The 113,918-nt window shown below is 65.4% G+C and carries 96 protein-coding genes and 6 pseudogenes (1 of these 102 running past the window's edge); 53 read left to right on the forward strand and 49 right to left on the reverse strand.

Annotated features, from left to right (window positions below; all coding sequences use genetic code 11):
- Positions 1-177: 177 nt before the first annotated feature.
- The 6 genes from coxB to BLU17_RS18470 form a co-directional block, all read right to left on the reverse strand.
- Positions 178-1,098 carry a cytochrome c oxidase subunit II gene (gene coxB, locus BLU17_RS18450; RefSeq protein WP_342713832.1) on the reverse strand — a complete coding sequence of 307 codons (921 nt, stop codon included), beginning with the start codon at positions 1,096-1,098 and terminating at the stop codon, positions 178-180.
- A gap of 309 nt (positions 1,099-1,407) precedes the next feature.
- Complete coding sequence (locus BLU17_RS33220; protein WP_165842125.1) at positions 1,408-1,560, reverse strand: DUF6496 domain-containing protein; 153 nt, start codon at positions 1,558-1,560, stop codon at positions 1,408-1,410.
- A gap of 66 nt (positions 1,561-1,626) precedes the next feature.
- The gene (locus BLU17_RS18455; protein ID WP_091999350.1) at positions 1,627-3,327 is read right to left on the reverse strand and encodes a GMC family oxidoreductase; all 1,701 of its coding nucleotides are present in this window, start codon (positions 3,325-3,327) and stop codon (positions 1,627-1,629) included.
- Entirely contained in the window at positions 3,281-3,952 is a 672-nt protein-coding gene (locus BLU17_RS18460) for a gluconate 2-dehydrogenase subunit 3 family protein (RefSeq protein ID WP_091999353.1), read from the reverse strand. Before BLU17_RS18460 ends, BLU17_RS18455 begins: the two co-directional genes overlap by 47 nt.
- A complete protein-coding gene (locus tag BLU17_RS18465; protein WP_091999356.1) occupies positions 3,949-4,881 on the reverse strand; it encodes a hypothetical protein in 933 nt (310 codons plus the stop codon). The genes BLU17_RS18460 and BLU17_RS18465 overlap by 4 nt, the downstream gene beginning before the upstream one ends.
- A gap of 52 nt (positions 4,882-4,933) precedes the next feature.
- Positions 4,934-5,488 (reverse strand): type 1 glutamine amidotransferase domain-containing protein, encoded by a 555-nt coding sequence (locus tag BLU17_RS18470; protein WP_091999358.1) that lies wholly within the window; start codon positions 5,486-5,488, stop codon positions 4,934-4,936.
- A gap of 170 nt (positions 5,489-5,658) precedes the next feature.
- Between BLU17_RS18470 and BLU17_RS18475 the strand changes: the two genes are divergently transcribed.
- The 8 genes from BLU17_RS18475 to BLU17_RS18505 all read left to right on the forward strand — a co-directional run bounded on the left by BLU17_RS18475 (position 5,659) and on the right by BLU17_RS18505 (position 12,262).
- Positions 5,659-6,984: an NRAMP family divalent metal transporter gene (locus BLU17_RS18475; RefSeq protein ID WP_091999360.1), complete on the forward strand. Its 1,326-nt coding sequence runs from the start codon at positions 5,659-5,661 to the stop codon at positions 6,982-6,984.
- Between the two features lie 179 nt (positions 6,985-7,163).
- Positions 7,164-7,427: a CsbD family protein gene (locus BLU17_RS18480; protein ID WP_245746916.1), complete on the forward strand. Its 264-nt coding sequence runs from the start codon at positions 7,164-7,166 to the stop codon at positions 7,425-7,427.
- Positions 7,428-7,481: 54 nt separating this feature from the next.
- Positions 7,482-7,856 (forward strand): phage holin family protein, encoded by a 375-nt coding sequence (locus BLU17_RS18485; RefSeq protein WP_091999364.1) that lies wholly within the window; start codon positions 7,482-7,484, stop codon positions 7,854-7,856.
- On the forward strand, positions 7,853-8,176 hold the full coding sequence (locus BLU17_RS32450; protein ID WP_143189281.1) for a hypothetical protein: 324 nt from the start codon (positions 7,853-7,855) through the stop codon (positions 8,174-8,176). Before BLU17_RS18485 ends, BLU17_RS32450 begins: the two co-directional genes overlap by 4 nt.
- Entirely contained in the window at positions 8,173-9,471 is a 1,299-nt protein-coding gene (locus BLU17_RS18490) for a phosphatidylserine decarboxylase family protein (RefSeq protein WP_425434104.1), read from the forward strand. Before BLU17_RS32450 ends, BLU17_RS18490 begins: the two co-directional genes overlap by 4 nt.
- Before the next feature lie 259 nt (positions 9,472-9,730).
- The gene (locus BLU17_RS18495) at positions 9,731-10,255 is read left to right on the forward strand and encodes a Dps family protein (RefSeq protein ID WP_091999370.1); all 525 of its coding nucleotides are present in this window, start codon (positions 9,731-9,733) and stop codon (positions 10,253-10,255) included.
- A 333-nt stretch (positions 10,256-10,588) separates the two neighbouring features.
- Positions 10,589-11,062, forward strand: coding sequence for a PRC-barrel domain-containing protein (locus tag BLU17_RS18500; protein ID WP_091999373.1), 474 nt, complete (start codon positions 10,589-10,591; stop codon positions 11,060-11,062).
- A 246-nt stretch (positions 11,063-11,308) separates the two neighbouring features.
- A complete protein-coding gene (locus BLU17_RS18505) occupies positions 11,309-12,262 on the forward strand; it encodes a hypothetical protein (RefSeq protein WP_091999376.1) in 954 nt (317 codons plus the stop codon).
- 379 nt (positions 12,263-12,641) lie between these two features.
- On the opposite strand, the gene BLU17_RS18510 is transcribed toward BLU17_RS18505, so the two are convergent.
- The 3 genes from BLU17_RS18510 to BLU17_RS18520 form a co-directional block, all read right to left on the reverse strand.
- Positions 12,642-13,628 carry a chemotaxis protein CheB gene (locus BLU17_RS18510; RefSeq protein WP_091999378.1) on the reverse strand — a complete coding sequence of 329 codons (987 nt, stop codon included), beginning with the start codon at positions 13,626-13,628 and terminating at the stop codon, positions 12,642-12,644.
- A gap of 143 nt (positions 13,629-13,771) precedes the next feature.
- Positions 13,772-17,923: a CheR family methyltransferase gene (locus BLU17_RS18515; protein WP_091999380.1), complete on the reverse strand. Its 4,152-nt coding sequence runs from the start codon at positions 17,921-17,923 to the stop codon at positions 13,772-13,774.
- 614 nt (positions 17,924-18,537) lie between these two features.
- On the reverse strand, positions 18,538-18,765 hold the full coding sequence (locus BLU17_RS18520; RefSeq protein ID WP_091999383.1) for a hypothetical protein: 228 nt from the start codon (positions 18,763-18,765) through the stop codon (positions 18,538-18,540).
- Between the two features lie 314 nt (positions 18,766-19,079).
- Between BLU17_RS18520 and BLU17_RS18525 the strand changes: the two genes are divergently transcribed.
- A complete protein-coding gene (locus BLU17_RS18525; RefSeq protein ID WP_176929135.1) occupies positions 19,080-19,706 on the forward strand; it encodes a response regulator in 627 nt (208 codons plus the stop codon).
- 370 nt (positions 19,707-20,076) lie between these two features.
- Here the strand turns inward: BLU17_RS18525 and BLU17_RS18530 are convergent, their stop codons facing one another.
- On the reverse strand, positions 20,077-20,514 hold the full coding sequence (locus BLU17_RS18530; RefSeq protein WP_091999389.1) for an SET domain-containing protein: 438 nt from the start codon (positions 20,512-20,514) through the stop codon (positions 20,077-20,079).
- Positions 20,515-21,380: 866 nt separating this feature from the next.
- On the opposite strand from BLU17_RS18530, the gene BLU17_RS18535 reads away from it, so the two are divergent.
- From BLU17_RS18535 to BLU17_RS18545, 3 genes are all read left to right on the forward strand, one after another.
- A complete protein-coding gene (locus BLU17_RS18535) occupies positions 21,381-21,671 on the forward strand; it encodes a hypothetical protein (protein ID WP_143189282.1) in 291 nt (96 codons plus the stop codon).
- Positions 21,672-21,772: 101 nt separating this feature from the next.
- Positions 21,773-22,033, forward strand: coding sequence for a hypothetical protein (locus BLU17_RS18540; protein WP_091999396.1), 261 nt, complete (start codon positions 21,773-21,775; stop codon positions 22,031-22,033).
- 622 nt (positions 22,034-22,655) lie between these two features.
- Positions 22,656-22,865 (forward strand): hypothetical protein, encoded by a 210-nt coding sequence (locus tag BLU17_RS18545; RefSeq protein WP_091999399.1) that lies wholly within the window; start codon positions 22,656-22,658, stop codon positions 22,863-22,865.
- Between the two features lie 598 nt (positions 22,866-23,463).
- Here the strand turns inward: BLU17_RS18545 and BLU17_RS18555 are convergent.
- Entirely contained in the window at positions 23,464-24,147 is a 684-nt protein-coding gene (locus BLU17_RS18555; RefSeq protein WP_091999405.1) for a GntR family transcriptional regulator, read from the reverse strand.
- A gap of 313 nt (positions 24,148-24,460) precedes the next feature.
- On the opposite strand from BLU17_RS18555, the gene BLU17_RS18560 reads away from it, so the two are divergent.
- Complete coding sequence (locus tag BLU17_RS18560) at positions 24,461-25,564, forward strand: mandelate racemase/muconate lactonizing enzyme family protein (RefSeq protein WP_091999408.1); 1,104 nt, start codon at positions 24,461-24,463, stop codon at positions 25,562-25,564.
- Between the two features lie 109 nt (positions 25,565-25,673).
- Here BLU17_RS18560 and BLU17_RS18565 read toward each other — a convergent pair whose 3' ends face one another.
- Together BLU17_RS18565 and BLU17_RS18570 are read right to left on the reverse strand one after the other, a co-directional pair.
- Complete coding sequence (locus tag BLU17_RS18565; protein WP_091999411.1) at positions 25,674-27,257, reverse strand: aldehyde dehydrogenase (NADP(+)); 1,584 nt, start codon at positions 27,255-27,257, stop codon at positions 25,674-25,676.
- Positions 27,258-27,392: 135 nt separating this feature from the next.
- The gene (locus BLU17_RS18570; protein ID WP_091999414.1) at positions 27,393-28,337 is read right to left on the reverse strand and encodes a dihydrodipicolinate synthase family protein; all 945 of its coding nucleotides are present in this window, start codon (positions 28,335-28,337) and stop codon (positions 27,393-27,395) included.
- 428 nt (positions 28,338-28,765) lie between these two features.
- On the opposite strand from BLU17_RS18570, the gene BLU17_RS18575 reads away from it, so the two are divergent.
- The gene (locus BLU17_RS18575; protein WP_218137025.1) at positions 28,766-29,998 is read left to right on the forward strand and encodes a D-arabinono-1,4-lactone oxidase; all 1,233 of its coding nucleotides are present in this window, start codon (positions 28,766-28,768) and stop codon (positions 29,996-29,998) included.
- A 110-nt stretch (positions 29,999-30,108) separates the two neighbouring features.
- On the opposite strand, the gene BLU17_RS18580 is transcribed toward BLU17_RS18575, so the two are convergent.
- From BLU17_RS18580 to BLU17_RS18590, 3 genes are all read right to left on the reverse strand, one after another.
- The gene (locus BLU17_RS18580) at positions 30,109-30,804 is read right to left on the reverse strand and encodes a GntR family transcriptional regulator (RefSeq protein WP_091999417.1); all 696 of its coding nucleotides are present in this window, start codon (positions 30,802-30,804) and stop codon (positions 30,109-30,111) included.
- An 89-nt stretch (positions 30,805-30,893) separates the two neighbouring features.
- Positions 30,894-31,937 (reverse strand): Gfo/Idh/MocA family protein, encoded by a 1,044-nt coding sequence (locus BLU17_RS18585; protein ID WP_091999421.1) that lies wholly within the window; start codon positions 31,935-31,937, stop codon positions 30,894-30,896.
- A 3-nt stretch (positions 31,938-31,940) separates the two neighbouring features.
- Entirely contained in the window at positions 31,941-33,380 is a 1,440-nt protein-coding gene (locus BLU17_RS18590) for an NAD(P)/FAD-dependent oxidoreductase (RefSeq protein WP_091999424.1), read from the reverse strand.
- 181 nt (positions 33,381-33,561) lie between these two features.
- Between BLU17_RS18590 and BLU17_RS18595 the strand changes: the two genes are divergently transcribed.
- From BLU17_RS18595 to BLU17_RS18625, 6 genes and pseudogenes are all read left to right on the forward strand, one after another.
- Entirely contained in the window at positions 33,562-34,446 is an 885-nt protein-coding gene (locus tag BLU17_RS18595; RefSeq protein ID WP_091999427.1) for a transporter substrate-binding domain-containing protein, read from the forward strand.
- A gap of 465 nt (positions 34,447-34,911) precedes the next feature.
- Positions 34,912-35,787 (forward strand): amino acid ABC transporter permease, encoded by an 876-nt coding sequence (locus tag BLU17_RS18600; RefSeq protein WP_218137026.1) that lies wholly within the window; start codon positions 34,912-34,914, stop codon positions 35,785-35,787.
- A gap of 1 nt (position 35,788) precedes the next feature.
- A complete protein-coding gene (locus BLU17_RS18605) occupies positions 35,789-36,583 on the forward strand; it encodes an amino acid ABC transporter ATP-binding protein (RefSeq protein WP_281247843.1) in 795 nt (264 codons plus the stop codon).
- 21 nt (positions 36,584-36,604) lie between these two features.
- Positions 36,605-38,083 (forward strand): aldehyde dehydrogenase, encoded by a 1,479-nt coding sequence (locus BLU17_RS18610; protein ID WP_091999433.1) that lies wholly within the window; start codon positions 36,605-36,607, stop codon positions 38,081-38,083.
- A 241-nt stretch (positions 38,084-38,324) separates the two neighbouring features.
- Positions 38,325-39,473: a porin gene (locus BLU17_RS18615; protein WP_342713834.1), complete on the forward strand. Its 1,149-nt coding sequence runs from the start codon at positions 38,325-38,327 to the stop codon at positions 39,471-39,473.
- 392 nt (positions 39,474-39,865) lie between these two features.
- Positions 39,866-40,474, forward strand: a pseudogene (locus tag BLU17_RS18625) (group II intron maturase-specific domain-containing protein); the annotation flags it as partial.
- Between the two features lie 170 nt (positions 40,475-40,644).
- Here BLU17_RS18625 and BLU17_RS18630 read toward each other — a convergent pair.
- The 3 genes and pseudogenes from BLU17_RS18630 to BLU17_RS18640 all read right to left on the reverse strand — a co-directional run.
- A complete protein-coding gene (locus tag BLU17_RS18630; protein WP_091999436.1) occupies positions 40,645-41,547 on the reverse strand; it encodes a dihydrodipicolinate synthase family protein in 903 nt (300 codons plus the stop codon).
- 27 nt (positions 41,548-41,574) lie between these two features.
- Positions 41,575-42,636: a proline racemase family protein gene (locus BLU17_RS18635; protein ID WP_091999439.1), complete on the reverse strand. Its 1,062-nt coding sequence runs from the start codon at positions 42,634-42,636 to the stop codon at positions 41,575-41,577.
- A gap of 409 nt (positions 42,637-43,045) precedes the next feature.
- A pseudogene (locus tag BLU17_RS18640) lies at positions 43,046-43,289 on the reverse strand (transposase domain-containing protein); the annotation flags it as partial.
- Here BLU17_RS18640 and BLU17_RS18645 point away from each other — a divergent pair.
- A pseudogene (locus BLU17_RS18645) lies at positions 43,276-43,480 on the forward strand (transposase domain-containing protein); the annotation flags it as partial. The pseudogenes BLU17_RS18640 and BLU17_RS18645 sit on opposite strands and share 14 nt — an antisense overlap.
- A 197-nt stretch (positions 43,481-43,677) precedes the next feature.
- Here BLU17_RS18645 and BLU17_RS18650 read toward each other — a convergent pair.
- Both BLU17_RS18650 and BLU17_RS18655 read right to left on the reverse strand, forming a co-directional pair.
- Complete coding sequence (locus tag BLU17_RS18650) at positions 43,678-44,982, reverse strand: tyrosine-type recombinase/integrase (RefSeq protein WP_091999440.1); 1,305 nt, start codon at positions 44,980-44,982, stop codon at positions 43,678-43,680.
- Positions 44,983-45,145: 163 nt separating this feature from the next.
- Positions 45,146-45,703, reverse strand: a pseudogene (locus BLU17_RS18655) (oxidoreductase); the annotation flags it as partial.
- Positions 45,704-45,820: 117 nt separating this feature from the next.
- Between BLU17_RS18655 and BLU17_RS18660 the strand changes: the two are divergent.
- Positions 45,821-46,735, forward strand: a complete 915-nt coding sequence (locus BLU17_RS18660; RefSeq protein WP_091999445.1) for a LysR family transcriptional regulator — start codon at positions 45,821-45,823, stop codon at positions 46,733-46,735.
- Between the two features lie 179 nt (positions 46,736-46,914).
- Here the strand turns inward: BLU17_RS18660 and BLU17_RS18665 are convergent, their stop codons facing one another.
- Positions 46,915-47,412 carry a GAF domain-containing protein gene (locus tag BLU17_RS18665; protein ID WP_091999448.1) on the reverse strand — a complete coding sequence of 166 codons (498 nt, stop codon included), beginning with the start codon at positions 47,410-47,412 and terminating at the stop codon, positions 46,915-46,917.
- 309 nt (positions 47,413-47,721) lie between these two features.
- On the opposite strand from BLU17_RS18665, the gene BLU17_RS18670 reads away from it, so the two are divergent.
- Positions 47,722-48,801 (forward strand): tartrate dehydrogenase, encoded by a 1,080-nt coding sequence (locus BLU17_RS18670; RefSeq protein WP_091999451.1) that lies wholly within the window; start codon positions 47,722-47,724, stop codon positions 48,799-48,801.
- A gap of 234 nt (positions 48,802-49,035) precedes the next feature.
- Here BLU17_RS18670 and BLU17_RS18675 read toward each other — a convergent pair whose 3' ends face one another.
- Positions 49,036-49,296 (reverse strand): hypothetical protein, encoded by a 261-nt coding sequence (locus BLU17_RS18675; RefSeq protein ID WP_091999682.1) that lies wholly within the window; start codon positions 49,294-49,296, stop codon positions 49,036-49,038.
- Positions 49,297-49,417: 121 nt separating this feature from the next.
- Between BLU17_RS18675 and BLU17_RS18680 the strand changes: the two genes are divergently transcribed.
- Positions 49,418-50,080 (forward strand): HAD family hydrolase, encoded by a 663-nt coding sequence (locus BLU17_RS18680; protein ID WP_091999454.1) that lies wholly within the window; start codon positions 49,418-49,420, stop codon positions 50,078-50,080.
- 472 nt (positions 50,081-50,552) lie between these two features.
- Here the strand turns inward: BLU17_RS18680 and BLU17_RS18690 are convergent, their stop codons facing one another.
- The 4 genes from BLU17_RS18690 to BLU17_RS18705 form a co-directional block, all read right to left on the reverse strand.
- Positions 50,553-51,257 carry a glutathione S-transferase N-terminal domain-containing protein gene (locus BLU17_RS18690; RefSeq protein ID WP_091999460.1) on the reverse strand — a complete coding sequence of 235 codons (705 nt, stop codon included), beginning with the start codon at positions 51,255-51,257 and terminating at the stop codon, positions 50,553-50,555.
- Positions 51,258-51,366: 109 nt separating this feature from the next.
- Positions 51,367-51,678 carry a cupin domain-containing protein gene (locus BLU17_RS18695; RefSeq protein ID WP_091999463.1) on the reverse strand — a complete coding sequence of 104 codons (312 nt, stop codon included), beginning with the start codon at positions 51,676-51,678 and terminating at the stop codon, positions 51,367-51,369.
- Between the two features lie 202 nt (positions 51,679-51,880).
- A complete protein-coding gene (locus BLU17_RS18700) occupies positions 51,881-52,603 on the reverse strand; it encodes a dienelactone hydrolase family protein (protein ID WP_091999466.1) in 723 nt (240 codons plus the stop codon).
- 121 nt (positions 52,604-52,724) lie between these two features.
- Positions 52,725-53,144, reverse strand: coding sequence for a secondary thiamine-phosphate synthase enzyme YjbQ (locus BLU17_RS18705; protein ID WP_091999469.1), 420 nt, complete (start codon positions 53,142-53,144; stop codon positions 52,725-52,727).
- Positions 53,145-53,367: 223 nt separating this feature from the next.
- Between BLU17_RS18705 and nfsB the strand changes: the two genes are divergently transcribed.
- On the forward strand, positions 53,368-54,018 hold the full coding sequence (gene nfsB, locus BLU17_RS18710; RefSeq protein WP_091999472.1) for an oxygen-insensitive NAD(P)H nitroreductase: 651 nt from the start codon (positions 53,368-53,370) through the stop codon (positions 54,016-54,018).
- A 94-nt stretch (positions 54,019-54,112) separates the two neighbouring features.
- On the forward strand, positions 54,113-54,568 hold the full coding sequence (locus tag BLU17_RS18715; RefSeq protein WP_091999685.1) for a PACE efflux transporter: 456 nt from the start codon (positions 54,113-54,115) through the stop codon (positions 54,566-54,568).
- Between the two features lie 15 nt (positions 54,569-54,583).
- Here the strand turns inward: BLU17_RS18715 and BLU17_RS18720 are convergent, their stop codons facing one another.
- Genes BLU17_RS18720 through BLU17_RS18735 form a run of 4 tightly spaced genes read right to left on the reverse strand, consistent with a single transcriptional unit; the run spans position 54,584 to position 64,061 of the window.
- The gene (locus tag BLU17_RS18720) at positions 54,584-56,215 is read right to left on the reverse strand and encodes an efflux transporter outer membrane subunit (RefSeq protein WP_091999687.1); all 1,632 of its coding nucleotides are present in this window, start codon (positions 56,213-56,215) and stop codon (positions 54,584-54,586) included.
- On the reverse strand, positions 56,215-59,529 hold the full coding sequence (locus BLU17_RS18725) for an efflux RND transporter permease subunit (protein ID WP_091999475.1): 3,315 nt from the start codon (positions 59,527-59,529) through the stop codon (positions 56,215-56,217). The genes BLU17_RS18720 and BLU17_RS18725 overlap by 1 nt, the downstream gene beginning before the upstream one ends.
- The gene (locus tag BLU17_RS18730; RefSeq protein WP_091999478.1) at positions 59,526-62,696 is read right to left on the reverse strand and encodes an efflux RND transporter permease subunit; all 3,171 of its coding nucleotides are present in this window, start codon (positions 62,694-62,696) and stop codon (positions 59,526-59,528) included. The genes BLU17_RS18725 and BLU17_RS18730 overlap by 4 nt, the downstream gene beginning before the upstream one ends.
- An 18-nt stretch (positions 62,697-62,714) precedes the next feature.
- A complete protein-coding gene (locus BLU17_RS18735) occupies positions 62,715-64,061 on the reverse strand; it encodes an efflux RND transporter periplasmic adaptor subunit (RefSeq protein WP_091999690.1) in 1,347 nt (448 codons plus the stop codon).
- Positions 64,062-64,486: 425 nt separating this feature from the next.
- Between BLU17_RS18735 and BLU17_RS18740 the strand changes: the two genes are divergently transcribed.
- Positions 64,487-64,720 (forward strand): hypothetical protein, encoded by a 234-nt coding sequence (locus tag BLU17_RS18740; protein ID WP_091999481.1) that lies wholly within the window; start codon positions 64,487-64,489, stop codon positions 64,718-64,720.
- Between the two features lie 15 nt (positions 64,721-64,735).
- Here BLU17_RS18740 and BLU17_RS18745 read toward each other — a convergent pair whose 3' ends face one another.
- Positions 64,736-65,536: an AraC family transcriptional regulator gene (locus BLU17_RS18745; RefSeq protein ID WP_091999483.1), complete on the reverse strand. Its 801-nt coding sequence runs from the start codon at positions 65,534-65,536 to the stop codon at positions 64,736-64,738.
- 238 nt (positions 65,537-65,774) lie between these two features.
- Here BLU17_RS18745 and BLU17_RS18750 point away from each other — a divergent pair, with 238 nt between their 5' ends.
- The gene (locus tag BLU17_RS18750; RefSeq protein WP_091999485.1) at positions 65,775-67,247 is read left to right on the forward strand and encodes a J domain-containing protein; all 1,473 of its coding nucleotides are present in this window, start codon (positions 65,775-65,777) and stop codon (positions 67,245-67,247) included.
- 55 nt (positions 67,248-67,302) lie between these two features.
- Here the strand turns inward: BLU17_RS18750 and BLU17_RS18755 are convergent, their stop codons facing one another.
- Positions 67,303-67,725, reverse strand: a complete 423-nt coding sequence (locus BLU17_RS18755) for a MarR family transcriptional regulator (protein WP_091999488.1) — start codon at positions 67,723-67,725, stop codon at positions 67,303-67,305.
- Positions 67,726-67,961: 236 nt separating this feature from the next.
- On the opposite strand from BLU17_RS18755, the gene badH reads away from it, so the two are divergent.
- From badH to BLU17_RS18780, 5 genes are all read left to right on the forward strand, one after another.
- Entirely contained in the window at positions 67,962-68,729 is a 768-nt protein-coding gene (gene badH / locus BLU17_RS18760; RefSeq protein WP_091999491.1) for a 2-hydroxycyclohexanecarboxyl-CoA dehydrogenase, read from the forward strand.
- A 50-nt stretch (positions 68,730-68,779) separates the two neighbouring features.
- Complete coding sequence (gene badI / locus BLU17_RS18765) at positions 68,780-69,562, forward strand: 2-ketocyclohexanecarboxyl-CoA hydrolase (RefSeq protein WP_091999494.1); 783 nt, start codon at positions 68,780-68,782, stop codon at positions 69,560-69,562.
- A gap of 51 nt (positions 69,563-69,613) precedes the next feature.
- The gene (aliB, locus tag BLU17_RS18770; RefSeq protein WP_091999497.1) at positions 69,614-70,765 is read left to right on the forward strand and encodes a cyclohexanecarboxyl-CoA dehydrogenase; all 1,152 of its coding nucleotides are present in this window, start codon (positions 69,614-69,616) and stop codon (positions 70,763-70,765) included.
- Positions 70,766-70,811: 46 nt separating this feature from the next.
- Complete coding sequence (aliA, locus tag BLU17_RS18775; protein WP_091999500.1) at positions 70,812-72,479, forward strand: cyclohexanecarboxylate-CoA ligase; 1,668 nt, start codon at positions 70,812-70,814, stop codon at positions 72,477-72,479.
- Positions 72,480-72,759: 280 nt separating this feature from the next.
- Positions 72,760-74,370 (forward strand): AMP-binding protein, encoded by a 1,611-nt coding sequence (locus tag BLU17_RS18780; RefSeq protein WP_091999502.1) that lies wholly within the window; start codon positions 72,760-72,762, stop codon positions 74,368-74,370.
- Between the two features lie 29 nt (positions 74,371-74,399).
- On the opposite strand, the gene BLU17_RS18785 is transcribed toward BLU17_RS18780, so the two are convergent.
- Positions 74,400-75,740, reverse strand: a complete 1,341-nt coding sequence (locus BLU17_RS18785; RefSeq protein ID WP_245746917.1) for a PucR family transcriptional regulator — start codon at positions 75,738-75,740, stop codon at positions 74,400-74,402.
- A 293-nt stretch (positions 75,741-76,033) separates the two neighbouring features.
- Between BLU17_RS18785 and BLU17_RS18790 the strand changes: the two genes are divergently transcribed.
- From BLU17_RS18790 to BLU17_RS18800, 3 genes are read left to right on the forward strand one after another with little or no spacing between them, the layout of a single operon-like run.
- On the forward strand, positions 76,034-76,792 hold the full coding sequence (locus BLU17_RS18790) for a hypothetical protein (protein ID WP_143189284.1): 759 nt from the start codon (positions 76,034-76,036) through the stop codon (positions 76,790-76,792).
- Between the two features lie 43 nt (positions 76,793-76,835).
- Positions 76,836-77,354, forward strand: coding sequence for a sigma-70 family RNA polymerase sigma factor (locus tag BLU17_RS18795; RefSeq protein WP_091999508.1), 519 nt, complete (start codon positions 76,836-76,838; stop codon positions 77,352-77,354).
- A complete protein-coding gene (locus tag BLU17_RS18800) occupies positions 77,351-78,187 on the forward strand; it encodes an anti-sigma factor family protein (RefSeq protein WP_091999510.1) in 837 nt (278 codons plus the stop codon). Before BLU17_RS18795 ends, BLU17_RS18800 begins: the two co-directional genes overlap by 4 nt.
- A gap of 24 nt (positions 78,188-78,211) precedes the next feature.
- Here the strand turns inward: BLU17_RS18800 and BLU17_RS18805 are convergent, their stop codons facing one another.
- The 5 genes from BLU17_RS18805 to BLU17_RS18825 form a co-directional block, all read right to left on the reverse strand.
- Complete coding sequence (locus BLU17_RS18805) at positions 78,212-79,918, reverse strand: trypsin-like peptidase domain-containing protein (protein ID WP_342713835.1); 1,707 nt, start codon at positions 79,916-79,918, stop codon at positions 78,212-78,214.
- Positions 79,919-80,200: 282 nt separating this feature from the next.
- Positions 80,201-80,533 carry a DUF4148 domain-containing protein gene (locus BLU17_RS18810; protein ID WP_091999516.1) on the reverse strand — a complete coding sequence of 111 codons (333 nt, stop codon included), beginning with the start codon at positions 80,531-80,533 and terminating at the stop codon, positions 80,201-80,203.
- Between the two features lie 177 nt (positions 80,534-80,710).
- A complete protein-coding gene (locus BLU17_RS18815) occupies positions 80,711-81,280 on the reverse strand; it encodes a chromate transporter (protein WP_425434105.1) in 570 nt (189 codons plus the stop codon).
- Positions 81,277-81,849: a chromate transporter gene (locus tag BLU17_RS18820; protein WP_091999519.1), complete on the reverse strand. Its 573-nt coding sequence runs from the start codon at positions 81,847-81,849 to the stop codon at positions 81,277-81,279. The genes BLU17_RS18815 and BLU17_RS18820 overlap by 4 nt, the downstream gene beginning before the upstream one ends.
- A gap of 27 nt (positions 81,850-81,876) precedes the next feature.
- Positions 81,877-82,329, reverse strand: coding sequence for a MarR family winged helix-turn-helix transcriptional regulator (locus BLU17_RS18825; RefSeq protein ID WP_091999522.1), 453 nt, complete (start codon positions 82,327-82,329; stop codon positions 81,877-81,879).
- A 400-nt stretch (positions 82,330-82,729) separates the two neighbouring features.
- Between BLU17_RS18825 and BLU17_RS18830 the strand changes: the two genes are divergently transcribed.
- Positions 82,730-83,806, forward strand: coding sequence for an extracellular catalytic domain type 1 short-chain-length polyhydroxyalkanoate depolymerase (locus BLU17_RS18830; RefSeq protein WP_091999525.1), 1,077 nt, complete (start codon positions 82,730-82,732; stop codon positions 83,804-83,806).
- A 98-nt stretch (positions 83,807-83,904) separates the two neighbouring features.
- Positions 83,905-84,123 (forward strand): hypothetical protein, encoded by a 219-nt coding sequence (locus BLU17_RS33845; protein WP_245746927.1) that lies wholly within the window; start codon positions 83,905-83,907, stop codon positions 84,121-84,123.
- Here the strand turns inward: BLU17_RS33845 and BLU17_RS33850 are convergent.
- Both BLU17_RS33850 and BLU17_RS34410 read right to left on the reverse strand, forming a co-directional pair.
- Positions 84,066-84,947: pseudogene (locus BLU17_RS33850) on the reverse strand (MFS transporter); the annotation flags it as partial. The gene BLU17_RS33845 and the pseudogene BLU17_RS33850 sit on opposite strands and share 58 nt — an antisense overlap.
- 94 nt (positions 84,948-85,041) lie before the next feature.
- Positions 85,042-85,281: pseudogene (locus BLU17_RS34410) on the reverse strand (hypothetical protein); the annotation flags it as partial.
- 337 nt (positions 85,282-85,618) lie between these two features.
- Between BLU17_RS34410 and BLU17_RS18840 the strand changes: the two are divergent.
- The 6 genes from BLU17_RS18840 (at position 85,619) to BLU17_RS18865 (ending at position 93,804) form a co-directional block, all read left to right on the forward strand.
- Positions 85,619-86,494, forward strand: a complete 876-nt coding sequence (locus tag BLU17_RS18840; protein WP_091999528.1) for a LysR family transcriptional regulator — start codon at positions 85,619-85,621, stop codon at positions 86,492-86,494.
- A gap of 72 nt (positions 86,495-86,566) precedes the next feature.
- On the forward strand, positions 86,567-87,817 hold the full coding sequence (locus BLU17_RS18845; RefSeq protein ID WP_091999532.1) for a DUF1479 domain-containing protein: 1,251 nt from the start codon (positions 86,567-86,569) through the stop codon (positions 87,815-87,817).
- Between the two features lie 69 nt (positions 87,818-87,886).
- The gene (locus BLU17_RS18850; RefSeq protein WP_425434106.1) at positions 87,887-88,963 is read left to right on the forward strand and encodes a transporter; all 1,077 of its coding nucleotides are present in this window, start codon (positions 87,887-87,889) and stop codon (positions 88,961-88,963) included.
- A 75-nt stretch (positions 88,964-89,038) separates the two neighbouring features.
- The gene (locus BLU17_RS18855; protein ID WP_091999535.1) at positions 89,039-90,961 is read left to right on the forward strand and encodes a sensor domain-containing diguanylate cyclase; all 1,923 of its coding nucleotides are present in this window, start codon (positions 89,039-89,041) and stop codon (positions 90,959-90,961) included.
- Between the two features lie 125 nt (positions 90,962-91,086).
- Entirely contained in the window at positions 91,087-92,700 is a 1,614-nt protein-coding gene (locus tag BLU17_RS18860; RefSeq protein ID WP_091999537.1) for an EAL domain-containing protein, read from the forward strand.
- Between the two features lie 144 nt (positions 92,701-92,844).
- Positions 92,845-93,804, forward strand: coding sequence for an aliphatic sulfonate ABC transporter substrate-binding protein (locus tag BLU17_RS18865; RefSeq protein ID WP_091999701.1), 960 nt, complete (start codon positions 92,845-92,847; stop codon positions 93,802-93,804).
- Positions 93,805-93,841: 37 nt separating this feature from the next.
- Here the strand turns inward: BLU17_RS18865 and BLU17_RS18870 are convergent, their stop codons facing one another.
- The 5 genes from BLU17_RS18870 to BLU17_RS18890 form a co-directional block, all read right to left on the reverse strand.
- Positions 93,842-94,786, reverse strand: coding sequence for an ABC transporter substrate-binding protein (locus BLU17_RS18870; protein WP_091999540.1), 945 nt, complete (start codon positions 94,784-94,786; stop codon positions 93,842-93,844).
- 101 nt (positions 94,787-94,887) lie between these two features.
- On the reverse strand, positions 94,888-95,931 hold the full coding sequence (locus BLU17_RS18875; protein WP_091999543.1) for an ABC transporter permease subunit: 1,044 nt from the start codon (positions 95,929-95,931) through the stop codon (positions 94,888-94,890).
- Positions 95,932-95,972: 41 nt separating this feature from the next.
- Positions 95,973-97,526, reverse strand: a complete 1,554-nt coding sequence (locus tag BLU17_RS18880; RefSeq protein ID WP_091999546.1) for a sugar ABC transporter ATP-binding protein — start codon at positions 97,524-97,526, stop codon at positions 95,973-95,975.
- The gene (locus tag BLU17_RS18885; protein ID WP_091999549.1) at positions 97,513-98,772 is read right to left on the reverse strand and encodes an ROK family transcriptional regulator; all 1,260 of its coding nucleotides are present in this window, start codon (positions 98,770-98,772) and stop codon (positions 97,513-97,515) included. The genes BLU17_RS18880 and BLU17_RS18885 overlap by 14 nt, the downstream gene beginning before the upstream one ends.
- A gap of 302 nt (positions 98,773-99,074) precedes the next feature.
- On the reverse strand, positions 99,075-100,211 hold the full coding sequence (locus tag BLU17_RS18890; protein ID WP_091999552.1) for an MBL fold metallo-hydrolase: 1,137 nt from the start codon (positions 100,209-100,211) through the stop codon (positions 99,075-99,077).
- 88 nt (positions 100,212-100,299) lie between these two features.
- Between BLU17_RS18890 and BLU17_RS18895 the strand changes: the two genes are divergently transcribed.
- The 6 genes from BLU17_RS18895 (at position 100,300) to BLU17_RS18920 (ending at position 104,849) form a co-directional block, all read left to right on the forward strand.
- Entirely contained in the window at positions 100,300-100,917 is a 618-nt protein-coding gene (locus BLU17_RS18895) for a TetR/AcrR family transcriptional regulator (protein WP_091999555.1), read from the forward strand.
- 86 nt (positions 100,918-101,003) lie between these two features.
- Entirely contained in the window at positions 101,004-101,357 is a 354-nt protein-coding gene (locus tag BLU17_RS18900; protein ID WP_091999558.1) for a YciI family protein, read from the forward strand.
- 151 nt (positions 101,358-101,508) lie between these two features.
- Entirely contained in the window at positions 101,509-101,931 is a 423-nt protein-coding gene (locus tag BLU17_RS18905) for a YciI family protein (protein WP_091999561.1), read from the forward strand.
- A gap of 31 nt (positions 101,932-101,962) precedes the next feature.
- Complete coding sequence (locus BLU17_RS33860; RefSeq protein ID WP_245746918.1) at positions 101,963-102,385, forward strand: VOC family protein; 423 nt, start codon at positions 101,963-101,965, stop codon at positions 102,383-102,385.
- A complete protein-coding gene (locus BLU17_RS18915) occupies positions 102,382-103,686 on the forward strand; it encodes an RNA polymerase sigma factor (protein WP_245746919.1) in 1,305 nt (434 codons plus the stop codon). Before BLU17_RS33860 ends, BLU17_RS18915 begins: the two co-directional genes overlap by 4 nt.
- 92 nt (positions 103,687-103,778) lie before the next feature.
- On the forward strand, positions 103,779-104,849 hold the full coding sequence (locus BLU17_RS18920) for a hypothetical protein (protein WP_091999570.1): 1,071 nt from the start codon (positions 103,779-103,781) through the stop codon (positions 104,847-104,849).
- Between the two features lie 14 nt (positions 104,850-104,863).
- Here the strand turns inward: BLU17_RS18920 and solA are convergent, their stop codons facing one another.
- The 3 genes from solA to BLU17_RS18935 all read right to left on the reverse strand — a co-directional run bounded on the left by solA (position 104,864) and on the right by BLU17_RS18935 (position 108,642).
- Positions 104,864-106,021: an N-methyl-L-tryptophan oxidase gene (gene solA / locus BLU17_RS18925; RefSeq protein ID WP_091999573.1), complete on the reverse strand. Its 1,158-nt coding sequence runs from the start codon at positions 106,019-106,021 to the stop codon at positions 104,864-104,866.
- Positions 106,022-106,255: 234 nt separating this feature from the next.
- Entirely contained in the window at positions 106,256-107,353 is a 1,098-nt protein-coding gene (locus BLU17_RS18930) for a porin (RefSeq protein WP_245746920.1), read from the reverse strand.
- A 620-nt stretch (positions 107,354-107,973) separates the two neighbouring features.
- Positions 107,974-108,642: a TetR/AcrR family transcriptional regulator gene (locus BLU17_RS18935; protein ID WP_091999575.1), complete on the reverse strand. Its 669-nt coding sequence runs from the start codon at positions 108,640-108,642 to the stop codon at positions 107,974-107,976.
- 160 nt (positions 108,643-108,802) lie between these two features.
- On the opposite strand from BLU17_RS18935, the gene BLU17_RS18940 reads away from it, so the two are divergent.
- The 3 genes in view from BLU17_RS18940 to rbbA are tightly spaced (at most 5 nt apart) and all read left to right on the forward strand, a layout consistent with a single transcriptional unit that may run on beyond the window.
- Positions 108,803-110,338: an efflux transporter outer membrane subunit gene (locus BLU17_RS18940; RefSeq protein ID WP_425434108.1), complete on the forward strand. Its 1,536-nt coding sequence runs from the start codon at positions 108,803-108,805 to the stop codon at positions 110,336-110,338.
- Complete coding sequence (locus BLU17_RS18945; RefSeq protein WP_091999582.1) at positions 110,335-111,408, forward strand: HlyD family secretion protein; 1,074 nt, start codon at positions 110,335-110,337, stop codon at positions 111,406-111,408. The genes BLU17_RS18940 and BLU17_RS18945 overlap by 4 nt, the downstream gene beginning before the upstream one ends.
- A gap of 5 nt (positions 111,409-111,413) precedes the next feature.
- A protein-coding gene (gene rbbA, locus BLU17_RS18950) for a ribosome-associated ATPase/putative transporter RbbA (RefSeq protein ID WP_091999708.1) crosses the window boundary here: on the forward strand, positions 111,414-113,918 show its 5' portion. The gene runs 270 nt beyond the window's last position; 2,505 of the gene's 2,775 nt are visible here — the first part of the coding sequence; it begins with the start codon at positions 111,414-111,416; its stop codon lies beyond the right edge, outside the window.

Genomic DNA, 113,918 nt, shown 5'->3' on the forward strand with positions numbered 1-113,918 from the left:
CCGCGCCAGCCGGGGCGCGTTTCCCAGGTCTTTTCGAGGCGGCGCAGCGTCTCCTCGTCGAGCGGGGCGATTCCCGTTTCCGGCACGCGCGAGAGGCGGCCTGCGCGCGGGCGGCGCGGCACGGTCGCGCTAGCGGGACGATCGGGAGCGGAAGACGAGGCCGGGATATCGTTCATGTCACTGGAGCGTGTCGAGCCACGCGCCGAGGTCGCTCGCCTCGGCGGGAGTAAGGGCAATGTCGGGCATGAGCGATTCCGGCTTGCGCTGCTGTGCATGGGCGACCCAGTCGAGCCGGTTGACGGGCGTGTTGGCGAGCGTGCCCGCGGCGATCAGGCGCCGTGAGGCGAGATGCGTGAGGTCGGGGCCTTGCGCTCCGTCCGCCTGCGTGCCGCGAACGGCGTGGCAGCCCGCGCAGTGCTCCATAAAGAGCTTCTCGCCGCGCAGCGCAGCGCCGTCCTGGGCCGGTGCAGCGGTTTTCGCCTGCGCATCGAGCCAGCGCGCGAAGTCGGCGGGCGGTTGGGCCATTACTTCCATGGCCATATGCGCGTGCTGGGGCCCGCAGAACTGCGTGCATTGCCCGCGCCATACGCCGGGATGGTCTGCCTCGATCCACTGGTGATTGACCTGGCCGGGTATGGCCTGCGTCTTGCCCGCGAGCGCCGGTATCCAGAACGCGTGCACGACGTCGGCGCTTTGCAGATCGACGCGCACGGGCTCGCCCGTGGGAATATGGATTTCGTTGGCGGTCACGAGGCTCGTGCCCGCAGGCGTTTGGTAGGTCACTTTCCACCACCAGTCGTAAGCCGTGACTGTGACCGTAAGCGAGGGTGCGCGCGGCGGGTCGGCCACCGCGGCCAGTACGCGCAGCATTGCCACGAGCGCGCCCAGCAGCAGCACCGAGGAAATCGCCGTGCCGACGGCGACGATGCGGTTCGCCGTGCGCTCGCCGTGCTCGTCGGCGACGTTCGTTTGTGTCAGCGCTTCGTCCTGGGTTGTGCGACCGCGACGCTTGCGCCGTATCGCCTGATAGAGCAGCAACGCAATGACGATGCATACACCCACGCACAGAACGGCGAGGCCCCAGTCAAGCGCCCGCACTGGCCCGGACGCCGGGCCAGCACTGTGAAGAAAATAAGCGAGCGGAGTTCCGGCAAGGCAGCCGGGGGAGAAGATGACGAAACTGGCGCATGCGACACACGCCACCATGCCACGCACGCGGACCGGTCGGCGTGGCGTGCCGGGCATCATGGCAGCAACGCCGCCCGCGGCGATCGCATGTGCGCAGCGACAGCAGGCCGGTTACTGGACATTATTCGGCTCCTCGATAGCGCAGATGCGCCTGCGGCCCGGTGCGCACCCGCCATGCCCGGCAGGCCGATCAGCCTTCGCCAGCTTTCCGGGCCTGCTTTACTTGTGATTCTTCTTGGGAATCTTCGCGCCCGACTTGCGCGCCTGATTGAGCGCGATAGCAACCGCCTGTTTCTGCGACTTGCCTTGTTTTACTTCGGTCTTGATGTTCTTCGAAATGGCTTCACGTGATTTTCCTTTGCTGAGCGGCATGATGACCTCCTCTGAGGAGCATTTGCCGTCAAGCATGAGCCGTGCCCGCGCGCCTTCGCCTACGCTTCAAAGCTCACCACGCGCGGCGAGCGCCTGGATGCGGTCGGCGGTGCGGCAGGCGATCGCCTGGATCGTTAGCGATGGGTTCACGCCTCCCACGGTTGGAAACACGGAGCCGTCGCAGATCCATAGATTCGGGATGTCCCAGGAGCGGCAGTCGGCATTGACAACGCTCGTCTGCGCATCGCTGCCCATCCGCGCCGTGCCGTTGAGGTGGCAGGTGTCGTCGTCCTGCGTCCAGATCTCGCTCGCGCCGGCCGCGGCAAGCGCGCGGCTCATGTAGTCGAGGCCGTGACGCACGAGCCGCCGGTCGTTGTCGCACATCGACCAGGTTACGCGCGCTACCGGCAGGCCGAGCGCATCCTTCTCGTCTGCGAGCGTCACGCGGTTGCGCTCCTGCGGTAGTGTTTCCCCCACCATTTTCAGGCCCGCCTGATGGTTGTACTTCGCCATCTCGTTCATGAGCGCATCACCCCACAGGCCGCGGCTCGTTTGCGTGGCCGCCCACACGAGCGGCAATGGCCCCTGGCTCATGTAGCAGTAGCCGCCGTGAAAGTCCTTGCCCGTGTCCTCGTAGTTCCAGTGCTCGGTGAGGGCGAGCGATGGCGGCCCCTTGTACCAGCGGATCTCGTCTTCGAGCGTGCCCCAGGCGGCCTGGTTTGTTTGCACCATCAGGTTCTTGCCGACCAGTCCCGATCGGTTCGCAAGGCCTTCGGGAAAGCGCGAGTTTGCGGAGAGGAGCAGGAGGCGCGGTGTTTCGATGGCGTACCCGGCGACTACCACGTTGCGAGCGCGCTGGAAGTGCCAGCGCTCTTCACGATGAAAACTCACGCCGCTCGCGAGGCCCCGCGCGTCGGTCTCGATGCAGCCGACCATCGCGAGATCGCGGATCTCGGCGCCGGCGCGCACCGCGCGCGGAATCCATGTGACAAGCGCGCTTTGCTTGGCGTTGGTCGCGCAGCCCATTACGCAGAATCCGCGATAGACGCATTGATGCGCGTCACCGCGCGGCGCAGAGAGCGTGGCGAGCGGCGTGGGCGACCAGGGAATGCCGAGCGCCTCGCAGCCGCGAGCGAGCACGAGCCCTGCCGCGTTGACCTCGTGTGCGCGATACGGATAGCGCGGGCGCTTCGGTCCCCACGGATAGTTCACCGGCCCGGAGATACCGAGTGCCTGCTCGACTTCGGTGTAATAGCGCCACATCTCGCGCCAGTCGAGTGGCCAGTCGGCGCCGTAGCCGAGCTTCGTGCGCGACTGGAACCACTCGGGCCGAAAGCGCAGCGAGACCATGGCGAAGTGGACGGTGCTGCCGCCCACCGCCTTGCCGCTGTTGTTGCTGCCTAGCTGCAGGGGATTCTCGCCGTCGCAGATGCGTTCGTCGGTCCAGTAGAGCTTGGCCAGGTGCGTTTCGTCGGAGGCAAATTCCTCGAGCGGACGCCACCACGCCCCCGCGTCGAACGCGACGACGCGAAAGCCCGCTTCGGCGAGCCGGCATGCAAGCGTGGCGCCACCGGCACCGGTGCCCACGATGGCGAAATCAACCGGGTCGTCGAGCGCGTATTCGCGCATCGGCATCCATCCGCCGCGCCGGAATACGTCTGGCGCGCGGCCGTGCTTGCCGCGCGGGGCAGCACGAGCGTCAGGCGCGTCGTTACTGCGATCAGCGCACACGCCCGTTCTCCCGGCGCGCGGCCCGCTGCGCCGCATCGCTGTTGTCTTCAGCCTCGACGGCCTCCCACGGATCACGCCGGTTCGTGTAAAGGCGCACGTAGCCGCGTGGATTTGCCGGACCGCCGAAGCCCATCGCATTCCACGCAACGGGATGCGACCAGTACGCCGCCGTCACGTCGTGTAGCACGCGTTTCGTAAAGAACAGATCGCAGGGCATGCCGTGCCACGCCTTGCCGCGCAGTTCGCCACGCTGCATACGGGAGACCAGCGTGCGTCGCTGCTCCTCGTCCAGGTGCGGAAAACGCGCGCCGTACGCCTTCTCGCTTTCCTCGTCGAGCGCCGCGAGTCCCGTTTCCCATGCCGCGCGCAACGGCGGCAGGCGCGCATCGCGAAAGCCGTCACGACGGTCTTCGAGCAGCTTGCCCTCTACGAGCGCGGCGAGGGGAACGAGCGGGTTCTCGGCGGTTTCACCGCGACCGGGTTGCGGGACGATCATGGCGCACAGCGCCTTCAGCGTTCGCCAGTGCGAAGGGCCGAGATAGCGGGCCTTATCCGGCGTGCTCAGGCGCACGTCGATCACTGCGCGCGTGGGTGCGTCCCATGACGGCGTGTCGCGTTTGGCGAGCACGTCGTAGCCAGGGAACTTCGGCATGGACTTCATCGTTCTGTCTCCCGCATGCGCAGCGCAGCCAGGCCCGCGAGCGCGAGCGCGCTGAACGAGGGAGGGGCGGGCAGGGGCGGTCCTGCGAACAGGTTCTGCGACCAGTTGCGCCAGCCGCCGTGCGCGCGTGCCACGCCGTTCGCGTGAAAGCCAAGACCCGCGAAACCGAGCGCCGCGGTGAGACGCAGCCACCAGCGAGCGAAGGCACTCGCGCGGGCTGCATGCCGGGGCAGGGCGAGCGCGGCATGGGCGAGCAGCGCGCTACCCACGGGTACGACGGTCACGGGCGCGTACATGGCTGGATGCTGGAATGAGCCGCGAAAGTGCAGCAACGCTGCTTCGGCAGCCGTGCCGAGCAGTCCCGCGCCCGCGACCAGAGCGAGCGCCTTGCCGGCAGGCATGCCGAAGAGTTGCGGATCGTGCTCGGGTTCATCGCGTAACTGCTCGGCGATTGCGCCAAGCACGCCGGAGAGTACGAGCGCGAACGGCGCCCCCGCCGGCGCGCCATAGAAGAGGTTGTGCCAGGTGAGCCCACCGGGACGCCTGGTGACGTTGTAAAGATGGAACACGGTGCCCGTTGCGCCCGTGGCCGCGCCGCAGATCTGAATGGCATGCCGCAGCCGATGCGAAGCCGCACGCTGATCGGCGCCGCCATGCAGCGCGGCGCCCAGCGAGCAGAGCGCGACCACAGGCGGCAGGTACATTGCGGGGTTCTCGAACGAACCGCGGTAGTGCTCCATGGCGCTGTCGGCCAGCACGGAGAGCGCGAGCAGGGCGGACCCGTGATTGAACGCACGCGCTGCCGCGACATGCTTGCCGGGCGTGGGCGCGCGCTTCGCATCGCGCAGGCTGCGAGTCGACCAGATCGCGAGCGCTGCACCCGCAGCCACGCTCGCGATGCCGGCAGCGACGCGGGTCGTTTGCGTCATCCGCGACTCTCCGTGTCCGGTAGCCGCTGCCGGTTCAACCTCACCTCCGTCCTCATGCCGTGCCCGCAGTTGCCGAAAGCGGAGAGATCAGCTCCGCGTTGAAGGCTGGCAGATCATCGGGCTTGCGGCTCGTAATGAAGTTGCCATCGTGGACCATGGTTTCGTCGACCCATTTTCCGCCCGCGTTGCGGATATCGTCCTGCAGTGACGGCCAGCTCGTCATCGTGTGTCCCTTGACGATGCCCGCCGATACCGGCAGCCAGCCGCCATGGCAGATCACCGCGATGGGCTTGTGTGCGTCGTTGGCCGCACGTACGAACGCCTGCGCCTCGGGAATCAGACGGATGGCATCGCTGTTCACCACGCCACCCGGCAGCACCACAGCGTCGTAATCGTCGGCCTTTGCGCCGCCGAAGGTACCGTCGACCTTAACCATGCTTCCCTTGTCGACGTGTCGAAAGCCCTGAATCTCGCCGCCTTTCTGTGAGATCACATCCACCTGGGCGCCGGCTTCCATCAACGCGCGACGCGGCTCGGTAAGTTCGACCTCTTCAAATCCATCTACAGCAAGGATTGCGACCTTGCAGTTGTCGAGCAGGTTGGCCATTGCGATTCCTCCTGGAGACGAAGACCTGGAAATGCCGCGGTAGAAAGTCTGGGTCCGCGCTTTTTCGACACAGCAAACGGGATGCCGCGTCATCCCGCGGCGAAGGTCTGCGAACGCGGGAATGCCGTCTGCGGAAGGAAGTGCTACCGCACGACCCATTTCCCTCTGTCATGAAAGCCGGCGAGCCTGGTCGGCCGCGACGCCTCTTCGCGAGCCCATCCGATCGAAGTTACAAACTGGCGGCGCGCGCCTGGGCGGCGGACATCGGTCCGGGTTTCGGCACGATCGCGACGGACAACGATCCCGGCGGCATCCTGACGTACTCGCTGGCCGGTGCCCAGTACGGTTTCGATCTGTTGTGGATCTGTGTGCTTTCGTATCCGTCGATGGTGGCGTTACAGATGGTGGCCGCGCGCATCGCGGCCGTCACAGGAAAAGGCCTGACAGAGAACATGCGCGAACACTATTCGCGCTGGTTGTTTTTGCTCGCAGTCGTCCGCTTTCTCGGCGCCAATACGCTGAATATGGCCGCCGACATGCTGGCGATGGGCGAGGCCGCGCAATTGATATTCCGGGGATCGGTCCCGCTCTTCACGATTTTTTTTGCCTGTGTGTCGCTAGCGCTCCAGTGGTGGCTGCCTTACGCACGTTATGTGAGCTACCTGAAGTGGCTCGCCCTTTCGCTGTTCTGCTACGCAGGCGTCATGCTGGTAGCGGATGTGCCTTGGCACACCTTGGCCTGGCGCGCGTTTGTGCCGCACGTTGCCTGGTCGGAAGACTACCTGGCGATGCTGCTTGCGGTGCTTGGCACGACAGTCAGCCCGTATCTTTTGTTCTCGCAGGCCGAGCAGGAAGTCGAAGAGCGGGCGCGCGGCGGCGTTCAAGACAGCAGCCCACAGAAGAAAGATGTTCAGCCACAGCTAAAGAAGATTCGGTGCGACACGGTGGTCCGTACCGTGCTCTCCAACTTGTGCGGGGCATTCATTCTCTGCGCCGCGGCAGCCACGCTGCATGCAACCCATACGCCACGCATGCCCCTTGGCACGGCCCGCGAGGCCGCGCAAGCGATCGCGCCGGTTGTGGGTGGCTATGCGCAACCGTTGCTGGGCCTCGCGCTGTTGGGCACCGCGTTGCTCGCACTCCCGCCGCTGGCCGGTTCGGCTGCGCACGCCGCGGCCAGTTCGTTCGGCTGGCCGCGAGGTAAACAACGGGACCGTCGGATTGCGGGGATTCTGGTGGTGCTCATGGCGGTGAGCGCCATCATTGCATTGCTGTTTTGCCTATTCGCCGTCGACCCACTCAAGGCCTGTTACTGGAGTGCACTGATCAACGGGATGACCGTGTCGCCGGTATTGATCCTGCTCGTACTCCTGAGCGCTCGCCGTGAAGCGGTGGGCGAGATGAAAGCGCACTGGTTCACGCGCGCACTGTGCTGGTTCGCAACCATTGCTACTTGTGCCGCACTGACCGCTCATGTCGTACTGGAGGCCTATTAGTGTCCGGCGCGTAGCACAGAGGCGTTTGCGTTTCTTGTCAGGCACACCGGAAACCGCGCCAGGTGATCTTCCCGCCGGGTCCTCTCGGGGTGGCACGCCCGTTGCGCATAGGCCGTCGCTGCATAGCTGATCTGTGCGGGTTTCGCGCACTGAGCAGGCAGACAGACCGGGAGAGAGACATGAACATCGGAGCAACGAAGACCGAAGGCACGATCCGCGAATTCGCAGGCGACGTGAAGGAGGCAGCCGGAGAGATGCTCGGCGACGCCAGCATGCGGCTGTCGGGCAAGGCAAGGGCGCTATGCGGCAAGTCGCAACAACTCGCAACCGACGCCGCAGTCGTGACGCGCGAGGCGATTGCGGACAACCCACTGGCGACGCTGGGGGTCGCAGTGGGCATCGGCTTCGCGCTCGGGGCGTTATGGGCCGCGAACCGCGAATAGGCGCAGCCACCCCCGACGGGCAGTATTGGGCGCGCCGCATGTGCGAGGTGGACCATGACAATTCACGCGAAGCTTGACCGCTGGCGCAACGTGTTGCGGTTCCTCGCCGTTCGTACCACGGACTATGGGCAACTGCTCTCGCTTGAGTTGTCCGAGGCCCGTACCTATGTGACGCGCGAGATCCTCGCGCTGGTAGCCCTCGCTGTCAGCGGGCTATTCACGCTCTCGTTTTTCTGCATCGCGTTGATCGCATCCGCCTGGAATACACGCTATTTTCTCGCTGCTGTATGGAGCATAGCGGTGGTTTGGCTAGTCGCGTCGATCACGGCATTGCTGTTTTTTCGCGCGCATAGGCCGGTACGTTCATTCGCGGTGCTCAAAGGCGAACTGCAATCGGACCTCGAAACGCTCAAGGAGGCACTTAAATGAGCCGGCGTGCCCGATTGAAACCTCGGTTGAATCACCCGGCAGCTGAAGCGGTCCTGCTCAGTCATATGGAACTCACGCGTACAGAATTGCTGGCTGCCAACGTCGGCTTGCGCGCAGTCGCGCGCGCAACTCCCCGCGCGAATTCACTCAGTTTGGCCAACGTTGGCAGAGCCTTTTCCACCGCGCCTTACGTCACCATGCTCGGATCCATCCTGGTCGGCACATTGCTGGTCGGCCCGAAACGCGTCGTGCCCTTCATGCTGCGCACAGGATTGACCGGCTGGATCGCGCGCAACATCCGGCTGCGTTTCACACGTTGATCGGGAGGACTCAAGCTATGGATGCTGCAACGAAGTCAACCAGGGCGGGAGGATCGCTGGTCCTGGCCAAGCGGCGGCTCGGCAACTGGATGCCGGCGAAGGAAGAGCTCGCAGTCAAGTTCCGCAAACGCATTGCACAGGCGGCGCGCGAGCGCGCCAAAAGAACCCCCATGGCCAACGTGGTGCGTGAACTCGCGGACCTCGTTCAAGGCGACACCGTACTGCGCATGAACCTCACGCGGGCAATCAACGAGGCACATGATGTCGGCTTCGAACTGGGCTACGGTTCCATTGACGAGTTAATGGCAATCATCGATTACCTTGTCACCTACGCGCCGCCATTCAATGCGTCGGTTCCAATCGCCACGCCATTGAATCTCGTGCTGGACTGGCCGATGTGCATGCCTTCCGGCTACGCCGTGTTTCGCGATCCGGCCTTCAACGCGCAGTTGCGTCGCGTGCTCAGTTGCTGGTGTGGATTTCTAGACGGCCCGCACTCGCGCGCTTACCTCACGGCTGACGAACCGCATGGCTGGCTCAGTGAGACTGCTCGAGAAAAAATGGGCTTGGACCAGTTCGTCTGCGATGCATCGCAGCCTTACTGGGGATTCGAGTCATGGAACGCGTTCTTCACGCGCCGGTTGCGGGATGGGGCGCGGCCCGTCGACGCACCGAACGACGCTTCGGTGATCGTCAACGCGTGCGAGGCGTCGCCCTACGATGTGAGTGAGAATTGCCAGTTGCATGACCGATTCTGGATCAAGTCACAACCCTATTCGCTGCGCGAAATCCTCGCCGGCAGCGATATGACGACGGTGCGGCGCCTTATCGGCGGCAGCGTGTATCAAGGCTATCTGAGCGCGTTCAACTACCATCGCTGGCACGCGCCGGTGGCCGGGCGCGTTCGCGAGGCCTACAACATCGACGGCACCTACTATTCGGAAATCGAGGCGGAAGGTACCGACGCGCGGGGGCTAAACGATTCTCAAGGCTATACGACCGCCGTTGCCGCCCGGGCCGTGATCGTGATCGAGTGCGATAACGAGGCGCTCGGCGTGGTCGCCTGCGTGTTCGTGGGCATGGCCGAAGTGTCCTCCTGCCGGATCGTTGCACTGCCGGGACAGCGAGTGAAAAAGGGCGATGAAATCGGCTTCTTTCAATATGGCGGCAGCACGTACTGCCTCATTTTCCAGCCGGGCGTGATCCGCGCGTTCGAGCCCCAGCCGCCTTATCGCGACGACGTTCCGCCGCTCAAGGTCAATTCGCGCCTTGCCATCGCGAATGCCGCACAATGAGGTATGCGAAGGGGCGGTCAGCAGGATGCATGCGTTACTTTCCAGCTCGCTTGTGGACTGATGCGAGGGCGCAGGAACGGAACGCATCGATCACCCACGGGTGTACATAACTGCCTCGACACACAGCAGGCATATTTTTGAGCATCGCCGCGACGTCCCGATGCGCGCAACGCGCTCGGTGCCGTCCAAGGTCAGTGCGCTCCAGGAACACACGATGCGCTGCTGCGCATCTACCCACACGACGAAAGGAGTCTGCACCATGGCGAACAAGGACCCGAAAGCTCACGACGCGAGTACACCGAATCTGACTACCCCCACCGACCTTGGAGCGGAGGCTCGCAACGCAGTCTCGGCCGGGCTTACGAATCTTCTGGCCGATGTCTTTGCGCTATTCGTCAAGACCAAGAACTTTCACTGGCACGTAAGCGGGCCGCACTTCCGCGACTATCATCTGCTGCTCGACGACCAGGCCGCGCTGGTGTTCGCGATGGTCGATCCCGTCGCGGAGCGGGCGCGCAAGCTTGGTGGTACAACGCTGCGTTCGGTCGGTCAGATTGCGTCGCTCAAGCGCCTTTCCGACAATGATGCTGCGTTTGTGGCACCGGAGGCGATGCTCGACGAACTGCGCCAGGACAATGAGTCGCTGGTCAAATTCATGCGCGAACTCCACCAGCTCTGCGACGAAAAGGAGGATGTGGCGACGGCGAGCCTGATCGAGAACTGGATCGACCAGACCGAGGAGCGCGTCTGGTTCCTTTTCGAAACGACGCGCCATACTCGCTAGAAACCCAAGCCGTCGCCGCGGCGCAATGCCTGTCGGCAGGCACGCGCCGTTGGCGACGTTGCACTCGCCATGCGTCAATCGAACGAGGCATGCAGGTTTCAGAGTCGATCTGGCGAGCCGTTGGCGAAGCGACTCGAGATCATCCACATGTCCAGCGTCCAGATCACGCGGGAGAATCCCTGCTTTGGCGCAAGTGACCTAACCGCCCCTTTCCCCCGTGCAGTGCGCAGAACATTCGCTACGGCGGCCTCCAGAAGTCGGCATCCCTAATTTATCGCGTGGCACACGGCATGCGCTAAAGAGTGCGCAACTCTTAACCGAAAGGAGCTCAACATGACTATCCTCAATCCCCAAACGGGAGGCACTGGCGCACAGATCGTTGGCGGGGGAGTCGGCGAAGGCCCAGGCCCCGAAATCATGGCCGCGGCCACGCTCGACGGCAACAAGGTGCTCTCCGCTGATGGCGAACATGTCGGCAAGATCTCCGACATCATGCTCGACGTGCGTAGCGGTCGAGTCGCGTACGCGGTTCTGGCCGAGGGCGGATTCCTTGGTATGGGCAACACGCTTCATGCGATTCCGTGGAACGCATTGACGCTGGACACCACCGAGAAGTGCTTTCGCGTTGACATCCAGGCTCAACGAATCAAGGACGATCCCGGATTCGATAAGGATCACTGGCCATCTATGGCGGATTCGACGTGGGGCACGCAATTGCACGATTACTACAACCGCCGCCCATACTGGTTGGCAACCGGCGAGCTTCCGGGACGTGATCCCGGTGTGAGTAACCCGGCGGACCTGTGAGACCTGTCAGGTCTTGATGGCCTCAGAGCGCCGCCATGAAGATCGACACGCACCTCCTGTAAAACATTCTTCAGAGCGGCACGTCGGGCATCGGCCGTTAGCGGTCGATGCCCGCCTTTTTATGTCTCGGCGGTCTTCGCGAATGGCGCGGCGCGGTCGTGCGGTACGCTTTCTGCTGTGCCATCCCGTGATGGCTGCGCCTGGTACATGTCCGGCGCCGGCCTTCGACTTGAGAGAGGAGGCGTCATGGAAGAGATGGACCATCTACACCCGGATCTCACGCCGTTGCGCGGCGGAAATCAGTCGTATGGACGCGAGCGCGGCGCGGTTTCATGGGCTGCGATTCTGGCCGGCGCGGTCGCCATGGCGGCCTTTTCTCTCATTCTGCTCTCGCTCGGCACCGGGCTCGGACTTTCGTCTCTCTCGCCGTGGCCTGGAAGCGGTGTGCATGCGAAGACCTTTGGATTCGCAGCCATCGTCTGGATCTGCGTGACACAGCTGATGTCAGCAGCACTTGGGGGTTATCTGGCAGGGCGTTTGCGTCGTCGATGGCCCGACGTCAGTTGCGACGAGACTCATTTCCGGGACACGGCACACGGCTTTATCGCCTGGTCGCTCGCGACACTTCTCTCTGCTGTGGTCGTTGCATCTGCTGTTACTGGCGTTGCGCGCGAAGGGGCGAGAGCCATCGCCACAGGTGAGGTGGCGGAAGCGGGTGTGCCAACAGCAACGGGCTTGCACTCTCTCTCGCGCGGAGACGGTCTTGCTGCTTACCGGACGTGGCCGATAGGGTATCTGATTGACGGAATGCTGCGTCCGTCGGCTGCAGCCAGTCCGGCAGATGATCAGGATGCCGGAGCAGCGTTCGCGAGGGTCGATCAGAAGCAGGAAGTCGCACGAATCTTTCTCAACAGTCTTACTGGCGCGAGAACACTCGCGCCGGAAGACATCGACTACGTCGCCAGAGTCGTCGCCCAAAGGACCGGACTTGCGCCTGCCGACGCCCGCGCCAGGGTTTTGACCACATGGTCACGGCTGCAGGAGAAGGCAAGCCAGGCGAACAACGCGGCACGCGAGGCCGCGGACGAGGCGCGCAAGGCAACGGTACACGTCACGTTGTGGCTTTTTGTTTCATTGCTCATGGGCGCGTTCGCCGCAAGCGTCATGGCGACGATTGGCGGCCGTATGCGTGAACTCTGACGCGGCCGCGGAGCTAACTTTACCGAACTGTCTGGGAGACAACTATGCGCTCGATTCTTCTCTACTTGTTGGGTGTACCCATTCCCATCATCATCCTGATCGCGCTACTCTGGCACTGAGTCGCGAGGGTGCTGCAATCTGTTAGAACGCGTACGTGTCGTATCTCGCCTTGTACGAAATGCGCGATTTGCCCGTCGATGCGCGAGTCCGTCATGTTTGAACACTCCCGCTAAAGAGGCATAAGCAGGTCTGCCCGATTGCGACATGCCCCGCCAGACTTTCTGACAGCGACCCAGGGATGCCGAATCAGGAAGGGCATGCGCGTAGCGAGGGGCTGTGCCGTCCGAAATCCGTGCCTTGCATAGGCAATGCCGCCGCGTTACTGGCTGGTCGAGGGAAATGCTCTTCTGAGCGTCTCGACAAGCCGCGAGGCTTCATCAAGACGAGCCTTCTCAATTTCCATCTGGCTGGCGTCGCCAACACGCTCCGCCCATTTCTGCCGCTCACGCGCCAGGATGATGCGCTCGTTCACCGCGCGGATCGCTGTCCAGATGGCGTTCTCTTCGCTCCTTTCGTGGCCGTCTTCAAGAGAATGCGCGTTGAACGCGTGGCCGGTATGGCACCGGTAGCGAAGGGGATGGTCGTCGAGGATGCGCCACAATGTGCCGCCGCATTCCGGGCAGGTGAGCGGCGAGCGCTCCCCGATCTGGTCGAGATCCTCTGGCTGCACGACGTCGCGCTGCGCGATGCGCGCCTCGAGTTCTAGGTTGTTCGTGGGCATGGGCGTTGGCCCCTTGCGTTGAGCGCCTGCTACCGCGGCAATGATGCGCGCCGCAATTTCCTCGGCGCTCGCGATCATATCGGCGCCAGCGGCCGCGAGCGCTGAACGGGGCATCGAGGGCGCCTCGCAGTCGGCCGGATCCTGCACGATGGCGTAGCCACCGCGTGCACGCACGGTCGCGAGTCCTGCCGCGCCGTCGTCAAGATCGCCGCTGAGCACGACGGCCACGACGCGAGTGCCGTAGTCGAGCGCGGCGGACCTGAACAGCGGGTCCGCGGCCGGCCGGGCAAAGTTTTCTGCGGCGCTGTCATCGAGGCGGAATCTGCCGTGCGACAGCCGCAGGTGACGATCCGGAGGCGCGATGTAAATTCTTCCATTCGCAACGGCTTCGCCGTCGTCGGGATGGCTCGCCGGAATCGGCCCCCATTCCGACATGAGGTGCGGCAGTATGCTGTCGTGCCTGCCCACGTGGAGAACGACACAAACCGCGGCTGGCAGGTCCGGCGGCAGTTTTCTGGCAAGCCTGCGCAGCACACCGAAGGCGCCGCGGGAACCGCCTATCACGACAATGTCCCGTTTGTCCATGATTCCTCCCTCCTGCATGGGGGCGCAAGCGGCGCGCCCGTCAAACTGCGGAGTGAAGTACGGCGGTTGCCCGACCCCCGCGCTCGTCGTCGAGCTTGAGGGCCGGGCGTATGGCCGCCCGCGCAATCCCGCGTGGGGAGTGCCTACTTGCGCAGCGCGGGAAGGATGCGCTGCAGAGCCTGGATCAGCACCTGAAAATCAATCGGTCTGCTGATCTGCGCATCGAATCCCGCGTCAAGCACAGCACGCCTGTCTGCGTCGCGATCGCTTCCGGTTACGGCAACTGTCCGGATGCGCTGAAGCCCCGGATCGGACTTCAGGCCGGCTATGAACGCGCGCGCGTCGGAGCCAGAATCGTGAACCTCGCAGATCACGATATCGACGGGCTGCGTTGACATGACCGTTTTCGCCTGGCCAATACCCACTGCCGTGGTGACCGATGCACCCTCCAGCTCCAGAAGCCTGGCTAACGATGATGCGGTTTCCGGTTCTTCCAGGGCGATCATGGTACGTACGCCGGCAAGCGAGCCGGGGGAGGGGGGGGCGGGTTCCAGCTTGCCGAATTCACCCATCGCCGGAAGCCACACCGATAGCGTGCTTCCCTGGCCGGGGCCGTCGGAATATGCATCGACGCGGCCGCCGTGCATTTCTGCCAGCTGCCTCACGAGTGCCAGTCCGATGCCAAGCCCGGCCTTGGACCGGCCACGAATGCCCTGACGGTACATATCAAAGACGTGCGGGAGCTCCGACGTCGCGATGCCTTCGCCAGTGTCAATGACATCGATACGGATCATCTTGTGTTCACGTGAGATGCGCAGTTCGATCGTGCCGCCGGGGCCAGTAAATTTGATCGCATTCGAGACGAGGTTCCAGAGAATCTGCTCGCAACGGGTTCGGTCCGCGTAAATCGTAGCAGACTGCGTCGCCCCGGTTACCGAGAGCTTGATACTTCGGGCGATCGTGTCCTGCTCACAAACTTTAGCAATGTCGCGCACGACTGAGGCAATATCGAGTGCTCCCTGATCCAGCGCCAGTTTTCCGGTGCGCACGCGCGACAGGTCAAGCAGGTCGTCGATGATCTGCGCCTGGCCACGCACTGCACGGCGAATTGCATCCGCCGTATCGCGCACGGCTTCGATATCGCGCGTCTGGGGCAGACGGGCCAGCATCTCGGCCTTCATGCCGATCAGGTTCAGCGGATGTTTCAGCTCGTGTGAGAGCACCGCAATGAAATCATCCTTCATCTGGTTCGACTGCGTTTCCCGCTGCCTTTCCTCCTGCTCGTGCAGGAGCGCAACCTCTTTCGCATCATCGCGTTGCTTGCGCTCGGTGAGGTCGCGCACAATCTTGGCGAAGCCCGTGAACGATGCGTCCGCAATCGGCGTAACCACACCGCTGCACCAGACGCGGCGGTGATCCTTGGTTACGTGCCAGCGTTCGTCGTCGGCGCGTCCTTCGTTGCCGGCAGTTTCACGCTCGCGCGCAGGAATCTGCGCCTGCCGGTCGTCCTGCTCATAGATCAGTGCGATGTCCTTGCCGGTGACCTCGCTTTCGGCGTATCCGAAAATACGTTCGGCGCCGGTATTCCAGCTGACAATGCGACCGGCGGTATCCTGAACGATGATGGCGTAATCATTGGTCGACTGCGCGACGAGCCGCAGGCGCTGCTCGCCGATGCGGGCCAGCTCTTCCGCCTCGTGGCGCGCCGTGATATCGATCAGCGTGAGCACGGCGCCATCGATGCGATCGTCGGCCGTACGATAGGGCAGCAGACGCATCAGATACCACTGGCCTTCCTGGCTCTGCAGTTCGCGCTCGATCAGCTTCAGCGTCTCGAACGCTTCCTTGACGTCCTCGGCCAGCGTCGGATGCTTGAGCGAATGCGTAACATCGAACAATGAGCGTCCAATGTCGGAGTCGATCAGCTTGAATATCCGGGTCGCACTTGGGGTGAACCGCTTGACCTGAATCTTCCTGTCGACAAAGACCGTGGCGATCTCGGTCGATACGATAATGTTCTGCAGGTCATCGTTGGCCTTCGCGGTTTCCTCGACTCGCGAATGCAGCTCCGAATTCAGCGTCGTCAGTTCCTCGTTGACTGACTGCAGTTCCTCCTTACTGCTCTCCAGTTCCTCTGTGGCGGAGCGAAGCTCCTCGTTGATGGCCTGCAGTTCCTCGTTCGAGGCCTTCAGTTCCTCAACGGAAGTTTCGTACTGCTCGATATTGGTGGCGAGTTGCTCGCGGCTATGCTGCAGTTCCTGCTCGAGCTGCATCAGTACCGGGTCCTGCCCCTTATGCCCGGCTTCGCCTTCTTCCGACATGCGCTCCTGCACCTCATCGAACAGCACCAGGAAGAAGTCTGCGTTGACGCCCGGATCATGGAACGGGCGCACGGTCATGTTGATCCACGACGTGCGGCCGTCCCGCACGAGCTTGACACGCCGTGCTTCGACGCTTGCACCTGTCTGCAGTGCCCGGAAGAGCGTCGTGCGCAGGTCCAGCCGCAGCTCCGGTACAACGACGGCCATGATATTGGTCGATGGCTCGCCACCGGCGTGGTGCAGGAACTTCCCCGCGTTATCCGACAGATGCACGATCGTCGAGTCGCGGTCCACGATGACGCTCGGCGGCGCATACTCTTCCAGTACGCGCTGGTGTAGCGCCGAGAAGGAGAAATTGCGTCGCTCTGGTGGGAGCGGTGGATTCGCGCTTGCTGCGATCGACTGCACGTCCTCCGGAACTCCGCCCGTTTGTGCGAGCGAAGGGAAGGCGGACGCCTGCCTTGCGCCGTTGACGATTTTTCTTGCGCGGTAGATGCGGTACTGTTTGTCGACAACCGCGAACAGGTCGTCGGCGGCGTCGGCGGATTCAGCGGAGCCGAGGAACAGATAGCCGTCCGGACGCAGTGCAAAATGGAACAGCTCGAGAATCTGCCGCTGCACGCCGCGGTCAAGGTAGATCAGGACGTTCCGGCACGAGATCAGATCGAGATGCGAAAACGGCGGGTCCCTCAACAGGCTGTGCGACGCGAAGAGAATGCGCTCCCGCACGGGCTTGACGATCGTATAGCGCGCCCCTTCCTGCAGGAAGTAACGACGCAGGAGGTCACCGGGTACGTCGGCAGCGATTGAGTCCGGATAAGATCCGGCACGCGCACGCATGACCGCTGCGTCGTCGATATCTGTGGCGAAGACCTGCATTGCCGATGCCGAGCCGGCTGCCTCGCGCGCCTGCATCATCATCATGGCGATTGAGTACGCTTCCTCGCCAGTCGAGCAGCCTGCCACCCAGACGCGAATCTGCGCATCACTTGTGGCGCTGCGGAACAGCCCTGGAATCACCGCATGGCGCAGGGCGTCGAATGCATCACGGTCGCGAAAGAATTGGGTGACGCCAATCAGCATGTCGGCCAGTAGGGCCGCTGTCTCGTCCGGCGTGGCGCGGAGATAGTTGCGGTAACTTTCCAGATCGGTCAGCCCGTTGACCTGCAGGCGTCGTTCGATACGCCGGAGCACGGTGGCGCGCTTGTAATGCCGGAAGTCGTGGCCAGTGCGCACGCGCAGATGCATCAGGACGTCCTGGAGTGCGCGCTCGGCGCCTCCCCGGGGCGGGCCCGGCTCTTCGACCTCCTGTTCCACCGTTTCAAGTGCAGGCACACGGATGCGCCGGGCGGTGTCCCTCAGTTCCAGCAGCTTTTGCGGCATCTCGGCTGCTGGCAGGATGATGTCGACCTGTCCCGTGGTGATGGCATGTTGCGGCATCTCCGGGTATTCGGCATCATTTGGATCCTGCGCCATCGTGACGCCACCGTTTTCCTTGATACGGCTGAGACCCACTGCACCGTCTGAGCCGGTACCGGAGAGGACGATGCCCATGGCATTCATACCCTGGGCGTCGGCGAGGGTGCGGAAGAACTCGTCAATGGTGAGAATCCTGCGATCCGGCTCGTTGCGATCTGTCACGTGAAGGTGCCCGTCGGACAGGCGCAACTGCTTGCCCGGCGCGATGACATAGACGTGATTCCTTTCGATCCGCGTCACGTCGCTGACCTGTGCCACGGGCATGGCGGTGGCCCGCTGGAGGATCGCGTCGGCGTGGCTCTCGTGTTCCGGCGACAGGTGGAGAATGACGACAAACGCCATGTCCATCGAAGCGGGCGCATGACTGAAGAAATTGATCAGGGCGGGGACGCCGCCGGCCGATGCCCCGATGCCCACGACCGTGAGTGGGGACTTGCCGTCCGCGCGGCGAAGGTTGCCCGTGTCACCGGCATCACCTGAAGTCTTGGTGGTCATGTTGAAGGATCCTGGGTTTGGCCGCTGCGGTGCCGGCATCATTTTTGATTTCAGGGGAGTTCCGGCCCGGCTGCTGGCAATTCATGCAAAAGCAAGTCCGCGTGTCGCCGCGAACTGGAACCGCACATGACTGCCGTCGGCTACGGTGATCAACGTCGCGTCAGCGAGCACGAAATCGCGCTGCGAACTGAAGACGTCAGTTCGCCCAGGGCTGCACCAGGACATCCCGGGAGGAGGGCAATCGGGCAGAACTGGCGGTCCACCAGGTGACGACGCTTGCAGCCGCTACAGGCGTCCTGACGAATTACTACGTCCCCCGAACATCGGCTGATCAAGTCGGTGGACCCTCGTAGACCGTCCGAAAAGATCAGGTTTCGCATATTGTCTGGGGTGCGCCACGAATTATAATTCTTTCGCTCGTGACCATCTGATGTTCCCGGCACCGCGGGTTGCAGCCAGTTTGACTCCCAATCTCACCTGAGCCCCCGTGACCTCTGGCGTACGAATGGCTGTGCTAGCGAAGCAGCAGGCAATTGAGTGGATTGATCACAACCGGTGCGGCTTGCGGCGATAGCTGGAAGCCCCCACCCAGGGCGTCATCCAGAAGCCGCTAGCTACGTTGGGTTGACGCAATGCTCTTCGATCCAACCCATTGCACGTTCGCGCGCAAAAGTCAGAGCTTCGTTTTCGTCGATGAAATTCTCATCCAGACACAGGTCCTGGACATCATCTTCGAATGAACCGTCGGCCGACGGAATGAAGATTCTCGCATTGGCCACGATTCGTCCATCCTCGACGCTCACGCTCGCGCTGATCAGGCAGGACTGAAAAATGAATCGCATGGCTGCCTCCGGTAGCTCTTCGCATGACGACGTGCGCGAAGCAAGCGCCGTGCCGCGTAGACAGTGGCAAGTTGATAGCGCGCCGGACCGCGGCCCCGCGGGCGCCCTCACGTTGCGTCCCAAAACGCGCCGGCATACGTACGCGGCGACCTCAACCGCATTACAAAGGGCTAGCCATCAAGTCACCGAGTGGAAGTGACCGGACACCCTGAGCGCAAACCAGACGATTGGCCCCGGAGCGAGCACGTCGCCTCCAGCCTTCGTCAGTGGGAATGGCCGGTGCGCCAAGGCAGCTAGTTCTATGGGAAACAGCGATGAGCCGGGTGTTGCTGGTAGACGACGACGCAGCCTTTCGTGACGCGCTTCAGGCACGGCTGGACGACGCCGGATACGACATCACGACCGCTGCAAATGGTTTGGAAATGGTTACAGCCGCCTTGGGCGTCACGCCGGATGTAATTGTTTCAGACATCCATATGCCCGTTCTCGAGGGGCCGGATGCGGCATGCATGTTGAGGGCCATCCCACGGTTTTGCGGTGTTTCCGTCATTCTCATGTCCGGGGACGAAGCAAGCGCAGGTATTACCGCCGACGGATTTCTGCGCAAGGCCTTTGATCCAGGCGTTCTCCTCGATGCCCTTGCGAGTCTGCCCGAGCGCAAAAACGCCCAAAGTGCAAGTGCGACTTTGAAGTCAGGCAATCCCATTTTTCGAACCCGCGAAATAGGCGCAGCGCCGGCGGCATTGAGGCGGCAGCATCAGTGTATTTCGCGCGCCCTCGAGCTTGTGGCCGAACAGGAACGCCGGATATCCGGACTTGAGCAGCGCGGGTTCGAGACCGCGCTGGCGATCGAAGTGTATGGAACTCTGGTGCGTAGCGTAGCGACGCTAACTCGCTTTGAGCGAGCCGCTCCAGGCCCAGTTCTTTCCTCCTCAAGCTAACGTCGCGCTTACGGCGGCGGCTCTTGCCGCCCGCGAAAGCTCCCAAAGGAATGCGATGGTTCAGCAGCGCAGGAAACAGCAGCATCCGTCCTACGGGCGAATGACGTGCTTCCCGCATAGCCTGCCCGCGTTGTCACCACCGCCCGGTGAGCGCGTGCGGTGGAGTGCGGCGATGTGTGTCGCATCGACCGGCTGAATCCGCAGCCGACTGCAGCCGATCTAGCCGCGTCGAAAATCGAACAGGTGCATTGGCGTTTGCACGTTGCTGGATCGCCAGAGCGCTGCGGCCAATAGACGGAAGTATCGACCTTGAACTTCGCCCATGCGAGCGAGAGCGAAACACGGGTTTGCTGTACCTGCAACGTCACGCTCAGGGGAGGCTGAGCATCGATCCGCGGCAACGCCTGGTGCCGCAGCGACAGGCGTAGTCGCGGAATGCATCACTCCTGGCTTTCGGGGGCACCTCGAGCGCGTAGTCGATGAACAACTCCTCGCCGGGCTTGATGATTCTGGTGGCCTCGATGTACACCCTGCCTGCCTCTTCGACGGCCTCGCAGTTCGCTGCGCAGGCGTGGTTGAGCCAGCGCGCGCCGTTGCCGCCGCGCCCGCCATCGATCACGCGGCCGTTGGAAAGGCCAAACAGAAAGGTGTGTCCTGTATCCTCGCGACGCGCGTAATACCGGGTGGCTTCGCGCCAGGTCGTGACGAGCCCCTTGTATTCGAAGATGCGTTCGCCGGCGGAGAGTGCCAGCAGTGCGAAGACACCTTTTCCGTGAATGGGGGATGTCCGTACGGAGACACGCTTCATGGCGGGAAAGTGGGAAACGAGTGGCCCGGAGTATAGCCGGAGAAAATGCTTCGTACCAATATGCCTTGTGGGCCGTGTGTGTTGCGCTGGCCACAAGCCGGCGCATATGCGCGATGTCGCGCTCAGGCGGTCTTCCGGCTACCGGGTTCGCTTGCTCGCGACGGCAACTGTGCGCCGATTATCAATGCCGGCGCTCGGTTCCCACACGCACTCCAACGACGAACTCGCCTCGACATAGCGTCGGTAGCGCTTCTGAAAGGGCGTGCAGCCCCTTTTATTTCGCCGGGGCTCGCTCCGCGGGAGCGGCGCTCGGTTAGCAGGACTCGTCTGGCGACCGCGCTCGCCGAAAGGCACGCATTTCGGACATCCCTGTCCACCAGTAACCGTACTACCTTTGTACCACCCTTACGAGGGTTTCCCAGGTTACGGTAAGGGCATCTCCGAGGGAGATTTGGCAATGAACGGCTTTCGCGGACCGCTGGAAAGCAGCGATGGTCTGTACCCCTTGCTGCACTTCGCAGCAGTGCCTTTCGACTTCTCTCCGATGGGCGAGATCCCCTGTGTGCCGACATTCTGCTATTAGTCGATCTCTTGGAGGAAATTATGCCCGATCAGGCATACTTTGTCGGCCGTACGGTGAGGGCACGTTCACTTGCCAGACAGGGAAATCCTTTGGCCGCCTTGAACGAGATTGAGCCGCTGCTCAACCTCTGTGGCGCACGGCAGACATACCCGGCCGTGCTGGATGTCCCCTTGGCGTGTTGGCGAAATTAGCACCTCGGGGCGGACCGGCCTGGTGATTTGCAGATTGCTGCGCATCCACTAAATTGGCATCTTTGATGCGAATACTCCATAGGTTGGAGCCGATGAGTTACTCGCTTGACTACAAGGGATACCTGATCGACCACACCCCGTTTGTGGTCGAGCGTGACGTTTTCGGCGCGCAGTGGACCGTCAGAAGATACGGTGGTCCGATCGCGGAGCTGCCGTTTTCTAGCGGGGACCTCGGATGCCGCGGTGCTGCTGAATTGATGTCCGAAATCGCCAAGAGGGCGGCAATGAAATGGCTGGACCGAGTGGATCGGCAAGACGCCACGTCCCGAAACCTGATGGCTGATTGGCAGCATCGGGATCGCACGTTCCCGCCCCACGCTTGAACGATTGGGGTTGGTAGTTACGTGCGCTAGCGCACACAAGTGGTTTTCTCGTGCACGGACGAGGGTGCTAGGATCACCTCCACGCTTGCGAGGGGACCGCCATGACAAGTCAGTTATCCGAGTACAAGCCCGGGATTGAGATACATGCCAATGTGTCGAATCACCCGGAGCAAGCGAGCTTCACTGGCTGGATCGTTATCATCGACAAGACCCGGGGCGAGCACGTCGCCGATTCCCGGGTTACGCCGAAGTGGGCAAAACCGGCGAACACGCCCGAAGAGGCGTGCCGCATCCTGATCCAGTTCGGCAGGGATGTTCTCGAAGGTCGTGCTACGGGCGGCGATTTCGTCAACAACGGCTGAACTCATATCCTACCTCCCGAGACACGATTCCGCACTCTGCATCGCCGTTGTGACCGGCGATGCCAAAGTTTTTGCGGAGATCTACGCGTTGTTTCAGGCCGGTGAACCTCCTATCTCATTCCAGATACGGCCAGAGCGCCAAGCCTTTGGCAGTTCAGCCGCGAGCACACGCCAGCGCACCAAGACGCCTGCGAACGTCCCTTCGGCTTTCACCCTGCGTGGTCTGTTTCGACTACGTTCTGCTCACCAGCCAACATAAAAACTGGCCTGCCGTAGCACACATTCAATTCCAACTTATAGCAACCTGCCGTTCACGCAATGGGCCAAGGCGTTTGTGACAACCAGACGCTCACTGCGGCCATGCTCGATCGGTTCTTGCGTCATCCCCCAGCCGCCACGCAGGCCGACCTTTACGTCGTCGTGCGTCTTCTGCTGTCACAATTGCGGATGAGTTTCGATGCGGCGCGGCGTTTGTCATACAATGCATACGAACGGTCGATCATCTCGCCGGACAACTTTGATCGCTTCAATGATGGTGTGCGCCAGGCTTGTCTGCTATGCGCTGCTCGCCCGAAAGTATTGAGTTACGGTGCGTACGACATCTCGCCGAACTCGGTCACTCATGGAGTTTCTGGTTGCCTTGGCAACGGAGCGCCTGACCCTGCGACGTGTGCATCTTCTTGAGTTTTGCAATCGGATAGTTGCCGCTGCTGCATCCGAGGAGAGTGCAGTGTTGGTTGCGCAATATATCATCGGCCGCGAGAACCTGATGGCAGACTGGCGCTTCGCCCCGATTTTACTGCCTCTGCGGGCGATCCAGCCGCACCAGTGATCTTGCCTGCTGAAGTGGATGGTGTGCAACAGGTCGCGGGTCAACTCGATATGCTCGGTATGTCAACCGAGGATGGCGAGTGGATCGTAGTGAGCGAGCCCCGCCAAACCATTTTTTGCTTGAGATCGGCACCGACATCCTCCACGCGATCTGCGCGTGACCGGCGTGAAGGAGAGTGCTTGCTTTTCTTTGTGCGTCATCGTTTGGCTCGCGTGACGTGTGCCACTTGCGACGTGGGGACGAATTGGTTTTCGTCGCGGCCGGTCGCATTTTCGGTTGCCCACTGTAGGGCGCCCATCGCGAGTGCGAGCGCTTGCATCTGTGCGTCATCTGCAAGTTTCCGGGCGCGGCAAAATCGCATTACCGCTTCCTCTAAGACATCCGAGCACGCCCGACATCGCCGCGCTGGCCGCGCAGAGCCAGATCGTGCCGCCGAGTCCCTGCGCGAGATCGAGCCAATAGCCGGAAAGATTGCTGGAGCGGGGAAACGGCTCTTTGCAACGCGTCGGAGTATAGCACTGCAGCCTGCAGGAGCTGGGGTGAGTAAGGCGCGGGCGCTGGCGCCCCAAAAATACGTCGCGTCGAATCGCGGGACGCGTCAAAGCCGCCTGCGCGACAGAACGAATTCCTCAAGTTCCTTGCACGCGTGATCGATATGCCGCTTTAACAGCGCAGCGGCGCCCCGCACGTCACCGATCTTGCACAGGCGCACCAGTTCGCCGTGTTCCTCTTCCGCTCGCCGGCAACTCTCCGCGCTCAACGATAGCTGCAAGCGCGTGTAGCGGTCGGTCTGCTGTAACAGGCTGGCGACAATAGCCGCCGTGCGCGGCTGTTCGGCTCGCGACAGGAGCACATCATGTAGCCGCGTGTTCAGTTCACCCCAGCGGGCCAGATGCTGAGATTGCAGCTCCTGCCGGTACTCCGCAAGAATGGCGTCGAGTTCGGCGAAGTCTTGCGGCGTGAGCTTCGGCGCCGACCTTTTCAGAAGCAACGGCTCCAGCAGTCCGCGCAGCGTGAACAGTTCACTGATCTCGGCGATGGACAGCTCCGAAACGACTGCGCCCTTGTGCGGAACGATCCTGACCAGTCCTTCGCCTTCAAGTTGCACCAGTGCTTCACGCACGGGGATTCGGCTGATGCCGAATTCCGCCGCGAGCGCGTCCTGCCGGAGCTGAAAACCCTCGGGCAACTCGCCCGAAACGATCTTGCGACGAAGCTCGTCTGCGGCTCGTTCGGCGACCGTGGCAGTGGACAGGCGGCTGCCGGTGACGGGTGAGTTCATTGCGGAATACCGTGTGGAATCAGTGCGGAACGCGCATCCTGGCGGCGTTTCAGAATGTATAAATTATATCAGGCGAGTGGAACTGCTGGAAAGCGGCCACCTGGTGCGCGATCCGCGTGACGATATTTGTTTCGGGTTGACGTCGGTTATCGATTGTATAAAATATAAATCGTGTCGGCGGTGGACTCGTCCGGATTTCCGCCGCGCGCCCGCCCGGCAATCGAATTCTCTTACCGCAACCCGTAAGCGCGGATCATCGCGCGGCGCTGTCGCGTCGATCCAGACACGCGACTCATGACATGAAGGCCATCTAATGAAAATCGTTGGTTTCGATATTTACTCGTATGTGGTTGGGTACGCTCACGGCACTTACGTCATGTCCGGCGATCGCAAGGCGAACACGGAAGACGGCACCGTGGTGCGCGTTCGCACGGATGAAGGCATCAGCGGATGGGGGGAGATCACAACACTCGGCAAGGTCTATCTGCCGGTGTTTCCCGAGGGCATACGCACGGCGCTCCGCGATCTTGGTGCGGCCTTGATCGGCAGCGATCCCGCCAATCTCGGCCAGGTGAACCGCACAATGAATGCGACGCTGATGGGGCAGGAGTTCGCCAAGAGCGCGATCGACATCGCGTGCTGGGACATTCTCGGGAAATCGCTGAGTCGCCCCATTTCCGCGCTGATCGGCGGCGTGGTCAACGAGCGGTTCCCCGTCTATGAAGCCGTTCCGCTGGGCTCGCCGGAATCGATGGGCGAATTCATCAGAGAGCGCCGCAAGGCAGGCATCAACCGTTTTCAGCTGAAAGTGGGCAACAACCCCTTCGACGACATCGCGCGCACGCGCGCGGCCGTTGATGCCGGCGACCGCGAAACGGTTATCGTGGCGGACTCGAACGGCGGCTGGTCGCTGGCTGCCGCGAAGATGGCGTTTCAGGGGCTGGCGGGGCTGCCCGTGTATGTGGAACAGCCGTGCCGATCCACCATCGACTGTATTCTCGCGGCGCGCGGCTCCTCCGTGCCGCTCGTGCTCGACGAGTCGATCACGAGCCAGGACGAGGTGTATCGCGCGAAGTACGAGGCCAACGCGGTCTCGGTCAACCTCAAGTTCGGCAAGCTCGGCGGCCTGACCAATGTCGTCAAGGCGCGTGATCTGCTCCAGGATCTGAATCTCGCCGTTTCCGTGGAAGACATGTGGGGCGGCGACATCATCACGGCGGCGACGAGTCATGTCGCCGCAACCACGCGGCCCGAATCGCTGTTGATGACGCCGTTCTTCAACGACTGGACGGACGGGCACCTCGCGGGCTATGCGCCGCGCTCGGAGAGCGGTTTCGGCTCCGCGCCGACCGTGCCCGGGCTGGGTATCGAAGTCGATGAATCGAGGCTCGGCGCGCCGCTGTTCTCGATGGAATAAGCGAGACATTCAACACAACGGAGGCTGGCGGGATGCGGCCTCGCGCGTCGCAGAGAGGGCTGAAAAAGGAGCGGTTGCTTGCGTAACCGCTCCTTTTTTCTTGCTCGTTTCAGGTCGCCAGTCGCAGTTTTCCGTCGATGCGGCGATTCAGCCCGAGCGGGTTGTCGCGCTTCAGCGCATCGGGCAGCAAAGCTTCAGGCAAATCCTGATAGCTCACCGGACGCAGAAAGCGATGGATCGCCAGACTGCCGACGGAAGTCGAGCGTCCATCGGCTGTCGACGGATACGGCCCGCCGTGCACCATTGCGTGACCCACCTCCACGCCCGTGCCGAAGCCGTTCACGAGAATGCGGCCGGTTCGGCGTTCGAGCGCGGGCAGCATGCGGCGGGCGTCGGCGTAGTCGGCTTCGTCGATGTGGAGCGCCGAGGTCAGTTGTCCTTCCAGCGACTCGATCAGTTCGAGCATGACGTCGAGCGTCGGCACGCGCACGATCAGCGAGGATGCGCCGAAGGTCTCTTCCTGCAGCGCAGGATTGCCGCGGAACGCCTCGGCGCTGGTGACGAACAACGCCGAGCGGCCCTGATGGCCAGCCGTCGGATCGAGACCGCGTGCGGCAGTCGTCACGGCTTCCTGCGCGCCGGTCCTCTCGACCGCGTTTTCGTAGGCCCGGCGGATGCCCGGCGTGAGCATGGTCTGCGCCGCGGTGTTCTCGACCGCGGCGGCGGCGGCGCGAATGAACGCGTCGAGTTCCGGGCCGTCCACGGCGAAAACGAGACCGGGGTTCGTGCAGAACTGACCGGCGCCCAGTACGAGCGATGACACGAAGGCCCCAGCAATCGTCTCGCCACGATTCTTTAGCGCATGCGGAAACAGCAGAACCGGGTTGATGCTGCTCATCTCGGCATAAACGGGAATGGGTTCCGGGCGTGCCACGGCGAGTTGCATAAGCGCCATGCCGCCGCCGCGCGAGCCGGTGAAGCCCGCGGCCTTGATGCGATGATCCTTGATCAGCCCTTGACCGACGTCCCGGCCGCTGTCGAACAGCAGCGAGAACGTGCCTTCCGGCAGGGCGCAATCCACGACGGCCTGTTGTATCGCGCGGCCGACCAGTTCCGAGGTGCCCGGATGCGCCGAGTGAGCCTTGACGATGACGGGGCAACCGGCCGCCAGCGCCGAAGCGGTATCGCCGCCCGCGACCGAGAACGCCAGCGGGAAGTTGCTGGCGCCGAACACCGCCACCGGACCGAGGCCGATATGGCGCAGGCGCAGATCCACGCGCGGCAGCGGCTTGCGTTCGGGTTGCGCCGGGTCGACGCGCGCGCCGATGTAGTCGCCGTCGCGCACGACATCGGCGAACATGCGCAGCTGGCCGACTGTGCGGCCGCGTTCGCCTTCGAGTCGCGTGCGCGGCAGACCGCTTTCCGCCATGCAGCGTTCGATCAGGTCGTCGCCGATGTCGACGATTTTCTGGGCGATGGTTTCGAGAAACCGCGCGCGTACGTCGGGCCCGGTCTCGCGGTAGGTGTCGAAGGCGGCCCACGCGAGCGCGCACGCCCGGTCGAGGTCGTCCAGCGTCGCGCCGCCGAACGCCGGTTCGATCGCGGCGCCCGTCGATGCGTGGACGGCGTGAATCGTGCCGTTGCCGCCGAAGACGGATTGCCTGCCAATCAGCAAATTGCCACTGAGTTGCATGATGCCTGTTCCTTGCGCTGTCGATGACAGCCAGTTGGAGAAGTGAAGGGATACGCACCAAAGCAAAGCGGCCAGCGTGTGCTGGCCGCTTGCGACGGCGAAGACGAAGGCGAGATCGCCCTCGCGGTTCAGCCCTTACGCGTTGACGCCCTTCGACCATTCCGCGTACCAGTTGCGGAACAGCGCGTACTGCGTTTCGGCGTAGCGGCGCTGGGCGTCGCTGAGCACATCTGTTTCATTGAAGTGGAGCGTATATTCCTTGTCGCCGTTCAGGACCATCAGGTACTTGTAGTACAGCACGAGGTCGGTGCCTTCGTCGAACGAGGACAGCACAGCCAGCGCCGACTCAAGCTCCTGCGCCTGGCGGCGTGCGGTCACGTCGCCCTTGGCGGCCTTGCCGCACAGATCGACCAGTTGCAGCACTACACGCGGCAACGCATTGCCGATGCCGGTGATCGCGCCCGTAGCGCCGCAGTTGACGAAGCCGTGGAACACCTGCGTGTCGACGCCCGCCATCAGCGTGACTTCGTCGTCCTGGCTCGTGATGTGCTCCGCGGCGTAGCGCATGTCGGCGGCGCCGCCGAATTCCTTGAAGCCGATCAGATTCGGGTACTTCGCTCGCAGTTCGAAGAACAGATCGGCGCGCGTGGCGAAGCCATAGTACGGGCTGTTGTAGATGACGGCCGGCAGCTTCGGCGCGGCTTCGAGGATGGCGGAGAAGTGCGCCTTTTGCGCCGCCAGCGAGGCGCCGCGCGACAGCACGCGCGGAATCACCATCAGGCCGCCCGCGCCGACCTTGGCCGCGTGCGCGGCGTGAGACACCGCTTCCTTTGAATTGACCGCACCCGTTCCGACGATGGTCGGGATGCCGGCCGCGACAAGACGCGCGACACCTTCCTGGCGTTGCGCTTCGGACAGCAGCGGCCAGTCGCCCATCGAGCCGCAGTACACCACCGCGCTCATGCCGAGATCGACGAGTTCGCGCCCCTTGGCGACCAGTGCGTCGTAGTCGGGTTTGCGGTCGGCCGTGCAAGGCGTCATGAGGGCGGGGATGGTGCCGGTGAAGATCGAGTCGCTCATCGTATTTCCTTAAACATTCGTGAAGGGTTCGGGGCGGTGGTGCAAGGCCGTCGTCGGTCTCGTGTTGCGCGACGCGGGCGCGCCGGTCACCGATCCGGGCGTTCGTCGCGGGGACATCCCGCCAAACAATCGTACATCAACTGAATATTTTATACAAAACGATATTTAGGAATCTCTTGTCTGGAATCTCTATGTTATTGTATTAAATTGGTTTTATACGTTTTATTTGCACTCTTGCATCACAACTTTTCCGGCATGACGCGAAATCTATGAGAATATATTGTATAAATATTGTATCTGTCCGGCATCTTTTTCGGCGTTGCGCTGTGAATGAAATCCGTGTACTGTGACCGGTAATCGATAGCCAGCTATGCGGCAGGCGATGCAGATCGGGCAGCCTTGCAGCGGAATTCGAAAGGAGCGGACACTTGACGGAACGAACCGGCACCACGCAGTGGACCAACTGGGGCAGGAGCCAGGCATTCAGCCCAGCCGGGATCCGCCAACCCGCGAGCGAGGAAGAGGCCATCGAGCTCATGCGGCGAGACATCCTCGCCGGGCGGCCGTTGCGTGTCGCGGGCGGCGGGCACTCGTTCAGTCCGATCGTCAACACCGCCGGAAGCCTCTTCGATCTCTCCGGAACGGAGCGCGTGTTCTCCGTGAACGCGGCGGCGCTGGAAGCCGCGGTTGCGGGCGGATCGCGGCTATCGTCGGTGGGTGAACCGCTGTGGAACGCCGGTGTGTCGATCGCCAATCAAGGCGATATCGACGCGCAGTCGGTCGCCGGCGCCATCGCTACCGGCACGAAGGGCTCGGGTATCGCGCACGGTTCGATGTCGGCAACGGTGTGCCGGTTGCGTATCGTCAACGGGCTCGGCGAAGTGGTCGACATCGACGAATCGACGCCGGAGCTTCCGAAAGCCGGGCAGGTGTCGTTAGGTCTGCTGGGTCCCGTGCTGCGCGTGGGACTGAAGGTGGTGCCCGCGTATTACTTGCGCGAAGAACTGGTGGTGATGCCGTGGGCGGAAGTGAGCGAGCGATGGGGCGAACTGCTGGCCAACCATCATCACTTTTCTTTCTGGTGGATGCCGGCTGACCGGTCGCACGAAATGTACCGACTGCCGCCCACGCCGAAGGATCACTGTTTCGTGAAACTGCTGCACAAGATTCCGGCTGGTCCGTCCGTGTTGGAATCGGACGAGCCGCTGCGCCGCGTGGGCAGGGCGTATCGCATATATCCCGACGGCACGACGGATGCCGAGTTTCACGAGCTGGAGTACATGGTCGGGTCGGTGCACGCGCGCGAAGCGGTCGAGGCTGTGCGTCATCTGATGCTGAACGATTTCACCGACGCGGTTTCGCCGTTTCAGGTGCGCTGGCAGAAAGCCGACGACGCTTTCATTTCGCCGCAAAGCGAGCGGGACAGCACCTCGCTTTCGGTGTCGGGGGAAATCGGCAGGGACTATTGGCCGTTTCTCAGGGCGGTCGATGCCGCACTCGGTCCGTTCGAGCCGAGACCGCATTGGGGAAAGGTCAATTTCATGGATCGTCCTCGGGCGGCCGCGGTGTACCCGCATCTCGATCGATTCGTCAAAGTGCGGCGAGCCATGGACCCGAAAGGATTATTTCTGAATCCCTATCTTTCGGATATCTTCGCGTGAAGACAAACGAAGCGCGGCGCCGTTTGCACGCGCCGCTTCAAGCTCGAAGCCCGGTAACAGGAGAAGCCAGGGGAAAAGTCGGAGAGAGGCGGCTGGCTGGTGTGCGCGAGTCAGGCCCGCTTGCGGGGCGCTTCAGGCGCTACGGTAACGCCCGGCTCGGTCAAGTCGTCGCCGGCGAGCGGGCTCAAATGCTCGGTCATGATCTTCGTGACGAGCTTTTTGTCGCCGGACAGAATGGCGTCGAGCAACAGCTTATGACCTTCGGCTGACTTGACCAGTTCGCCTTCCTGGCTCGACAGCACTTTCAGGCCGTATCGCCGGGTCTGGTTGCGCAAGTTCTCGACGATGCTGGTGAGCTGCTCGTTCTTGAGAAGCGAGAGCAGACCAATATGGAAGTTCCTGTCCGCCTCAACGAAAGCGACCACGTTTTTCTCGTGCGCCGCCTTCACGATATCCGCAGCCAGTTGCTCGAAGTGCTCGCGGTGAGCGTTGACTTCGTCCTTCATCGAGGCGAGCTTCGCCATGGACGGCACTTCGATCAGCTTGCGCAATTCGTAGATGTTCCGGCGCTCTTCATCGCGCAGGGGAACCACGCGAAAGCCACGGTTCTTGACCGTTTCCATCAGGCCTTCGTTGACCAGCGTGAGCATGGCTTCGCGCACCGGGCTGTTCGACACCCCGAGTTCCGAAGCCAGCGCTGCGGCGGAATAAATTTCGCCTGGCGCCAGATCGCCTGAAATCAGCCGATATTTCAGAACGGCGAGCGCCTGGTCGCGCAGGTTGACCTGTTGTAAAACGTTCTCCATGGGGGCACCGAGGTAAAATGCTAGCGGTGACGTATAATACACTCTTACTCCTTGCGCTACCAGTGCGCGGTAATTTCGGCTTCCAGTCGCTACTCTGCGGCAATTTTCACCGGCAATCCGCTTGCCGCCGATTCGTAGATCGCGTCGATCACGCGAGCCGATATAAGAAGGTCTTCCTGTCCCGCCGCCGTCGAGTCGTCGTTCAGCGCGGCAACAATCCGCTCCAGTTGCACGCGTTGCCCGAACGTGGGGTAGTCGCGCGGGTCGGTCGGGTCCGCGAAGCTGAAGTTTTCCGGCACGTCCGCGTGGTGCTCGTCGTGCATCGAACGGCGGAAGATGATCTGGTCGTGCTCGCCGTTGAGCATGACGGTGCCCGCGGTGCCCGAGATAGTCAGCACATGACGCTGACCGGGGTAGGCCGCGGTCGAGGACGAGAACGTGCCGAGCGTCCCGCCGGCGAATTCGAACACGGCGGCGGCCACGTCTTCCGTGTCGATCTCGTGGTACGCGGTTTTCGTGCGGGCGTAGACCGAGGTGATCGGGCCCAGAATGAATTGCGCGAGATCGATCATGTGGGTCGACTGGGTCATCACGCAGCCGCCGCCTTCCAGTTCGTGCGTGCCTCGCCACGACGCATCCAGGTAATACCGTCGCGGTCGAAACTGGTTGTCGACGATATTGACCAGCACGATGTCGCCCAGCTTGCCGCTGCCCAGATCGTCGATCGTCTGCAAAACGGCCTTCGAATAGCGCCGCTGATAAATCACGAACAGGCGCCGCTGCGCTTTGGCGCACGCGTCGATAATCGCCTGCGAACGCGCCGTGGTGATCTCCAGCGGTTTCTCGACGATCACGTGCTTGCCTGCGCGGGCCGCTGCCACCGCGTACTCGCGATGCGTGCCGTTGGGCGTGGTGATGATGACCACGTCGATGTCCGCGTCGGCGAGCAGGGCGGCGAGGTCCGAGTAGTGGCGCGGGATCGCGTTGGCCGCGGCGAACGCGGCGGCCGCGTCCGCGCTGCGCGCCCAGACTGCGACGAGCGACGCATTGGCCACGCGCCGCAACTCCCGCGCGTGCGTTTGCGCCGCGACGCCCGCGCCGATCAGCGCGAAGCGCTGTGTCTTGACGTGCATCGGTCAGGCCGCGGCGGCTTTGTCGAGATCGCGGCGGGCGCTGTCGCGTCGCGCGCCCGTGGCCGTGTCGCGGCTCATGAGACGGGCGCGTGCGCGCTTGGCGGCCTCGTGCGCCGAACCGGTCGCGATCTCCATGTTGCCGATTTCCGCGAAGTAGTCGCCGGCGAAATGAATGTCCACGTCGCCGCGCTCGCAATAGGACAGCATCGGGTCGAAATTGAAGCCCGCCGGCCGATACGTGTTGCCCGGCTCCCAGCGCTGCACGATCGTTTCCTTGATGTGCCCCTTGAGTTGCGGATACATCTTGTAGATGTCGGCGAGATAGATGTCGCGGATCTCTTCGTCCGTGTGCTTCAGGAGCTGGCGCGCGGGTTCGCCGCCAGAATACACCATCAGGCTGCCGCCCGGCTTGCGCGGGCCGCTCGTGCGCAGCGGATTCGCGTGATTGAAGAACATGTCGAACGACGCTTCCGGCGTGGTGATCGCGTAGATATCGTCGTAGGGCATCGGGCCGGGTTCGTCGGTGATCACGCCCATGGTCGGGAACGGACCGTACTGCACGCCCTTCAGCACGCTGCGCACGTCTTCGGGAATGTCCTGCACGATCTGCGCGGCCTGGTTGGCCGGAATCGCGACGATCACCTGCGAGGCCGTGACCGTGTGCGTTTCGCCGTTCACTTCGTACGTGACGTTGACGCGATTGCCTTCCTTCTTCACCGACTTCACGGTGGTGTGGTACTGCACGCGGTCGCCCATCAACTCCATCATCACTTCACCGAGCCGCCCCGAGCCGCCGTTCAGATTGAGCGCCATCGAGTCGCCCTTGCCGGCCCAGACCGCGCCGAACAGCGAAACGCCCACGCCCGCGTTCTGATCTTCCATTTCGGCAGCCGCGCGCCGGCTCGCGGACTGGAAGAGCGCGTCGACCCGCTTCGGCAGGCGGCCGAGGAACTGGCGGAACGACAGATGCGACAGATAGCGCGCGACCCGCGCGCGGCGGCGTTGAGGGCTCTCGCCGTAGACCGGCTCCATTTCCTGCTGCCAGCCCTTCACGGCCTTCAGGATACGCAGGCCGACGCGCGCCATCGCGATGCGTTCACCGAGTGACATCGGCAGCGTGAGGGGCAGCGCCGAGACCGCCTTGGGCGCATAGACCTTGCCGCCCCACTGGATCGCGAACTTGTTGCCCGGAATCCGGATCACGTCCAGACCGATCGAATGGAGGATGTTGCGCATATGCGATCCGGCCGCCGGAAACAGATGGCCGCCCAGATTCATCCAGTAGTCGCCGCGCGCGAACGAATACAGCCGGCCACCCATGCGATGGGTTTTTTCCAGCACGAGAATCTTCTTGTCCCGGAGTTCCCACGAGGCGGAGATGCCCGAAGGACCTCCGCCAATGATGATGACGTCGTAGTCCGCGTTCCCGTTTGTCGTGTCCATTTGAGCCCTGCCGCCTGTCCGGTGAGTGAGAAAATCGGGGGTTTGCCCGAGGTTTTTTTGATCTGCTTGTTTTGGAGATCGGTAAGCGGTAATGTATTACCCGTCAGTCGTCATTGTCAACTGACTACAAAATCTTGCTGATGCGGTTCATTCACAAATCACACGACAGAGGAGTTACCCGATGGCTCAACCCCGACGTTTCGTTTTGCGCGTGCTCACAGCGGTCATCACCGGCGCGCTGATGGGCCCGCTGGCCAGCGTGCACGCGGAAGTCCCGAAGGCCGACAAGGTCGCTGCGCTGCTTCCCGAGGACATTCGCCAGGCCGGCGTGCTGCGTATCGCCGTGCCCGACATCGGCAAGCCGCTCGCCTATAAGGAAGGCAACAGCCTCAAGGGCATGGATGTGGATCTCGCCCATGCGATCGCCGAGACGATGGGCCTGAAGGCGGACATTTCGCTGATCCCGTTCGCGGCCGCGCTCACGGGGCTACAGGCGGACAAGTTCGACATCTCGTTCGGCGAGTTCTACGTGACGAACGAGCGTCTGAAAGTGGTGGACTTCGTGACGGACTGGCAGGACTACAGTTCGTTCCTTGCGCTAAAGACCGGCAAGACGAAGCTGTCCGCGCTCACGGATATCTGCGGTCATTCGGTCGGGGCGATGGCGGGCTCCGCCGAACTGGAAACGCTCAAGACGGCCGTGCCGAAATGCGGCGGGTCCGCGCCGACGGTCAGCAGTTTCCCGTCGATCAGCAATGCGGTGCTCGCGCTGCACAGCGGGCGCGTGGACGGCGTGCTGATCAATCGCGGCGGCGCGCAGGAAGCGATTCATCTGGACGACGCACTAGCGGCAACGGGCGAGATCGGCGGCGGTCCGACCGCGACCGCCATTGCGCGCAACAAGAATGCGGAGAAGCTCGGGAAGGCGCTGCAAGCCGCGTATGACCACCTCATCCAGAGCGGTGTCTACGCAAGCATTCTCAAGGCGAACGACACGGCGTACGGCGCCGCGAAAAGCGCGAGCATCTATCGCGAAGGCTCGACGCCGCCGAAGTACGGCTTCTGATTCGCGCATTCGCTGGACATTCGCTGGAGACAGGGGACAAGGCAGTCCGCGCTCGCGCCGGACTGCCTCACAGTGGAGCGACAAAAATGAATTTTCCTCCCGGCAGTTTTCTTTAGACCCGCCCGCATTGCGGACTGGCGCCGCACGCGTCATAGACCGGGAATGACCGTGCGATAAGCGCGGTTTCACACGCTGGTATGAGCCGTATCGACGATTGTCTGCCTCCATGCAGACAAAGCTTCGTCACGCCTGTTGCCGCCGTGACGGCACAAAAGTGCCGATGGCCATACCGGGTTTTTGTCGGCTTGACGCACCTAATCTGAGGTGTCAGGATGTTCACGGCTACCGGTAACCGATTACTGGATGATGATTGAATCACGCAGATTTCCCAGGGACACCCTTGGGACGACGTTTTGGGGACGCAGAGTGATGGATACGAGAAACACACTTCAAGATCAAAAACCGATGTCCGTTGTGCCACTCAAGCATCATGGGCGCCTGGTCGCCGCTGTGGTTCTCGTGGTCGTGCTGGGCGGATTCGTAATGTCGATGGTCACGAATCCGCGCTTCAAATGGAATCTCGTTGCCCAGTACCTGACGAACGAATCCATTCTCAACGGACTCCTGACTACGGTCTGGCTCACGGTCGCGGCCATGGCGATCGGCATCGTGCTCGGCACCATCGTCGCGCTGATGCGCATTTCCGATAATCCTGTGCTGAGCACGGTGGCGTCCGGCTACGTGTTCGTCTTTCGCGGCACGCCGCTGCTGGTGCAACTGATCTTCTGGTACAACCTCTCCGCGTTGTATCCCACGTTGACGTTGGGCTTTCCCGTCGGCCCGTCGCTCGCGCATTTCGACGCGAACAAGGTCATCACCGTGTACGTGGCGGCGCTGCTCGGCCTCGGCCTGAACGAAGGCGCGTACATGTCCGAGATCGTGCGTTCCGGTCTCGCGGCCGTGCCCGGCGGTCAACGCGAAGCGGCCCAGGCGCTTGGGCTCTCAAGCTTCCGCGTGATGACCCGCATCATCCTGCCTCAAGCCATGCGTGTGATCGTGCCGCCTACCGGCAATCAGCTTATCGGCATGCTCAAGACGACCTCGCTTGTCAGCGTGATCGCAATGGAAGAGCTGCTGTATTCGGCGCAACTGATCTACACCACCAACTTTCAGACCATCCCGCTGCTGATCGTGGCATCGACCTGGTATCTGGTGCTGACCACCGTGCTGTCGATCGGGCAGAACGCGCTCGAACGTCACTTTGGCAAGAGCGACCGTCGGACGCAAAAAAGCAAACCCATGATGGTCGAGGAAGCGACCGTTTCGAACGCCGGAATCTGACATGATGAAAAGTTCTACGCCTAGCGCTTCGGCGCAACGCTTCGCGCTCCACGCGCGCAACGTCGAAAAATCGTATGGTCCGCTCAAGGTGCTGAAGGGCGTCGACCTCCAGATCGAATACGGCAAGGTTGCCTGCATTCTCGGTCCGTCCGGCTCCGGTAAAAGCACCTTTCTTCGCTGCATGAATCATCTCGAACGTATCGAGAGGGGTTTCCTGCAGGTGGCTGGCGAGATGGTCGGCTATCGCGAACGCAACGACATGCTCTACGAACTCAAGCCGAGCGAGATCGCGCGGCAGCGCGCCGATGTCGGCATGGTGTTTCAGAACTTCAATCTGTTTCCGCACATGACGGTGCTGCAGAACATCATCGAAGCGCCCATGAGCGTGCGCAAGGTGTCGAAAAAACAGGCCATCGCCGAAGCGATGGACCTGCTCGCCAAGGTTGGCCTGACCGCCAAGGCGTCGGCGTATCCGGGCACGCTGTCGGGCGGCCAGCAGCAGCGCGTGGCGATTGCCCGCGCACTCGCCATGAAGCCGAAGCTCATGCTCTTCGACGAACCGACCAGCGCGCTCGACCCCGAGCTCGTGGGCGAAGTGCTGAACGTGATGCGCGACCTCGCCTCCGACGGCATGAGCATGATCGTCGTCACGCACGAACTGGGCTTTGCCCGCGAAGTGAGCGACCTGGTCGTCTTCATGGATGGCGGCGTCGTCGTGGAGCAAGGCAGCCCCGAACACTTTTTCAACCATACCCAGACGGCCAGAACCAAAGCCTTCCTGAGCAGAGTCCTTTAACGATTTAACGGAGTGCTAGCGATGTCGATTCCCTACACGGTGCGTACCCAGGCGTTTATCGACGGTCAGTTCGTCGATGCCGAGAACGGCGCCGTTTTCGAAAATCTCAACCCGGCCAGCGGGCAGTTGCTCAACCGCGTGGCCGCGTGCTCGGCGAGCGACGTCGACCGCGCCGTCCAGTCGGCCCGCAAGGCGTTTCAGTCGGGCGTCTGGAGCAAGATGGAGCCGCGCGAGCGCAAGCGCATCTTGCGCAAGTTCTCGGATCTGGTCGAAGCCAACGGCGCCGAGATCGCGTTGCTCGATTCCGTCGATGCCGGCAAACCGATCTCGGACTGCCAGAACCTCGACGTCCCCGACGTGGTGAACAATATTCGTTGGTATGCCGAAGCAATCGACAAGGTGTTCGGCAAGGTGTCGCCCACGGGCGAGGACAAGCTTGGTCTCATCGTGCGGGAAGCGGTGGGCGTGGTCGGCATGGTGCTGCCGTGGAATTTCCCTGCCGGCACGTTGTCGTGGAAGATCTCGCCGGCGCTGGCCGCCGGTAACTCCATCGTCGTCAAACCGGCTGAACTCGCGCCGCTTTCCACGCTGCGTATCGCCGAACTCGCTGCGGATGCGGGCATTCCCGCGGGCGTCTTCAACGTCGTGCCGGGTCTCGGTCACGTGACCGGCAAGGCGCTGGGCCTGCATCCCGACGTGGATGTCATTTCGTTCACCGGCTCCACGGAAGTCGGCCGTCACTTCCTGCGCTATGCGGCGGACAGCAATCTGAAGAAGGTCGTGCTGGAGTGCGGTGGCAAGAGCCCGCAAATCGTCATGGCCGACGCTGCCAACCGACTCGGATCCATCGCTGAAAATCTCGCGGGCGCGGCATTCTGGAACATGGGCCAGAACTGCACGTGCGGCTCGCGCATTCTGGTGCATTCGAGCATCAAGGACGCCTTCGTCGAACTGCTCGCGAACGCGGCGAAGCAATGGACCGTGGGCCAGCCGACGGACCCGGCCAGCAAGCTCGGCCCGCTGATCGAAGCGTCGGCGTTGACGCGCGTGCTTTCGGCCATCGACCAGGCGAAGCAGGACGGCGCCTCGGTGGTGTCCGGCGGCAAGCAGGTCATGAAGGAAACGGGCGGCTGGTTCGTCGAGCCGACCATCATCGCGAACGTGGACCCGTCGAGCGCCATCGCCCAGAACGAGATTTTCGGACCGGTCGTCGCGGTCATCGCCTTCGATACCGAAGAAGAAGCCATACGCATTGCCAACGATTCGTCGTTCGGTCTGGCCGCCACGCTGTTCACCAACGACGTGAACGTGGCGATACGCGTGGCGCGCCAGATCCAGGCCGGTACGGTCGCGGTGAATGGCTACGGCGAGGGAGACATTACGACGCCTTTCGGTGGCTACAAGACGTCGGGGTTCGGTGGTTACGACAAGGGAGTGGAAGCCTTCGATCAGTACACGCAGCTCAAGACCATTTATCTCTCGCTCGAGCTGAACGGCTAACGCATCTTTTCATCCAGGCGCGGGAAAGCTAACGCGCTTTCCCGCGCAGTACTTGCAGTTCCCGGCGTGACGAACGCCGGTTGTCCTTCGCAATCGAGTGTGCTTCGCACGTGTTGACTTCGGCTCGCAAAAGCCGAGGCCGCATCGGGCGGGAATACGCACGCCCGTCTTCATACTTAGGTATACGAAACTTATAAATAGAGAGATTAAACGTCAACGGCAGTTCCCTCGGAGAAGAAAAGTGTTCAAATGCAACAAGAAAAGTATCCTCACGGCATTCGCGGCCAGCTTCGCCTGCGCGGGCGCCTATGCACAGTCGTCGGTGTCGTTGTACGGCGTGATCGACGTTGGCATCGACTTCAACAATAACAGTGGCGGACACCAGCTCTGGCACATGCAGGACGGCACCTATGACGGCATCTACGGTAGCCGCTGGGGCCTTCAGGGAACGGAAGACCTCGGCGGCGGCCTGAAAGCCGTCTTCAAGCTCGAGAACGGCTTCAACGTGATCAACGGCACGCTCGCGCAGGGCGGCCGCGAGTTCGGGCGCCAGGCCTACGTGGGCTTGTCCAGCGACCAGTTAGGTACGGTGACCGCCGGCCGCCAGTACGAATCCGTGGTCGACTTCTACCAGCCGGTCACGATGGACGGTGCGTGGGGTGGCGCGTGGCACGCCGGCGACGTCGACAACAGCGCAAACTCGTTCCGCGTCGACAATTCGCTCAAGTACATGAGTCCCAACATTCATGGGTTGACCTTCGGCGGCTTGATCGGCATGACCAATTCGAACTCGCCTGGTACTAGCAAGATTGGCCTCTACAGCGTGGGCGCGAGCTACAGCGGCGCTGATCTCACGGTGGGTGCCGCTTACCTTCATGTGAAGCAACCGGGCACGCTGCTGTCGGGCAATTACGTTCCCAATACGACAGGCGCGGCGGTCGGTGCGACCGGCGCGTTCAGCTACGTCGGTCAGCCGGCGAACGAGCAGATCATGGCGGTGGGCGCGACGTACAAGCTGGGGGCCGCGAGCATCGGCATCAACTATTCGAACGTGCTGTTCGGTCAGGCCAACGGCACGAATGCCACCGTGCGGTTCGCCACGTACGAGGCGTTCGGTTCGTACCAGTTCACGCCGGCTCTTTCCGCCGGGCTGGGCTATTCGTTCACGGACGGAAGCATCGGTTATTCGTCCGCCAAACCGAAGTATCACCAGATCGCCTCGACGGTCGAATACACGTTGACGAAGCGCACATTCGTCTATGCGATGGCGACCTATCAGATTGCAGCGGGCGCGGGACAACCTGCCGATATCTTTGACGGCGTGACCGGCACGGCATCGTCGAGCAATCATCAGCTGGCCACGCGCGTGGGCATCGTTCACAAGTTCTAAGATTTCACGCAGCCCTTCTTGCCAATACGCGCAGGAGACTGCCGCGAAGAAGGGATTGGGCAGAATGCCGCGAGGCGTTCTGCCTTTTTTATGGGTGCGCCCAGCATGGGCGCACTCCTGCGGGTGCAAGTCCCGCCATGAGCTGGTCACAGCGAATGAAGTGAAGCGCAACTGCATGAGGGCGACCGAGTGTGGGAAGGAAGCGTGGAGCGTAAATCGTGAGCCGATGAACAAGAACTGCATAGAAGGCGCTGCCGAGCAGGGCGAGCGGGCATAAAACCGCGAAGCTCTTGTGATCAAGGAGCGCAGGCGTAGATCAGGCGGTTGTGCTGTGAAGGAGTGCGTTCTTACCTGGGGAGATCTCGCCTCGTGCCTGGCAGCGCGACGGTGTCGAACTGGAGCGGCGGGGCCATTGCTTTGCGCGCCATGCCGACGACGCGAATGTTTATGTTCGTAGTCGCCGGGCGGGTGAGCGGGTGATGGCAATGCTGCGACGCCTGTATGGCCGGCTGCGGCTAAAGGTCAACGAGACCAAAAGCGCAGTGGCGAGTGCGTTTGGTAGCAAGTTTCTGGGCTACGGCCCGTGGGTGGCTGCGGGCGGACTGGTCAAACGCAAGGTGGCGGCCACACCGCTGCTGGCGTTCAAACGCCGCATTCGTGGACTGACCTGTCGCAATGGCGGGCGCAGCATGACGGCAGTCGTGGAGCAGCTACGGTCTTATGTGCAGGGTTGGAAGGCGTACTTCCGGTTGGCGCAAACGCCACGAGTCTGGTTGGAACTGGATAAATGGATGCGCCACCGGTTGCGTGCCATCCAGCTCAAACACTGGCGCCGTGGCATCGCGATTTACCGGGAACTGCGTATGCGGGGAGCGCCGTGCGCTGTAGCGCAACAGGTGGCGGCTAACAGTCGCCGCTGGTGGCGCAATAGTGACCGGCTGCTCAAAAGCGTGTTGACCATCGCTCACTTCGATCGGCTGAGCGTACCCCGACTCTCGTAACCTCAACTCCCCGAACCGCCCGGTGCGGACCCGCATGCCCTGTGGCAGGCGCGCAGCCAGACGGCTGGCCTATGCCGATCGCTTTCTGCCGCGAACGCAAAAGCGAAAGTGCAAGGCGGCGCGAATCCATCGCGCCGCCTTGCCCCTCGAAACTACCGTCGTGCGGCGTGTTAGCGGGCTGCCTTCGTCAGCAGTGCCGGGTCGATCTTCGCTAGGGCGTTCTTCAAGGCCGCCAGTTGGGGCTGCGTGTAAGCCGGGACGGGCGCGCGCACCGAGCCGACACGCAGACCCAGCAATTCGCAGGCCGCCTTCACGCCGCTGTTGTACGACGCTTGACCCAGTACGCGAATCAGCGGATTGATCTGACGCCAGATGGACGCAATCGTCGCGTCGTCTTTTGCCTGGCTCGCCTTGAAGAGCAGGGCGAGTGCCGGAGCGGCGAAGTTCGCTATGCCCATCACCATGCCGGGTGCGCCGAGCGTGAGCGCGGGCAACATGATGATGTCTTCGCCGTTGAAGAAGGTGATCTTGTCGGCGTGGTCGTAGAGCAGTGCGTTCATCTGGCCGATGTCGGCAGACGAGTCCTTCACGTACTTTACCTGCGGAATCTCGGTGGCGAGACGCACCAGGAAGTTGACGTTCAGATGTAGGCCCGTCGACGGCGGGAAGTTGTACGCGCAAATCGGCAGACTCGTTGCCTCCGCGACGGCGGCATAGTAAGCGAACGCTTCTTCATACCCGATGCGTTCGTAGTACGGCGTCGCGAGCATGATGGCCGTCGCACCCGCGCGCTCCGCGTGACGGGACAGTTCGATCGCTTCTCGCGACGACGTCGCGCCCGTATGCGCGAGCACCGTCGCGCGTCCGGCCGTTTGCTCGACGACGACGTCGACCAGCTTGATCCGCTCCTGATGCGACAACACGGAGAATTCACCGGTACCGCCGGCGGGAACGAAGCCGTCGACACCGTCCTCGATACCTTGATCCACCAGCGCGCGCAGCGCGGCTTCGTCGATTTCGCCGTGGTTGTCGAACGGGGTCACGATCGCGGAAAGTACGCCTCTCAGTGCCATAAGAAATTCCTTGTCGAAAGTAAAAAATTAAAGCGGAGCGAAGCCATCGGCGAATTCGTCGTCCGCGTCGGCTGCAATGGTCAAAAATCCGTTGATATAGGCGCGCCCCGTCAATGCGGGCGTGATGAAGCGGCGGCCGGGCGTGTCCCGAACCTGCTTTGCCGTGACGGTGAACGTGGAGCCGATGATGCTCTGTGTCGTCAACGTGTCCTCGGGCTTGAGCAGGCCTTCGGTGACGAATTTGGCGAACACCGCGCTCGACCCCGTGCCGCACGGCGAACGGTCGATCACGCCGGGCGGCGCGACCACGACGATCTTCACGCGCGCGGTCGATGCCGGATCGTGCTGATAGAACAGCACCTGGTAGACGTCCAGCGTGTCGCCGCTCAGCGGATCGCGCACGCCGCCTTCGGTATAGGACGCGCGCAATTCGCGCGCGACGCGCACGATTTCCGTGGCATTCGAGCGATCGAGGGAGAGGCCGATTGTGTCGGCGTCGACGCTGATGTAGTAGTCGCCGCCGTACAGCAGTTCGACGGACGCCTTCACGCCGTTGACCACATGATCGTGGCGACCCGCCGTGAACGACTCGACGTTCGTCAGCGTGACAGTCGTGAACTTGCCGTCTTCCTTGCGGGCTTCGATGCCGACAGGACCAGCTGGCGTGCGGATTCGAAACGCCGCGTGGGTATGATCTTCGTTCCACGCGTGCGGAAGCAGGTCCATTTCTACGATAACCGACGCGAAACCGATCATGCAATGGCCGCACATCGGCGGATAGGAGCCTGGTTCGAGAATGACGGCGCCGATATCGCAGTCGTCTTCCGTTGTTTCGATTGGCAGGACCGCGCAGGTGAGGCCGCCGCCACGCGGTTCGTGAACTAGCCGCGTTCGCCAGAAGTCGGCGTGGTCGCGCAGCCAGGCACGTGCGACATCGACCGTCCCGACATCGGCGGGCAGGTCGATGCCGGACAAGACGATGCGAGTGGGGTTGCCGCCGGTGTGTGAGTCAACCGCAACGCACGGTTGGCGTTCGCTTCGCGCGAGCCACTCGAGCGCTTGGTGGGGCAGTGCTGATGAATGAGCCATTGCTATATCGTCGAGAGCCGGTGGGTGTCGTCACTGTGCCCGACCGTGAGTGAGTATATCATGTGACAGGTAGTATATTACACGTTACCCGCTACATGTCAAAATCAATTCGGGATCGTCGACGGAATGTCCCATCGATGGTAGCAACGAGGCCGCTGTCGGCCAATTTCAGGGGCTAAAGAGTGCTAGGTAGGCAACCATCGCGGAGGCCGGCTGTGAAGGTTATCGTTCGTCCCGCCGTCGGCGTGGCATAGCCGTTGGAGAACGCCGAACTGTAAGCCAGCGCGTCGGTGAGGCTTATCACATTGAGGGCAAAGTGAGAATCGCTGACATCGTAGGACACCATCGCGTCGGCCGTCGTTGCCGAAGGAATGCGCAACGTCATCGCGTCGTTGACGTAGTAGTCGGATCAATAGTAATGCCTCCTCCGACCTGAAGGTGGCCAAGTAGGGTAGGCGACTGTGGGTTTCTGCTGCCAGCGATGCGGCAACAACGCGGCAATGTCGCTGGCCCTGTGCGTGGGCAAGCGCGTGAGGATGTCCTTGAGATACGCGTGCGGGTCGTGCCCGTTGAGTTGCGCCGAGCGCAGCAGGCTCATGATCGCGGCAGCCACGCTGCCCCGCTTGCAGTGAACTTGCGAACAGCCAGTTGGCCGGAACAGACTCCGGCGGCGAGCGTGCCGCCGCAATCTACAGCCTCGTTGGCACCGCAAAACTCAACGGTATCGATCTGACCTGAAGCGTATCTACGCTACGTGCTCGCGCGCATCGCAGACCATGCGATCAACCGCATCGACGAACTCGCACCGTGGGTCGTTGCCGCTCAGCTCCGCACCGCAGACTGAAGATCACGATCTCTAGTCAAGACGTCGCTGCTGCCACGCTTACTATGCGCTCTGGGGTTAGCGCTTTGTCTCCGCGTCGGGGCAACGGGACGGTTGGCATGGCCACGCGTTGGTCTGCCCTCGGCCAATACGGCAACACACCGGGAACCCGCGTTTCTTCGCTTCGTGCGCAATCCACATAGGTTCCCTGACAGAGCTTAGGCCGCATTCTGCCTGGTGTTGGCTGTCGCTGTTAACGGATCGATAAGATCGGCCCATCGCTGCGCAAGATCGCGACGCTCAGAGAGATACTTCGTGGCATTGGTGTAGGCTAATTTGACTTTGTTGCGCTCGACGTGGCTCAGATAGCATTCGATGACCTCGGAACGCCACCGGCCACTTTCATAAGCCCATACTGCGATCGACCCGCGAGCACCATGCGCGCGGAACCAGTTGTTGCTTTCTTCATTCAGTCCCATTTGGGCGAAGATCGCGTTAACTGCCCCGCGTGACAGGTGCGGAAGTATCTTGGCCTTCGAACTATAAAAAACGTAATCTTCGGCGTTCGTTTTTTGTGAAATCGAGCGAAGTATCAGCAACCGAGCAGCCAGTTGGGCGGATAGTGGAAAGGAGTGCGGCTGTTTGTTTTTCATCCGGGAGGCCGGAATACTCCAGAGTGCATTCTCGAAGTCAAATTCACCCCAACGTGCCTGTAACGCCTCTCCGGTGCGGCATGCGCTTAGGAGTATCGTCGCTGCAAGCGTCCGCGTGGTTAGCATCCTGTTCTCGCTGTCGATACGATCGAGCAACGCGCACATCTGGGAGGGCGGTAGGGCTTTGTTGTGCCGGACTCTCCTGGGCTTAACCGCATCGCTCAGGGCGATCATCGTAGCTGGATTGTTTTGCGCGCGCCCCGAGCTGATCGCATAGCGGAACACCTGTCCGAGCAGCTGCTTGAGTTTGCCCGCAACATACGTGCTTCCGTTCTGCCGCTCGAAGCCTGTGCGAATGCTGCCGTTAGCGACGCCCCTGACCAACTGGTGAACGTGCGCCGCGGTGATTTCCGCAACGGGCAGGTTGCCGATGTCGCGGCTAACGACGTATCGCTCGAGCCATGTTTTTGACTGTCCGAAGGTGTAGTCGGCAACGCTGCCTCGGCGATGTTCTAACCATTCAGCGCACAACGCGCCGAGCGTCTCGGCGTGTGCCTGAACGTTCATCAGCCGTTCTTTCTCACGAGCAGCAACCGGGTCTATGCCCACGGCAAGCAGCTTATGTGCCTCATATGCGAGCAAGCGAGCTTCGGCGAGGTTCACGTAAGGGAACAACCCGATTTTCAGCGTTCGTTGACGGCCACCGAACCGGTAGGCCATGTTCCACGTCTTGCTTCCGGCAGTTGAAACGAGCAGATACAGTCCCCCGCCGACGGAACACTTATGGGGTCTATGGCCCGGCTGAAGCGCTTTGAGCGAGGCATCGGCCACTTTTAAAGGGCGCACATTTGTGCGTTCCGTGCTGTTCATTTGAGGCCTCTCCTGGTGCAATTACGGTACACCCGGCTTCACCACGCGTTGCCAACAATCTGTCGGGGAGCGAGGGGGAGCATCGGGGGCGCCAGGACACGAGCCTTCGTTTCTCCTCACGTTGCTGGTGGGTCTTGGGGAGATTAAGGGATTGCTGTTAGCCCTGCACGCACACGATAGGCATGACGCGCCGAGCCGCCGCGATCTGCGTCGCGGTCGCATTGGAGAGGCCGACATGGCGCACGAGCCCGCGTTCGCGCAGCGCGGCCAGCGCCTCGACCTGCCGCTCCACCGGCCCTTCGGCGGGCTTGTGGACGTCGCCCATGATGCGCAGGTTCACTACGTCGAGCGCTTCGAGCCCGAGGTTGCGCAGATTGTCGTGCACGGCGCGCTCGATATCGGCGGGCTCCAGCGCCGGCAGCCACGCGCCCTTGTCGTCGCGCACGGCGCCCACCTTGGTCACGATCGTGAGGTTCTGCGCATACGGGTGCAGCGCTTCGCGGATGATCTGGTTCGTCACGTGCGGTCCGTAGAAGTCGCTTGTGTCGATGTGATCGACGCCCAGCGCCAGGGCCTCGCGCAGCACCGCGACAGCCTGTGCGCGGTCCTTCGGCGGCCCGAACACGCCGGGGCCGGCCAGCTGCATGGCGCCGTAGCCCATGCGGTTCACCTGGCGGCCGGCCAGCTCATACGTGCCTGCGGGGTTTCTTCGTTTCGGCATTGCGCTCTCCTCGGTTGACGAATGCCCGCAGTATGGGCGCGTTCGAATTGTCCGATAATCCCATCGGATTCGAACAGGCTGTGCGCAATCTTGAACAATGCGGGGTGAACCATGCCGATGGAGATGAACGATCTGGCCGCTTTCGTTTCGGTGGCGAGCGCGGGCGGCTTTCGCGACGCGGCGCGCGCGGGCGGCGTCTCCGCTTCGAGCCTCAGCACGGCCGTGCGGCGGCTGGAGGCGAAGCTCGGCCTGCGCCTCCTGAACCGCACCACGCGCAGCGTCGCGCCGACCGAAGCGGGGCAGCGTCTGCTCGAATCGATCACGCCGCTCTTCAGCGAGATGGAAGCGGCGCTCGACGTGCTCAACGGCTACCGCGAGAAGCCCGCTGGCACGCTCAAGCTCAATGTGCCGGCGAGCGCGGCGCGCACCATCCTGCCCGGCGTGCTGGCGCCGTTCCATCGCGCGTATCCCGAGATTCGCGTGGAAGTGGTGGTGGAGGACGGTTTCGTCGACGTGCTCGCGATCGGCTGCGACGCCGGCATCCGCTACGACGAGCGGCTCGAGCAGGACATGATCGCGATTCCGGTCGGGCCGCGTGTGGAGCGCTTCGCGACGGCCGCGTCGCCCGCGTACCTGGCGGCGCGCGGGCGGCCCGAGCATCCGCGCGAACTGCTGGGGCATGCGTGCCTGCGCGTGCAGTTTGCGGGCGGCGCGATGCCGCTCTGGCATTTCGAGCGCGACGGCGAGCTGTTGCGCCTCGATCCGCCCGCGCCGCTCGTGGTGCGTCCGGGCGCTGCGCTCGACCTCGTGATCGGCATGGCGCTCGACGGCATCGGCGTCGTGCATCTGTACGAGGAAATGCTGCTGCCGCATATCGCGCGCGGCGCGCTCGTGCCGTTGCTCGACGACTGGGCCGTGTCGTTTCCGGGGCCGTTTCTCTACTATCCGGGGCGGCGTCACTTGCCGGCGCCGCTGCGCGCGTTCGTCGATTTCGTCAAGGCGAACGCGCACGGTAATGATTCGACATCCTGATGAAATTCGCGCCGACGCTCAGCATGCCCAACGTGTTTTCGCGCGACGCACGGGCCTATGTGCAGCAGCGCATGAACGTGGCGCTCGCGTTGGCCGGAGCGCTTGCGCAACGGTAGCGGCGGCGCGCACACGGCGCGCCGCCTTCCAGGTTTTATCGACGGCGCTGGGCGGCCTCGTGCTCAGCCACGCTTCCAGCCGTACTCGATGAACGTGCGGCAGAGCAACTCCATGCCCTTCGCATCTTCTTCGTCGAAGCGCGCGAGATACGGGCTGTCCACGTCCCACACGCCGATCAGTTCGCCGTCCGGCGTGACGAGCGGCACGACGATCTCGGACTGCGAAGCCGAGTCGCAAGCAATGTGGCCCGCAAACGCATGCACGTCGGGCACCACCTGCGTTTGCCGCGTGGCGGCCGCCGTGCCGCATACGCCCTTGCCGAGCGCAATGCGCACGCATGCCGGCTTGCCCTGGAACGGTCCGACCACGAGCTCGGTGCCGTCGAAGGAATAGAACCCCGCCCAGTTCAGGCCTTCGAGCGAATGGAACACGAGCGAGGCGAAGTTCGCCGCGTTCGCGATGACGTCGGTTTCGCCCTCGATCAACGAGCGCGCCTGGGCGGCGAGCGTTTCGTAGAGGGCGGGCTTGTCGGTGGGCAGGGTGTCGGAGAGCGAGAACATAAATCAGTCGATCGGAAAATGTGCCGGTCCAAAGGACCGAACGGTGGAGCAAAGCGTGAGTTTAGGCGAGATCGCGGATCGAGGCCCCATGTCGTCTGCGTCGGGCGGCCGTCGCGCGCCCAGGCGGGCGCGTGGACCAGCGCCAGCACTCGTGCGATTATTCACGATTCGCGTGGAATCGGTCCGCGCCGGCGGGGCTGGCTGCCGCCGCGTTTCCGGCATGCTGGCGCCGGCGCGACGCGGGCCACGCGCGGTCCGCGCCGCAGGACAGGCAACCGCAGGCAACCGCAGGGAAACGGAGAACGAGACATGAGCAAGACATTCAGAATCGCCGCGATCGCCGGCGACGGCATCGGCCAGGAAGTGATGCCCGAGGGCGTGCGCGTGGTTCAGGCCGCCGCCGCGCGGTTCGGCCTGAACCTCGAATTCACGCACTTCGACTGGGCGAGCTGCGACTATTACCTGCAGCACGGCAAGATGATGCCCGACGACTGGTTCGCCACGCTCAGGGGTTTCGACGCCATCTATTTCGGCGCGGTCGGCTGGCCCGACAAGGTGCCCGACCACATCTCGCTGTGGGGCTCGCTGCTGAAATTCCGCCGCGAGTTCGACCAGTACGTGAACCTGCGCCCCGTGCGTCTGCTGCCGGGCGTGCCGTGTCCGCTCGCCAACCGCAAGCCCGGCGACATCGACTTTGTCGTGGTGCGCGAGAACACCGAGGGCGAATACAGCTCGGTGGGCGGCAAGATGTTCGAAGGCACGGCGCGCGAGTTCGTGCTGCAGGAGTCGGTGTTCACGCGCCAGGGCGTGGACCGCATTCTCAAATACGCGTTCGAACTCGCGAACCAGCGCGGACGCAGGAAACTCACGGCGGCCACGAAGTCCAACGGCATTTCGATCAGCATGCCGTACTGGGACGAGCGCGTGGCCGCGATGGCCGGGGCGTATCCCGACGTGAAGTGGGACAAGCAGCACATCGACATTCTGTGCGCGCGTTTCGTGCTGCAGCCCGATCGCTTCGACGTGGTGGTGGCGTCGAACCTGTTCGGCGACATTCTCTCGGATCTCGGACCTGCGTGCACGGGCACGATCGGCCTCGCGGCGTCGGCGAACCTGAACCCGGAGCGCGCGTTTCCCTCGCTGTTCGAGCCGGTGCACGGCTCGGCGCCCGACATTTTCGGCAGGCAGATCGCCAATCCGATTGCGATGATCTGGTCGGGCGCGATGATGCTCGACTTCCTCGGCAACGGCGACGCGCAACACAAGGCCGCGCACGACGCGATCATGATGGCCATCGAAAAGGTGCTGGTGGAAGGCCCGCGCACGCCCGACATGGGCGGCACGGCGAACACGGCGGAACTGGGCGCGGCGGTGGCGGCTGCACTGTGACGAAGGCGCCGGCAGAGGCGAAAGCGCCCGGGCCGGCGGCATCGTCCGAAGTCGACGATCTGCGCGTATTCGGTATGGTTACGCACCGGGCGAGCTTCAGCGCGGCCGCCGAGGCGCTTTCGGCGGCCGGCCCATGTGAGCAGGCGTGCGGGCATGCTGCGCGCCGTGCCGGCAGGCCGGAGCGGCAGTGATCGAACCGCAGGAATGACGCGGGGGCCGCGCAGCGCGCGAGCGTCACTCGCCGTCGGCCTTGTCGAGCGCCTTGCGCTCGCGCCGCTCTTCGTTGCCGCGCCGCGCACGCATGCGCTGGCGCGAAAGCACGGTGATGATCTGGCCAGTGGTGGCGTCGGCGGGTATCTCGTTGCGAATCACGTTCGGCACCATCGGCAACCCCTTGCGCTGGCGCTGCAGCGCCTGCGCGATCGCCCGGCGGCACGCCGGCCCGTGGCAATCCCATTCGTCGCGCAGTTTTCCGCAGTAACGGCAGGTGTCCATGCGCCCCAGTTTACCCAAAATCGCCTGGCGGTTTCGGGTGCGATCATGGCGCGCCGCGCGCAGTGCCGCGGCGGTATGATCGGCGACGGACATGGTGGGACATCTCGGGCGGGAGCGGCAGATGGCGGCGATCAGCGTAGTCCTGTTCGACCTGGAAGGCGTGCTGTCGTACTACGACCGCGACGCGCGTGTCGCGAGCCTGGCGGCCTCGACCGGCGCGCCGCCCGAGGCCGTCCGTCATGCGATCTGGGGCTCGGGCCTCGAAGCACGCGCCGACGCGGGCGAACTCGATCCCGACGACTATTTGCGCGCGCTCGGCGCCGTGCTGGGCCGCGCGGTGAGCCGCGATGCCTGGCTCGCCTCGCGCCGCGCCTCGATCACGCCGAACGAGGCGGCGCTCGCGCTGGCGCAGCGCGTGGCGACGCGTTCGCATATCGCCGTGCTGACCAACAATTCCCCGCTCGTCACCGATTACCTCGACTATCTGAATCCGCCCGTTGCCCGGCTGTTCGGCGCGCGGATCTATTCCTCGGCGGCATTCGGCGCGGTCAAGCCGGCCGCGCAGACTTACCTTGGCTGCGTCGCGCAGCTCGGCGCAACGCCGCAGGCGACGCTCTTTATCGACGACAGCCAGGCCAATGTGACGGGCGCGCTCGAAGCCGGCCTGCAGGCGCGCCAGTTCGTCGATGCCGATTCCCTCGCTCACGATCTCGAGCGGCTCGGGCTCATCGATGGCGGGCCGCCTCCCGCGAGCCATACCGGCGATGCGTCACGCGGCGTTTGAGCCGCGCGCGCTATGAAGCCGCGCCCGGCTGCGGACGGTCCGCATTTCCAGCACGGGAGACCGCACGCGACGCACGAAATGAAGGTCCACCGTCAGCATGCCCAGGCGCGCGGAACAACGGGCCGAACGCATGGGTTGCGAATAGACGGGAGCTTGCGATTGAAGATGCGATGCAACCGGGCCTTGGCTCGCGACGCTGTGGCTGGGCGTGCCCACGCCCCTCGCATTCGCGCAGCAACCGGGCGCGCCGGCGGCCCTCGGGCCGGCTCCCGGCGCGCCGCTGCCCGCGCAGGGCTGGCTCGTGCGCGGCCATCGGGCTCAATCCCTACGTGGCCGCGGCTAAATTCGTGCTCGCGCGCGCCGACGATCGCAAAACCGTGGAATGCGCGGCGGCCGAAGTGGCCGACCACGGTTGTGGCGCGTGAAAGCGACGTAGCCGTGATGCGCCGCGCCCGGCGCGGAGGCGTTGGCCTTAGCCGCGCGCCGGAATGTTGAGCCCGCGCTCGACCGCCGGGCGCGCGAGGAACGCATCGAGCACGCGCGCGACGTTCCTGAAGTCCGCATAGCCCACGAGGTCTCCCGCCTCATAGAAGCCGACGAGGTTGCGTACCCAGCCGAACGTGGCCATGTCGGCGATGGTGTACTCGTCGCCCATGATCCATTGGCGCCCGGCAAGGCGCTGGTCGAGCACGCCGAGCAGGCGGCGCGACTCGGCAACGTAACGGTCGCGCGGACGCTTGTCCTCGTATTCCTTGCCCGCGAACTTGTAGAAGAAGCCCACCTGGCCGAACATCGGGCCGATGCCGCCCATCTGGAACATGACCCACTGGATCGTCTCGTAGCGCGCCGCGCCCTCGCGGGCGAGGAAGCGTCCGCATTTGTCGGCGAGATAGATGAGGATCGCGCCCGACTCGAAGAGCGCGAGCGGCTCGCCGCCAGGGCCGTTCGGATCGAGGATCGCGGGAATCTTGTTGTTGGGATTCAGCGAGAGAAATTCCGGCGACATCTGGTCGTTCGCATCGAAGCGCACCAGATGCGGCTCATAGGGGAGCCCGCTTTCCTCGAGCATGATCGACACCTTGACGCCATTGGGCGTGGGCAGCGAATAGAGCTGGATACGCTCCGGATGTTGCGCAGGCCACTTCCTGGTGACGGGAAACGCGGAAAGGTTGTTCATGCGAGGTCCTTGGAGTCCTTGGGCGATGCGGCGCGCGAAGCGGAGGCGCCGGCAGGCCGCCAAGTGTAGTGGAAATGGCGCGCGCCGTGTTTTGGGCCCAGGGCGCCGCTCACACGCTTCCTTCGCGCTCGACCACGAGAATGCGCGCCTCGCCGCGCGGATGGGCGACGTGCTCGCAGCCGACGCCCGCGAAGAAAATGTCGCCGGCTTCGAGCACGGCGATACGTTCGGCGCCGCGCTCGCGGTAGTGCATGTCGACCACGCCGTCGAGCACGGCGAATACTTCCTCGCCGTCGTTGACGTGCCACGTGTAGGGCTTGTCGGTCCAGTGCAGGCGCACGGTGGTGCCGTTCATGCTGGCGATGTCGAGCGCACCCCAGGGCCGGGCCGCCGTGAAGGTTTTCGAGCGGATGATTTTCATGGTTTGAGGCTCTTTCGCGCGGCGCAGGCCGGTGCTTATGGATGGGCGGGCAAAGACCGCGAGGGAGACGCGGCGTCACGTGATCTTTCGCGAGAACGCGAAGAGGACGTAGCCGCCGCAAGGCAAACCGGCATCGGCCGCGAAGCGAGGCGACGCTGGCCCCGCCCGCGACGGATTTGCGCGCGGGCGCTGCCGTCGGGGCTTAGCGCGCCGTGCGCCGCGGCCACAGCGTGCGGCCCCAGAATGTCAGCGAACGATCCCAGGCGAGCTGCGCCCAGACGGGGTCGTACTGCGTGATGGCGATGCGGTTCGGGCCTACGGCGGTCTCGTTCGCGAAGGCATGGTGAGCGAGATAGCGATGGAACTCGACATCGACGTCGGCGTCCTTGAGCTTCGTTTCGAGCGTCGCCACGGTTTCGATGCTGAACGCCTGGTCCTGGGTCGCGAAGTGGCCGAGGACCGGCGCGGTGATCTTGCTCGCGTCGATGTATTCGAGCGGCGGGAAGCCGTACCACACCACGGCGCCCGACAGGCCCGGGATCATGGTGGCCGCGAGCAGCGTGAGCGCGCCGCCCATGCAGTAGCCGGTCACGCCCACGCGATCCGTGAGCGTCTTCAGGTAGGTGACCGCGCCGTACACGTCCTGCGAAGCCGCGTCCGCGAAGTCGAGGCCGGTCATCAGATGGTGGGCCTCTTCCTGTTCGACCGTGCTCTTGCCGCGATAGAGGTCGGGCACGAGCGCCAGATAGCCCGCTTGCGCGAGCCGGTCGGCCACGCCGCGAATCTGGTCGTTCAAGCCCCACCACTCCTGAATCACGACGATGGCGGGCGCGCCCTCGGTCTTTTCGGGTTTGGCGAGATAACCCTGGAGCGTCTGGCCGTCAGGGCGGGTAAAGGAAATCATGGATCCGGCGGACTGTTTCATGGGGGCAACCCTCGGTGGTACGGTTGAACGAAAGCCGTAGCATAGCGCTTGCATGCGCGGCTTGCGCGAATGCGCCGGGCCGCCGGACTAACGCGTTTCGCGCCCCTCCGGCGGGCGGCGCTCACTGGCCGATCAGGTGGAGCACGACGTCGCGCGCGTGTGCCTGCCGCCGATGCTCGAACAGGTAGATCCCCTGCCATGTGCCCAGCACGGGTTCGCCGTGCTCGACCGGAATCGAGAGCTGCGTGTGCGTGAGCGCCGTGCGCAGATGCGCGGGCATGTCGTCGGCGCCTTCGGTGTCGTGCTCGTAGCGCCGGGGATCTTCGGGGGCGAGCTGTTCGAAGTAACGTTCGATGTCGCGGCGCACCGAGGAATCGGCGTTCTCCTGGATCAGCAGCGACGCCGACGTGTGGCGGCAGAAAAGCGTGAGCAGGCCGGTGCCGATGCGCTGTTCGCGCACGAACGCGCGGACCTCGCCGCTGATTTCGACAAGCCCGCGCGTGCACGTGCTCACCTGCAGATGATGAATGGCCTGGCGCATGATCGATTCTCCCTGGCGGACCGCCGCGCGAGAAAGAGCGGGCAGCTCGCGGTGCAGCGGTCAAGCATAGCGCAGGCACGCGGGGCGCGCTGAGCGGCCCCGCAGCCCCGCGGGCCGGGTCGCGCGCGCTGTGCCGCATGCTGGTACGATGTCGGCCTTGCCGAAAACTGGTGCAAACCGCCGGTGCGAACCTCGGCCGACCGGCCACGAAGGAGAAAACGACTTGAATCTCACCCGCTTCGCGAAAGCACGCCACGCCGCCAAGGCGTTCGACCCCGCTCGCAAGATTCCCGCCGCCGTCATCGAAGAACTCAAGGAACTGATCCGCTTCAGCCCGTCGTCGGTGAACTCGCAGCCGTGGCACTTCGTGGTGGCCGAAAGCGACGCCGCCCGGGCACGGATCGCCAGGGGCATGGAAGGTTTCGCATACAACGAACCGAAGGTCAGCCGCGCCTCGCACGTGATGGTGCTGTGCGTGCGCACCGACATGGACGAAGCGCATCTCGCCCAGGTGCTCGCGCAGGAAGCGGCCGACGGGCGCTTCGCGAACGCCGAAGCGAAGGCGGGCCAGGAAAAGACGCGCTCGTTCTACGTGAACCTGCATCGCGAGCGCGGCGACCTGGCGGCGTGGATGGAAAAGCAGGCGTATCTCGCGCTCGGCACGCTGCTGATCGGCGCATCGACGCTCGAAATCGACGCCTGCCCGATGGAAGGTTTCGACGCGAACGCCCTCGACGAAGAACTGGGCCTGCGCGAGCAGGGCCTCACCGCGCTCGTGGTGATCGGCCTTGGCTACCGCAGCGCCGACGACTTCAACGCGAAGCTGCCGAAGTCGCGCTTGCCCGCGGCGACGGTATTTACCGATCTCGGTTGATTCGGGACGGTCTGCGCCGCGCTCGCGGGAGTCGCGGCGATTCGAACCACCGGGGGCAATGCAGGATTCGTATTCGTATCAGGAGCGCCAGTCCATGCAAGGCATCAAACGCCGGATCGTGTACGTCGCGTTGTTCGAGGGCATCGCGATCCTCATCACCGGTACGAGTTTCGCCTCGCTGTCGGGCAGTGGCATGGATCGCGCCAGCGCGGCGGCGGTGTTCTCGTCGCTGATCGCGGTGGGCTGGAACTTCGTCTACAACGTGCTGTTCGAGCGCTGGGAAGCGCGCCAGACGAAGCGCGGCCGCGGCGTCGCGCGCCGCATCGCCCATGCCGCCGGCTTCGAGGGCGGCCTCATCGTATTTCTCGTGCCGATGATCGCGCTCACGCTGCGCGTACCGCTTGCCGAGGCGTTCCTGATGGACATCGGCCTCTCGGTGTTCTTTCTCGTCTACGCCTACCTCTACAACCTGATCTTCGACGCCGTGTTCGGCTTGCCCGCGTCGGCGTTGCCGGTGACGCACGCTTCGGAAACCACGCCGCGCGCGTAGCGCGGATTCCTCCGCTCAAGGGCCGACGGTATGGCTTTGCGTCCGGCTCGCTTCGACGCCAGCTGGACCGCTCGCACTCGCACTCGCCGCGGCCGCTGCGGCGTCGGGCGCCGGCGTCATGACGCGCGCCGGATGCTGGGCATCGTGCAGCTCGCCGGACCATCCGCCGCCCAGGTCGCCGATCAGCGACGCCGTGTCGAGCAGCCGCTGCTGCTGGACGTTGAGCGCGCTCTGCTGGTTGCTCAGTTGCGTGGCGAGGGCCGTCGCGACCGTCGTGTAGTCCACCGTTCCCGCCTCGTACTCGTTCTGCGCGATTTGCGCGCCGTGGATCGCGTCGCGTACCGCGGCGTCGAGCACCTCTGCCTGCTGCGCGAGTATGCGCAGCGCCGAGAGATCGTTCTCCACGCCCTGGAACGCAGCGAGCACCGTGCCCCGATAGTTCGCCACCGCCGCGTCGTAGCCCGCGCGCGCGGCCGCCACCTGGCCGCCGCGCTGGCCGCCGTCGAAGATCGTCTGCGTCGCGCTCGCGCCGAGCGACCACACATAGTTGCTGATATGCAGCAACCCGGAAAGCGGCGACTGCGTGAACCCGTCGAGCGCGGTGAGCGAGATCGCCGGATAGTACGCAGCCACCGCCACGCCGATCGCCGCATTGGCCGAGGCCATCTGCCGCTCCGCCGTCGCGACGTCGGGCCGGCGCTGCAGCAGCGTGGAGGGCACGCCCGCCGGAATGACGGGCAGCATGGGCAGTTTCGCGCTGTGCGGGATATCGACTTCTTCGGGGTTGCGCCCCACGAGCACCGCGATGGCGTGCTCGTATTGCGCGCGCGCCACGCCCAGTGCGATCAGGCTCGCGCGCGCGGATTCGAGCTGCGTGCGCGCGGAGATGAGGTCGGACGGCGGAACGGTGCCCGCCTGGTCCTGGTTGGCGACCACGCGCAGGAAGTCCGTGTAGGCCTGCACGGTATGGGTGAGCAGGTCGATGTCGGCATCGGTGATGCGCAGGTCGATGACGGCGTTGGCGAGCGCGATCTGTTCGGACAACGTGGCATTGGCGAGCGTGGCTTCGCTCGCCTGCGCCGTGGCCGACTGCTCCTCGATCTGCCGGCGCACCTGGCCCCACAGGTCGAGGTCCCAGCTCGCGTTGGCCTCCAGCGTGCCGCCGTTGACGATGCGCGCGCCATTCGGCGTTGACGTGATGCTGCTCACGCTGCTGAGCGTGCCCGTGGAGGAGCGCTCGCGCGCGAGCGAACCGGTGGCGCCGATGACTGGAAAGAGGCTCGCGCGCGCCACGCGCACTTCGGCCAGCGCTTCCTGATAGTTCGCGTAGCTCTGCCGCACCGTCTGGTTCGACACCTCGACGAGCGGCTCCAGTTCGTCGAGCAGCGGGTCCTGGAAGGCGGACCACCATTCGCCCTTGGGCCCCTGCGCGGCGTCGGGCTCGGCCTGGGTCCAGCCGGGCAGCTCTTTCCACGTGGCCGGCACGGCAACCTGGGGCCGATGGTAATCCGGCCCGACCATGCAGCCCGCGAGCAGCAACGCGGCGGCGAGCGGGACGAGCTGGACGAGCGGCAGCAGCCGTGCTCTCGCGCGCCGGGCGGCGCAAGGAAAGGTTCGCGTGAGCGATCGGTCAAAGCGGGTCTTCATCATGATGCGCTCTCATCGGCCTGACGATTCCACGGCAGGCGCGCGGCCCAGCGCGCGAGGCGCGCGCGCAGGCGGTCGAGGAACAGGTAAATCACAGGCGTGGTGTACAGCGTAAAGACCTGGCTCAGGATCAGGCCGCCCATGACCGTCACGCCGAGCGGCTGACGCAGCGAGCCCCCCTGGCCGATGCCGATGGCGAGCGGCACCGCGCCGAGCACGGCCGCGAAGGTCGTCATCATGATCGGGCGCAGACGCACCACGGCGGCTTCGTGAATCGCGCCGCGCGCGTCCATGCCGCCGTTGCGCTGCAGCTGGATCGCGACGTCGACCATCATGATGCCGTTCTTCTTCACGATACCGATCAGCAGAATGATGCCGATCATCGCGATCACCGAGAACGGCGTGCCGAAGATCAGCATGGCGAGCGTGGCGCCAATGCCGGCCGAGGGCAGCGTCGAGAGGATCGTGAGCGGGTGGATGGTGTTTTCGTAGAGCACGCCCAGCACGATGTAGACCACGGCGAGCGCGGCGACGATGAGGAGCGGCACGGTGCCCATCGATTGCGCGTAGGCTTGCGCCGCGCCCGCGAAGGCGCCGTGGATCGACGCGGGCATGCCGATGTTGCGCTCGGCCTGCTCGATGATCCGGCCGGCTTCGGAAAGCGAGCCGCCCTTGGGCAGGTTGAACGAGATCGTGCCCGCCACTTCCGTGCCCTGGTGATTGACCTGGGTGGCCGTGTGGCGCGTTTTCCAGTCCATGAGCGCCATGAGGGGCACCATGGTTTCCGCGGCCGTGCTGTCCGCGCTGCCGCTCGAGCTGCCGCCCTTGCTGTTGGCGATCGCATTGTTCTGCTGGTTGGCCACGGCGTTGGCGTTGCGCGCGTTGGTGTTGCCGCTCGCGGCGCTTGTCGTGGTCACGGAGGTGAAAGGCGTGACGCCCGAAATGACGCTTTCCGGCATCTGGGTTTGCGCGGCGCCGCTCGCGTTGCCTGCCGCCGTGCTCAGCCAGATGCGGTCGAACGACTGCGGAAACTGCCAGTACTGCGGCGCGACTTCCATCACGACGAAGTACTGGTTGATCGCGTTGTAGATGGTCGACACGGTGCGCTGGCCGAAGGCGTCGTAGAGCACATTGTCGACCTGGTTCGGATCGAAGCCATAGCGCTTGGCGGTCGCGCGTTGCACGGTCATGTAGGCCTCCAGACCATTTTGCTGCAGGTCGGAGTTCACATCCATCATCTGGTCGCGGTGCCTGTTCAGCTCGTCCACGAGACGCGGTACCCACGTGAAGAGCGCGTCGGCGTCGTCGCTCGTGAGCGTGTACTGATACTCGGCCGCCGACTGCCGCCCGCCGATCTGCAAGTCCTGCTGCGCCTGCATGAAGAGGCGCGCGCCCGAAACGGCGTTGAGCTTCGGGCGCAGGCGGTTCACGACCTCGGTGGCCGAAAGACGCCGCTCGGAAATGGGCTTCAGCTCGACGAAGACGGTGGCCGTATTGAGCGCGCGGCCGCCCGTGAAGCCGGCCACCGACTCCACGGCGGGATCGGCTTTCACGATGGCCTGCAACTGCGCGAGCTTCTTCTCCATCGCCGTAAACGAAATGCTCTGGTCGGCAATGATCTGCCCGATCAGGATGCCCGTGTCCTGCTCGGGGAAGAACGTGCCGGAAAGCAGCCGCGCGAGAAATACGTTGCCGACCAGCAGCGCGAACAGGATGAAGATCGTGAGCCGCGCATGATCGAGCGCGACATCGAGCGAGCGCGAGTAGAACTGCCTGAAGCGCTCGAACTGCGCCTCGATCCACACGGCGGCGCGCGAGGGCTTGCGATGCAGCGCCTCGCGCTTGAGCACGTAGGCGCACATGGTGGGCGTGACGGTGAGCGAGATCACGAGCGAGATGAGGATCGCGATCGAGAGCGTCATCGCGAACTCGTGAAAGAGCAGGCCCACGATGCCGGGCATGAGCAGGATCGGCAGGAACACGGCGATGAGCGAGAGGCTCATCGAAAGCACCGTAAAGCCCACTTCGCCCGCGCCGACCAGCGCCGCTTCCTTCGGATCGAGCCCGGCCTCCACGTGGCGCACGATGTTTTCGAGCACCACCACGGCGTCGTCCACCACGAAGCCGGTGCCGATGGTGAGCGCCATGAGCGAAAGATTGTCGATGCTGTAGCCGAGCAGGTACATCGGCCCGAACGTGCCGACGATGGAAAGCGGCAGCGCCACGGCGGGAATGAGCGTGGCGCGCGGCGAGAGCAGGAACACGAACACCACGCCGATCACGAGCAGCACGGCGATAAAGAGCGTGCGCTCGGTGTCGGCCACGGAGGCGCGCACGGATTCGGAGCGGTCGATCGCCACGTTCACCTTGATCGTGGCGGGCAGCGCGGCCTCGATCGAAGGCAGGCGCGCCCGGATCTGCTGCACCGTTTTCACGACGTTGCTGCCCGGCATGGGGTAGACGATCACGAGCACGGACGACTTGCCGTTGTAGAGCCCCGCGTTGCGTATGTTCTCGTTCGAATCGATGACCGAGGCCACGTCGCGCAGGAACACGGGCGCGCCGTTGCGATAGGCGATCACGATGTCGCGGAACGGCGCGGCATTGCTGATCTGGTCGTTCGAGAGCACCTGGTAGCGCTGGTCGCCCTGGTCGATGTGGCCTTTGGCGCTGTTCGCGTTGGCCGCGCCGATGGACGCGCGCACGTCTTCGAGGCCGATGCCGTAGCTGTTGAGCTTGCCGGGCTCGAGCTCCACGCGCACCGAGGGCAATGCGCCGCCGCCCAGCGTGATCTGGCCCACGCCGTCCACCTGCGAGAGCTGCTGCATGATGACCGAATCGGCGGAATCGTAGAGCTGCGCCTTCGTGAGGGTGTCGGAGGTGAGCGCGAGCACCATGATCGGCGCGCTCGCGGGATTGTACTGGCGGTAAGTCGGATTGCTGCGCAGCGTGGTGGGCAGGTCGGCGCGCGCGGCCTGGATGGCGGCTTCCACGTCGCGCGCCGCGCCGTTGATGTCGCGGTTCAGCCCGAACACGACCACGATGAGCGACGAGCCCGTGTTGCTGATCGACGTGAGCTGCGACACGTCGGCGATCGTCCCGAGGCGCCGCTCCAGCGGCTCGGCCACGGTGGACGCCATGATGTCCGGGCTTGCGCCCGCCATGTTGGCCTGCACCACGATCACCGGATAGGCGATGTTGGGCAGCGGCGCCACCGGCAGCCGGAAAAAGGCCAGCGCCCCCGAAATGAGGATCGCGATCGCGAGCAGCGAAGTCGCGACCGGCCGCCGGATGAAGAGCGCCGAAAGATTCACGGCGTGCCCTCGGGCGCCGGCGGCGCGTTGCCGTTCGCGCCGGTGCCGCCGCCATTGCCTGCATCGCCGCCGGCGTCGCTTTCAGGTTTGCGCTTGCGGCCGAAGCGCTGCGCGAGGCGGTCGAAGAACAGATAGATCACGGGCGTGGTGAAGAGCGTGAGCATCTGCGAGAGCGTGAGGCCGCCGATGATCGCGAGCCCCAGCGGGCGGCGCAGCTCCGAGCCCGTGCCGCTGCCGAGCAGCATGGGCAGCGCGCCGAGCATGGCCGCGAGCGTGGTCATGAGAATCGGCCGGAAACGCAGCAGCGAGGCCTCGAAAATCGCCTCGCGCGGCGGCTTGCCGTGCACGCGTTCGGCTTCGAGCGCGAAGTCCACCATCATGATGGCGTTCTTCTTGACGATGCCGATCAGGAGCACGATGCCGATGATGCCGATCACATCGAGATCCTTGCCCGCGATCATCAGCGCGAGCAGCGCGCCGATGCCGGCCGAGGGCAGCGTCGAGAGAATCGTGACCGGATGCACGTAGCTCTCGTAGAGCACGCCCAGCACGATATATACGGCCACGAGCGCCGCGATCAGCAAATAGACCTCGCTCGACAGCGAATCCTCGAACGCCTGCGCCGCGCCCTGGAACGACGACGTGATCGAAGGCGGCAGGTTCACCGCGGCCTCGGCCTTGCGCACGTCGCGCACGGCGGCGGAGAGCGAGGCGCCGTCGGCGAGATTGAACGAGATCGTCACCGAGGGGAACTGCGCGAGGTGGCTGATCATGAGCGGCGAGCGCGTGATGCTGATCTTCGCAATGCCCTTGAGCGGCACTTGCCCCTCGCTGCTCGTCTGGCTCGGCAGATAGAGATCGCCGAGCGACTCGACCGTGGGCAGCGCCTCGGGCTTCGCCACCAGAATCACGCGGTACTGGTCCGACTGCTGGAAGATGGTCGAGACGATGCGCTGGCCGAGCGCGTCGTAGAGCGCATTGTCGATGGTCGCCGCCGTGATGCCGTAGCGCGCCGCGAGCTGGCGGTTCACCTCGACGTTCACGGAGAGGCCGTCGGTGTTGAGATCGCTCGTGACGTCGCGGATCGACGCAATCTGCTTCATGCGCGCGACGAGCGCGGGCACGTACTGCTGGAACGCTTCCTGGCTCGGCCCGCGCAGCACGAAGTTGTACTGGTTGCGCGACACCGTGGTGTCGAGCGTGAGATCCTGCTCGGGCTGCACGTACAGGCGGATGCCCGGCACCTTCGCGACCGACTGCTGGATGCGCCGCCCGATCGCGTCGGCGGTTTCGGAGCGGTCGTCGTGCGGCTTCAGGTTGATGAGGAAGCGTCCGTTGTTGAGCGTGTTGTTGATGCCGTCGATGCCCACGTACGAGGTGAGCGACACCACATCGGGGTCCTTGAGAATTTCCTCGGCGAGCGCGGCCTGGCGCTGCACCATCGCGCGGTAGGAAATGGAATTGTCGGCCACGCTGATGCCCTGGAGCACGCCCACGTCCTGCACCGGGAAGAGGCCCTTGGGAATCGTGACGTAAAGCGCCGCGGTGAGCACCACCGTCGCCACGGCCACGACGAGCGTGAGCGTCTGATGGTCGAGCACCCAGCGCAGGCCGCGTTCGTAGGCGTCGAGCGTCCTGTTGAAAAGCCCCTCGCTGATGCGCTCGAAGCGGCTCGGGTGGCGTTCGGCCTGGGCGCGCAGGATGCGCGCGCACAGCATCGGCACGACGGTGAGCGAGACCACGGCCGACAGCACGATGGTCACCGCGAGCGTGACGGCGAACTCGCCGAACAGGCGCCCGATCACGCCGCCCATGAAAAGCAGCGGAATCAGCACGGCGATGAGCGAGATCGTCAGCGAGAGAATCGTGAAGCCGATCTGCCCCGCGCCCTTTAGCGCCGCCTGCAAGGGTTTGTCGCCTTCTTCGAGGTAGCGCACGATGTTCTCGATCATCACGATCGAGTCGTCCACGACGAAGCCCGTGGCGATGATGAGCGCCATGAGCGAAAGATTGTCGATCGAGTAGCCGAGCTCGTACATGATCGCGAGCGTGCCGATCAGCGAAACCGGCACCGAGATGCTCGGAATGATGGTGGCGGGCACGTTGCGCAGGAACACGAAGATCACGGCCACCACGAGCGCCACGGCGAGCACGAGCTCGAACGCCGCGTCGCTCACCGAAGCGCGGATCACGCCCACGCTGTTCGACACCACCGTGACCTGCATGCCCGCGGGCAGCGTCGATTCGAGCTGCGGCAGTTGCCGCATGATCTGGTTGACGGTGGCGATCACGTTCGCGCCCGGCTGGCGCTGCACGTTCAGCACGATCGCGGGCGTCCTGTTGTACCAGGCGCCGCGCTCCACGTCCTGCGCCGCCGTGGAAACGCGCGCCACGTCGCGCATGAAAACGGGCGAACCGTTCTGGTACGCGATGACCGTGTCTTCGTAGTCCCTGGGGTCCGAGATCTGGTCGTTGGAGTTGATGGTGTAGTTGAGGTCCGGGCCGTCGAAGTTGCCCTTCGGGTTGCTCACGTTGACGTTCGCGAGCAGCGTGCGCAGGTCGTCGAGATTGAGGCCGTAGGCGGCGAGCTTGTGCGGGTCGGCTTCCACGCGCACGGCCGGCACGTTGCCGCCCGCCGTGGTGACGAGGCCCACGCCAGGCACTTCGGAAATCTTGGTGGCGAGGCGGTTGTTGGCCGCGTCCTGCAACTGCGTGAGCGACATCGACTTCGACGTGACCGCAAGCGTGAGGATGGGCTGGTCGGCCGGATTGACCTTGGCGTAGGTCGGCGGCGCGGGCAGGCCGCTCGGCAGGAAGCTGTTGGCCGCGTTGATGGCCTGCTGCACGTTCTGTTCGGCCACGTCGAGGTTCAACGAGAGATCGAACTGCAGCGTGATGATCGAGGCGCCCTCCGAACTGTACGAGATCATCTGCTGCAGGCCCGGTATTTCGCCGAGCTGCACTTCGAGCGGCGCGGTGACGGTGGTCGCCATCACGTTCGGGCTCGCGCCCGGATAAAAGGTCTGCACCTGGATGGTGGGATAGTCCACCGCAGGCAGCGAGGAGACCGGCAGGAACTTCATCGCGACGAGGCCGACCAGCACCATCGCGATCATCAGAAGCGACGTTGCGACCGGCCGCAGGATGAAAAGGCGCGAAATATTCATCAGGGCGGGGTCCGGGCGTTAGCCGGCTTGCGAGGCCGCGGCGCTCGCGTCGGAGGCGCTCGGGGCCGTCGCGCCGGGTTCGCTCGACACGCCCGGCGTGCTCGCGCGATGCGGTGCGCTCGCGCCGCCCACGCCGCTCGCTGCCCCGGCATGCGTGGCGGGCCGCGTGGCCGCGGGCTGGATTTTCGCGCCGTCGTTGAGGCGGTCGAGCCCGTCGGTCACGACATGCTGGCCCGCCTGCAGGCCCGAGGCGATCACCGTGTAGCGGCCGTCGCCCGGTCCGAGCGTGACCTTGTGGACCGACACGGTGTTGTCGGCGTTCACGAGATAGACATAATCGCCGGGCGCGCCGGTCTGCACGGCCGGCGTGGGCACGAGCACGGCGTTCTGCAGCGTGTCGACGAGCAGCGTCACGTTGACGAACTCGTTGGGAAAGAGCGTTTCGTCGTCGTTGGGCAGGCTCGCGCGCAGCGTGACCGTGCCGGTGGCCGTGGCCATCTGGTTGCTGATCGCGAAGAGTGTGCCGGTGGCGAGCTCGCGCGCGTTGTCGCTGCTGTAGACGGTGACCGGCAGTTTCGCGCCGGCGTTCACGCGCTGGAGCACATTGCCGAGTGCGGTTTGCGGGATCGCGAACTGGACCGTGGTGGGCTTCATCGTCGTGATGACGGCGATGCCCGTGGAGCTCGACGACGTCACGTAGTTGCCCGGATCGACGAGCCGCAGGCCCACGCGCCCCGAAACCGGCGCCGTGATGCGGCAGTAGATGAGATCGAGCTCGAAGAGCCTGACGTTGGCGATGTCGGCTTTCACCGCGGCCTCGTACTGCTTGACGAGGAACTGCTGGTCGCTGAAGGTCTGCTCGGCGATGGACCGTTTCTCGTTCAACTGCGTGTAGCGCACGAGGTCCGCGCGCGCCTGCGCGAGCAGCGCCTGGTCCTTGGCCAGTTGCGCCTGCGCCTGCTCCTTGCTGATTTCGTACTGGCGCGGGTCGATTTGCGCGAGGAACTGCCCCTTCACGACGTCCTGACCTTCCTTGTAGCCCACTTCGGTGAGGTAGCCGCTGATTTGCGGCAGCACCGTGACGGTGGCGATGGGCGTGACGGTGCCGAGCGCGTTGAGCGTCACGGGCATGGGCCCGAGCGTGGCGGCGGCTACGGTGACGACCTGCGGCGCCGCGCCGTGCCCGGTCGTCTTGTTGCGCACGATATGCACGACGACGAGCGCGATCAGCACGATCACGACGATGGCGAGAACGAGCGGGCCGAGCCTGCGCCGCTTCGGTGCGCGCGGCGGGGGCGCTGGCGCAGGTGGCGGGGGCGGCGAGGGGGGCTGGGGCGCGGGTTGCGTCTGCGGGACGTCGCTCATGCCTGCCTCCGGGAGGTCGAGCCGACGTGCTGGGCGGTGCGGCTCGCGCGTGATGAAAACAATGAAGGGATAAACCATGCCGGCATGCGTTGCGGCCTGGCCGCTTCTCGATACTGCCGGTGATTGTCGGGTCGCTGCATACGTATTCTCGTGATTGTTATGCCGTCCAGGCCGGGCCTTGCCATGCAGCGAAGGCCGAGACTCGCAGTCTAACCAACTCGTGTGCAAATTTCGAAACGTTGGTTATTTGAAAGGTTATCGTGTGTTACCGGCCAGCCGGGCTCGCGATGCGCGCCGATGTCGGGCCGCTATGCCGCGTGGCGCCTTGCCGGGTCCCGCGCAATGCAATGCAGAAATGCTTGTTTGCGTGCGCGCGCGGGCAAGCCTAGATTGGAAGCGGTCAACGCCTTTGCAAGGAGCACGCGATGTCGAAGTCGATCATGCCGGCCTGGTTTGCGCGGCACGTGCTTGCGCGCCGCGGTCGCGCCGGTGCGCCGCCCACGCCGCCCGCATCGCCCGCATCGCCCGCAGGCGAGCCCGACGCGGCGCGCGAGCCCGAGCGACTCGAGCGGATTGCCTGTTATGCACGGGCCGGTTACTTCAATATGGGCTACACGCCCGACATGTATCCGTTCGTGGGCGACCTTCCTCCGCATTGAGCCAGCCGATGCGCGTCACTGCGCCGCGTTTTCGTCGGCGAAACCCAGCGTGCCTGCCGGGCGGAACTCGCTGGGCGGCGTGCCCAGTTCGCGGCGGAACATGTCGCTGAAACTGCTCGGCAGATAGCCGAGCGCGCGCGCCACGGCGCTCACGGGCTGGCCTTGCGCGAGGCGCGACACCGCTACGGCGAGTTGCACCTGGCGGCGCCATTGCGCAAATCCCATTCCAAGTTCGCGTGTGAAGAGCCGCGCGAGCGTGCGTACGCTCGCGCCGACCGTTGCGGCATGTTGCTCGAAGCCGATATCGGCCGACGGGTTGTCGATCACGGTGCGGCACAGCAGGGCGAGCCGGCGGTCGGACGCACCGGGCAGCGGAATGCGCAGCGTGGAGCGCGGCGCGCGCGCGAGTTCGATCGTCGCGAGACCGTAGGCCGCGGCGAGCCAGGCGTCGTCGTCGCGCGCGCGTTCGGCGAGGCTCGTGATGAGCTCGCGCAGCAGGCCGTTGATTTCGAACACTTCGCAGCGCTCGCTCAGGTGCCGGCTGTCGCGCTCGTGCAGATAGAGGTTGCGCATCTCGACGGCGCTCAGCATGTGGATGGCGTGCTGTGTGCCCGGCGGCAGCCACACGGCGCGCTGCGGCGGCACGACGAGCGCCTCGCGCCCGACTTCCACCCACATCACGCCGGAAACGGCGTAGAGCACCTGCGCCCAGGTATGCGAGTGCGGTTCGATCTGGAGCCCGCGCGGATAGTAGCGCGCGAGCGACCGGCCGTGCCCGGGTTGGCCGTCGAGTACGGGGGGCGCGGCTTGGGGCATGGTGGGAAACTCTCCGCGGTTGACCAGATCTGTGCTCGCTCGCGTGGCCGTCGGATTGACGACGCCGCCCGCGTGCGACCGTCACGCTAGCACGGTTGGATGCTCGCCGGAAGCGCGTGCGGCGCCGCCGCGCTGTTTTTGCGCATTGCGGCACGCACCGGTAATATGAGGCGATTTACCGGGCCGGGCGCCCGCGCCTCGCATTTCCCGCTCACGAACGCATCCGATCCCGCGATGCATGACGAAGGCCGGCGTCGTCTATCCGTTCGGCTTCCCCTCGCCTGAAGAGGAGACCGAAGTATTGCTGCGCATGCCGCCTCAGCTCACGCGGCCGCTCGCGCAGACCCTCGCGGTCATTGCCGCGGACTGCCGCGCGGCGTTCGCGCGCGAAGACCTGCAAGCGCGTTTTCCTCGCGGTGCCTCATCGACCGGGCCGCGCTCGTGCCGCGCGCGGGCGACGGGGAGCGAGCGGGCGACGAGCGGGAGGCGCACGGCGGTTTTCTTGCCGGCGCCGGCGCGTTGCACTACCTTGAACAGGGAGGCGTTGCGACCCTCGCAGCCCCCGTCCACCGACGATCACAGACAGGTCATGCCAGGCCACGATTACCGACCCGTGGATTACGACCGCCTCTACTACCGGCTCGATCTGGAGCCGGGCGCGAACGAGGCGGACATCAAGCACCACTATCGCCATCTCGCGCAAATCCTGCATCCGGACAAGTGGCGGCACCCCACGGCTGCTTCGATGCGTTGGGCCGACGAGCAGTTCAAGCGCGTCAAGGAAGCGCGCGAGCTGCTGGAGGCCTATTGGTCCGTGCATCACGCGCCACCGGTGAGCCGCTCGGCGCTGAGCGTCGCGCAGGCCGAGCAGTTGCACGCGCAGATGCAGTCGCTGCTGGCGCAGCGCGAACGCGTGCGCGGCGAACTCGATGCGCTGCGCGCCGAGCGCAGGCAGACGTTCGACGAAATCCGGCGCATGAAGCTCGAGCGCGACGCGCTGCGCGGCGAGGTCGCGGGGTTGCGCGACGCGGCGCAGGCGCGCGAGCCTCAGCCGGAAACCGGGCCCCAAGCCGTCGAGACGGCTTCGCGCACGAGCGGCGTGCGCGATTTCCTCTTTTCGAAATTCGAAGATCCTTCGCGCGGCTGGCTTCTCACGCTCTCCGCGAGCGTGTTCGTCTGCGTCGTGATCTTCGTCGTCGCACATGTCGTCGTGGGCTTGCTGCTCGCGCCGATTGCGCGCTTCGAGGCCGGGCGCTGGCTTGCAAACCTGCTGCAGTGGGCGCTCGTGGCGGGTGGTGTCGTGCTCGCCTTCGGCTGGGGCTGGGCGCAGCGCACGTTGTACCGCGCCGCGCGCGCGGGGCGCGAGCACGCGGTGGCGTTGCCCGCAGATGAAGCGTGCCGCCGCGTGAGCGCGGCGTTGCGTCACGAACCTCACTATGGCGCCGACTGGCGCATCGATTCGTACGAAGCTGCACCCGACGAGACGCAATTCGCGCTGCGCGCCGTGCTGCGTTTCTCGCCCGGCGCGCAAAGCGCCGCACGCTCCCACACGGTGACGTTTCACTGCCGGGCGCGCGCGGCGGGGCCGGCGCAAACGTCGCTTGCGTATGATTTCCACGCGGCAGCGCCCACGTGGTGGCTCGTGCCTTCCGCCCGCGTGGTGCGCGATCTGCGCAAGCGGCTCGACGGCGATCTCGGCGCGCCGCGCTGAGGCGGCGGTCCGGCCGCCGCCTTCGATCGGAGACGAAAGCGGAAGGGGGCAGCGCTCAAGCCTCGTCTTCCGCCGCGCGATCGCCTTCGTCGATGCGCTTCATGTTCTCCAGCAGCTTGAGCAGATAGTGCAGCGCATGCGTCATGTCATCCGACGAAAAATTGCCGAGCACATCCTCGTAGTACGCCTGGATTTTCGGAACGGCCTGCTGAGCCCACAGCTTGCGGCCCGGTCCGGTCATGCACACGAGACGCGACCGGCGGTCGCGCGTATCCGCCCGGGTGCTCACATGGCCGTCGCGTTCCATCCGGCTGATGAGGCCCGAGAGGTTCTGGCGGCTCACCATCAAATAGCGCGCGAGGTCTCCCACGCTCATGCCCGGCTGCGCGTCCTCGCGCGAAAGCGCGCCGAGCACGGCCCATTGCTGCGTCGTCAATCCTTCCGCTTCCACGGCACGGGTGCCGGTTTTATGCAACATGTTTGCGCATTGATAGAGCCGGAAGAATAGCCGGTTGGCGAGATCAAAACGGCTTGAATCCGATAATTTTACGGTTTTTTGCAAGGGTTTCTCCTGGTGTTTCCGCTCTTGTCTTCGATCTGGGTGTTACCTAGTATACGTCAACATGTTTACCTAAATAAAAGGCGGCCCGGAGGTTGAGCCGGCGTCGAAGCGGCCAATGTTACTGCTCCCGCGAATGGGAATGGAGGATCACGGTGCGAAAACTCGAAGGCAAGACGGTGGTGGTGACGGGCGGCGGCGGCGGGATCGGCGGGGCAACGTGCCGGCGCTTTGCAGCGGAGGGCGCTCGCGTGGCGGTGCTCGATCTGTCGTTCGAAGCCGCGCTGAAGGTGGCCGGGGCGATTCACGAAAACGGCGGCGAGGCGCTGGCGCTGCGCTGCGACATCACGAACCGCGCCGAGGTCGAAGCGGCGCTCGCGCAAACCGAAGCGCAACTCGGTCCCGTGGACGTGCTCGTGAACAACGCGGGCTGGGACGTCTTCCGGCCGTTCACGAAGACCGAGCCGGCGCAGTGGGACAAGCTCATCGCCATCAATCTCACGGGCGCGCTGCACATGCATCACGCCGTGCTGCCCGGCATGGTCGAGCGCAAGCGCGGGCGCATCGTCAACATCGCTTCCGATGCGGCGCGCGTGGGTTCGTCGGGCGAAGCGGTCTACGCGGCGTGCAAGGGCGGGCTCGTGGCGTTTTCGAAAACCATCGCGCGAGAACATGCACGCCACGGCGTCACCGTGAACGTGGTGTGCCCCGGCCCGACCGACACCGCGCTCTTTGCCGACTACAAGGAAGGCGCGGGCAATCCGGAAAAGCTGCTCGAAGCGTTCCAGCGCTCCATTCCGCTTGGCCGCATTGGCCAGCCCGACGACCTGCCGGGCGCCATCGTGTTTTTCGCGAGCGACGACGCGAGCTACATCACGGGCCAGGTCTTGAGCGTGTCGGGCGGCCTGACCATGGCCGGCTGAATATCTCCGGGCTTCCCGCCCTCGACGACGAAACTGCAAAGGCATCGATCATGAACTACGAAGACATCCTTTACGAAGTGCGCGGCGGCGCCGCATGGATCACCATCAACCGGCCCGACAAGATGAATGCGTTTCGCGGCCGCACCTGCGACGAACTGATTCACGCGATCAACAAGGCGGGCTACGACCGCGAGATCGGCGTGATCGTGTTGGCGGGCGCGGGCGACAAGGCATTTTGCACGGGCGGAGACCAGTCCGCGCACACGGGACAATACGACGGGCGCGGCACGATCGGCCTGCCGATGGAAGAACTGCATGCCGCGATTCGCGACGTGCCCAAGCCCGTGATCGCGCGCGTGCAAGGGTACGCGGTGGGCGGCGGCAACGTGCTGTGCACGATCTGCGATTTCACCATCGCCTCGGAAAAGGCCGTGTTCGCTCAGGCGGGCCCGAGGGTGGGGTCCGTCGATCCGGGCTACGGCACGGCGTTTCTCGCGCGCGTGGTGGGCGAGAAGAAGGCGCGCGAGATCTGGTATCTGTGCCGCCGCTATCCGGCCGCGGAGGCGCTGGCAATGGGCCTCGTGAATGCCGTCGTGCCGCACGCGCAACTCGACGCCGAAGTGCAGAAGTGGTGCGACGAGATCATGGAGAAGAGTCCTGCGGCCATTGCCATTGCCAAGCGCTCGTTCAACATGGACACCGCGCATCAGGCGGGTATTGCAGGCATGGGCATGTATGCACTCAAGCTCTATTACGACACCGAGGAATCGCGCGAGGGCGTGCGCGCCTTCCAGGAAAAGCGCAAGCCCGAATTTCGCAAGTATGCCAAATGAGCGCGTCTTCTCAACGATAAGGATCGCGAAGTACATAATCCAGGAGACGTCATGAACCCTTATATCGACGAAGACCTCGCCGCGCTCGGCGAACATGCGCGGCGTTTCGCGCAGGGTCGCGTCGCTCCCGGCTTCATCGAGCGCGACACCACGCGCGTGCTCGATCGCCGCCTCATGCGCGAAATGGGCGAGTTGGGCTTCATCGCGCCGGAACTGCCGGAGCAGTATGGCGGCCAGGGCCTTGGCTGCCTTGCCGCCGGCGTGATTCACGAGGAGATCGCACGCGCGGACCTGAGCCTCTCGTATGTCAATCTGCTCGCGTCACTCAATGGACAGATTCTCGCGCAGCACGCCGCGCCCGATATTGCTCGCCCCTGGCTCGAACGCCTCACGCAAGGCCGTGCGTTGCTCGCCATCGCGCTCACGGAACCGCGCGGCGGCTCCGACGCCGCGAGCCTGCGCCTGAAGATGGAGCGCGTGGGCGACCACTACGTGCTCAACGGCGAAAAGACTTCGATATCCGCTGCGGACCAGGCCGATGCCGCCGTGGTGTTCGCGCGCACCGGCAGCGTGGAAGACGGCGCGCGCGGCGTTTCCGCGATTCTCGTGCCCATGGACCTGCCGGGCATCACGCGCAGCCGGTTCGACTGTCACGGCCAGCGCGCAATTGGACGCGGCTCGATTTTCTTCGAGAACGTGCGCGTGCCCGTGGATCACCGGCTCGGAGACGAGGGAAAGGGCTTCGTGCAGGTGATGCAAGGCTTCGACTTCTCGCGTGCGCTGATCGGCCTGCAGGTGCTTGCGGTGGCGAATGTCAGCCTCGAGGAAACCTGGGCGTACGTTGCACAGCGCGAAGCGTTCGGCAAGCCGCTTTCGGCATTTCAGGGCGTGTCGCATCCGCTGGCCGAATACGCGACACAGGTGGAGGCCGCGCGCCTGCTGTGCCTGCAAACGCTCTGGCTCAAGGACCGAGGTCTGCCTCATACGGCCGAGGCCGCCATGTGCAAGTGGTGGGGGCCGAAGCTCGCCTACGACGTGGTGCATCAGTGCCTGCTTTCGTTCGGGCACGGAGGCTACGATCGCGGGCCGCTCGAACAGCGCCTGCGCGACGTGCTGGGCTTCCAGATCGGCGACGGCACGGCTCAGATCATGAAGACCGTCATCGCGCGTGCGAACGCGGGCCGCGACGCGGTGCCGGCATGATGCGCGCCGTTTGCGAGGTTTCCTTTCACGCCACCGGAGGCAGGACATGGAGTTCGACGCGGTACTGATCGGGCCGCGCCGCGCGCGGGAGGAAGCGCGGCGCTGGTGGCCCGGGCGCACGATCAACGACGAGCTCGACGCCTGCGTGGCCGAATGTCCCGGCAAGATCGCGCTCACGGCCGTATGCATCGGCGACGGGCAGGCCACGCGTTTCACCTATGCGCAGATGGCCCGCATGGCCGACCGCATTGCGGTGGGGCTTGCGCGCCTTGGCGTTGGGCGCGCCGACGTGGTGTCGATCCAGTTGCCCAACTGCTGGCAGTTCACGCTGCTCTATCTGGCGTGTTCGCGCATTGGCGCGGTGCTCAATCCGCTCATGCCGATCTTCCGCGAACGCGAACTCTCGTTCATGCTCAATCACGGGGGCAGCAAGGTGATGATCGTGCCGCAGCGCTTTCGCGGCTTCGACTACGAAGCCATGCTGCGCGCGCTGCAACCCGAATTGCCCGCGCTTCGGCATCTTGTCGTTGTGGGCGCAACGAACGAGGGCGCTCCCGCGCCGTACAGCTTCGAGGCGCTGCTCGGCGGCCCGCGCTGGGAAGAATCGAGCGATGCCGAAGCGATTCTCACGCGCCACCGCCCCGGCCCCGACGACGTGACGCAACTGCTGTACACCTCGGGTACGACGGGCGAGCCCAAGGGCGTGATGCATACGGCGAACACGCTGTTCTCGAACATCCTTCCTTATGCGCGGGCCATGCGCCTTGGGCGCGAGGACACCGTGTTGATGGCGTCGCCGATGGCGCATCAAACCGGCTTCATGTACGGCCTGATGATGCCGATCGCGCTGCGCGCAAGCGCCGTGCTGCAAGACGTTTGGCAGCCCGAGGCCGCGCTCGCGCTGATCGCGCAGGAGCGCGCGACGTTCACGATGGCGTCCACGGCATTCCTGGGCGATCTGGCCGACGCGGCCGGCAAAACCGGCACGCGCGTGCCGACACTGCGCACGTTCCTGTGCGCGGGCGCGCCGATTCCCGGCGCGCTGGTCGAACGCGCAAGAGAGGCGCTGGGTGCGAAGATCGTGTCGGCGTGGGGCATGACCGAGCTGGGTGCGGTGACGCTCACGCGTCTGGACGACGATGACGAGCGCGCCTTCACGACCGACGGCGCTCCGCTGCCGGGCGTCGAAGCGAAGGTGGCCGACGAAAGCGGCCGCACGTTGGCGGCGAACGTGGCGGGGCGGCTCTTCGTGCGCGCGTGCTCCGCGTTCGGCGGATACCTCAAGCGAGCGCATCTCAACGCGACGGACGCCGAAGGCTGGTTCGATACCGGTGACCTGGCGACCCTCGACGAACGCGGCTACATCCGCATCTGCGGGCGCAGCAAGGACGTAATCATTCGCGGCGGCGAGAACATCCCGGTGGTGGAGATCGAGTCGCTGCTCTACCGGCATCCCGCCATCGCGCAGGTCGCGATCGTCGCGTATGCCGATGCGCGGCTCGGCGAGCGCGCCTGTGCCGTGGTCGTGCCGAAACCGGGCGAGGCCGTCGATCTGCCTTCGCTCGTGGATTTCCTCAAGGCGGGCAAGGTCGCCGTGCAGTATCTGCCCGAGCGATTGCTGCTGCTGGAGGCCATGCCGTCCACGCCGGCGGGGAAGGTGCAAAAGTTCCGTCTGCGAGAAATGCTGCGCGAACTCGATACCCGGCGACCCTGAACGGGCTCCGGGCGCGACGGGGGGCGCGAGCGCCACGGGACGAAGGGCAATGCCGGGCTTTCGCGCGCGGCGCGGCGGGTGCGGGTTAGCAAACGTGCGTGGCGCGTGGAACCGCGATTAGCGCGTGGCATCGCACTGGCTTCGTCGCCGGGGGCGTTTTGTGACTTTTCACAATCGCGTTGTCCGCTTTCCCAGTTCTCCCGGCGTGAGCGACCCCGTAGGATGGAGGGCAGAAGACGCGGCGCCACGCTGCCAGGCCGCGCATCCAACGGAGACGAACGTGTCGAAAGCCCCCTGGCTCGCCAGCTATGGCGAGATTCCCGCTACCATCGATCCCAACGTATATGCTTCGCTAGCGCATCTGTTCGACGAAGCGATGCGCGAGCACGCGCACCGGCCGGCATTGCGCGCGGGCGACACCACGCTCAGCTATGCCGACGTCGATCGTCTCTCGCGCAATTTCGCGGCGTATCTTCAGCACGCGGGCGTGAAAAAGGGCGACCGCGTCGCCGTCATGCTGCCGAACCTGCTTGCGTTTCCTGTTGCGCTCATCGGCATCGTGCGGGCCGGGGCGGTTCAGGTGAACGTGAATCCGCTTTACACGCCTCGCGAACTTCAGCATCAGCTCGCCGATTCGGGCGCGCAAACGCTCGTGGTATTCGAAGCCGCGCTGCCGACCTTCGAGGCGATCAAGGCGCATACGGACGTGAAGACGGTACTGAGCGTCGCGGCAACCGATGGCGCCGACGCCGGCGGCGAGCGCGCGGCCAGGCCAGGCTCGTTTGCAGCCGCGCTCGCGCAAGGTGCCGCGTTGCCGTTCGAGGCCCCCACGTTGTGCGGCGACGACGCGCTCTTCCTGCAATACACGGGCGGGACGACCGGGCTTTCCAAAGGCGCGCTGCTCACGCATCGCAATCTCGTCGCCAACGTCGAGCAGTTCAGGACCTTCATGCCCGGCTTCATGACGCCGGGCGAGGAAGTGGTCGTCACCGCGCTGCCGCTCTATCACATCTTCGCGCTCACGGTGAATCTCATCACCTACTTCTCGATCGGCGCGGAAAACTGGCTCGTTGCGAACGCACGCGATCTCGACGGACTGATCGACGTATTCAAGGCCGCGCGCCCCACGAGCTTCATGGGCGTGAACACGCTCTATGCGGGGCTCGTTGCGCATCCGCGAATCGGCGAGATCGATTTTTCGCGGCTGCGGCTCGCGGGCGGTGGCGGCGCCGCGATCATTCCCACGGTTTCGGCGCGCTGGCAGGAAATTACGGGCGGCTTCATCCGCGAAGGCTATGGGCTGTCGGAGACGAGCCCGGTGCTGTCGTTCAACCCGGCGAGCGTCGACCGCTTCACGGGGACCACGGGGCTGCCGGTGCCGTCCACGCAGGTCAAGCTGCTCAACGACGGCGTGGAGGCCGCGCCGGGAGAGGGGGGCGAGATCTGCGTGAAAGGCCCGCAGGTGATGCAGGGCTACTGGAACCAGCCCGAGGCCACGCGCGCGGCCTTCACCGAGGACGGCTACTTCCGCACCGGCGACGTGGGCGTGTTCGACGCGCGCGGCTTCCTGCGCATCGTGGATCGCTCGAAGGACATGATCCTCGTTTCGGGCTTCAACGTGTACCCGAATGAAATCGAGGCGGTCGTGACCGCGATGCCGGGCGTGGCCGAATGCGCGTGCGTAGGCATGGCCGACGAACGAAGCGGCGAGGCCGTGCACGTGTTCGTGGTGCCCGCGCGGGAGGCGGTGCTGAGCGAGGAAGCGGTGATCGCACATTGCCGCGCGCAACTCGCGGCATACAAGGTGCCGCGCGTGGTGAGCTTCGTGGAGGCGCTGCCGAAATCGACGGTCGGGAAGATCCTGCGGCGGGAGTTGCGCGGGGCGAGTTGACGTTGGCGGCGCGCGGCGCGGCGTGTCGTTCAGCGCGCCGCGCTTTTGGCCTTCTTCGCTCCCCCCCGCTCTTTCTTCTGCTTCTTCGTGACGTCGCGCTCCGCGCCTTGCGTCGCTCCCCGCAGCTTGAGCGCGATGTCGAGCCGCGCGATCCAGTGCGCGTCATCGAGCTTCGCGCCCAGCAGCGTTTCGATACGTTCCAGCCGGTAGTCGAGCGTATTCGGATGCACGCCGAGCGCTTCGGCCGTCTGGCGCCGGCGCTGCCCGCTCGCAAACCAGGCTTCTAGCGTCGCCAGCAGATCCGCTTCCGTCGCGAGTTGTCCAGCTAGCGAGACGAGATAACGCAGCACGTTGGCGCTGCTGCGTACGCTTTCCTCGATGGCGATCGACGAAAAGCGGTGTACGCGCGCGGCGTTGCCGTTCTCTTCGTCGCCCGTGCCACTGCCGCGCGGCGCGAAATCCACGGCCTTGAGCGCCTCTTCCACCGAGGCCGCCCAGCCGTGCGCCCCTTCGTTCATGAGCCCGATGCCGATGCTGCGCACGCGCGGCTCGGCGCGCGCGAGCGCGCCCGCGTGCTCGGCCGCGCGCTGGTCGTTGCGCGTCATCGAGTCTCCGCGCACGCACGGCAGCCAGAACACGAGCCGCTCGCGGTGCCACGCGCGCACGAGCGCATCCGGTTTCAGCTCGAAGTGACGCGCGGCGCTGAGTGCGAAGCGGTCGAGCGCATCTTCGCGCACCGACGGCGCATGGTCGCGCAAGTCGAGATCGACGGCGAGCGCGATGCGCGGCAGCGTGGCGTCGAGGCCGAGCGCCTCGACGGTCTCGCGAAAGCGCGCGGCGTCGTCGGGGGCATGGAACACGAGGTCGTAGAGCTGCTGCAGGAGCGAGCCGCGCCAGCGCGCCTGCTGGTGCTGCTCGTCGAGATAGGCTTCGGCGATGTGTTCGGCCATCGCGTCGAAGTAATCGAGCAGATAGGGCGAAATTTCGAATAACAGTTCGTGCGCGAGCGTCGGTTCGGCCTCCGCGAATTCCGTGCAGGTGCGCCATAGCTCGCGCGCACCGAGGCGAAACGCGCGCAGCAGCGAGCGCAACGGCACGTTCTGGTGCACGCGGCGGCGCGCGAACGCGGCAATCTGCTCCATGACCGCCGTGGTGGGCGGCGAGCCGTCGAGCAGGCACTGGAACCACAGGTTGGCCGAGAACGCGATCGAGGCGAAGATGTCCTTGCGGGCCGCCGCCGTGAGCGCGCTATAGCCTTCGAGCGAGAGCAGCGTCTCGTAGGTCCGTTCGACGGCCTTCGGCGGGGTTTTGGCAAGCGTGCGCAGCCTGCTGCGCAGGCGTGTGCTGACGGGAGGAACGGGAGGCGGCACGGTGAGTTCACGGTTTCGGGTGAGACGACTCCCACGAGTGTACTCAGCGCCTTGCTACCGCGTCGAGAGCCTGGGCAACGTGGGGCTGCATGCCGCTGCGGACGGCGTGCGTCCGCACACGCGCCGTCTTCGCGACGCCCTGGTCGCGCGCTCCGGACGCGCTCGCAAGCCAAAATCCGAACATTACCGGGGGCGGATAGCGTTCTTTTTTAAGCCGAAGCGGCCGGTGAGCCGCTCATCCGGCGCACGGCGGCATTTTCGATCCCCGGCGCGGAATAATCGGCGCATGTCCCGTGTTAGCCCCGCATCGCCACACCCAGCATCGCTCCACGATCATGAAGTTCCGCGGGCCGCTCGACGAGCAGCCGGTTTCCGAAGCCGATATCCAGGCCTATAGCGACGGCACGCTCGCGCTCGCGCGGGCGGCGCACGTGCGCCGCTACCTTGCCGGGAGGCCCGGCGAGTGGCATCGGATCCTGTTTTACCGGCGCCTGAACGCGCAGATTCGCCATGCGTATCCCGCGCGGATGGCGCGGCAGCCCGCCGCGCAGGCCCGGCGCAGGCGCGCATTGCTGCGCTACGCTATGGCTCTCGCTGCCGCGTTTGCGCTGGCGGGCGCCGCGCTGGCGTGGGTCGCGGTATCGGAGCCGTCGCAACAGATGTTGAACGACGCCGCCGTCATGGCGCTGATGGAGGCGGAAAACACGAGGTCCGAGGCGCCGCCGGAAGCGGCGGTGCGCCCGCCGTTCGATCTCGGCGCGGCGGGCTTGCGGTACGTCGGCGGCGGCGCGGTACGGGTTGGCCCGTTTGCGAGCGCGCAACGCTACGTCTACGAAAACGGCGAGGGCGAGCGCGTGGTGCTGCTGGGCACGCGCGCCTGGCTGGCCGGCGCCGCGCCCCAGTGGAGCGCGCACCGCGCGGGGCCGCTGCGGCTTTTGATGTGGCGCCAGCGCGGCACGCGCTGGGTGCTCGCGGGCGACGCGCAAACGCGCGGGCTGATGCGCGCGGCGGACCTCGCGACGATGCCGCCGCGCGATGACGATGGATCGTGAACGCACGCGACGAAGCAACCCGCGATGCAACCCGGGATGAAACATGGACATCCGTGACGAGCTGATAGAACACGTGCCGCGCCTGCGACGTTACGCGCGGGCGCTGATCAACAACCGCGAGCTGGCCGACGACCTCGTGCAGGACACGCTCGAACGCGCGATTGCCCGCACGGAGCTGTTTCGTTCGGGGACCGACCTGCGCGCGTGGCTTTTCACGATCATGCACAACATCTTCGTGAACCAGGTGCGCAAGTCGGCGGCGCGCGGCGCGCACGTTTCCGTCGACGACGAGAGCGTGCCCGAAGCCGACTACGCCGTGCCCGCAAGCCAGATGGGCACGCTCGAGGTGCGCGACCTCGATTACGCGCTGCAGCGCCTGCCTGTGGAGCAGCGCGAGGTCGTATTGCTGGTGGGGCTGGAGGAAATGAGTTATGCCGATGTCGCATTGGCGCTCGACATACCGATCGGCACGGTCATGTCGCGTCTGTCGAGGGGGCGTGAGCGCCTGCGCGCGCTCATGGCCGGTTCCGTCCCGCGTGCGAATCTGAAGGTGGTGCGATGAGCGAGCAACAAAATCCCGTCACGCAGGACGAGATCCACGCCTACGTGGACGGCACGCTTTCCGAGGCGCGCCGCGCCGACGTGGAGCGCGAACTCGAGCGCAACCCCGATCTCGCCACGCGCGCGAGCGACTTCTTCGCGTTGAACAACCTGCTGCACGAGCGTTACGATCGCGTGCTCAACGAGCCGCTGCCCGCGCGCCTGCGCATCGCCGCGCCTTCGCGCGAAACGCAAAAGGCGCGCGCCGCTGCGAACTGGCCGCGCTTCGCGGGCCTCGCGGCGACGCTCGTGCTCGGTGTGGGCATCGGCTGGGGCACGCACTATGGCATGAGCACCACGAGCATATCCGGCGGCGCGCCGGACGGCGGCGCCCTGCATGCGGTGAGCGCGGACGGCACGGAGCGTTTCGCCCGGCAAGCGGCGCTCGCGCACGTCGTCTACATGCCGACGGTCGCCCGGCCCGACACGATGGGCGACAGCCAGGAGCAGGACTTCGTGAAGTGGCTCGCCAGCCGGCTCGGCACCAACGTTCACGCGCCGATGCTCTCGAGGAGCGGCTTCGAGCTTTCCGGCGGCCGCTTGCTGCCGGGTGACGACGGCGGCGAAGTTGCGCAGTTCATGTATCACGACGCGCAAGGCGAGCGCGTGACGCTGTGCATCTCGCACCGCAAGACGAGCGCCAACACCACGGCGTTCAAGCTGTATCAGGACGGCCCCGTGAACGTGTTTTACTGGGTGGACGGCGACTTCGGCTACGCGCTGTCGGGAGGCATCGACCGCAAGGCGCTGCTGCAGCTCGCGCACGACGTCTACGCCCAGTTGACGCCACGCTAGCGCCCGCCGCGCGGACCGCCGCCGCTACCTGACCTTGACGGCGACGAAACTGCGCGCGTTGTCGCGCTGGATCAGAAGCGACATGCTTTTCGTCGCCTTCGCTTCGAGGGCGGCGGCTTCGTCCTGCGTTTCGACCAGCGTGTCATTGAGTGACAGCACCACGTCGCCGGGCCGCACGCCCGCACTCGCGGCCGGGCCGATCGATGCCTCCACCATCAGACCCAGCGGCAGGCCCGTCGAGCGCTTTTCGTCGGCGCTCAGCGCGTGCGTGACGAGGCCGAGGCGGTCCGCCGCGCGGCGCGGCGCCGGTGCGGCGGCCGGTTGTGCGGGGGCGCTCGCGTTCGTCATCACCGTCTTGACAGCCCGCACGTCGCCTGGCGGCGCCTTGCTCACCGCGTCCGCCGTGCCTGGCGCGTCGGCCGCTTGCGCGGCTTGCGCCGCCGGATCTGCATCAGACGCTTTCTGCTCGAATGCCGTGTTCGAGAATCCCGTCGTGGTCGGCTGCCGGTTGCGGATTATCTTGAGCGAGGCCGGCGTGGCGGGCGGCACGGCGGCGAGCGCGGCGGCAAGCGTCGTGGCGCGCTCGACGGGCTTGCCGCCGACCTGCACGATCACGTCGCCGGTCCTGATGCCCGCCTGGCCGATGGGCGACGCGGGATCGACGGCGTCGACGAGCGCGCCTCCGGCATGCGGCAAGCCGAGCGCCGCCGCGAGCCCGGGGCTCACGTCCTCGACCTGCATGCCGAAGGTGCGGACCGTGGCGGCATTGCCGGCATTGGCGTTGCTGGCGGCGCCGGCTGTCGGGCCCTGGCGCGCCGCCTGCAACTGCTCGCGGAATTCGTTGGCCGCGTCGATCGGAATCGCGAAGGTCAGGCCTGCGTAGCGGCCGCCGTCAGCGTAGATCTGCACGCCGATGCCGATGACTTCGCCCGCGCGATTGAAGAGCGGGCCGCCGGAGTTGTCGGGATTGACCGCCACGTCGGTCTGGAGGAACGGAAACGCCTTGCCGTCGGGCAGCGTGCGCGAGGTCGCGCTGACGATGCCGGTGGTCACGGTGTTCTGATAGCTGTCCGGCGACCCGATCGAAAGTACCGGCTCGCCGACATGCACCTTCGGTGCAACGGCGAGCTTCACGAACGGCAGATCGTGAGCATCGATCTGCAGCACGGCGACATCGCTTTGCGGATCCACGGCGAGCACCTCCGCCTTGAACTCGCGCTTGTCGGTGAGCCGCACGGTGACTTCTTCGGCGCTGTCCACGACATGCGCCGTAGTCAGCACGACGCCGTCGGGGCTCACGATGAAGCCGGAGCCCGCGCCCGTCATCACGCGCGGCGCGCCGGCGTCGGCGTCGGACGCCGGCCGCGGCGCGCGCCGGAAGAACGCGAAGAACGGGTCGTCGGCGTCGATGGCTTCCTGCTCGGGCGGCGCGGCCTGGTCGTCCGCGCCGCGCGCGATCACGTGCACGACGGCTGGACCATATTGCTGGGCGAGAGAGAAAAAGTCCGGCGCGGCCATGGCGGTCGCCGCCGTGGCCGCGGTGGCCGTGGCTGGCGTGGCCTTGGGGGGCTTGTCGGCGGCGGTTTTGTCGGCAGCGTGCTTTTCCGCTGCGGGTTTGGCGGACGCCGGAGGTGGCGACGCCGCGTTCGCCTCGCAATGGAAGGCGCTGGCGAACGCCAGGGCAAGCGCGGCCGCGAAGCGCGAAGTGCGGGCGAAGTTCAGGCGGAGCACAGCACACCTCCCAGTGGTCATCGTGCTGGCGGGCGGCACACGATCGCCGGTAGCAATCGGTGCCGACGCACATAGTGTAGTCACGCCGCGAGGCAATTGGGGGGCAGGGTTTGTCCTGTAGCGCACGAAAAGCGGCGCGGCGCCGCCACGGCGCATCGGAGGAAATCGTCGCGTGCTTGCGAACGCGCGTGGGAGGGGTGGGCAGCGTCGCAGGAAAGCGTGCGAAAAGCCCCGCTCGTGGCGAGCGGGGCGATTGACTTCGGCGGGGCGCGCAGCGCGCTTTCAGCTACCGGAATACAGGTTGCAGAAGCTCACCGGTCCCACACACGCCGTGCGCGGCGCGCCGGCGTCGCTCGTGCCCTGCATGGGCGCGCCCATGCCGTCCCGCTGTTGCTGCGCCTTGGCGCGCGCGGCCTGCTGTGCGAAAACCGGGCTCACGTCGGGATACGAGCTGTCGGTGACGTATTGCGAGCCGTTGGCCTGCGCTTCGATCAACTGCTCGCGCACCTGGGCACGCGTGAGCCCCTGAGCGGATGCCGTCGTAAAGGCGCCGATGGAACCGAGAACGATCAGCGAAGCAGCAAGCGAGGGGAAAAGCGGGTGGCGGATATTCATTTCGAACTCCTGAGTAAATAGCATGGTTCGGCGACCGGTCGAGGTCCGGTCGATTCGATTCAATTCAATTCAATGGAGACTGCAATGGGTATACCACCGCAGGCGGGTTGCTATTCCCGTGGAGTTTGTAACGGCGGCGCGCGTTCGCGCTTCGTTGCGCTTCTTCGCGCGTCGTGGTCAAGCGAGCTGCACCTGCAGCCAATGGGGCAGATCCGCACCGACGAAGCTGACGCCGAACAGCGCGAGCGCGCCCGCCAGCAGAAGCGCGAGCGGACTGATGCGCGTTCTGAGCAGCACGCACAGCGAGATGACGGCAATTGCCTTGGCGGGGAGGCCGCCGTTCAGCGACTTGAGCAGCACCCAGCCTGCCGCGAGCATCATGCCTGCCGCGATGGGGCGCAGGCCGCGCTCGAGCGCCAGCTGCCACGCGGCGCCCTGATAGCGGCTCCAGACATGCGTGACGCCATAGATCAGGAAGCCGGTCGGCAGCAACAGCGCGGCGGTCGCGACGAGTGCGCCCCAGAATCCGGCAACCTGCCAGCCGATCAGCGTGACGAGCAGCGAGCCGGGCCCCGGCGCCATGCGCGAGATCGCGAAGTCGGCGGCGAATTGCGCATGCGTCATCCACGCGTGCACTTCGACGACCTGGCGCTGGATTTCGGCGATGATCGCCTGGCCGCCGCCGATCGTCACGAGCGAAAGTGGCGCGAAGATGGCGGCGAGCTGACCGAGCAGGCGCATGTTCATCGCCTACCCCGGCGGATCGCCACGTATTCGTAGATCACGCTGACTCCGCCGCCGACCAGGACCACCCAGACGAGCGGCAGACGGAGCATGCCGATCGCGACAAAGGTCGCCACCATCAGCAGCAACGGCAGCACTTGCCGGCGGACGCGCCTCGCGGTGACGACACCCATCGACAGCGACAAGCCCGTGGCCGCGGCGGCGGCGCCGGCAATCAGCACCTGCGTAAGGGGATGGAACAACAGCGCGCCGATCAGGGTGCCGAGCACGACGATCAGAAACGCCGGCGGCACCACGATGCCCGCCACCGCGACGGCGGCGCCGCGCCAGCCCAGCAGGCGGTGGCCGATCCAGATGGCCATGTTCTTCACGTTGATGCCGGGCAGCGCCTGGGAGATGGCGAGCCCGTTGAGAAAGTCTTCTTCGCTGATCCAGTTGCGATTCTGGACGAATTCGCGCAGCAGCCAGCCGCTCAACCCGCCGCCGAAGCTCGTCAGGCCAATGCGGCTGAAGATCAGAAAGAGTCCGGGCAGCGTGGGGCGCGGCGAGGCGTGGGGCGTGGAGTCGGTCACGGCAATGGCAGAGGGTCGAAAACGCCGCTAGCGGCCTTGAACATGCTTGATGAGATTCTCGCGCAGCGAGACGATCTGCTTCTGGAGCTTGGCGAATTCGTTCGCCGCCAGCGCGGTTGCGTCGGTGAGGTCCATTTTCAGGCATTTTTCGCGCAGACGCCGGCCGCTCTTCGTGAGACTCACGCGCACCTGGCGCTCGTCTTCAGGGTCGCGCCGTCGTTCGACATAGCCCATTGCCTCGAGTTTCTTGAGCATCGGCGTGAGCGTATTCGATTCGAGGAACAGCTTCTCGCCAAGGCCGCTCACGGTCTGGGCATCCTCTTCCCGGAGCGCCACGATCGCGATGTATTGCGAATAGGTGAGGCCAAGCGCTTCGAGCATTGGCTTGTAGGCCTTGCCGAACGCCAGGTTCGTCGAATAGACCGCAAAGCACAGGAAGTCGGAGAGCGGCATCTCCGCAGGTCGATCGGTTGGTTTCATCGAATCCTCGTTGCGCCAGGGAGGCGGGTTGCAAGGCGGCATCTGTATCGCATGCGATTATATCGCGATAGAGGGAAACACACCTGCCGCTCCTTTAGCAACTCTGCGCAGGAAGTTCATATTGGATGCGATGTAATCGCATCCGTTGAATGGTGGCCGCGGCGAATTCCCATGTCGAGCGTACAGGATTAAATCGCGTGCGATATGTCTGCTGCAACAATGAAGGGCCATATCGCATATGGCTCAGCGTCGGCATGAGGGTTGCGTGCTCACGCAAAATCCAGCGCGAGGCGAGAGCCGCTATGATGATCGGGCTGGCAGCGCCTCGAACGCTGTCTTCACGCTGTCCGCCGCGTGGCTCCTGGCGCGACGTGAACAAAACGCCTTGCCGCCATTGCTCATGCCCAGGAAAAAGACCAGCGTCTGGTTCAAAGGCCTCGAACTGCTCGAGCGGATGGGCGGTGCGCGCCCGAAGAAAAAGGCCGGCTCGCGCAAGGCAGGGCCGGTAAACGCCGCATCGGTGACGAAACCCGCGAAGCGCGCCGCGGTGAAGACCGCCGGGCGCGCGCCGCCCGCGAGCACGGCGGGCAACTGGATTCGTTCCTATCATTCCGCGCCGCCGGTCGCCGGGCGGCTCGTCAACCATCTCGCGTATGCGCTCTATGTGCCGGCCGGCGCGACTAGCGGCACGGGCATGCCGCTAGTCGTCATGCTGCACGGCTGCAAGCAGACGGCCGAGTCGTTCGCTGCCGGCACGCGCATCTGCCGGCTCGCGGATCGCTCGGGTTTTGCCGTACTGCTTCCCGAGCAGGCGAAGACGGCGCACGCGCAGCGGTGCTGGCACTGGCATGGCGATCACGCACAGTCCGAGGCGCCGGCCATCGTGTCGCTCGTCGATGCGATCGTGCGCGCGCACGGGTTCGACAGCGCGCGCGTCTACCTGGCGGGCATCTCGGCCGGCGCCGGTCTCGCGGCCGTGCTCGGCATGCGCTATCCGTGGCGCTTCGCCGCGCTCGGCCTGCACTCCGGACCGGTTTTCGGCGCCGCGAGGTCCACGATGACGGCCATGAACGTCATGCGCCACGGCAGCCGCGAAGATCCGGTGAGCCTGATCGAAACCGCCGTCGACGTGCCGGCGCATCCCGGCATGCCGACCGTCATCGTGCAGGGCGAGGTCGATGCGGTCGTGGCGAAGCGCAACGCCCTGCAACTCGGCGTTCAGTTCGCGCGCGTCAATCGGCTGCTTGATGCGCAAGGTGTCTTGCGCGTCGGAGAAATCCGGACCTATAGCCGCGACGCGGTGGCGTACACCGACTATGTGAAGTCGGGCCGGCTCGTCGTGAGGCTCTGTCTCGTTCGGGGGCTCGGGCATGCTTGGAGCGGCGGCGACCCGCGCGAGCCGTTTCATTCGGAGCGGGGGCCCGACGCCACGGCGATGATGTGGCAGTTCTTCCGGCGTCAGCGTCGAAGCTCGTGACGCGAGCCGAGGCAATCGGCGGGCTGCACGCGGTTTTAGCCCTCGCTGGCGCGGCGCACTCGCGCCGGAAGCCGCATCGCTGCCGCGAAACACAGCAGATGGAGACCGCAGAGCGTTGCGAAAGCCGGCAGGAATTGCTGCGGCTGTGCGCCAGAGGAACCCGGCACGACCCGCGAACAGCGATGGAGACGAGCGTGGTCGCGACCGGACCGCCCGTTCTTTGCGCGATGTTCAATGCCGTGTTCGCCGCGGGAAGCCGCGCTTTCGGCATCGCCGCATACGCGGCCGAAATCGAAGGAATGCTGATGGTTCCCTGACCCGCGCCGGCGAGGAACAGGCTGACCAGCGCAAGGCCGGTGGAAAACGCGTGGCCCGTCATCCACAGGAACGGTATCGTGGCGAGCAGGGCCAGTAACGCGCCGCCCGCAGCGAGCGCGCGGCAGCCGAGGCGCTCGGTCAGGAAGCCGATGCAGGCGAACGAGCCCATCATGCCCACGCCCGTGCAAGCGAGGAGCCAGCCCGCGCGCGCGGCGGAGAACCCGCAGGCGGCGATGAGGAATAGCGGAACGGCAAGCTGTCGCGCGTACAGGATGCCGTTGGCCAGAAACTGGGTGATGGCCGGGACCGCGAACTTCCGGTCCGCAAACATGCGCACGTCGATAAGCGCTGAAACTGCGTGGCGTAGCGAGTGCCGCACGAACGCCGCAAGCAGCGCGGTGCCGGCGAGCAAAAATACCGGGCCTGGCGGGCGGGGGGCGCTCTGGAGTCCGTAGACGAGCGCGGCCAGCCCTGGCGAGATCAACGCGAAACCCATGAAATCGAAACGGCGCCGCTGCGGCAGGCCGGGATCGGCTGGAGGCAGCCGGGCCGCCAATGCGACGCCGAGCATGCCGACCGGCACGTTGACGAGAAAGAGCCAGGGCCACGACGCGCGCGCGAGCACCGCGCCGGCGAGCACGGGGCCGAGGATGGGGCCGAGCAGGATGGGCAGGGTCGCGTAGCCCATTACGCGCTCGATATTCTTGCCCGCCACGCGGCCGATCATCATCTGCGCCATGGGCGCGAGCACGCCGGCGACGAGTCCCTGGAAGATGCGTGCGCCGATCAGTGCGCCCATGCCGTGCACCGCGGCGCACAGCATGGAGGCGAGCGTGAAAGTCGAGAAGGCGAACAGATAGAGAGAGCCGCTTCGCGCCGATGCGGTCCACGAGCCAGCCGTTGAGCGGCAGCATCAACGCCATGGCCAGCAGGTAGCCGCTTACGATCCATTGCGCCGTCGCGACCGGCGCGTCGAGCGCGCGGCCGATCGTCGAAAGGGAGACGGCGACGAGCGTCGAGTCCATCTGCGCCATGAACGAGCCGATGGAGACGACGGCGGCCACCTTCCAGACGGAAGGCGGAATCCGGCGGGAGGAATCGGCGTGCTCGCGTTGGGCGTCGGGGGCATGGGTGCGCGGCTGCATCTTGCGAAGCATGAAGACAAACAGCCGGACTTTCAAGCGTGCTCAGCGTGGCCCACGCTCGCGATAGACGACGGCAAAGCTCAGTGCAATCGAGCCGCGTCCCGTTCGTGGCGGGTCCTGCAGCGAAACGCCTGTAAAACGCGGGCGGCGCGCACGCGGCTCGCGGGCGCGAAACGTCTGCGGTTCGAGTTCAGGCGTGTCCGCCCGCGCGGGAATCCCTACGCGGCGTTCCGGTTTCTTTGAGGGCATGGCAGCTTTCCGGTGTCGTGCGACGGTGCATGCCCGTATTGAACACCGTAACGTTCGATCCGTAAAATGAATCGTTTGATCGATACGATAACTGAACAGAATGGAACTCAAGCTGCTGAAGTCGTTCTTGACGGTCGTCGAGTTGCGCCATTTCGGGCGCGCGGCCGACCTCCTGCACATGAGCCAGCCCGCGCTGAGCAAGCAGATCGGCGCGCTGGAGTCGAGCCTCGGCGCGAAGCTGTTCGAACGCGGTCGCCATGGCGCGGAACTGACCCGGTTCGGCGAGGACTTTCTGCCCGACGCGCGCTCGCTCGTTCAGGACGCCGATGAAATGCTCGCACGTGCGCGCGAGGCCGGCAGCGGCCGGCGCGGGCAGTTGCGCATCGGCATCTGCCTGTCCGTGCTGACGATCGCGCCGCGCATCATCGCCGACTTTCGCGAGCAGAATCCGGGCGTCGCCGTCTCGCTGAGCGATCTGCCTTCCGCCGAGCAGACCCGCCGCCTTCAGGCCGGCAAGCTCGACGCGGGCTTCATGCGCGTCCCCGCGGGCAGCGGTCTGTCGTCGTTCGGCGTGGTCGACGAAAAGCTGGCGCTGGCGTTGCCGCCGGGCTTCGGGCGCGTGCGTCTGCCCGCGGACTTCGCGAGGCTCAACGAAACCGGATTCATCGCGCTGCGGCGCATGCGCGGCCCGGGGCTCGCCGCGCAAATCGACAACTGGTGCCAGGCGCGTCGCCTCGTGCCGAACGTGACGCAGCAGGCCGACGACGTGCAGTCCGTGCTGGCTTCCGTCGCGGCCGGAGTGGGCGTGGCGTTCGTGCCCTCGTGCGCGGGTCATCTGCTGCGCGATGCGGTCGTCGTGCCGCTGCACGGCAAGCATGCGAAATGGCGCGTAGGGCTCGTGTGGTCCGGTGCTCAAAAGAACCCCGTGACCGCGCGGTTTGTTTCGTTCGTGCGCACGGCGCTGGGCGGCGCCTGACGGGAAGCGTCCGCCAGGCGCTGCTAAATTACGTCATAGACAGTGTTTTGAACCGAAAAACTGGAGACAGACATGGCCGCCCTTGTGATCGACGATCTTCCCGCCGCCATCCGCCAAGCCAAGCGCACGCTGCGCGCGCAGTTGCCTCGCTATCGCGAGGTATTCGAGGACCTCGCGCGGGCCATCGGCGAGCAGGCGCGCAGCATTGCGCGTCAGCGCGAGGCGGGCGAGGCCGTGATCCCGGAGATCGCGTTCGCCGACATCGCCGGGCAGCGCGTGAGCGCAGAGGCGATCGCGCTCGTGAAAGCGCGCGGCGCCTGCGTGATTCGCCGCGTGTTCGACCCGGCGCAGGCCGCGCGCTGGGACGCCGAAATCGCGGACTACGTGGGGCGCAACGACCTGGACGCGCGTCTCGCGCATCGCGCCGAAGACCGTTATTTCGGCCAGCTCGAATCCAGCCGTCCGCAAATCTACGGCATCTACTGGTCGCGCGCGCAGGTGCAGGCGCGCGAGTCCGCGGAACTCACCGCCGCGCGCGTGTTCCTCAACCGCCTCTGGCGCCACGAGAGCGAAGGGCGCGTGCATTTCGACCCCGACGTCGTGCCCGTCTATGCCGACCGTCTGCGCCGCCGCCCGCCCGGCTCGGCTTCCCTCGGCCTTTCCGCGCATTGCGACGGCGGCTCCGTCGAGCGCTGGATCGACGGGAACTTCCGGCGGGTCTATCGCCACGTATTTTCCGGCGACTGGCGACGCTACGACCCTTTTGACGCCGCGTACCGGCCCGATGTGAACGAGATACCCTCGCCCGCGGTCTGCTCGATGTTCCGCACGTTCCAGGGCTGGACCGCGCTCACGCCGCAGGGCCCCGGCGACGGCACGCTGCAGCTCGTGCCCATCGCCAACGCCATGGCGTACCTGCTCTTGCGCGCGCTGCAGGACGACGTGGCCGAAGACGACCTGTGCGGCGCGATGCCGGGTCGCGCGCTGTCGATCCGCCCCGAATGGCACGCGCCGCTCTTCGAGGCGCTGACCTCGATCCCGCAGATGCAGGCCGGCGACGCCGTGTTCTGGCACAGCGACGTGATCCACGCGGTGGAAGACGAGCATCGGGGCAGCGGCTACAGCAACGTGATGTATATCGCGGCCGCGCCGGGCTGCGCGAAGAACGACGCCTATTTGCAGCGGCAACTGCCGAGTTTTCTCGAAGGCCGCAGTCCGCCCGACTTCCCCGGCGATCATTTCGAAGTCGATTTCGCGGGTCGCGCCGGGGTGGCCGATCTCACGCCGCTCGGCCGCGCGCAGCTCGGCCTGGCGAGCGGCTAGCACGCCAAAATGACGCCCGCATGTCGCCACCGCGATTCGCGCGCTTGCCTGTAAAAGCGCCCATATGGCATGCTGTGCGCCGATCAACCGGCCATGACGACCATGGATTTCGCTTCGTCCATCGCAACGTATGGCGCCGACCTGTCGGGCCTGGTTTGCGGCTTTCGCTTCACGCCCGGCCAGCCCGGGCAGCCCGTCACGTGCGACGACTTCCTCGACGCGCTGCAGCGCACCCGCGCGAGCGGCGAGCCGCCGGCCGCGGGCGACGACACGTTCTACTGGCTGCACTTCAATCTCGCCCACGCCGCGGCCCAACCGTGGATGCACGCGCATCTCGATCTGCCCGGCGCCTTCTTCGAGATGCTCGTGGAAGGTTCGCACTCCACGCGCATCGAGCACATGGACGGCGCGCTCTTCGCGGTGGTCAACGACGTGATGTTCGATTTCGAGCTCACGCCCTCGCAGATCGCCACGCTCTGGTCGTACACGCACGAGCGCATTCTCGTGACCGCGCGTCTGAAGCCGCTGCGCTCGATCGACCGCCTGCGCGGCTACGTGCGCAACGGCGAGACGTTCCGCTCGCCGGCCGAACTGCTCATTCACCTGATGCGCGACCAGGCCGACCTGATGGTGGAGATCGTGCGCCGCACGAGCGTGGACGTCGATCGCGCCGAGGACCAGTTTCTCGCCTCGCGGCGCTCCGCGAGCCGCCACGAACTCGCGGCCATGCGGCGCATTCTGGTGCGTCTGCAACGAATGCTCGCGCCGGAGCCCGGCTCGATCTTCCGATTGCTCGCGCGGCCGCCACGCTGGCTCCAGTCGCCCGACGTGCAGGATCTGCGCGAAGCGACCGAGGAATTTTCGCTCGTGCTCGGCGACATGGCCGGGCTCGTCGAGCGCATCAAGCTCCTGCAGGAAGAGATTGCGGCGCGGCTCGAAGAGCAGAACAACCGCACGCTCTTCACGCTCACGCTCGTCACCGTGCTCGCGCTGCCTATCAATATCGTCGCGGGTTTTTTCGGCATGAACGTAGGGGGCATTCCCCTGGCGGAGAATCGCCACGGCTTCTGGCTCATGGTAGTGCTGGTCGCCACTTTCACGGCGCTGCTGGGCTGGTGGGTGTTTCGCAGACGCGGCGATACCTGAAGCCTGCCGCGCGCCCCGCGGCGCAATTAGCGCGCTATATACTAGGCGCTCGACATTTCCGTTCGAGCGTGCGCCATGACCGTTCCCTCGCCGACGCCTGAGGCCGTTCCGCCCTCCAGCGAAGACGCGCATGCGCAAGCGGGGAGCCGCGTCGAAGAGGGCGGGCCGTCGCGCTCGCGTCTGCACGCGGTTGCGCACGGAGCAGGAACCGCGGACATCGATCATTGCGGCAAGCCCTGGTCGGCGGACCCGCTGCTCGACGGCCTGTTGCGCCTCGTTGCGGCGCATTTCGGCGTGGCGGCGGCGTGCCTCGTCCCCGGCGACGCGCCCGCCGGCTGCCTGGCCGGCGCGGGCGTGGACGAAGCGCTCTACGAAGCCCTGCGAATGCTCGCCCGCGCTCCGGCCGCGAACGACGCACGCGAGCCGCTCGTCGTGCAGGACATCACCGAACATCCGGCCTGGCGCTCCGTGCTCTCGCACGCGCATGCGCTGCCGTTTCGTTTCGTCGCCGCGTGGCCGATGCGCGGCGCGCAGGGCGAGCATGTAGGCGGCCTTTGCCTGATCGACCCTTCGCCGCGCGAACTCGATGCCGCCGCTCGCGCAAGCCTCGCTGACTTTGCGCGCGTGGCCGCGGCGCTGGCCGCGCGCCCTGCGGCGTGCGGCGTCCCCGCGCCTGCCGAAGACGAGCCCGCGCTGCGCGCCGAACTCGAAGCCCTGCGGGAGCGCGAGCGCCTGCTCGCGCACGCGATTGCGGGCAGCGGCACGGGCATCTGGGACCGCGACGTGGTGACGGGCGAGATCCGCTATTCGGCGGGCTGGAAGGCGATGCTCGGCTACGCGGAGCATGAGCTGACGAACCGCATCGAGGACAGCTATCTGCGCCTGCATCCCGACGACCGCGAATACGTGAAGGCCGCCATGCAGGCGCATTTCGAAGGCCGCACGCCCAGCTACGAGGTGGAGCATCGCATTCGCTGCAAGGACGGCCGTTACAGGTGGATCTGCAGCCGCGGCAAGGTCATGAGCCGCGACGCGCACGGGCGCGCGCTGCGCATGATCGGCACGACAACGGACATCACCTCGATGCGCGAGATGGCCGAGCGTTTGCGCGAGAGCGCGGCGCTCATCACGAACCTCACCAACGAAGTGCCGGGCCTCGTGTTCCAGCGCCGCCAACTGCCCGACGGGCGCGCGCTTTTCTCCTATGCGAGCGCGGGCATTGCGGAAATCTACGAACTGGCGCCGGAGCAGGTCGCGCACGACACGGCGTGCGTCGACGCGCTGATCCATCCCGACGATCTCGACGCGTGGCGCGCCTCGTTCGAGACATCCGCGGCGAGTCTCACGCCGTGGCACCTGGAGTTTCGCGTGCAACTGCCGCAGCAGGGCTTGCGCTGGCGCCAGGGCGATGCGCGGCCGCAGCGCCTCGCGGACGGCGCAACGGTCTGGCACGGTTTCATCACGGACGCGACCGAGCGCAAGCGCATCGAGGCCGAACTGCAGGAATTCGCGAGCACCGACAGCCTCACGCGCCTGCCCAACCGCCGTCACTTCATGGCGCGCATCGAGGCGCAGCTTACCCAGGCGCGGCGCGGCGGCTCCGGCGCGGCGGTGATGATGTGCGACCTCGATCACTTCAAGTCGATCAACGACCGCTGGGGGCATGCGATCGGCGACGAGGTGTTGCGCCATTTCGCCGAGATCCTGCGCACGCAGTTGCGCACGGGCGACCTGGCGGGCCGCATCGGCGGCGAGGAGTTTGCGATTCTGCTCGCGGCCGCCGACCTCGAAGGCGCGCAAAGCGCCGCGCGGCGCATTCAGGAGCGCTTTGCCGCGGAGCCGCTTGGCGTGGAGGGCGGCGCGGTCGTGCTCACCGTCAGCATCGGCATCACGCTCATGAGCGCTGCCGATCCGAGCGCCGAAGCCGCGCTGACGCGCAGCGATTTCGCGCTCTACCGCGCAAAAAAAGGCGGCCGCAACCGCATCGAATGCGCGTGAGGCGCCGCCACGTTAGCTGACGTTGATGCGCACGCGGCAGCGCGCAAGCCCGCGACGGGCGCCTTGGTGTATGTTGGCGTCATCCCGTCGTCGCCGTCCCTGGCGGACCTGGTGCGGAGAACGCCTTGCCCGAAGTCTCGCCCAACACTGGCGCGACCCGCTCGCGAGTCGCGCGCCTGCTCGCGCTGCTGGTCGTGGCGCTGGTTCCGCTCCTGCTGTGCGTGGCGCTGGGGCGGTACGAGGCCGAGCGCATCTCGCGGCGCGAGGCGGCCCTCGCTTCGGCGGTCATCGTCGGGCAGGTCGTTTCGATCGTCGAAGCCGCGCAGGGCGCGGCCCGCACGTTCGTCTCGCGCGTGGGCGAGCCGTGCGAGCAGCTATCGGCCGGTCTCACGCTCGAGGCCGCCAACGTGCCCTACGTGCGCACGCTCAACATTCTCGATGAGGACCGCGTCGACTGCTCTTCGGCGCTCGTGCAGCAGCCGATTCCCGCCCGCGGCCTGCTCGACGGTCACGCCCGGGTGCCGGGCGACGAGTGGCTGAGGTTCGTGAACAACACGCCGATGGTGCACAATCGCCCCTCGCTGCTGGTCGGCATAACGGGCGGGGCGGGGCGCGCGGCCGTGGCCGTGGTGGACGCACAGTATCTGCTCGACCTGCTGCACGGCGCCGCGCCGCTCACGATGTTCCGCGAGGCCGAGCTGAGCGTTGGCGGGGGCGTCGTGCTGCGCGAGGCCCAAGCCGCCGTAAGGGATGCGCCGCTGCTGGCCGATGTGCGAAAGCGCGTGTCGGGCGCCACGATCGAGCTGAAGATGTATGGGCGGCCCGAACGCATTCGCGAAACCGGGGCCGGGCTGCTGTTGCGCTACATGCCGTGGGCGGCCGCGCTTTCCGCGCTGCTCGTCTGGCTCGTGCGCCGTCTGCAGCGAAGCGGGCAGTCGCGCCGCGATCAACTGCTGCGGGCCATACGCGCCGACGAATTCCACGTCGAATACCAGCCGCTCTACGGCGTGGCGAGCGGCCGGTGCGACGGCGTGGAGGCGTTGCTGCGCTGGGTGCCGCCAGGCGCAGGCGCGATGCGCCCCGACGAATTCATTCAGGCCGCCGAGGAAGAGCACGTGATCGTGCCGCTCACGCAGCATCTCCTGAAGCTCATCGCACGCGACGTCGCCACGTGGGACGTCGAACCGGGCTTTCATCTCGGCATCAACTTCGCGCCCGAGCACCTTTCCGGAGTACAGCTCGTAGGCGACGTGCGCGCGCTGTGCGCCGTCGTGGTGCCGCGCGGCATACAGGTCGTCCTCGAGGTCACCGAGCGTACGCTCGTGCGTAACACCGGGCAGGCGCGCAGCAATCTGGAGGCGCTGCGGCGCGAGGGCGTGGAAATCGCCATCGACGACTTCGGCACGGGCTATTGCGCGCTCTCATATCTGGAAAAATTTCCGTTCGACATCCTGAAGATCGATCGCGGCTTCGTGCTCACGATCGACCCCGAAGACCATCGTGCCGTCGTGCTCGACTGCATCATCGATCTCGCGCATAGCCTCGGAGCGGAACTCGTGGCCGAAGGCGTCGAAACGCAGGCGCACCTCGACTACCTGTGCGTGCGCGGCGTGACGTACATACAGGGCTTCGTCTATGCGAAGCCCATGCCGTCCGAAGCCTTCATGCGCTGGTATCGCGCGAACGGCGCGCGGGCCATCCAGCACGCCAAGGACGGCGGGCGCGCACTGAACGCCTGAAGACGCGCGCAAGGGCATTCCCGCCTGCGTGATTTGCTTAGCGCGAAACATCGGTTCTGCGAACGCGTGCGCGCCGGTAGCATCGGTGGCTCGATGGCCGCGCCGTGTGGGCGCGCGCCCAACGCCAGAACGGACCACCCGACGATGACCCGCGCCACGCACTATTCCCGCCGAAACTTCCTTGCCACACTGGGCGCGACGCTTGCCAGCGCGGCTTTGCCCGCCACCGCGTTTGCGAACTTTCAGCCCGACCAGTTCCGCATCGGCTACCAGAAGGCCGCGAGCACGCTCGTGCTGCTCAAGGCGAACGGCACGCTCGAAACGCGCCTCGCGCCGCTCGGCATCAAGGTGACGTGGACCGAATTCCCGGCCGGCCCGCAATTGCTCGAGGGGCTGAACGTGGGCGCAATCGATTTCGGCTATGTGGGCGAGGCGCCGCCGGTGTTCGCGCAGGCGGCCGGCGCCGACTTCGTCTATACGGCGTATGAATTGCCCACGCCGCATGCCGAAGGCGTGGTGGTGGCGAAGAACTCGCCGATACGCGACGTGGCGGGCCTCAAGGGCAAGAAAATCGGCCTGAATCGCGGTTCGGACGTGCACTGGTTTCTCGTCGCGCTGCTGCAGAAGCACGGGCTCTCCATCGGCGACGTGCAGCCCGTGTATCTCGCGCCCGCCGATGCGCGCGCGGCGCTGCAAAGCGGCGCGCTCGACGCCTGGGCGATCTGGGACCCGTTCCTCGCTGCCGTCGAATCGCAAGACGGCGCACGTCTGCTAGCCGACGCGAGCGGCGTGGCGAGCCATCATCAGTTTTTCCTGAGCCAGCGCGAATTCGCGCAAAAGCGCAAGGACGCGCTGGCGATCGCGATGGACGAACTCGGCAAGACAGGGCAGTGGGTGCGCGCGAACACGGCCGCCGCCGCCGCGAAGCTTGCGCCGATCCAGGGGCTCGACGCGGCGACGATCCAGACCGGCCTCACGCATTACGCGCACGAATACCGGCCTGTCGACGCCGCGGTCATCGCGCAGCAGCAGATCGCGGACACGTTCTACGACCTGAAGATCATTCCGCGCCGCGTGGTGACGAAGGAAGCGGTGCTCGCATAAGGCCGGCAAGCGCGGCGGTTCGTCAGGATGCCCAAGCTCAGTGCGGCGACGACCAGCCCTTGTAGCTGCTCACGTTGTCGCGCGTGACGAGCTGCGGCGTCATTTCGATCATCGCATTCGCGGGCTTCTTGCCGTTCATGATCTCGTAGCCCACCTGCACGGCGGTCTGCGCCATCTTCCACGGGTCCTGGCTTGCCGAAGCCTGCACGAGCGTGTCGGTCTTGAGCGCCGTTTCGATATCGGGCGCGCCGTCCACCGATGTGATTACGATGTTGCTGCGATGCAGTTGCTTCGCGGCGAGGTCGCTGCCGATAGCCTGCGGATCGTTGATGGCAAAAAGGCCGTCGAGCTTCGGGAAACGCGTGAGATAGCCCTGCATCGCGTTCATGCCGCCTTCGCGCGAGCCCTTGCCGTCCTGGTCGTCGGAGAGGATCTTGATGCCCGGCGACTTCGCGAGCACCTGCTTGCAGCCGTTCACTCGGTCGATCACTGCTGAGACCTGCGGCCCGTTCTGGATGATGACGTTGCCCTTGCCGTTGAGCTTCTTCGCAAGGTACTCGCACGAAATCGCGCCGGCTTTCACGTTATCGGTCTGCACGGTGGCGTTGGCGCCCGCGGCGCTCACGTCCACGGCCATCACCACGATGCCGGCCGCCTGTGCCTTTTTCACCGCCGGCTCGATCGCCTTCGGATCGGTGGCGTTCAGCAGGATCATGTCAACGTGGGCCGAAATGAAGTTGTCGATCTGCGTGAACTGCTTGTTCAGGTCGTAGTCGGCGGAAACGGCCGTGACCTTGGCGTTGGGGTTGATCTGCTTCGCTTGCGCTTGCGCGCCCTGCACGATCGTCACGAAGTAAGGATTGCCAAGCGAACCCACGGTGATGCCGATCGACTTGAGCTGCTTGTCGGCGGCATGCGCGCCTTGCAGCGCGAAACCGAGCGAGAGGGCGGCAGCGGCGAGAACGGCTTTCTTCCTGAACATGAGGTTGTCTCCTGAGGGGTCCTGTCTGGATGCTTTCCCGGCGGGAGCAGGAGGACCGCCTGCTCCCGCGCTGGTTGCCACATTCGTTGCGGGTTGCGGGGTCAGGTGCGGGCCGAGCCGCGCTGGCGGTAGCGGTCGAGCGCCACGGCGCCCACGATCACGAGGCCCTTGATGATGTACTGCCAGATGTCCGAGACGCCGAGCAGCACGAGGCCGTTGGTGAGTACCGCGATGATGAGCGCGCCGATCAGCGTGCCGACGATCGAGCCCACGCCGCCCACGAAGCTCGTGCCGCCCAGAATGACCGCGGCGATCGCGTCGAGCTCGTACGACTGCCCCAGTTGCAGGCCGTTGGCCGCGTAGAGGCGGGCAGCCGACATGACGGCGCCGAGACCCGCGAGCAGCCCGGACACGGCATAGACGAACATCTCGATGCCCCACACCTTGATGCCCGAGAGGCGCGCGGCTTCCGGGTTGCCGCCCACCGAGTAGATGCGCAGGCCCAGCACCGTGCGGCGCAGTACGAACCAGGAAGCGGCCACCACCACGAGCGCGATGATGACGAGCCAGGGCACGCCGAGCACCGTGCCGTTGCCGATGAACGCGAATGGCAGTTGCGGGTTGAAGATCGTCGTGTCGTGGCCCATGAGGCGCGCAATGCCGCGCACGGCCGTGAGCGAGCCGAGCGTGACGATGAACGGCGGCAGGCGCAGCAGCGCGATGAGCGCGCCGTTGACGAGGCCGAAGGCGAGCCCGACCGCGAGCGCCGCGGGCACGCCGATCCAGCCCCAGCCCGCGATGTTCGAGCCGAGCATGGCGGCCATGGCCGCCGCGGCCAGTACCGACCCCACCGAGAGGTCGATGCCGCCCGTGAGGATCACGAAGGTCATGCCGGCGGCGAGCACGATGTTGATCGACGCCTGCTGCGTGACGATGGAGAGGTTCTCCAGCGTGAAAAAGCCGTCGTTGAGCAGGCCGAAGCCAATGCACAGCAGCACCAGCACCGGCAGCATGCCTGCGGTGCGGATGAGCGCCTTCATGCGCTGGCGGTGGCCGTCGATGGCGACGCTGCGCGCCGGTTGCGCCGGTTGCCCGGTCTGCACAGGCGAGGCCGCGACGCCGTGCCGGGGAAGAATGCTTTTCATATCGGACTCCTGATGGACGTTTGGCGCGTGTGCGGTAGGGGTCAGGCGGCTTCGTCGAGCGCTTGCCGCGAGCCGGTGGCGAGTTCGATGATGGCCTGCTGGGAAATCGGCTTGCCGGTGTAGCCGCCCAGTTCGCCAGCGAAGCGACCTTCGCGCATGACGAGCACGCGGTCGGCCACGCCGATGATCTCGGGCAGTTCGCTCGAGATCACGATGATGCCGACGCCGGTTCTGGCGAGGTCGTTGACGATGCGATAAATCTCCGACTTCGCGCCGATATCGACGCCGCGCGTGGGCTCGTCGAGAATCAGCACGCGCGGGTGCGTTTCCAGCAGGCGCGAGAGCAGCACTTTCTGCTGGTTGCCGCCCGAGAGCGCACCGACGTTCACGCGCGCGCTGGGAACGCGAATGGATAGCGCGCGGATGGCTTCCTTCGCGCGCTCGCCGCCGCGCGCGAGGTCGAGCACGCCGAAGCGCGCATCGCGCCCGGCCACGGCAATGTTGATGTTGTCGCGCACGCTCATGTCGAGAAAGAGGCCCTGATGCTTGCGGTCCTCGGTCAGATAGACGAGGCCCGCGTTGATCGCGTCGCGCGGCGTGTGGACGTCGAGCGTCTTGCCGTCGATGGCGATTTCGCCGCGCACGCGCGGCTCCGCACCGAAGATGAGGCGCGCGAGTTCGGTGCGGCCCGCGCCGACGAGTCCCGCAATGCCGAGTACTTCGCCCGCATGCAGGTCGAGGCTGCAGCCGCGCACGCGCTTGTCGTCGGCGACGTCGCGCACGGTGAGCACGGCCTTGCCCGGATCGTAAGGCGCGTGCGCTTTTTTGTAGAAGCCCGAAATATCGCGGCCCACCATCATGCTCACGAGGCTTTCCGCGTTGAGCGCCTCGCGCACGAGCGTGCCTACGTAGCTGCCGTCGCGCAATACCGAAACGCGGTCCGAGAGTTCATAGACCTCTGCCATGCGGTGGCTGATGTAGATGATCGCGAGCCCTTCGTCGCGTAGCTGGTTGATGAGCTTGAAGAGGCGCTCCGTTTCGCGCGATGAGAGCGGCGTGGTGGGCTCGTCCATCACGATGATGCGCGCATCGCCATGCACGGCGCGCGCGATTTCCACGAGCTGGCGCTCCGCAATGGAAAGCGAGCCGACCAGCGTGGCGGGTCCGAAGCTCGCGCCGAGGCGCGTGAGCACTTCCTCGCAGCCGCGCTCCATGGCGCGGCGGTCGACTGTGCCGAAGCGGCGGCCGCCCGTGCGCAGCTCCCGTCCCGCGTAAATGTTTTCCGCAACGGAGAGATTGGGCGCGAGGCTCAGCTCCTGATAGATCACGGCCACGCCCAGTTCGCGCGACGCGTGCGGCCCGTCGATCACGACCGGCTTGCCCTCGATGAGAATCTCGCCGCCGGGATCGGCCTGGTACGCGCCCGAGAGGATCTTCATCAATGTGGACTTGCCTGCGCCGTTTTCGCCCATCAACGAGTGGACCTCGCCGGGGTAGACCGTGAGGCGCACGTTGTCGAGCGCGCGCACGCCGGGAAACGTCTTGGTGATGCCCCGCATTTCCAGCAGCGGGCGTGTGGATTCAGAGGGCGGCATGGCTCTCCTCCTGCGCTTGTGCGTAAGTGTGTGCGCCGGCGCCCATGAGGATGCCCGCGCGCGGGGAAAAGTTGAAGAACATGGGGAGCGTGGCAGCGCCGAGCGCCCCCGCATCGGGGCCGAACGTGCCGCGCACGAGCGCGGGCGTGCCGCGCGCCTCGGGGGCGGTAGCCGCCACCGCGACGCGCAGGCGTTGCATGAGCGTGTCGATGAGGCCCGCGTCCACATCGGCGTCGAGCACCACGGCCGGCACGTCGAGCACGCAGATCGCGGCGCGCAGCGCGGGCGCGAGCGCGTCGATACAATCGTCGAGCCATTCCTGCACGGCGGGGTGATCGCGCGCGATGCACGCTTCGAGGTCGGCGCGGCTGTCGATCGTCTCACCGCAGTACTGCAAGTGGCGGCGCAGCGCGATGAGCGATGCGCGCGAAAGCAGAATGTCCCACTGGCCGGGCGGCTGGTGCGCGGAAGGCAGGCGGCTGGGCGGCACGGGCATCACCGCGAAATCGCCCGCGTTGCCGGTGAGGCCGCGCACGCAGTCGCCGTCGATGGCGATGCCCCCGCCGATCGCCGGGCCGAGAAAGAGGTAAAGGAAGTCGTCGCGCTGACGCCCGCAGCCGTAGAAGATTTCGGCGATGGCGGCCGCGTTGCCGTCGTTCTCGCTGAACACGGGCAGCGACGCGGCGCGCGCGAGCTCGCCCGCGAAATCCACGTCGTTCCACACGCGGAAGGTGTCGGCGGGCAGGCCCAGTTCGCGCAGCCAACTGCCGAGGTTGTACGGCTGCGCGACGCCGATTCCCGCGAGACGACTGCGCTCTTCAATCGTCAGCATGCCTGACAGTTCGTCGATGTCGCCCTGCACGATTTCCCGCGCGACCGAGGGCTGCGGCAACAGCATGTCGTGCGAGCGGCGCGCGATCATCTGGCCCGCGAAGTCCACGAGCACGGTTTCGATGTTGGTCCGGTCGAGCCGCACGCCGATCGCGAACGCGCCGCGCGGCGAGAGGCGCAAGAGCGAGGCGGGCTGGCCGCGCTGGCCGTCGCGGCGGCCGCTCACCTCGATCAGGCCGTTGGCCGTGAGCGACGTGATGATGCTGCCTACCGCGGTGCTCGTGAGGTTCGCAAGACGCGCGAGGTCCGCCTTCGACGCCTCGCCCGCACGCCGCAGCGCCTGCAGCAGCAGGCGTTCGTTGAAGCGGCGGACGTTGGCGGAATTGCTGCCCTGACCGACATGCGGACTTCTCACGCGTCTCCTCCGGAACGAGGCGGCCGGCAATGTAATGAACTGCGGTGCCGACTAAATAAATCAACTTGATTTATTTAATGTCAGAAACGGAGGCATGTCAGCCTGGGGAAATCCCGTTGAGAGTCAACGGCGATAAGGAACGACAAGCCCGGATACGCAGCTGATGCAAAAGCTCAGGAAAGCTCAGGAAAATCTTTGCCTGGGGCGGGGAGCGAAACCGGGAGCCAGCAGGCGGCGTGCCCGCCCGCGCGCGAATGGATCACGCGCGGGCGGGGGGATGGGAAGCGGCGGGCGATTGCGTGCTACGGGCGCGCTTGCCCGGCATCGCGGCAGGCAAACCAGCGGCGGGCCGCGCGCGGCGCCCGAATGGTCTCTGCGTTTTCGGCGACCTCGCGCCACCAGCGTTCGCCGCGATGCGGCTCGGCGAGATCGAGCCGCTCGCCCATGCGCGGCGTGGAGAGCGTTACGCCGCGCGCGAGCGCGATGCCCGTTACGCGCTCGAACGGATCCTGCCAGCGGTGCATCGCGAGGTCGAACGTGCCGTTATGGATCGGCACGAGCCAGTTGCCGCGCAAATCGAGGTGCGCCTGCACGGTTTCCTCGGGCTGCATGTGGACGTAGGGCCACTGCGGGTCGTAGGCGCCGGTTTCGATGAACGTCGCATCGAAGGGGCCAAACTGCTCGCCGATTGTGCGAAAGCCGTCGAAATAACCGGTGTCGCCGCTGAAGAACACGCGCAAGCCGGCGTCCGCGATCACCCACGAGGCCCACAGCGTGCTGTTGCCGTCGAAAAGGCTGCGTCCCGAGAAGTGCTGCGCGGGCGTGGTCGTGAACTCGATGCCATCGACGTTCGCGCCTTGCCACCAGTCGAACTGGCGCACTTTCGCGCCGTCGACGCCCCATTCGATCAGCCGGTCGCCTACGCCGAGCGGCGTGAGGAACACGCCCGTCGTGGCGGCGAGCGCGAGCACGGTTTCGCGGTCGAGGTGATCGTAGTGGTCGTGCGAGAGGATCACGCCGCGTAGCGGCGGCAGGTCGGCGAGCGCAATGGGCGGCGCGTGAAAGCGCCTGGGCCCGAGACGCCGAAACGGCGAGGCGCGCTCCGCAAACACGGGATCGGTCAGCCAGAACTGGCCGCGCAGCTTGAAAAGCAGCGTGGAATGGCCGAGCCGGTAGGCGCTGCGGTCGGGCGCGGCTTCGAGCTGCGCGCGCGTGAGCGGTTGAACCGGCAGTGCGCCGGCGGGCATGGTGCCGCCCGGCTTATTGAAGATCATGTTCCACATGATCTTCAATGTCTTGCCGAGCCCTTCGGCCGGGCGCGGGCGCACGTTGCGAAAGCGCTCGCCGTCGTGCTGCGGCGAGGTGGGCGAAAGCTCGCGTCCGCGCTGGGCGGCGCTCAGGCCCAGGGTACGGCTCAGCGATGCAAAAGGCGAGGTCATGGCGGCGGGCACCCCAGGATCTGGAAAGTAGACTGAGTAGTGTAGTTTATCCGGGCGAAAAGTAAACTGGCTGGTGTAAAATTTGCAAATGGATTCCGCTCCCGCCGCCCCCCAACGTCTGACCGACCGCAAGCGCGCCGCCGTCGTCGCGGCGGCCATCGACGAATTTCTCGCTTCCGGCTACGACGCCACGAGCATGGACCGTATCGCCGCGCGCGCGAACGTCTCGAAGCGCACGGTCTATAACCACTTCCCGAGCAAGGAGGCGTTGTTCGCCGCGATCCTCTGCCAGCTTTGGGATGCCAGCGCGACCGGCGACGCGCCCGCCTACCGCGCAGGCGAGCCTCTGCGGCCGCAACTCGTCGAGTTGCTGCTGCGCAAGCTTCGTCTCCTGAACGACGAGGCGTTTCTCAAGCTCGCGCGGGTGGCGATCGCGGCGGGCATCCACTCGCCCGAACGCGCGCGCGACATGGTGGCTCGCATCGGCGAACGTGAGGAGGACCTCACGGTCTGGGTGCGCACGGCCGCCGCCGGCGGCCGCCTGAAAACGTCCGACCCCGCGTTCGCGGCGCAGCAATTGCATGGCCTCGTGAAGGCGTTCGCGTTCTGGCCGCAGGTGGCGATGGGCCAGCCGCCGCTCGACGCAGCGCAGCAGCGCCAGCTCGCCGAATCGTCCGCCGACCTCTTTCTCGCGCGCTACGCTTGACCATTTGCCGCCCGCCGCGGCGCCGGCGTCTTTCTGGACTAGACTTTTGCCTTTCGGGATCGCAGGCCGACTGGAAGGAGCGTTTCATGCCGTTCATGTTGCTCATCGCCGAGCCGCGCGGCCAGCGCGACACGCGTTCGCAGGCGCAGGGTGAAGCGCTCTACGCGCGCATGGTCGAGTTCGCCCACGAACTCGCCGGACAAGGCCGGTTGATCGAGGCGCACGCGCTCACCGCGGACACGAACGGCGCGCGCGTGCAGGTTCGCGAAGGGCGCGCGACTGTCGTCGATGGACCGTTCGCCGAAGCGAAGGAAATGATCGGCGGCTTTTTCCTGCTCGATTGCCCGACGCGCGACGAAGCGCTCGCCATTGCGCGGCGCTGTCCCGCAGCCGAATGGGCGAGCGTCGAAGTGCGCGAAACGGGGCCGTGCTTTCGCTGATGCGTGGCTTCTCCAGGTAGTTTCCCCAGGCACGCAGGACATTTCGCAGCCGCGTGTCGATTTCCGTGCGCCCCATGCGTCGTCTTCATGAGCGCACCTACCGGTGCCGCTTGCTTCGAAGGTCCCGGAACGTCACATCAAGGAGAAGGCAATGCGATTCATGATCATGGTGCGCGCGAACGCACTGAGCGAGTCGGGCGAGACGCCCGACGACCCGGAAATGTTCGCCGAGATGGCCAGTTATCACGAGGCGCTGGCGAAGGCGGGCGTGCTGCTCGACGCCTCGGGGCTGCAGCCCAGCTCGCGCGGCTTTCGCGTGCGCTACAGGGACGGCAAGCCGACGATCGTCGACGGCCCGTTCACCGAAACGAAGGAACTGATCGCCGGCTATACGCTGATCCAGGTGCGATCGCGCGATGAGGCGCTCGAATGGGCGCGCCGCTTCCCGGCGCCGTTCGGCAAGCATGATGACGGCGAGATCGAGGTGCGTCAGCTCTACGAGCTCGAAGACTTCGCGCCGTGCGAGGGCATCGAGCGGTTTCGCAAGCTCGAGGAAGAACGTAAGGCTTCCTGAACGTCAAGCCGGTTACTGCGAGAATCCGATCATGCATAAGCACATTTTCGTCGATCTGGGCGTGCGCGACCTCAAGCGCTCGATGGACTTCTTCGGTCAGCTGGGTTTCACGTTCGACCCGAAATTCACCAACGATCAAGCGGCCTGCATGGTGCTCGGCGAGAACATGTACGCCATGCTGCTCACCACCGGCTTCATGCGCAACTTCACCGACAAGGCGCTCGTGGACGCCCGCGAAAGCACCGAGGTGCTGACCTGCCTCTCGTGCGTTTCGCGCGAGGAAGTCGATGCGCTCGTCGACAAGGCGCTTGCGGCGGGCGGCAGCTCGAAGCGGCCGCCCATGGAGTGCGGCACCGACATGTACGGCCGCAGCTTCGAAGATCCCGACGGCCACATCTGGGAGTTGATGTACATGTCGCCAGCGGCCGTCGAAAAGGGCGCACACGGGTCGTGACGCAAGCGCGCGACGGGCACGACGCGTTTGCCGCGACGCGCCGCACGGTCGAAGCCGTGTGGCGCATCGAATCGGCGAAAGTGATCGCGCATGCCGCGCGCGTCGTGCGCGACGTGGGCGTGGCCGAAGAAATCGCGCAGGACGCGTTCGTCGCCGCGCTCGAGCGCTGGCCGACGAGCGGCATTCCTGAGAACCCCGGAGCGTGGCTCATGACCGCCGCGAAACATCGTGCGCTCGACCGCCTGCGGCGCGCGGCCTCGCATGCCCGCGCGCACGAGGCGATGGGTTCGGATCTCGAAGCGCTCGAAGCGCATTTCGCGCCCGATTTCGTGGAGGCGCTCGACGCCGCGCGCGAGGACGAAATCGGCGACGACCTGCTGCGGCTCATGTTCGTGGCGTGCCACCCGGTGTTGCCGAAGGAGGGGCGCGTCGCGCTCACGCTGCGTCTGCTCGGGGGCCTCACCACGGCCGAGATCGCGCGAGCGTTTCTCGTTCCCGAGGCGACCGTCGCGCAGCGCATCGTGCGGGCGAAGCGCACGCTTGCGGCGGCGAAGGTGCCGTTCGAAGTGCCGCGGCTTTCCGGCCTCGAACCGCGTCTTGATTCGGTGTTCGAAGTAATCTGCCTGATCTTCAATGAAGGCTATACGGCTACGGCAGGCAAGGACTGGACGCGGCCCGCGCTCTGCGAAGAAGCGCTGCGGCTGGGACGCATGCTGGCTCGACTCGTGCCGGCTCAGGGGGAGGCGCACGGCCTCGCGGCGCTGATGGAGTTGCAGGCGTCGCGCCTGCCCGCGCGCGTGGACCGGGCGGGACGCGCTGTGCTGCTCGCCGATCAGGACCGCAGCCGCTGGGACGCCCTGCTGATCCGCCGCGGCCTGGCCGCGCTCGCGCGCGGAGCAGGTTGTGCGGGCGCACCGGGCCCGTATGCGTTGCAGGCCGCGCTCGCCGCGTGCCACGCGCGCGCGCCGAGTGCGGCAGCGACGGACTGGGCGCGGATCGTCGCGATCTACGATGCGCTTTTGAAGCTCGACGCCTCGCCCGTCGTGCGCCTGAATCGCGCCGTGGCGGTGGGCATGGCGCAAGGACCGCAGGCGGCGCTCGATCTCGTCGATGCGCTTTGCGAAGAAAGCGTGCTGCGCCACTATCCGTGGCTGCCGGCCACGCGCGGCGATCTGCTGGAAAAGCTGGGCCGGTACGCCGAGGCGCGCGCGCAATTCGAGCGCGCGGCAGCGCTCACTCAGAACGCGCGCGACCGCGAAGTGCTGCTTGCGCGGGCGCAGGCGTGCGCGCCACGCGCATGAGGAGGAGGCCACCCCGCTTGCGCTTCTGAAATATTGGGGCACAACACTTGCTGCCTGTGCGCGCGGACCCACTTTCTTCGCACAAGCTCCCGATGACTTCAAAAGCCACGATTCTGGCAGTTTCATGCTCGGCCTTGCTGGGCACGGCGTGCGTCCACATCGGCCCGACGCGTCTGCGCGCCGATCAGGTCGATTACGCGAGGGCGCTCGGCGACGCGAAAAAGCGCGAAATACTCGCGGCGGTCGTCGGCCTGCGCTATGGCGATGCGCCGGCCTTCCTGACGGTCAGTTCGATCATCGCGGCGTATCAGTTCGACTCGACGGCGGGCGCGACCGCCAACCTCGGTTCAGGCGCGCAGCCGAACTATGCGCTCGCCACCGGCAACGTCACCTATTCGAACCGTCCGACCTTCACGTTCACGCCGACCACGGGCGAGGCGTTCGCCTCCGCCTACATCAGGCCGCTGGCGCCGGAACTCGTGCTGCCGCTCGCGGAAGGCGGCATCCCCATCGATTTGCTGTTGCGTATCAGCGCGCAATCGATCGGCGGGCTGCAGAACGGCAGTGCGCTGGGCGGTGAGGGCAGCGCGGGCTCGGCCGGCTTCTTCCAGCTGCTGCAGACGCTCAGGCGCCTGCAACTGGCCGGCGAGCTGAACGTGGAGTCGCGCGGCGAGAACGGCGCGAACAGCGTATTTCTCGCGCTCGGCGCGACGAACAGCGCGCAGTCGCCGAACGTCTCGTCGGACGTTGCGCGTGTGCGCGAACTGCTGCATCTGGCGGCGGACACGCGCACGTATCAGATCGTCTACGGGCCATCGGCGCAAGGCGGCAATCGCATTCCCATGGTGACGCGCTCGGTGCTCGGCATCCTGACCAATATCGGCGCGCAGGTACAGGTGCCGCCCGAGCAGGTGGCGAGCGGCGCGACGAAACCGACCGTCGGCCTGATCGGGGGCGAAACGCGTCCGATCATCGTCGTGCGCCAGGGGCCGAAGGCGCCCGCTGACGCCTATGTCGAGGTCGAATATGGCGGCACGGCCTACTGGATTGAACGTGGCGACTTCGATTCGAAATACGCGTTCACGGTCGTGCAAAACCTCATGGCGCTCGCCGAGGCGGATACGAGCGCCAAGGCGCCCGTCGTGACGATTCCCGCCAATTAGGCTTGGCGCGAGCGTTACGCGAAGCGCCGGCGCGCGAACATGGCGAGGTCGATCCGGCTCTCGCCCTGCGTGATCCGCTCGGCCAGCGCTTCTCCGATCGCGCTCGCGAACTTGAACCCGTGCCCCGAAAAACCGGTTGCGAGATGGACGTTCGGGCAGGCGGGCACCCGATCGATGATGAAATGCGTGTCGGGCGTCATGTCGTATTCGCACGCCCGGCCCATGCGCAGTTCGCCCGCGCCCGGCAGATAGCGCTGCAGGAAGGCTCGCAGATCGCCGAGGTCGGCGGGCTCGGCGCCAAATGGCGCGAGCGGCGCGTTCACCGGAACGGGCTCGCCCAGGTCATGGCGGCCCAGCTTCAGGCCGCTGCCGTCGAGATCGGGAAAGCCGTAGTAGCCGCCGACCTCCGAGGCGACGAAAAAGCCGGGGAAGCGCTCGGGCGCGAAGAGCCCGGCAGCCGGCTCGAACCACGCGAAAGTTTTGCGCACGCGCGTGACCGGAACGTCCAGGCCGAGCGGCGCGAGCAGATCGCGCGTCGATTTTCCGGCGCACACGATCAGGTCGCGGGCCGAGAATTTCTCGTTCTTGTCGGTCCAGACGCTGGCGCTCTCCCGGCCATGGCACTCGATGCGCGTGACGCGCGCGTTCGTGCCCAGCGTGGCGCCGAGCGCGGCGGCGAGCTGGCGGTACGCGGCGATGCCGCGCTCGCAATACAGCACACCCGCGCCGGGTTCGAAGTTCGCGATCTGGCCTGCCGCGAGCCGCCATGCGGGCCAGCGCTTGCAGGTCTGTGCGGCGTCGAGCGTTTCCAGCGGGATGCCGTGACGGGCCGCGCTGAGCTGCACCTCGCGCAGGAACGGGTCGTCGGGCATGCCGATATTGACGACGCCCGTGCGCGCGAAAAGCGTGGTTTGCGTTTGCCGCTCCAGGTCTTCCCAAAGCTGCTGCGCGCGCAGGGCGAGCGGCACATATGCCGCGCCTTCTCCATAAGCATGACGGATGAGGCGCGTGCTGCCGTGATGAGCGCCCTGGTCGTGAGGCGGATCGCCCGCGTCGAGCAGCAGCACCTTGTTGCCGAGACGGCTCAGATAGTAGCCGGCCGCCATGCCCATCGAGCCCGCGCCGACGATGATCGTGTCGAAATGTCGATTGCTAACGTTTGTCTTCTGCATGAGTGCCCCGTGCGCGGTACGGCGGGCCCGCCCCGCCGATCAGGACTGACGCGCCGTGAAGGGCATTCATTGTCGGCGCTTCACGCGGGCCTGTCGAGCCGGCGCCGGGTCAAGCCTGCTCGCAGTGCGGCGAACTGGCGAGAGGTGACGTTGGCGTGCGGCGCGAGAGCGCGCCGCGACGCACCTGGCCAGAGCGGCGCCGTGCCGTGCAACGCACGCGGCGGCACGCACGCATCAAAAGAGATGCCGCATCCCGATGCTCGCGCCCACCGTCGAGCCCGCGACCTCATACAGTGCGTTGTTGATCGACAAGCCCGTGTCCATGCGCCCATGGTTGTTCACGTAGCCGACCTGACCGTACAGCGTCGTGCGCTTGGAGAGGAAGAACTGCACGCCGCTCGAGGCCATGAGCGAATGATTGCTGCCGTCGTTGCCGTCGCGCGTGTACCAGACGCCCGCATCGACGTCGAGGTAGGGCGTGATCATATAGCTGAGGCCGCCTGAGTAGACGCTGTTGTCGAACGATTGGGCAACTTTGTAGAGCGCGTAGGAAGCCGAGATCGTCAGCGAGTTCGGGAAGCGATAGCTCGCCCCGATCGTGTGGCCCACGAATTCCACCGTGCCCGGAATCGGCGTGGTGGCGGCGCTGCCGCCGGCGTTGCCGCTGTACAGTGCGCCCGTGAGCGTGAGGCCCGCAATGCGGTAGCGCAGGCTTGCCGAGTACTGGCGTCCTGCCTGGAAGTCGCCGGCCGCGCCGCCCATGGCGAACATGCCCATCGCCTGAATGCCTGCGATTTCCGGCGACGTGTAGGTGAGCGCGTTGCTGTTGAAGAGGCCGGTCACATACACGTTGTCTACATAGCTCACGAGGCCGCTGCCGAAGTACGACATGCCGCGCGGGTCCGTCTGGTAGAGCGAGAGGAAGAACGGTGAGTACTGCAAACCGGCCTTGAACGTGCCATATGGGCTTTCCATGCCGATCCACGCCTGGCGCCCGAAGAAGTTGCCGTTGGAATTGTTGAACTTGCCGTTGGCCACGCTGATGCCGCTTTCGAGCGCGAACACCGCGCGCAGGCCGCCGCCCAGGTCCTCGGTGCCACGCATGCCGAAGTTCGATCCCGACATGCCGCTGTCCGTGAAGGAGAACTGGTGACCGGCGTTCTGGCCCGTCTGCAGGTTCATCGTATGGCTCGTATAGAGGATCGATCCGTCGATGATGCCGTACAGCGTGATACTGCTCTGCGCGCTCGCGACACCCGCCGCGCTCATCAGTCCGGCCGCCGCGAGGCAGCGCGCCAGCCACTTCGTGCCGAGGTTGTCGCGTTGTAACATTTCGTCATCCTTAGTGTTATGTATGGGTTGAGATCGATGGTGACAGGGTGTTTCGGGCGCTTCAGGCAACGCTTCAGGCAATAGGGGGCCACGGTTCCTCACGGAACCGCGCGGATCGGGATGCTGGGAATGCTACGGTGCGGCGCGGCGCGCGCGGCTGAAGGGACCCGCACGCGGGCGCAGGAAGGGCGTGGGCGAGCGCGGGGTCATCTTGGGCCTGCCAGGCATGAGCCGGAATGAATGCGCGTTCACCGATCGCTCCTCCACTGACGAGGGGTGTGCAACGTTGACGGAATGCTACGTTTGATGGGGCCTATTTTTGTACGACCGTGCGGAATTTGTCATCCTGGGGGAAATACTCCCTGTTTACAGGCGTTCATGACATTTCGTCGAACGCGCAAACGCCCTGCAAATCAAGGGTTTTTTATTTATCGCGCGCCGTTCTGCTGACCGCTGTTCATGGCGTGAATTGTTCCGGCTTGGCCGTACGCGTCGCGGCGAGCGGCGCGGCCTCATAGGCCGGAAAAGCGCAGATGCAGCCCTTCGCCGATATCCGCGGATGCCGACATGATCCATCGGATTTTGCAAAACGCGCCGCCATGGCGGCAGCAAGACGTCTTTCATTTCGCGCCATAACTCGCGTTGACGCAATCCGGTGCGCAGCGCGGTTCGAGCAGCTCGCGCAGAAGCTGCCGATAGGCCGCGCGATGACTTGTCAGTTCGCGCCGACTTAAAGGCTCCGAACGTATGGCCCGCCGAACGCACATCTGCGTGATGGGCGCAATGAGCAACAGCGGGTTCTTCGTCGCCGCGCCGGGGCGCAGGTGCCCCTGCATGACGCCCTTCCTCACCATCTTGCCCACTGCGATGACGTAGGCGCTTTCTGCCTGTTCGCGCCATTGCTCCACGAGGCCGGGCAAGCGGACGCTTTCCGCCATCAGTAGCCGGAACGTGGCGACGAAGGGTTCGCGCGTGCACCACGTATACAGCTCGCCGGCCAGCAGGTCGATCACGCGCTCCACCGTAACTTCGCCGGCGGTGAGTGCGCGTTCGTCAAGGACCGAGGCGTTCAGCAAAAGCCCGAGCAATGCCTCGAGCACCGCGTCCTTGCTTCGGAAGTGCGTATAGACGCCCCCCTTTGACAGCCCCGCACGCGCCGCGATGTCGTCGATTCGTGTGGACGCAAAGCCGCGTTCGGAGAATTCGGCAAGCGCGGCGTCGAGAATCTGTGTCGTTCTTATTTCCGGTGGCAGGCGGCGCCTGCCATTTTCAGTGCGCTGTTGCGCCATATCTCCTCCCCAAAGGCACGGGTCGCCGTACCGAACGGTCCACGATGCTGCAGTTTATGGTCTGCCAAAGCGATAGTAGTTACCGACTGGTCGGTCGTTAACTGACCTGGATCAACCTCGCCGATATTCGGTGCCGCTATAAGTCTGACTTGCCCCATTCATTGGACAGGCTGGCGAAGCCATGCGCGATCAGACCTCTGCTAACGGAACTTCCGGAACGCGAAACAGATACCGGACGCTCGCACTGGGCACCCTGGCAGTGGCCCTCGGTGTAGGGGGGGTATCCGGCTGCATGTCGCTCGCTCCGCATTACGAACGCCCGTCGATGCCCGTTCCCGACGCATGGCCGCACGACGCGCCGGATAGCGGCACGGGGGCGGCGTCCCGCACGTCCTGGCGCGACTATTTTCCCGACCCGCAACTCCAGGCGTTGATCGCGCAGGCGCTCAAGCAGAACCGCGACCTGCGCATCGCCGTGCAGCGGGTCGAGCAGGCGCGCGCCGCCTATGGCGTCCGGCGCGCCGACCAGTTCCCCTCGGTTTCCGCGGGCGCGGCGTACGCGCGTCTGCGCACGCCGGGTGGCTTTCTGCTGAATCAGCCGACGATCAGCAGCTTCTACGACGTCGATCTCGTCGAAAGCAACTGGGAACTCGATTTCTGGGGTCGCGTGCGTAACCTCAAGGACGTGGCGCTCGAGGATTTCCTTGCGAGCGACGCATCGCGGCGCGCCGCGACCGTCAGCCTGATCGGACAGGTCGCGAACAGCTATCTGAATCTGCGCCAGTATGACGAACGTATTGCGCTGACTCGCGAAACCATTGCGAGCCGTGCGGAGTCGCTGCGCATTTTCCGCAGGCGCTTCGAGGTCGGGGCGATCTCGCGGCTCGATCTGGAGCAGTCCGAGATCCTGCTGCAGCAGGCCCAGGCGCTCGACGCACAACTCGAACAGTCGCGCGCCGCCGAGGCCCATGCGCTCGAACTGCTGGTCGGCGCACCGCTTTCGCTTTCGCCCGCTCCGCAGGCGCTCGACGATACCAGCGTGCGCAACGACCTGGGCGCCGGTTTGCCGTCCGCGCTGCTCGAAGACCGTCCCGACATCGTCGCCGCGGAGCATCAGTTGCGCGCGGCCAATGCCAACATCGGCGCGGCGCGCGCGGCGTTCTTTCCGCGCATCTCGCTGACCAGTTCGTTCGGCACGAGCAGCTCGGCGCTGCACAGCCTGTTCGCCTCGGGCACGGGGACGTGGCTGTTCCTGCCCGATCTCTCGCTGCCGGTCTTCGATGCCGGCCGCAACCTGTCCAACCTGAAACTGGCGCAGTCGCAGCGAGACGAGGCCGTCGCGCAGTACGAAAAGGCCATCCAGTCCGCGTTTCGCGACGTGTCCGACGCGCTGTCGGCCCGCGAGTGGCTGACCTCCCAGGTCGGCATCGCGCGCGCGACGCTCGCGTCGCAGTCGGAGCGGGCGAGGCTTGCCAGACTGCGCTACGACAACGGCGCGACGCCGTTTCTGGAAGTGCTCGACGCGCAGCGCGACCTGCTCGCCGCGCAGCAGCAGCTCGTGCAGACACGCGCCGCATTGCTGTCGAGCCGCGTCGCGCTGTACGCGGCGCTCGGTGGCGGCGCGCTGCCCCCGGCCACCGGGGAACAGACGCCGTCCTCATCCGCACAACCTCCGACACAGGATTCGTCGCAATGAATGTCCCGATGAAGAAGCTGTTACCCGCTGCCGCGCTGCTGGTGGTTGCCGTGGCGACGGGCTACTACGCATGGACGCACCTGCGGGACACCGGTCCGGGCGATGGTTTTGCGAGCGGCAACGGCCGCATCGAGGCCACCGAGATCGACGTCGCGACGAAGCTTGCGGGCCGCGTGGACGCCATCTATGTCGACGAGGGCGACTTCGTGAAGGCCGGGCAGCCGCTCGCGAAGATGGAGGTGCAGGTACTGGAGGCGCAGCTCGACGAGGCGCAGGCCCAGCACCAGCAGGCGATCAACAACGCCGCGAGCATCGAGGCCCAGGTCGCGCAGCGCGAAAGCGACAAGGTGGCCGCGGGGGCGCTCGTCGCGCAGCGCGAAGCGGAACTGGATGCCGCGCAGCGCAAGCTGGCGCGCTCGGAAACGTTGTCGCGCGAAGGCGCGTCGTCGATGCAGGAACTCGACGACGATCGCGCGCGCGAGCGCAGCGCGCAGGCCACCGTGAGCGCGGCCAAGGCCCAGGTGGCGGCCGCCGACGCGGCGATCACCGCGACCCGCGCGCAGCTCGTCGCCGCGCGCTCGATGGTGGCCGCCGCCGGGGCGACCATCGCGCGGGTCGATGCGGACATCACGGACAGCCAGCTCGTCGCGCCGCGCGACGGACGGGTCCAGTACCGCGTGGCCCAGCCGGGCGAAGTGCTTCCCGCCGGGGGCAAGGTCCTCAACATGGTGGATCTGTCCGACGTCTACATGACGTTCTTCCTGCCCGAGACGGCGGCCGGCAAGGTGGCGCTCGGCACCGAGGTCCGCATCGTGCTCGACGCGGCGCCGGACTACGTGATTCCCGCCACGGTCTCGTTCGTCGCCAGCACCGCGCAGTTCACGCCGAAGACCGTGGAAACCGCGAGCGAACGGCAAAAGCTGATGTTTCGCATCAAGGCGCGCATCAGCCGCGAACTGCTGCTCCGGCATCTGAAGCTGGTCAAGACCGGGCTGCCCGGCGTGGCGTGGGTCAGGATCGACCCCGCCGCCAACTGGCCCGCCAGTCTGGCGGCCAGGGTGCCGCAGTGAACGCGATGCCTTCCGTGCAAGCCGTTGCGCAGGCCGTCGTTCGTCTGCGAGGCGTGAGTCTGCGCTACGGCAAGGTTCGCGCGCTCGACGACGTCACCCTCGACGTTCCCGCCGGTTGCATGGTCGGACTGATCGGGCCGGACGGCGTGGGCAAGTCGAGCCTGCTCGCGCTCGCGGCGGGCGCGCGGGCGATCCAGCAGGGCGAAGTCGGCGTGCTCGGCGGCGACATGGCGTCGGCACGCCATCGCGACGCGGTCTGCCCGCGCATTGCCTACATGCCGCAGGGGCTCGGCAGGAACCTGTATCCGACGCTCTCGGTCGAGGAAAACCTGCAGTTCTTCGCGCGGCTCTTCGGCCACGACGCCCGCGAGCGCCGCCGCCGCATCGACGACCTGACGCGCAGCACGGGCCTGTACCCGTTCCTCGCGCGCCCCGCCAGCAAGCTCTCGGGCGGCATGAAGCAGAAGCTCGGCCTGTGCTGCGCGCTGATCCACGATCCGGACCTGCTGATCCTCGACGAGCCGACCACGGGCGTCGATCCGCTCGCGCGCGCGCAGTTCTGGAGCCTGATCGCGCACATCCGCGAGGGCCGGCCGGGCATGAGCGTGATCGTCGCGACCGCGTACATGGACGAGGCGCAGCGGTTCGACTGGCTCGTGGCCATGGACGCGGGCCGCGTGCTCGCCACGGGCACGCCGGCCGAACTGCTCGCGCGCACGGGCTGCGACACGCTGGAGGCCGCCTTCATCGCACTGCTGCCCGAAGAGCGGCGGCGCGGCCACCAGCCTGTCCGGATCACGCCGCTGCAGGACGGCGCGGATACCGACATCGCGATCGAGGCGCACGACCTGACGATGCGCTTCGGCGATTTCGTCGCCGTCGATCACGTGAGTTTCCGCATCCGCCGCGGCGAGATTTTCGGCTTCCTCGGCTCGAACGGCTGCGGCAAGTCGACCACGATGAAGATGCTCACCGGCCTGCTGCCGGCCAGCGAAGGAACGGCCACGCTGTTCGGCCATCCGGTCGATCCGCGCGACACGGAGACCCGTCGCCGGGTCGGCTACATGTCGCAGGCGTTCTCGCTGTACGGGGAGCTGACCGTGCGCCAGAACCTCGTGTTGCACGCGCGCCTCTTTCACGTGCCCGAGCACGACATCCCGGCGCGGGTGAGCGAGATGGTGAGCCGCTTCGGCCTCGCCGATGCGCTGGACGCGCTGCCCGAAAGCCTGCCGCTCGGCATCCGGCAGCGGCTTTCGCTCGCGGTTGCCATGGTGCACCGGCCCGAGCTGCTGATTCTCGACGAGCCCACTTCCGGCGTGGACCCGGTCGCGCGCGACACCTTCTGGCAGTTGATGCTCGATCTGGCGCGCCGCGACCGCGTGACGATCTTCATCTCCACGCACTTCATGAACGAGGCCGAGCGTTGCGACCGGATCTCGCTGATGCACGCGGGCCGCGTGCTCGCGAGCGACGCGCCCGCCGCGCTGATTCGCGCGCGCGGCGCCGCGACGCTCGAAGCGGCCTTCATCGGCTACCTGACCGACGCCGGAGGCGAGACGGCGGAAGCGGCGGAAGCCGGCAGCGGCACGGAAGAGGCCGATCCGGCACCTCCGGCGGATGCACCGCCGCAAGACCCGGTCGCCCGTGCGCATCGCCGCTTCAGCCTGCGCCGCGCCCTCAGCTACATGTGGCGCGAGGCACTGGAGCTGCGCCGCGACCCGGTGCGGGCGGCGCTCGCGTTGCTGGGCTCGCTGGTGCTGATGTGCGTGATGGGCTTCGGCGTGAGCCTCGACGTGGAGAATCTCAGCTTTGCCGTACTCGACCGCGACCAGACCGAACTGAGCCGTGATTACACGCTCAACATCTCGGGGTCCCGCTATTTCGTGCAGCAGGCGCCGCTTGCCGACTACGCCGACATGGACCGGCGGATGCGCAGCGGCGACCTGTCGCTCGCGCTCGAGATTCCGCCCAATTTCGCGCGCGACGTCGAACGCGGCAACCCCGTGCAGATCGGCGTGTGGATCGACGGCGCCATGCCGCAGCGCGCCGAAACGATACGCGGCTACGTTCAGGGTATGCACGCCGCGTGGCTGGCGGACCAGGGCCTGCACCGGCTCGGCGTTGCGCCTGCGGCGCAGGTCGACATCGAGACGCGCTTTCGCTACAACCCGGACGTGAAGAGCCTGCCCGCGATGGTGCCGGCGATCATTCCGCTGCTGCTGCTGATGCTGCCGGCCATGCTGACCGCGCTCGCGGTGGTGCGCGAGCGCGAACTCGGCTCCATCATCAACCTGTACGTCACGCCCGTGACGCGGGCCGAATTCCTGATCGGCAAGCAGGTTCCGTACATCCTGCTGGCGGTGCTCAACTTTCTGCTGATGACGCTGCTCGCCGGCATCGCGTTCGGCGTGCCGGTGAAGGGCAGTTTCCTGACGCTGCTGGCGGCGGTGCTGATCTACAGCGTCGTCGCGACCGGCATCGGCCTGCTGGCGTCCACTTTCACGCGCAGC

Origin of the sequence: Paraburkholderia lycopersici (assembly GCF_900096975.1) — a bacterium.
In the GTDB taxonomy this organism is placed as follows: Bacteria; Pseudomonadota; Gammaproteobacteria; order Burkholderiales; family Burkholderiaceae; genus Paraburkholderia; species Paraburkholderia lycopersici.

Excerpts from the sequence above, each read along its gene's own strand:
- BLU17_RS18455 (WP_091999350.1), bottom strand. The coding sequence starts at position 3,327 with ATGCGGCGCAGCGGGCCGCGCGCCGGGAGAACGGGCGTGTGCGCTGAT.
- BLU17_RS18485 (WP_091999364.1), top strand. The coding sequence starts at position 7,482 with ATGACAATTCACGCGAAGCTTGACCGCTGGCGCAACGTGTTGCGGTTC.
- BLU17_RS18650 (WP_091999440.1), bottom strand. The coding sequence starts at position 44,982 with ATGAACAGCACGGAACGCACAAATGTGCGCCCTTTAAAAGTGGCCGAT.
- BLU17_RS18675 (WP_091999682.1), bottom strand. The coding sequence starts at position 49,296 with ATGGACACCTGCCGTTACTGCGGAAAACTGCGCGACGAATGGGATTGC.
- BLU17_RS18810 (WP_091999516.1), bottom strand. The coding sequence starts at position 80,533 with ATGAATATCCGCCACCCGCTTTTCCCCTCGCTTGCTGCTTCGCTGATC.
- BLU17_RS18740 (WP_091999481.1), top strand. The coding sequence starts at position 64,487 with ATGTCGAAGTCGATCATGCCGGCCTGGTTTGCGCGGCACGTGCTTGCG.
- BLU17_RS18660 (WP_091999445.1), top strand. The coding sequence starts at position 45,821 with ATGGAGATGAACGATCTGGCCGCTTTCGTTTCGGTGGCGAGCGCGGGC.
- BLU17_RS32450 (WP_143189281.1), top strand. The coding sequence starts at position 7,853 with ATGAGCCGGCGTGCCCGATTGAAACCTCGGTTGAATCACCCGGCAGCT.
- BLU17_RS18875 (WP_091999543.1), bottom strand. The coding sequence starts at position 95,931 with ATGAAAAGCATTCTTCCCCGGCACGGCGTCGCGGCCTCGCCTGTGCAG.
- BLU17_RS18855 (WP_091999535.1), top strand. The coding sequence starts at position 89,039 with ATGACCGTTCCCTCGCCGACGCCTGAGGCCGTTCCGCCCTCCAGCGAA.
- BLU17_RS18595 (WP_091999427.1), top strand. The coding sequence starts at position 33,562 with ATGGCTCAACCCCGACGTTTCGTTTTGCGCGTGCTCACAGCGGTCATC.
- BLU17_RS18735 (WP_091999690.1), bottom strand. The coding sequence starts at position 64,061 with ATGAGCGACGTCCCGCAGACGCAACCCGCGCCCCAGCCCCCCTCGCCG.
- BLU17_RS33220 (WP_165842125.1), bottom strand. The coding sequence starts at position 1,560 with ATGCCGCTCAGCAAAGGAAAATCACGTGAAGCCATTTCGAAGAACATC.
- BLU17_RS18590 (WP_091999424.1), bottom strand. The coding sequence starts at position 33,380 with ATGGACACGACAAACGGGAACGCGGACTACGACGTCATCATCATTGGC.
- BLU17_RS18920 (WP_091999570.1), top strand. The coding sequence starts at position 103,779 with ATGACTTCAAAAGCCACGATTCTGGCAGTTTCATGCTCGGCCTTGCTG.
- BLU17_RS18895 (WP_091999555.1), top strand. The coding sequence starts at position 100,300 with ATGGATTCCGCTCCCGCCGCCCCCCAACGTCTGACCGACCGCAAGCGC.
- BLU17_RS18470 (WP_091999358.1), bottom strand. The coding sequence starts at position 5,488 with ATGGCCAACCTGCTCGACAACTGCAAGGTCGCAATCCTTGCTGTAGAT.
- BLU17_RS18755 (WP_091999488.1), bottom strand. The coding sequence starts at position 67,725 with ATGTTGCATAAAACCGGCACCCGTGCCGTGGAAGCGGAAGGATTGACG.
- BLU17_RS18600 (WP_218137026.1), top strand. The coding sequence starts at position 34,912 with ATGTCCGTTGTGCCACTCAAGCATCATGGGCGCCTGGTCGCCGCTGTG.
- BLU17_RS18610 (WP_091999433.1), top strand. The coding sequence starts at position 36,605 with ATGTCGATTCCCTACACGGTGCGTACCCAGGCGTTTATCGACGGTCAG.
- BLU17_RS18680 (WP_091999454.1), top strand. The coding sequence starts at position 49,418 with ATGGCGGCGATCAGCGTAGTCCTGTTCGACCTGGAAGGCGTGCTGTCG.
- BLU17_RS18515 (WP_091999380.1), bottom strand. The coding sequence starts at position 17,923 with ATGACCACCAAGACTTCAGGTGATGCCGGTGACACGGGCAACCTTCGC.
- BLU17_RS18465 (WP_091999356.1), bottom strand. The coding sequence starts at position 4,881 with ATGACGCAAACGACCCGCGTCGCTGCCGGCATCGCGAGCGTGGCTGCG.
- BLU17_RS18565 (WP_091999411.1), bottom strand. The coding sequence starts at position 27,257 with ATGCAACTCAGTGGCAATTTGCTGATTGGCAGGCAATCCGTCTTCGGC.
- solA (WP_091999573.1), bottom strand. The coding sequence starts at position 106,021 with ATGCAGAAGACAAACGTTAGCAATCGACATTTCGACACGATCATCGTC.
- BLU17_RS18865 (WP_091999701.1), top strand. The coding sequence starts at position 92,845 with ATGACCCGCGCCACGCACTATTCCCGCCGAAACTTCCTTGCCACACTG.
- BLU17_RS18705 (WP_091999469.1), bottom strand. The coding sequence starts at position 53,144 with ATGCGCCAGGCCATTCATCATCTGCAGGTGAGCACGTGCACGCGCGGG.
- BLU17_RS18530 (WP_091999389.1), bottom strand. The coding sequence starts at position 20,514 with ATGAAGCGTGTCTCCGTACGGACATCCCCCATTCACGGAAAAGGTGTC.
- BLU17_RS18815 (WP_425434105.1), bottom strand. The coding sequence starts at position 81,280 with ATGAACATGCGCCTGCTCGGTCAGCTCGCCGCCATCTTCGCGCCACTT.
- BLU17_RS18570 (WP_091999414.1), bottom strand. The coding sequence starts at position 28,337 with ATGAGCGACTCGATCTTCACCGGCACCATCCCCGCCCTCATGACGCCT.
- BLU17_RS18880 (WP_091999546.1), bottom strand. The coding sequence starts at position 97,526 with ATGCCGCCCTCTGAATCCACACGCCCGCTGCTGGAAATGCGGGGCATC.
- BLU17_RS18580 (WP_091999417.1), bottom strand. The coding sequence starts at position 30,804 with ATGGAGAACGTTTTACAACAGGTCAACCTGCGCGACCAGGCGCTCGCC.
- aliB (WP_091999497.1), top strand. The coding sequence starts at position 69,614 with ATGAACCCTTATATCGACGAAGACCTCGCCGCGCTCGGCGAACATGCG.
- badI (WP_091999494.1), top strand. The coding sequence starts at position 68,780 with ATGAACTACGAAGACATCCTTTACGAAGTGCGCGGCGGCGCCGCATGG.
- BLU17_RS18695 (WP_091999463.1), bottom strand. The coding sequence starts at position 51,678 with ATGAAAATCATCCGCTCGAAAACCTTCACGGCGGCCCGGCCCTGGGGT.
- BLU17_RS18545 (WP_091999399.1), top strand. The coding sequence starts at position 22,656 with ATGGAGTTTCTGGTTGCCTTGGCAACGGAGCGCCTGACCCTGCGACGT.
- BLU17_RS18690 (WP_091999460.1), bottom strand. The coding sequence starts at position 51,257 with ATGAACAACCTTTCCGCGTTTCCCGTCACCAGGAAGTGGCCTGCGCAA.
- BLU17_RS18720 (WP_091999687.1), bottom strand. The coding sequence starts at position 56,215 with ATGAAGACCCGCTTTGACCGATCGCTCACGCGAACCTTTCCTTGCGCC.
- BLU17_RS18795 (WP_091999508.1), top strand. The coding sequence starts at position 76,836 with ATGGACATCCGTGACGAGCTGATAGAACACGTGCCGCGCCTGCGACGT.
- BLU17_RS18505 (WP_091999376.1), top strand. The coding sequence starts at position 11,309 with ATGGAAGAGATGGACCATCTACACCCGGATCTCACGCCGTTGCGCGGC.
- BLU17_RS18495 (WP_091999370.1), top strand. The coding sequence starts at position 9,731 with ATGGCGAACAAGGACCCGAAAGCTCACGACGCGAGTACACCGAATCTG.
- BLU17_RS18560 (WP_091999408.1), top strand. The coding sequence starts at position 24,461 with ATGAAAATCGTTGGTTTCGATATTTACTCGTATGTGGTTGGGTACGCT.
- BLU17_RS18845 (WP_091999532.1), top strand. The coding sequence starts at position 86,567 with ATGGCCGCCCTTGTGATCGACGATCTTCCCGCCGCCATCCGCCAAGCC.
- BLU17_RS18870 (WP_091999540.1), bottom strand. The coding sequence starts at position 94,786 with ATGTTCAGGAAGAAAGCCGTTCTCGCCGCTGCCGCCCTCTCGCTCGGT.
- BLU17_RS18890 (WP_091999552.1), bottom strand. The coding sequence starts at position 100,211 with ATGACCTCGCCTTTTGCATCGCTGAGCCGTACCCTGGGCCTGAGCGCC.
- BLU17_RS18500 (WP_091999373.1), top strand. The coding sequence starts at position 10,589 with ATGACTATCCTCAATCCCCAAACGGGAGGCACTGGCGCACAGATCGTT.
- BLU17_RS33860 (WP_245746918.1), top strand. The coding sequence starts at position 101,963 with ATGCATAAGCACATTTTCGTCGATCTGGGCGTGCGCGACCTCAAGCGC.
- BLU17_RS18750 (WP_091999485.1), top strand. The coding sequence starts at position 65,775 with ATGACGAAGGCCGGCGTCGTCTATCCGTTCGGCTTCCCCTCGCCTGAA.
- BLU17_RS18460 (WP_091999353.1), bottom strand. The coding sequence starts at position 3,952 with ATGAAGTCCATGCCGAAGTTCCCTGGCTACGACGTGCTCGCCAAACGC.
- BLU17_RS18535 (WP_143189282.1), top strand. The coding sequence starts at position 21,381 with ATGAGTTACTCGCTTGACTACAAGGGATACCTGATCGACCACACCCCG.
- aliA (WP_091999500.1), top strand. The coding sequence starts at position 70,812 with ATGGAGTTCGACGCGGTACTGATCGGGCCGCGCCGCGCGCGGGAGGAA.
- BLU17_RS18480 (WP_245746916.1), top strand. The coding sequence starts at position 7,164 with ATGAACATCGGAGCAACGAAGACCGAAGGCACGATCCGCGAATTCGCA.
- BLU17_RS18850 (WP_425434106.1), top strand. The coding sequence starts at position 87,887 with ATGCTGTGCGCCGATCAACCGGCCATGACGACCATGGATTTCGCTTCG.
- BLU17_RS18520 (WP_091999383.1), bottom strand. The coding sequence starts at position 18,765 with ATGCGATTCATTTTTCAGTCCTGCCTGATCAGCGCGAGCGTGAGCGTC.
- BLU17_RS18605 (WP_281247843.1), top strand. The coding sequence starts at position 35,789 with ATGATGAAAAGTTCTACGCCTAGCGCTTCGGCGCAACGCTTCGCGCTC.
- BLU17_RS18635 (WP_091999439.1), bottom strand. The coding sequence starts at position 42,636 with ATGGCTCATTCATCAGCACTGCCCCACCAAGCGCTCGAGTGGCTCGCG.
- BLU17_RS18745 (WP_091999483.1), bottom strand. The coding sequence starts at position 65,536 with ATGCCCCAAGCCGCGCCCCCCGTACTCGACGGCCAACCCGGGCACGGC.
- BLU17_RS18935 (WP_091999575.1), bottom strand. The coding sequence starts at position 108,642 with ATGGCGCAACAGCGCACTGAAAATGGCAGGCGCCGCCTGCCACCGGAA.
- BLU17_RS18840 (WP_091999528.1), top strand. The coding sequence starts at position 85,619 with ATGGAACTCAAGCTGCTGAAGTCGTTCTTGACGGTCGTCGAGTTGCGC.
- BLU17_RS18900 (WP_091999558.1), top strand. The coding sequence starts at position 101,004 with ATGCCGTTCATGTTGCTCATCGCCGAGCCGCGCGGCCAGCGCGACACG.
- BLU17_RS18475 (WP_091999360.1), top strand. The coding sequence starts at position 5,659 with ATGAAAGCCGGCGAGCCTGGTCGGCCGCGACGCCTCTTCGCGAGCCCA.
- BLU17_RS18665 (WP_091999448.1), bottom strand. The coding sequence starts at position 47,412 with ATGTTCTCGCTCTCCGACACCCTGCCCACCGACAAGCCCGCCCTCTAC.
- BLU17_RS18630 (WP_091999436.1), bottom strand. The coding sequence starts at position 41,547 with ATGGCACTGAGAGGCGTACTTTCCGCGATCGTGACCCCGTTCGACAAC.
- BLU17_RS18700 (WP_091999466.1), bottom strand. The coding sequence starts at position 52,603 with ATGAAACAGTCCGCCGGATCCATGATTTCCTTTACCCGCCCTGACGGC.
- BLU17_RS18800 (WP_091999510.1), top strand. The coding sequence starts at position 77,351 with ATGAGCGAGCAACAAAATCCCGTCACGCAGGACGAGATCCACGCCTAC.
- BLU17_RS18825 (WP_091999522.1), bottom strand. The coding sequence starts at position 82,329 with ATGAAACCAACCGATCGACCTGCGGAGATGCCGCTCTCCGACTTCCTG.
- BLU17_RS18670 (WP_091999451.1), top strand. The coding sequence starts at position 47,722 with ATGAGCAAGACATTCAGAATCGCCGCGATCGCCGGCGACGGCATCGGC.
- BLU17_RS18905 (WP_091999561.1), top strand. The coding sequence starts at position 101,509 with ATGCGATTCATGATCATGGTGCGCGCGAACGCACTGAGCGAGTCGGGC.
- BLU17_RS18555 (WP_091999405.1), bottom strand. The coding sequence starts at position 24,147 with ATGAACTCACCCGTCACCGGCAGCCGCCTGTCCACTGCCACGGTCGCC.
- BLU17_RS33845 (WP_245746927.1), top strand. The coding sequence starts at position 83,905 with ATGGAGACCGCAGAGCGTTGCGAAAGCCGGCAGGAATTGCTGCGGCTG.
- BLU17_RS18510 (WP_091999378.1), bottom strand. The coding sequence starts at position 13,628 with ATGGACAAACGGGACATTGTCGTGATAGGCGGTTCCCGCGGCGCCTTC.
- BLU17_RS18585 (WP_091999421.1), bottom strand. The coding sequence starts at position 31,937 with ATGCACGTCAAGACACAGCGCTTCGCGCTGATCGGCGCGGGCGTCGCG.
- BLU17_RS18945 (WP_091999582.1), top strand. The coding sequence starts at position 110,335 with ATGAATGTCCCGATGAAGAAGCTGTTACCCGCTGCCGCGCTGCTGGTG.
- BLU17_RS18715 (WP_091999685.1), top strand. The coding sequence starts at position 54,113 with ATGCAAGGCATCAAACGCCGGATCGTGTACGTCGCGTTGTTCGAGGGC.
- BLU17_RS18830 (WP_091999525.1), top strand. The coding sequence starts at position 82,730 with ATGCCCAGGAAAAAGACCAGCGTCTGGTTCAAAGGCCTCGAACTGCTC.
- BLU17_RS18730 (WP_091999478.1), bottom strand. The coding sequence starts at position 62,696 with ATGAATATTTCGCGCCTTTTCATCCTGCGGCCGGTCGCAACGTCGCTT.
- BLU17_RS18525 (WP_176929135.1), top strand. The coding sequence starts at position 19,080 with ATGAGCCGGGTGTTGCTGGTAGACGACGACGCAGCCTTTCGTGACGCG.
- BLU17_RS18930 (WP_245746920.1), bottom strand. The coding sequence starts at position 107,353 with ATGTTACAACGCGACAACCTCGGCACGAAGTGGCTGGCGCGCTGCCTC.
- BLU17_RS18540 (WP_091999396.1), top strand. The coding sequence starts at position 21,773 with ATGACAAGTCAGTTATCCGAGTACAAGCCCGGGATTGAGATACATGCC.